The organism is Streptomyces sp. NPDC007896, assembly GCF_042959425.1.
Classification (GTDB): Bacteria; Actinomycetota; Actinomycetes; order Streptomycetales; family Streptomycetaceae; genus Streptomyces.
In genome coordinates this window covers 327,103-411,943 of sequence record NZ_JBIBKX010000001.1, presented here as the reverse complement: position 1 = coordinate 411,943, position 84,841 = coordinate 327,103, and the positions used below count along the sequence as shown (strand labels likewise).

Genomic DNA, 84,841 nt, shown 5'->3' with positions numbered 1-84,841 from the left:
TGCGGCCTGCGGCCTGCGGCCTGCGGCCTGCGGCCTGCGGCCTGCGGCCTGCGGCCTGCGGCCTGCGGCCTGCGGCCTGCGGCCTGCGGCCTGCGGGCGGCGGGCGGTGTGGAGGGTGCGGGGGATGGGGTCCGGGGTGGTCAGCCTCGGCCTGGGCCCGTTCGTGGGGGGTCTGGGGTCTGGGGGGTCGTGGGGGCGGTTACCGCGCCGTCGGTGTCGTCGCGGTCCGGGCGGTGGGGGCGGCCGTTGGGCCAGCCCAGGGGCAGGATCGCCTCGGCCGTGTTGACGCGGGGGAGGGCGTAGGGGTGTTCGTCGGTGAGCCAGCGGATCATGCGCTCGCGCACCGTGACCCGTACCGTCCAGATGTCGTCCGCGTCCTTCGCGGTCACCAGGGCGCGCACCTGCATGGTGTTGGGGGTGGAGTCGGTGACGGCGAGGCCGTAGTCGCGGCCGTCCCAGGCCGGGCATTCGCGCAGGATGTCGCGGAGCTGCTCGCGCATCGCCTCCACGGGCGCCGAGTGATCGACGTGGAAGAAGACGATGCCGGTCATCTGGGGGGTGCCGCGGGACCAGTTCTCGAAGGGCTTGGAAGTGAAGTACGAGACCGGCATCGTGATCCGGCGCTCGTCCCACGTGCGTACCGTCAGGAATGTCAGTGTGATCTCCTCGACGGTGCCCCACTCGCCGTCCACCACGACCGTGTCACCGAGGCGCACCATGTCGCCGAAGGCGATCTGCAGCCCGGCGAAGAGGTTCGCCAGCGTGGACTGGGCGGCGACACCGGCGACGATGCCGAGGATGCCGGCCGAGGCCAGCAGCGAGGCACCGGCCGCGCGCATCGCGGGGAAGGTGAGCAGCATCGAGGCGACGGCCACCACGGCGACGATCGCGGACACCACCCGTTGGATCAGCGTCACTTGCGTGCGCACCCGGCGGACCCGCGCCGGGTCGCGGTGGGCGTTCGCATAGCGGGTGTAGGAGGTCTCGACGATCGCCGTCGCGATGCGGATCACGAGCCACGCGGCGGACCCGATGAGGATCAGGGTCAGGGTGCGGCCGACGCCGACCCGGTGTTCCACGAGCAACTTCGCCTGGTCGTACGAGCCGCGTAGCAGGGCGGCGAACAGCACGAGCTGGAAGGGGACCCGTGCGCGGCGCAGCAGGCCCCACAGGGAGGTCTCTTGGTGTCGGGCGTCGGCCTTGCGCAGTACGCGGTCCACGGCCCACCCGATGAGCAGCGTGAGCACGACCGAGCCACCGACGACGATCAGGGGACGCAGTACGTTCTCCATGCCTGAGACCGTAACCGGCTCGGGGCCGCTCTGAACATGTCGCCCCGGTCCCTGGGCCTCGACCCGGTGTTGTCAGTCCTGGCTGGCACCATGGGGCGCATGAACATCATGCTCTTTCACTCGACCTACGGGCCCCGGCCCGCGGTGCGCGCGGCGGCCGACCGGCTGCGTGCCGCGGGGCACGAGGTGTGGACCCCGGACCTCTTCGAGGGACGCACCTTCGAGACCGTGGAGGAGGGCATGGCCTTCAACGACGGGATCGGCAAGGAGGAGCTGCTCAGACGAGCCGTCCTGGCCGCCGCTCCCTACTCCGAGCGCGGCCTGGTGTACGCGGGATTCTCGCTCGGCGCCTCCATCGCGCAGACCCTGGCGCTCGGCGACGAGAAGGCCCGTGGGCTGCTGCTTCTGCACGGCACGTCGGACATCGCCGAGAGCGCGTCGGTGGACGACCTGCCGGTCCAGCTGCACGTCGCGGAGCCGGACCCGTTCGAGACGGACGACTGGCTGAGCGCCTGGTACCTGCAGATGGGCAAAGCGGGCGCCGACGTGGAGATCTACCGGTACGCGGGCGCCGGGCACCTCTACACCGACCCCGACCTGCCCGACTACGACGAGGAGGCCGCCGAGGCCACCTGGCGGGTGGCGCTCGGCTTCCTCGACTCGCTGTAGCGGTCCGCCGCACCGGGGCGACAGACGGCCAACAGGCAGGCCCGGGCCATCTGTCGGATGACCCGGGCCTGCCTGTTCACCTTCGATCAACTGCGACTACCGGCGTTGTGGAACGTCGGGGACCCTAGCCCGGGAAGCACTCCTTGGGAGGGTGCACCTGCGACGGGAAGTGACCGGACCACACCCAGGACGTCGGCTTGGAGTCGTAGATCCTGAACCACCGTTCCCCCGAGGGGGTCTTGGTGGTCGAGCACTGGATCCGCAGGGTCGTGCCCCGCGGCTCCGTGCGGTACCGCGTCGACGAGGAAGTGGGCTGGGCGTATATGGGAGAGCTTTCCGCCGTGGTCAGGTTGACGAACGCCGGTGCCGCTGCCGCCGTGGCTTCCTGCGCCTCGGCGGATGTGGCGGTGAGTCCGGCGAGGGCCAGGGCGGCGCCGAGCACTGCGGTCTTCGTCAGGACACTTTGGGGGGTGGCCATGTGACTCCAATCCTCATGAACTGACGGATCGTCAGTGCGACGATCCGACAATGCGTGCGACGCTATCAAGATCCTCCTGGCCACGCCCGGAATTGTCTTCTATACCGGGTCGTAGGTGCGCTCGACCTTCTGCGTGCCGGTGCGCGTGCGGTACGAACGAGCCCAGGCCGAGGTCGCGTTGGCGTTCGTGCGGTCGGACAGGACGTAGTAGTCCATCTGCGCGCGGTCGGCGGTGATGTCCAGGACGCCGTATCCGTGGCAGTCGGTGTCGACCCAGTGGACGTGCCGGTTGGCGATCCGGATGAGCGGGGCGGCGACCGCGGAGACCGTGCCCTCGGGGACCTTCACGATGTCGTCGAGGTTGTCCGAGGTCACCGAGGTGATCACGAACTCGGTGGCGGCCGACGCGGACAGCGGGTACGTCCCGGCGTCCACCGGTACGTCGTTGGCCCAGGACATGTGGATGTCGCCGGTGAGGAACACCGTGTTGCCGATCGCGTTCGAGCGCAGATGGGCGAGGAGTTCACGGCGGTCGTCGGTGTAGCCGTCCCACTGGTCGGTGTTGACGCCGATGCCGTCCTGCGGCAGGTCCAGCAGCTTGGCGAGCGGCTTGAGCAGGTCGGCGGTGAGTGAGCCGATGACGAACGGCGCGATCATCACCGAGTTGCCGACCAGCCGCCAGGTGGTGTCGGACGCCTTCAACCCGGCCTTCAGCCAGTCGAGTTGGGCGCGCCCGGTGATCGTACGGTCCGGGTCGTCGACCGAACCGCTGCCCGTGGACGCCTGCTGGGAGCGGAAGGAGCGCAGGTCCAGCAGGGACAGGTCGGCGAGCTTGCCGAAGCGCAGCCGGCGGTAGGTGGTGCCCTCGATCGCCGGGCGTACCGGCATCCACTCGAAGTAGGCCTGCTTCGCGGCGGCCTGACGTGCCGTCCAGGTTCCCTCGGCGCCCTCGGTGTGGTTGACCGCGCCGCCGGACCAGGCGTTGTCGGCGAACTCGTGGTCGTCCCAGATTGCGATGACCGGCGCCTTGAGGTGCAGAGCCTGCAGGTCCGGGTCGGTCTTGTACTTGCCGTGCCGGGTGCGGTAGTCGGCGAGCGTGATGATCTCGTTCAGGGGCGCATGCGGCCGTACGACCGTGCCGCGGGCCGCGTACTCGCCGGACTTGTACTCGTAGATGTAGTCCCCGAGATGCAGCCAGGCGTCCAGGTCGCTCCGTGCCGCGAGATGGCGGTACGACGAGAAGTAGCCGGCCTCCCAGTTGGCGCAGGTGACGACGCCGAAGCGCAGGCCGGAGACGCTCGCGTCCGCCGCCGGCGCGGTGCGGGTGCGCGCCACCGGCGAGTCGGTGCCGCCGGCCGAGAACCGGAACCAGTAGTCGGTGGCCGGCCGTAGACCACGGATGTCGGCCTTCACGGTGTGGTCGGAGGCGGCGGTCGCGGTGAGGGAGCCCTTGGAGACGACGTTCGTCAGCGCCTTGTCCGTGGCGACGATCCAGCTGACCTCGGTGTCCGGGCCGAGCCCCGAGCCGGGTATCGCCTCGGAGTCGGGCGTCACCCGGGTCCACAGCAGGACACCGTCGGGCAGCGGGTCGCCGGAGGCGACACCGTGCAGGAAGGCGGGCGCGTCCGTGGCGGCGCGAGCCGGGAGCGCGGCGGCGAGCGGGCCGGCCAGGACAGCGGTCGCCGCCGCGGCCTTGACGACCGTACGGCGGCGGGGCGAGGGAGAGTTGAGGCCCTGAGATGCCTCGGATGATCTGTATCGACTGGTCACGACCGAACAGGTTACTGATCGGTATGCGCGAGAGCGGGCGAACCTCGAAAGTTCGCCCGCTCTTCATGCGGAGGCCGGATTCCCCGTTGGCGTCAGCCCTTGAGGGCCGCGTCCACCACCTTGTCGAAGTCGGCCACCGTCAGCAGCGGGGTGCCGCCGTTGAGCTGCTTGCCGTCCATGACGAAGCCCGGAGTGCCGGTCACGCCCTCCTTGTTGTCGTCGAAGGTCTTCGACATGGCCATCGCCCAGGCGTCGTAGGTGCCCTTCTTCACCGCGTTCTGGAACGCGGTGTTGCCCTTCAGCGCGGTAACGGTGTCGGCGACCTTGAGGAGGTAGGCGTCGTCCTTGAACTTGTCGGTCGTCTCGTCCGGGTGCCACTTCGTCGAGTACAGCGCGGTCTTGTACTCGAGGAACGCCTCGGGGCTGACGTTCAGCGCGGCGCCCAGGGCGCTCAGCGCGTTCTTGGAGCCCTGGCCGTTGTCCTTGTTGTCGATGAACGTGGCGCCGACGTACTGGAACTTGAACTTGCCGTCGTCGATGTCCTTCTTCACGGTCGAGCCGACGGTCTGCTCGAACTGGGCACAGACCGGGCAGCGCGGGTCCTCGTAGATCTTGAGGGTCTTCTTGGCGGTGCTCTTGCCGATGACGACGGTGGTGCCCTTGGTGCCTGTGGTGTTGGCCGGGGCGACGACCTTGGCGTCCTTCAGGCCCGCCCAGTAGCTCGGCTTGTTGTTCTGTACGACCGCGTAGCCGACGCCGCCGGCTATCGCGAGGACGGCGACGATGGAGCCGGCCACGATGGCCTGGCGCTTGACCTTGTTGCGCTTGGCCTGACGCTCGCGCTCAAGGCGCAGCTTCTCCCGGGCCGCCGTCTTCGCCGCCTGGCTGTTCCGCTTGCTCATGTTGGTGATCTCCATGGGGGACGCGCACACGTCGTACGCGGATACGTATGGGGGACTGCTGGTGCTCAAGGGCTGTCGCGCAGAAGCGATGGCTCAGGCGAAAGCGGCCGAGAGCGGCGGTCCACGCCGTCCCAGGGAGTGCACGAACAGGCGGGTGCGGGCGCCCGCGCTCCGGCGCGCGGGGCGCGGCAGCCGGCGTACCGGGGCGAGCCGTACGGTCACGGCGGCGACCGCGATCAGCAGGGGCCGGAAGGTGGCCGCGGCCACTGCGCGCAGCAGCTGGTCCAGGGCGCGGTCGCCGCGGCGCAGCCAGGCGGCCGCGAGCAGCCCCACCGTGACATGGGCGGCGAGCAGCAGCCAGGCGGCGGCCGGGTCGGTCTGCGCGAGCAGCGCGGCGGCACGGCCGCCGCTGCCGCCGGTCACATGGGCCAGCGGGGTGCCCACGCTGCCGCCGCACAGCACGTCGAATCCGACCGAGCGCAGCGGGCCCGCGACGGGGCCGCCCGCCCTGCCGTAACAGACGTGCTGGCCCGTGGTGAACACGGTGTCGGCGGTCAGCTCCAGCGGGATGAGCAGGGCGGCGATCCGGCCGAAGCCGCGCTCGCGGCCCGCCAGCGCGTACGCGATGACGAAGACGGCCGCGGCGATCGCCGCCACGGTGCCCAGCGGCAGCGGGACCCGGGACAGCAGCACGTGCGACGCGGTGGAGAGCGTCACGACGACAGCCGTGAACAGTGCCGCGCGCACGGCTCTGAGCTGGGTCCCGGGTATGTCCATAGCGGAGCCGAGTGTCCCACGTGCTCCCGTAAGGGCCCCCTAAAGGGTTCCTATGCGTTACAGGAGCGTTGTGGCTCCGCCGTCCGGGGTGCCTACAGGCCCGGGATCCGGCCGTTGCGGAACAGGTCGACGAAGATCTGGTGGTCGGCACGCGCGCGTGCGCCGTAGCTGTGCGCGAAGTCCACCAGGAGGCCCGCGAAGCCGTCCTCGTCGGCGGCGATCGCCGCGTCGATGGCCCGCTCGGTGGAGAACGGGACCAGCTCCGAGTGGCCGCTCTCGTCGTCGGCCGCGGCGTGCATGGTGGCCGTGGCCCGGCCGAGGTCGGCGACGACCGAGGCGATCTCCTCCGGGTCGTCGATGTCGCCCCAGTCCAGGTCCACCGCGTACGGCGAGACCTCGGCGACCAGCTGGCCGGCGCCGTCCAGCTCGGTCCAGCCCAGCCATGGGTCGGCGTGCGCCTGCAGGGCACGCTGGGAGATCACCGTGCGGTGGCCCTCGTGCTGGAAGTACTCGCGGATCGCGGAGTCCGTGATGTGCCGGGAGACGGCCGGGGTCTGGGCCTGCTTGATGTAGATCACGACATCGTTCTCCAGGGCGTCGCTGTTGCCCTCCAGAAGGATGTTGTACGAGGGCAGTCCGGCGGAGCCGATGCCGATGCCGCGGCGGCCGACGACGTCCTTCACCCGGTAGGAGTCCGGGCGGGCCAGGGAGGACTCCGGGAGCGTCTCCAGGTAGCCGTCGAAGGCCGCGAGCACCTTGTAGCGGGTGGCCGCGTCGAGCTCGATGGAGCCGCCGCCGGGCGCGAAGCGGCGCTCGAAGTCGCGGATCTCGGTCATCGAGTCGAGCAGTCCGAAGCGGGTCAGCGAGCGGGCGTCACGCAGCGCGTCCAGGAGCGGGCCCTCGGCCGTGTCCAGCGTGAAGGGCGGCACCTCGTCGCTCTTGGCACCGGTGGCCAGCGCGTGGATGCGCTCGCGGTAGGCGGCCGCGTACACCTTGACCAGCTCGCTGATCTGGTCGTCACTGAGCGCCTTCGCGTACCCGATGAGGGCCACGGAGGCGGCGAATCGCTTGAGGTCCCAGGTGAAGGGGCCGACGTACGCCTCGTCGAAGTCGTTCACGTTGAAGATCAGGCGGCCGTTGGCGTCCATGTACGTGCCGAAGTTCTCGGCGTGCAGGTCGCCGTGGATCCACACGCGGGAGGTGCGCTCGTCCAGGTAGGGTCCGCCGCGCCTCGGCCCGAACCCCATCTCCGCGGTGAGGTCGTGGTAGAAGAGGCCCGCCGTGCCCCGGTAGAACGCGAAGGCGGAGGCCGCCATCTTGCGGAACTTGACGCGGAACGCGGCCGGGTCGGCGGCCAGGAGCTCGCCGAAGGCGGTGTCGAAGACGGCGAGGATCTGCTCGCCGCGTTGCTCGGCGCTGAGCTGCGGGACCGACATCGCTGGGTGCCTCCTGGTGCAGGTGGTGCGTGACATGAGGGAAGGACGTGTCCGTCCGCCGGGACGGTTGCTTCCGTCCTGTCCCAACGGACGAAGGTACGCGGGAGTGCCCGCGTGCCGGGGACGAACGGTACGCGCGCGTGCCCCGCGCCCCGGATGAAGGTACGGGTGATCGGCCCGCCCGTCACCCGACCACCGCCCCTCATCGAGGCGCTTCGCGCCCAGTGTTCGTCTCCAGTGTCAGTGGCGCGTCATAGACTTCGACGCTGTCCCCCCAGACTGTCCGCAGCCTGTCGACGATTGTTCTCCTTGGAGGCCGAAGCCGTGTCAAAGCCGCCGTTCACGCACCTGCACGTCCATACCCAGTACTCGCTGCTGGACGGTGCCGCGCGGCTCAAGGACATGTTCAATGCCTGCAATGAGATGGGCATGACACACATCGCCATGAGTGACCATGGCAACCTCCACGGGGCGTACGACTTCTTCCACACGGCGAAGAAGGCGGGCGTCACGCCGATCATCGGCATCGAGGCGTACGTCGCCCCCGAGTCCCGGCGCAACAAGCGCAAGATCCAGTGGGGCCAGCCCCACCAGAAGCGCGACGACGTGTCCGGTTCGGGTGGTTACACGCACAAGACGATCTGGGCGGCGAACCGGACCGGCCTGCACAACCTCTTCAAGCTCTCCTCGGACGCGTACGCCGAGGGCTGGCTCCAGAAGTGGCCCCGCATGGACAAGGAGACCATCTCCCAGTGGTCCGAGGGGCTCATCGCCTCCACCGGCTGCCCCTCGGGCGAGCTCCAGACCCGCCTGCGCCTCGGCCAGTACGACGAGGCACTGAAGTCGGCCGCCGAGTACCAGGACATCTTCGGCAAGGACCGCTACTTCCTGGAGCTGATGGACCACGGCATCGAGATCGAGCGCCGGGTCCGCGACGGACTCCTGGACATCGGCAAGAAGCTCGGCATCCCGCCCCTGGTGACGAACGACTCGCACTACACGTACGCGCACGAGGCGACCGCCCACGACGCCCTGCTGTGCATCCAGACCGGCAAGAACCTCTCCGACCCGGACCGCTTCCGCTTCGACGGCACCGGCTACTACCTGAAGTCCACGGACGAGATGTACGCCGTCGACTCCTCGGACGCCTGGCAGCAGGGCTGCGCCAATACCCTCCTGGTGGCCGAGCAGATCGACACCGCAGGCATGTTCGAGGCGAAGAACCTCATGCCGAAGTTCGACATCCCCGAGGGCTACACCGAGGTCACCTGGTTCCAGGAGGAGGTGCGCCTCGGCATGGAGCGCCGCTTCCCCGGCGGCGTCCCCGAGGACCGCCAGAAGCAGGCCGAGTACGAGATGGACGTCATCATCCAGATGGGGTTCCCGGGGTACTTCCTCGTCGTCGCCGACTTCATCATGTGGGCCAAGAAGCAGGGCATCGCCGTGGGCCCGGGCCGTGGCTCGGCGGCCGGTTCGATCGTCGCGTACGCCATGGGCATCACCGACCTCGACCCGATCCCGCACGGACTGATCTTCGAGCGGTTCCTGAACCCCGAGCGCGTCTCCATGCCCGACGTCGACATCGACTTCGACGAGCGCAGGCGCGTCGAAGTGATCAGGTACGTGACCGAGAAATACGGCGCCGACAAGGTCGCCATGATCGGCACCTACGGAAAGATCAAGGCGAAGAACGCCATCAAGGACTCCGCGCGCGTCCTGGGCTACCCGTACGCCATGGGCGACCGCCTCACCAAGGCCATGCCCGCCGACGTCCTCGGCAAGGGCATCGACCTCAGCGGCATCACCGACTCCTCGCACCCGCGCTACAGCGAGGCCGGCGAGATCCGCTCGATGTACGAGAACGAGCCGGACGTGAAGAAGGTCATCGACACCGCCAAGGGCGTCGAAGGCCTGGTCCGGCAGATGGGCGTGCATGCCGCCGGCGTCATCATGTCCAGCGAGCCCATCGTCGACCACGCCCCGGTCTGGGTGCGGCACACCGACGGCGTGACCATCACGCAGTGGGACTACCCGCAGTGCGAGTCGCTCGGCCTGCTGAAGATGGACTTCCTCGGCCTGCGCAACCTGACGATCATGGACGACGCCGTCAAGATGGTGAAGTCCAACAAGGGCATCGACCTCGACCTGCTGGCGCTTCCGCTCGACGATCCGACGACCTTCGAACTGCTCCAGCGCGGCGAGACCCTCGGCGTCTTCCAGTTCGACGGCGGCCCCATGCGCTCGCTGCTGCGCCTGATGAAGCCCGACAACTTCGAAGACATCTCCGCCGTCTCGGCGCTCTACCGTCCCGGCCCGATGGGCATGGACTCGCACACGAACTACGCGCTCCGCAAGAACAAGCTGCAGGAGATCACGCCGATCCACAAGGAGCTCGAAGAGCCCCTCCAGGAGGTCCTGGCGGTCACCTACGGCCTGATCGTGTACCAGGAGCAGGTGCAGAAGGCCGCCCAGATCATCGCCGGGTACTCGCTCGGCGAGGCCGACATCCTCCGCCGCGTGATGGGCAAGAAGAAGCCCGACGAGCTGGCGAAGAACTTCACCATCTTCCAGGCCGGTGCCAAGAAGCACGGCTACAGCGACGAGGCGATCCAGGCCCTGTGGGACGTGCTGGTGCCCTTCGCCGGCTACGCCTTCAACAAGGCCCACTCGGCCGCCTACGGCCTGGTCTCGTACTGGACCGCCTACCTGAAGGCGAACTACCCCGCCGAGTACATGGCGGGCCTGCTCACCTCGGTCAAGGACGACAAGGACAAGTCCGCGATCTATCTGAACGAGTGCCGGCGCATGGGCATCAAGGTGCTGCCGCCGAACGTCAACGAGTCGGAGCAGAACTTCGCCGCCCAGGGCGACGACGTGATCCTCTTCGGGCTCTCCGCCGTCCGCAACGTCGGTACGAACGTCGTCGAGTCGATCATCAAGAGCCGCAAGGCCAAGGGGAAGTACGCCTCCTTCCCGGACTACCTCGACAAGGTCGAGGCCGTCGCCTGCAACAAGCGCACCACGGAATCGCTGATCAAGGCGGGCGCGTTCGACACGATGGGGCACACCCGCAAGGGCCTCACCGCGCAGTTCGAGCCGATGATCGACAACGTGGTGCAGGTCAAGCGCAAGGAGGCCGAGGGCCAGTTCGACCTCTTCGGTGGCATGGGCGACGAGGACACCAGCGAGCCGGGCTTCGGACTCGACGTGGAGTTCACCACCGACGAGTGGGACAAGGCCTACCTGCTCGCCCAGGAGCGGGAGATGCTCGGTCTGTACGTCTCCGACCACCCGCTCTTCGGCCTGGAGCACGTGCTGTCCGACAAGGCCGACGCGGGCATCTCCCAGCTCACCGGAGGTGAGCACGCGGACGGCGCGGTCGTCACCATCGGCGGCATCATCTCGGGCCTCCAGCGCAAGATGACCAAGCAGGGCAACGCCTGGGCGATCGCCACGGTGGAGGACCTGGCCGGTTCCATCGAGTGCATGTTCTTCCCGGCGACGTACCAGCTGGTGTCGACCCAACTCGTCGAGGACGCGGTCGTCTTCGTCAAGGGACGCCTCGACAAGCGCGAGGACGTGCCGCGGCTGGTCGCGATGGAGCTCCAGGTCCCCGACCTGTCGAACGCGGGCACCAACGCGCCCGTGATCCTCACGATCCCGGCGCTGAAGGTCACCCCGCCGATGGTGAGCCGCCTCGGCGAGATCCTCAGCCACCACAAGGGCGAGAGCGAGGTGCGCATCAGGCTCCAGGGCCCGCGCAAGACCACCGTGCTGCGGCTCGACCGGCACCGGGTGAAGCCGGACCCGGCGCTGTTCGGTGACTTGAAGGTGCTGCTGGGCCCGTCCTGCCTCGCGGGCTGACGGGATCAGCTGACAGGATCAGATGATGTACGCGAGGGGCGCATCCGTTGTCGGATGCGCCCCTCGGTGTGTGCCTGGGCTTCAACAGCCCTTACGCGTGGCCTCAGTTGTGGCCGAAGCGCTTCTGGTGCTTGCGGGCGACGTCCGCGGGGCTGCCCTGGGCCTGCGACATCGGCGTGTGAGCCTCCGTCGAGGACCGCTGCGCCTGCTCCTGCGCATGCTCGGCCTGCGAGGAGCGGTCCTGCTGGCCGCCCTGCTTGCGGTTCTTGTTCTTGGCCATGGTGATTGCCTCCTGTGGGGCCCTAGGGGTCAGGGCCGGATCCAGATTCACATTCACATAGCCTGACAAGCAGTGCATTTCGGAGAATTACCGTGCGTAATAAGGCCTGTCGGAGCGTTATCCCCCGATACGCCACGCCGAAGATCGAGTTCGGGCCGTTAACCTCCGCGCCGTCGGGCAGACTCGAAGGAAGCCCGAAGCGAATCTCCCGGAACCGGAAAGAGGGTGGACCGCGTGGACCGCTGCATCGTCCTGGTGGACGCCGGGTATCTGCTCGGGGCTGCCGCCAGTCTCCTCGCCGGGGAGCCTTCGCGATCCCGGATCACCGTCGACCACGCCGCCCTCATCCAGGGCCTGCGCGAGCGCGCCGAGTCCGACACGGAGCGGCCCCTGCTGCGCATCTACTGGTTCGACGGCGCCCCCGACCGCGTACCGCAACCGGAGCACCGCCGGCTGCGCGTGATGCCACGGGTCACGGTGCGCCTCGGCGCGCTGACCCGCAGCGACGGGCGGTGGGCGCAGAAGGGCGTCGACGCCGCCATGCACGCCGAGCTGACCGAGCTGGCCCGCAACCGCGCCTGCTCCGACGTGGTCCTGGTGACCGGCGACGGGGACCTGCTGCCGGGCATGATGGCCGCCAAGGAGCACGGCGTCGCCGTACACCTGTGGGCCGTGCAGGCCGCGGACGGCGACTACAACCAGTCCGAGGACCTGGTCGCCGAGGCCGACGAGCGCCGGGTGCTGGACCGGGCGTGGATCACCAAGGCCGTACGGGCCAAGGACCTCGGCGGGATCTGCGCGCCGCAGCCCGTGCCGCGCCCCGAGATCGCCGCGATCCTCTCCGCGCCGCTGCCCGACTCGTCGCTCGCCGGAGCGGCCGAGCGGCCCTCCGAGGCCGCGGAGCACAGCCCCGTCGCCGAGTCGCAGAACGGGGCCGAGGAGCGGGTTCCCGCCCCCAAGGGCGTGCCCACGCCGAAGGACCTGGCCGCACTGCGCGCACCGGGCGTCCAGGCCCCCCAGCACCCCGCCAGCGCGACGCTGCGGTGGTCGTCCGACAAAGGGTGGATCGAACGCCCCGGGGGCGCCACGGAGTCCACTGAGGCCGCCGCGCTGCCCACGCTCGCCCAGCTCACCTCCGCCGAGCAGCGATGGGCCGACCGCGAGGAGGACATCACCACGGTCGGCGGCGATCCCTACGAGGTGGGGCAGGTCTTCGCGCGCCGCTGGATGGAGCGGCTCACCGACCCGAGCCACCTGCAGAAGCTGTCCACGATGTACCCGCGGGTGCCGCACCGCGTGGATGGCGAGCTGCTGCGCTACGCCGCGCGCTTCGGACTGCTCGCCCACAAGGACGACCAGATCGACGAGCACGACCGGTATGCGATCAGGGCGGGGTTCTGGCGGGAGATCGATGTGCGTACGGCGGCGGAGCATGCCCCTGCCGGGGAGTAACCCGGGGGAGCGGTTGAATTCCGGGTGTGTTCTTCCGGTACGGGTGGGTGGGGGCGCTTCTTCAGCGCGCCAGACCTTTGAGACCCGGGCCAGGACGGCTCGTGGACCGACTGAGGCGAGGGCCCCGGGCGCATAACGGGGCATCGGACCCCGTAGGCTCGTCCTTCGTGAGTACGCGCACGGCACAGGCAGTCCGGAACGGGCACAGGGGCGATGTCGTGTGCTCGGTGCGCGCGCTGACCAAGACCTACCCGGCCGTCCGTGGACGCCGTGGCAGCCCCGGCACGCCCGAGGTGAGGGCCACCGACGGAGTACGGCTGGACATCCGGCGCGGCGAGATCTTCGGACTGCTCGGGCCGAACGGCGCCGGGAAGTCGACCCTCGTACGCCAGCTGACCGGGCTCATGCGGCCCGACAGCGGCAGCGTCGAGATTCTCGGACACGACATCGTGCGTCACCCCGAACGGGCGGCGCGCATCCTCGCCTACCTGGGGCAGGAGTCCACCGCCCTCGACGAGCTGACCGTGTCGCTGGCCGCGGAGACGACCGGGCGGCTGCGCGGGCTCGAACTGCGCGAGGCGCGGGCGGAGCGGGACGCCGTACTCGACGAGCTGGGCCTCACCTCGATCGCCTCCCGCCCCCTGAAGAAGCTCTCCGGCGGGCAGCGGCGGCTGGCGTGCTTCGCCGCCGCGCTGGTCGGGCGGCGGCCGCTGCTCGTCCTCGACGAGCCGACCACCGGCATGGATCCCGTGGCCCGGCGGGCCGTGTGGTCCGCCGTCGACCGGCGCCGGGCCGAGCACGGCGCCACCGTGCTGCTGGTCACCCACAACGTCATCGAGGCCGAGACCGTGCTCGACCGGGTCGCCGTCCTGGACCGGGGCCGCGTCATCGCCTGCGACACGCCGGCCGGGTTGAAGGAGCGGGTCGCGGGTGAGGTGCGGGTCGAACTCGTCTGGCGCGAGAGCGCCCCGCTGGATGTGCCCGAGGTCGCCGCGCTGCGCGCCCGCGCCGTCGAGTCGGGCCGCCGCTGGACCCTGCGGCTCGCCCCGGAGGAGGCCCGCGCGGCCGTCGCCACGGTCACCGGAGGCGCCGCGTTCGCCGCGCTCGACGACTTCACGCTGGCCACGCCGAGCCTGGAGGACGTGTACCTCGCGCTCGGCGGCAATGCGCAGGGGTTGGTGAAGGCGTGAGCGCGCGGGGTCGGGAATCCGTAGGGGAGTCTGTACGGACGGGGAGGGGCGTCGTGGGTGTGGGAGGCGGCGTGGGAAGCGGCGTCGGGAACGTCGGGAACGTCGGGAACGTCGAAATCAGGGACAGGACGGCTGCCGGAGTGAAGAGGAGCAGCTCGACGTGAGTGTCGTACCCGCTGAGGTGCTGCCGGGCAGTGCGCTGTCCATGACCGAGGACGCCGGTGACGCCGCCGAACTCGGGCCGAGGGCGCGGCTGTGGCCTTCCCTCGCCGCCATGTACCGGGCCCAGCTCTCCCGCGCGCGCGTGGCGCGGATTCCGCTGCTGTTCGTGGCCACGGTCCAGTCCGTCGGCATCATGGTCATGATGCGTGGCGTGGTGGACGGCGGGGGCGAGGCCCGGTCGATCGTGGCCGGGGCGTCCGTCCTGGTCGTCGCCTTCGTCGGGCTCAACCTGCTGGCGCAGTACTTCGGACAGCTTCGGGCCGGCGGCGGGCTCGACCACTACGCGACCCTGCCGGTGCCGCCGGCCGCTGTCGTGCTCGGTGTCGCGGGCGCGTACGCGTCCTTCACCGTGCCCGGGACCGTGGTCACCGCCGTCGTCGGCTGTGTCCTCTTCGGGCTGCCGATGGCGCATCTGTGGGTGCTCGTCGCGGTGATCCCGCTCGCCGGTGCCGCGCTCGCCGGGCTCGGGGCGGCGCTCGGACTGCTTGCGCCTCGGCCCGAACTCGCCACGCTGCTCGGACAGCTGGGGATGTCGGCGGCGCTGCTGCTCGGGGTGCTGCCGGCGGACCGGCTGCCCACGGTGGTGCAGTACGGCCGTGATCTGCTGCCCTCCACCTACGGCGTCGAGGCCTTCGCGCGGAGCTTCGGGGCGCACCCCGACTGGGCCTTCGTCGTCGGTGACCTCGCCGTCTGCGCGGGTGTGGGGGTGGCCTCGCTGGCGGTGGCGACCTGGGCGTACCGCCGGGCGGCCGTCCGGTGACGCGGCCGACAGCCGGGCCTGGCACGATGTCAGTGTGACCGCACCGCTGACTCCGCCTCCGCCGCCGCACCAACCGCCCTCCGACGACGCCCATGCCTGGCAGGCTCCGCCCGCCGGGGGCGGCGGGGGGACCGTCGGGTACGAACAGGACGGGCCCGGGATGAAGACCGAAGTGCTGGAGGCCGCCGTCGTCACGGTGGCGGTGGCGCTCGCGGGAGTGCTGCTCGGTGTGCTGTGGTGGTGGCTGGCGCCGCATGTGCCGCTGATCGCGGACGACAGCGCGGTGTATCTGAAGGACACCGAGGGTGAGCAGGCCATCGGGGTCGACGGAACGTTCACGCTGCTTGCGCTGGCGTTCGGTGCGGTCAGTGCGGTGGTGGTGTTTCTGGTGCGGCGGCGTGGGGGTGTGCCGCTCGTCGTGGCGCTGGCGGTGGGGGGTGTGCTCGGGTCGCTGCTCGCCTGGCGGATCGGGATCTGGCTCGGGCCGACGCAGAACGTGGTCGCCCACGCCAAGCATGTGGGCAAGGGGGTTACCTTCTCCGCGCCGTTGAAGCTCGGGGCGAAGGGGGCGTTGCTGGCGTGGTCGTTGGCGGCGCTGGTGGTGCACCTCGGTCTGACGGCGCTGTTCGGCCCTCGGGACCCGGACCCCTACGCGAGCCCGTATGGGCCCCCACCGGCGCCTCCGGCGGTCTGACCCGGCCTTCTCCTCGCCCCCGCCGCCCCTACCCGTCCCATCCCCAGGGGCTGCGCCCCTTCAACCCCACCGGGGGCTCCGCCCCCGCACCCCCCGCGGGGCTTCGCCCCTGCACCCCACCGGGGGCTCCGCCCCCGCACCCCCCGCGGGGCTTTGCCCCTGCACCCCACCGGGGGCTCCGCCCCCGCACCCCCCGCGGGGCTTTGCCCCTGCACCCCACCGGGGGCTCCGCCCCCTGGACCCCCCCGCGGGGCTTCGTGCCCGCACCCCCCGCGGGGCTTCGCCCCCGCACCCCACCAGGGGCTTCGCCCCCTGCACCCCCGCGGGGCTCCGCCCCCCGCACCCCCGCAGGGCTCCGCCCCCGCACCCCACCGGGCGCTCCGCCCCCTGCACCCCCGCGGGGCTCCGCCCCCTGCACCCCCGCGGGGCTCCGCCCCCTGCACCCCCGCAGGGCTTCGCCCCAGACCCCCGCATCGGCCTGAACGGCCTCGTCCTCAAACGTCGGACGGGCTGAACGATGCGGGGCGGAGCCTCGCCTCAGGGGCGCGGGGAACTGCGCGCTCAGCCCCCACCGGCCGTCAGTCGAACGACGCGTAGGTCATGGAGGTCGGTGGCCGTGGTTCGAGCGGCCCTTCTTCGTGCGCCACTTGCGTTTGCGGGTTCGTTTCGACATGCCTCTCGTGCTTAACGCAGGACGACGCATCCGTCGAGGGGTCACGCACGGGCGACCGGCGCGGACACCGCTTCCGTGAGGTGCGCCAAGTCGTCGGGGGCGAGCTCCACCTCGAGGCCCCGGCGGCCGGCGGAGACGCAGATCGTGGCGTGCCGCAGGGCCGAGGCGTCCAGGACCGTGGGGAGCTTCTTGCGCTGGCCCAGGGGGGAGATGCCGCCGCGGACGTAGCCCGTGGTGCGTTCGGCGGCCGCCGGGTCGGCCATGGCGGCGCGCTTGCCGCCCACCGCCGTGGCCAGGGCCTTCAGGTCCAGGGAGCCCGCGACGGGGACCACGGCGACCACGAGGGAGCCGTCCACGTCCGCGACCAGGGTCTTGAAGACGCGGTCGGGGGAGACGCCCATCGCCTCGGCGGCCTCCTCGCCGTAGGAGGGGTGCGCGGGGTCGTGCTCGTAGGCGTGGACCGTGTACGCGACGCCCGCCGCGGTCAGGGCCACCGTCGCGGGCGTGCCCCCGGACTGCTGCTGCTTCTTCGACTTCTTCGCCAAGGTGTCGATGCCTTACATCAATGACGTCGAGTGCGTCAGTTGAGACTTGTCGGGTTGCGCGTCAGTTCCGACGCCGGCAACGACGGCAGATTACGGATGATGGCGGTCTCGGCGCGCAGGAGTTTCAGCTCTTCGTGGAGGCGGGTGGCCGTGTCGGGAGCCTGGAGCAGCTTCTGCTTGGCCGGGATGTCGAGCATCACGGCGGCCGCCACCAGGTAGGAGACCACCGCCGGGTCGTCCGGCAGGTCCGCGCCGGTGGACAGGGAGCGTTCGCGGGCGCCCGCCAGCCGCTTCTGGTACTGCCGGAAGGCCCGCAGGACGCCCTCGGCGAGCGCGCCGGCCTCCTCGCCGGGTTCCTCCGGGAGTTCCTCCAGCTCGGCCGTCAGGAACGCGCCGGTGGCGTCCACGGACAGGAGCCGTACCCGCGTGGTGCCGGTGGCCAGTACCTCGAAACTGCCGTCGGCGCGCTCCCGGATGGTGGCCGCGTCCGCGACGCAGCCCACCTCGTGGAAGGCCTTGAGCGGGTCGTCCCCGAACCCGGCCGTGGGACCGCGCTGCGGCAGCGCCGTCTGGTCCGGCATGCCGGGTGCGGTGTGCGCGACCTCGTGGCCGTCGCGGATGGCGACGACGGCGAACCGGCGCGGTTCGGCCTCGGGGGTCTTCAGCAGTTCGCGCATCATGGCGCGATAGCGCTCCTCGAAAATGTTCAGGGGAAGCACGAGACCCGGGAACAGTACCGAGTTCAGGGGGAAGAGCGGGAGCCGGACGGTGGTCACGACGCGAAAGCCTAATGGTCTCCGGAGCGGGCACGTCCGCCGTGCTCACTCCGTGGATGGAGGGGGATGTTCGAGGCGACCTCCAGGCGGACTCCGTCGCGCAGTTCCAGGAACTGGCCCAGCGGGTCGTCGGAGACCCGGTCCCAGGGGAACGAGGTCGCGTACGGGCCGATCAGACGGAGCTGGTCCAGGGCGTCCTGCCAGCGCTCCAGCCTGATCAGGACGTAGGTGAGGAGGTTGCGTACCTCCGCGGGCCACGGGTCGGCGGTCGCGTATGCCGCCGAGACCGCGATCGCGAGGTCGGCCGCCTCGTCGAGCCGCTCACGCGGGATGACGGCCCGGCCGCCCTCGGTCAGATAGGCGAAGGCCGCCCGCACCGGAAGCGCCTGTACGAGCGAGCCGGGCAGCGCGTCCTGCGCGGCCCGCTCGGCGAAGTCGAAGCACTCGCGGTGCGAGCCGTACCAGGCGGCCGACAGGTACTTCAGGGCGGCCACATGGCAGCCGTAGTGGTGTGGGGAGCGGCGTACGGCCTCGCCCCACAGCTTCTCGAACTCGGTGTGTCCGGCATTGGTGCCACGGGCGTGGTCGAGCGCGATCCGCCAGGGCACCGGGTCGCGCGGGTCGCCCTCGGCGGCGGCGGCGATCAGCGGGCCGACCTCGCGCAGCAGCTCGGCGCGGGCGGGCGACTCCCACCAGCGGCGCACCGCGAGCTCGGCCTTGACCAGGAGCGCGTCCGGGTCGTGCGGGGACTCGCTCTGCCAGGTCTGGAGCCATTCGTCGCGGGTGCACGCGAAGGCGGCGAGGCGTCTCGCGTAGCGGTCGCGGTTCTCCCACTCGGCGGCCTCGCGGGTGGCGCCGAGCAGTTTGGCCGCGATGTCGTACTCACCGCGGGCCGCCGCGACGAGGGCCGGGGCGAGCCGTTCGTCCGGGGCGTCCAGCAGTACCTCGTCGTCGGCGGGCAGTCCGGCGGCGAGGCGCGAGGTGTTCTTGACCATCCGGGCCGTACGGATGAACGCGCGCAGCAGTGCCATGGTGTCGACCATTGAAAGCCGCAGGTCGGAGCTGTACCAGAGGGTGTGCGGTGACACTTTCGTAACCCTCGTTTGGTTGTATGTCAGATGGTCAAGGGTAGGTAAAAAGTGACTGTTGTTCTACTATTGAACACCTGTCAACAGGATGGCCGGATGCTGTCCCATGGGCCCCTCAGCTGCGGCGCAGCAGCCGCGTCGCCCCCGCCGCCACCGTCGTCGCCAGGATCCAGCCCAGGAGGATCACCACCGCGGCCAGCCACTGCCAGACGCCGCGCAGCTGCCAGACGCCCACCTGGCCGAGGTCGATCACCGGCAGCAGCAGGTCGAGGGCGAACAGCGCGGCGTTCCACGGCGGATGCCCGCCGTTCACCGGGGTGCGGGTCGCGTGCGAGAAGGCGATCGAGGACGCCGCCCACAGCACCGCCATCCACAGGGCCGCCCGGCCGGGCCGGTACCCGTAGGCGACCGTCCAGTCCTGCGCGTACCCCCACAGCTTGGCCGCGAGCGGCAGGGTCTCGCGGCGGCGGCGCTGCTTGGCGAGCAGTACCTCGCGCGCGTCCTCGTCCTCCCCGGAATCGCGCAGCACGGTGGCCAGCCGCTCGTACGGCTCCGGGCTGTACTCGGCGGTCGCCGCCGCCACCCACTCCAGGCGCCGGGTCAGTGGGAAGGCGCCCTGCGGTACGAGGTTCTCGTAGCTGAAGCCGCCCATGTGGAGGTTGCCGGGGCCCGGCCAGCTGTCCGCCTGGTCGACGAGATTGACGATCCGCGCGCCCGACAGGACCACCTTGCCCCGCTCGGGGCGCTCCCCGAGGAAGCGCAGTTCGGGTGTCTGCACCCGCAGCAGGGACAGCTCCTGGTCGTCGTCGAAGGTGAAACGGGCCCGCTCGAAGTCGAGGGCGTCCCCGAACCGTCCGTCGTCGAGGCGGATCCCGCCCTGGCACTCGAAGCGCTGCACCAGCGTCCCGCGCGCCGGGGTGGTGCCGCTGGTCAGCAGGGGATTGCCGAGGCCCGCGGGGGTCATGTAGAGCGTGCGGTTGACGGTCAGCTGGGGAGCGTTCAGAGCCAGCCGCGAGTACGGGTTGTTCAGCTTGCTGCCGCGCAGGCTGAGAGAGACGCCGACGGTGGCGCCGCGCAGGCTCAGCTCGCCGTGCGACTCCAGCATCTCGGCCTGCAGGTCCTGTCCCACGGTCATGCCGTCGCCGGTGAGCGAGCGGCCACGCCGGTCCCGGTAGACCACGGCCTGGTTGAGCAGCAGATCCGTACCGATGTGCGCGTCGGTCAGCCGCACCCCGTTGTGGAAGCGGCAGCGGGGCAGATGCAGATCCCCCTCGGTGTGCACCCGGGCCGCCTCCAGGCGCGGCACCGAGCAGTTGACCAGGCGCACGGTCGTGAAGTGCGCCTCCGGCAGCAGGATCTCCTTCTCGAACCGGCAGCCCTTCAGCTCCACGTACGGCACCACCGTGCCGCCCGCGAGGTCGAGGACGTCCGTGATCTGCACGCCGGTCAGCTTCAGGGAGGCGACCCGGCCCTGGAGGGCGGGCGGCCCGTCGAGCAGCAGCCACGCCACGATCCGGGCCCGGACACTGCGCTCGGGCCCCCAGGGATGGCCGCCGTGTGGATCGTCCACGGTCATGTCCCCGCCCCGCAGGTCGTACACGCTGCCGTTGCGGAAGGCCTGCCACATCCCGGCCTCGGCGGCGGTCAACTCGTCCGGCAGGTCCCCACCGCGGACGCCGGCACCCTCGGTCACGTCACGTCCCTCCCTCCCCAGCTACTCGCGGGTTCGTACAGCCGTTCATGCCCGCTGTGTGACGGGCCGAACGCTACTGGTGACGGAGATCTCCAGGGGGAGCCTGGGACGGCTTGTATCAGCCATTGATACAGGCGTCCGGCGTCTTATCGCCGTCTGAGAGAATTGGGACCGTGCTGCAATCTCTTCGTATGGCCCGAATCGATCTGCGCGGCGACGCCCTCCCCGAGGGCTCCGCCCTGCGCGACCTGCTGCCCCGAGCCGACTTCGACGTACAGGCCGCCCTGGAGAAGGTGCGTCCGATCTGCGAGGCCGTGCATCATCGTGGCGACGCGGCGCTGATCGACTACGCGGAGAAATTCGACGGGGTGCGGCTGGCATCCGTACGGGTTCCGGCCCAGGCGCTCACCGACGCCCTGGAGCAGCTCGACCCGGCCGTGCGTGCGGCCCTGGAGGAGTCCGTCCGCCGCGCCCGCCTGGTCCACCGCGAGCAGCGCCGCGCCGCGCACACCACGCAGGTCGTGCCCGGCGGCTCGGTCACCGAGAAGTGGGTACCGGTCGAGCGCGTCGGCCTGTACGCGCCCGGCGGACGTTCGGTCTACCCCTCGTCAGTGATCATGAACGCGGTTCCGGCGCAGGAGGCCGGAGTCGCCTCCATGGCGCTCGCCTCCCCGCCGCAGAAGGAGTTCGGGGGTCTCCCGCACCCCACGATCCTCGCCGCCTGCGCCCTCCTCGGCATCGACGAGGTGTACGCGGTCGGCGGCGCCCAGGCCGTCGCGATGTTCGCGCACGGCACCGAGTCCTGCGCCCCGGCCAACATGGTCACCGGGCCCGGCAACATCTGGGTCGCCGCCGCCAAGCGCTACTTCACGGGCAAGATCGGCATCGACACCGAGGCCGGTCCCACCGAGATCGCGATCCTCGCGGACGAGACCGCCGACCCGGTGCACGTGGCCTCCGACCTGATCAGCCAGGCCGAGCACGACCCGCTCGCCGCCGCCGTCCTCGTCACGGACTCCGTCGAGCTGGCGGAGGCGGTGGAGAAGGAGCTGGAGGCGCAGGTCGCGGCCACCAAGCACATCGAGGACCGGATCGTCCCCGCGCTGCGCGGCAGGCAGTCCGCGATCGTCCTCGTCGACGGCGTGGACGAGGGCCTGCGGGTCGTCGACGCGTACGGCGCCGAGCACCTGGAGATCCAGACGGCGGACGCTGCCGCCGTCGCGGACCGGGTGAAGAACGCGGGCGCGATCTTCGTAGGCGCCTGGGCGCCGGTGTCGCTGGGCGACTACTGCGCGGGCTCCAACCATGTGCTGCCCACCGGCGGTTGCGCCTGCCACTCCTCGGGGCTGAGCGTCCAGTCCTTCCTGCGCGGGATCCACATCGTGGACTACACGCGCGATGCCCTCGCCGAGGTGGCGCACCACGTGGTGACGCTCGCGGAGGCGGAGGACCTGCCGGCCCACGGGGCGGCGATCAAGGCTCGTTTCGGGTGGAAGGTTCCAGAGAGCAAGTGACCGGTATCGACGATCTTCCCGTACGGGACGAGCTGCGCGGCAAGTCCCCCTACGGCGCGCCCCAACTCGACGTCCCCGTACGGCTGAACACCAACGAGAACCCGTACCCGCTGCCCGAACCGCTCGTCGAGCGGATCGCCGAGCGGGTCCGCGAGGCCGCCCACAACCTCAACCGCTACCCCGACCGCGACGCGGTGGAGCTCCGTACCGAGCTGGCCAAGTACCTGACGAGGACCGGCGGGCACCGGGTCGGCGTCGAGAACGTCTGGGCGGCCAACGGCTCGAACGAGGTCATCCAGCAACTGCTGCAGACCTTCGGCGGCCCCGGCCGTACGGCGATCGGCTTCGAACCCTCGTACTCGATGCACGCGCTCATCGCGCGCGGCACCGGCACGGCCTGGATCTCGGGCCCCCGCGACGAGGACTTCACGATCGACCTGGCGGCCGCCGCACGCGCCATCGCCGAGAACCGCCCGGACGTCGTCTTCATCACCACCCCCAACAACCCCACGGGCAACGCGGTGCCGCGTGAGACGGTCCTCGCGCTGTACGAGGCGGCGCAGGCCGCCAGGCCGTCCATGGTCGTGGTCGACGAGGCGTACATCGAGTTCAGCCACGGCGACTCGCTGCTGCCGCTGATCGAGGGCCGGCCGAATCTCGTCGTGTCGCGGACGATGTCGAAGGCGTTCGGCGCGGCCGGACTGCGCCTCGGCTATCTCGCCGCGCACCCCGCGGTCGTCGACGCGGTCCAGCTCGTACGGCTGCCCTACCACCTGTCGGCCGTCGCGCAGGCCACCGCCCTGGCCGCCCTGGAGCACACCGACACGCTGCTCGGGTACGTCGAGCAGCTGAAGGCCGAGCGGGACCGTCTGGTCGCCGAATTGCGTGCGATCGGGTACGAGGTGACCGAGTCCGACGCGAACTTCGTCCAGTTCGGGCGATTCGACAGCGAGGGTGGCTCCCACGAGGCCTGGCAGAAGATCCTCGACCGGGGCGTCCTGGTCCGGGACAACGGCGTACCGGGATGGCTGCGGGTCTCCGCCGGCACCCCGGCCGAAAACGACGCGTTCCTGGACGCGGTCCGTGAGTTGAAGAAGGAGCAGAGCGCATGAGCCGCGTCGGAAGAGTGGAGCGGACGACCAAGGAGACGTCGGTCCTCGTCGAGATCGATCTCGACGGGTCCGGCAAGGTCGAGGTGTCGACGGGCGTCGGCTTCTACGACCACATGCTCGACCAGCTCGGCCGGCACGGTCTGTTCGACCTGACCGTGAAGACCGAGGGCGACCTGCACATCGACTCGCACCACACCATCGAGGACACCGCCCTCGCGCTCGGCGCCGCCTTCAAGCAGGCACTCGGCGACAAGGTGGGCATCTACCGCTTCGGCAACTGCACGGTCCCGCTGGACGAGTCACTCGCCCAGGTGACCGTCGACCTGTCGGGCCGCCCGTACCTCGTGCACACCGAGCCCGAGAACATGGCGCCGATGATCGGCGAGTACGACACGACGATGACCCGGCACATCCTGGAGTCCTTCGTCGCCCAGGCCCAGATCGCACTGCACGTGCACGTGCCCTACGGGCGCAACGCGCACCACATCGTGGAGTGCCAGTTCAAGGCGCTCGCCCGGGCGCTGCGGTACGCCTCCGAGCGCGACCCGCGCGCCGCCGGCATCCTCCCCTCCACGAAGGGCGCGCTGTAAAGCCATGACAGGCCTCAACACCATCCTCATCGTCGTCGGGCTCTTCCTCCTGGGCGGCGTCTACTCCTTCGTCAAGCAGAAGATGCCCGCGAGCCTCATCGTGCTGCTCTCCATCGGCGCCGCGATGTGTCTGATCGCGGGCGTCATGAGGCTGGAGGTGTGGAATTGACCGCTCCTAAGAAGGTCGTCGTTTTCGACTACGGCTTCGGGAACGTGCGTTCCGCCGAGCGTGCCCTCGCGCGCGCGGGCGCCGAGGTCGAGATAACGCGTGACTTCGACAAGGCCATGAACGCGGACGGGCTGCTGGTGCCCGGCGTCGGCGCCTTCGCCGCCTGCATGAAGGGCCTCAAGGACGCCCGCGGCGACTGGATCATCGGCCGCCGTCTGTCCGGCGGCCGCCCGGTGATGGGCATCTGCGTCGGTATGCAGATCCTCTTCGCGCGCGGCATCGAGCACGGCGTGGAGACCGAGGGCCTCGACGAGTGGCCCGGCACGGTCGAGCCGCTCCAGGCCGACATCGTGCCCCACATGGGCTGGAACACGGTCGACGCCCCGGCCGGCTCCCAGCTCTTCACGGGGCTCGACCCCGAGGAGCGCTTCTACTTCGTGCACTCCTACGCCGTCCACGACTGGTCCCTGGAAGTCGGCAACCCGGCGCTGCGCGCACCCCTGGTGACCTGGTCGACGCACGGCAAGCCCTTCGTGGCGGCCGTCGAGAACGGCCCCCTGTGGGCCACGCAGTTCCACCCCGAGAAGTCCGGCGACGCCGGAGCCCAGCTCCTCACCAACTGGATCGGAACACTGTGAGCAAGCTCGAACTCCTCCCCGCCGTCGACGTCCGCGACGGCCAGGCCGTCCGGCTCGTGCACGGCGAGTCCGGGACGGAAACTTCTTACGGCTCCCCCCTTGAGGCCGCCCTCGCCTGGCAGAGCTCGGGCGCCGAGTGGCTGCACCTCGTCGACCTGGACGCCGCGTTCGGCACCGGCGACAACCGCAAGCTGATCGCCGAGGTCGCCGGCGCCATGGACATCAAGGTCGAGCTCTCCGGCGGCATCCGCGACGACGACACGCTCGCCGCGGCCCTCGCCACCGGCTGCACCCGGGTCAACCTCGGCACCGCCGCCCTGGAGACCCCCGAGTGGGTCGCCAAGGTCATCGCCGAGCACGGCGACAAGATCGCGGTCGGTCTCGACGTACGCGGCACGACGCTGCGCGGCCGCGGCTGGACCCGCGACGGCGGCGACCTCTACGAGACGCTGGAGCGCCTCAACGCCGAGGGCTGCGCGCGCTATGTCGTCACGGACATCGCCAAGGACGGCACGCTGCAGGGCCCGAACCTGGAGCTGCTGCGTACTGTGTGCGCCGCGACGGACCGCCCGGTCGTCGCGTCGGGCGGGGTCTCCTCCCTGGACGACCTGCGCGCCATCGCCGAGCTCGTGCCGCTGGGCGTCGAGGGTTCCATCGTCGGCAAGGCCCTCTACGCCAAGGCGTTCACCCTGGAAGAGGCCCTGGAGGCGGTAGCCAAGTGAGCGACGTACGACGTGTCACGACCGGCGCGCCCTGGGAGGACGCCTTCGGCTACTCCCGCGCGGTGGAGCTGCCGAACGGTCTGGTGCTGGTCTCCGGCTGCACGTCGATAGTGGACGGCGAGATCGCCGGGGGCGGCCCGTACGAGCAGGCGATCAACGCGTTCAACGTCGCGTTCGCGGCGCTGGAGCAGCTGGGTCTGGGCCGGGACGACGTGGTACGGACGCGCATGTACGTCACCCATGCCCGGGACGTGGACGACGTCGGGCGCGCTCACAAAGAGCTGTTCGACGCCGTCCGGCCCGCCGCATCCATGATTATTGTCTCCGGCCTCGTGGACCCCAGTCTGGTCGTCGAGGTCGAGGTGGAGGCGTTCCGCTCCGGCGGAGAAGACGGAGTGTCCGCAGCATGACCCTTTCCGTACGAGTCATCCCCTGCCTGGACGTGGACAACGGCCGGGTCGTCAAGGGGGTCAACTTCCAGAACCTGCGCGACGCGGGCGACCCCGTCGAGATGGCCAAGGTGTACGACGCCGAGGGCGCCGACGAGCTGACGTTCCTGGACATCACCGCGTCCTCGGGCAACCGCGAGACCACCTACGACGTGGTGCGCCGTACGGCCGAGCAGGTCTTCATCCCGCTCACCGTGGGCGGCGGCGTACGCACCGCCGAGGACGTCGACAAGCTGCTGCGGGCCGGTGCCGACAAGGTCGGGGTCAACACGGCGGCGATCGCACGGCCCGAACTCATCCGGGAGATCGCGGAGCGGTTCGGGCGGCAGGTGCTGGTGCTGTCGGTGGACGCCCGGCGCACTCCCGGGGGGACCTTCGAGGTCACCACCCACGGCGGGCGCAAGGGCACCGGCATCGACGCGGTCGAGTGGGCACACCAGGCCGCCGAGCTGGGCGCGGGCGAGATCCTGCTCAACTCGATGGACGCGGACGGCACGAAGGACGGCTACGACATCGAGATGATCGAGGCCGTCCGGAAGCACGTCACCGTGCCGCTCATCGCCAGCGGCGGCGCGGGCCGGCTCGCCGACTTCCCGCCGGCCATCGCCGCAGGCGCCGACGCGGTGCTCGCCGCGTCCGTCTTCCACTTCGGGGATCTGCGGATCGGCCAGGTGAAGGAGGCGCTGCGGGGGGCGGGGCGCCCCGTTCGCTGACGTCGGACGTCGGCGGTGCACGCAGCGCGCTGAGCCCCGGTCACCGGGTGGCCGGGGCTCGCTTGTGAGCAGATGCGAAAGATAAGTTGCGCAAAATCTGTTGTGCAATTTTTCTTTCGTATTTACGGTGAACTCATGGCAGAAAAGGAGAACCTCCGCCGCATCGCGGACATGGGCACGCTCAAGGCGATAGCCCATCCGCTGCGGATGAAGCTGTACCGGGCCCTGTATGTGGCCAGGACCGCGACCGCGTCCCAGCTGGCCGAGCAGGTCGACGAAGCCCCCTCGCTGGTCAGCTACCACCTGCGCAAGCTCGCCGAGTACGGGCTGATCGAGGAGGCCGAGCCCCGCAGCGAGGACGGCCGCGAGCGCTGGTGGCAGCCTGCTTCGGAAGGCGTGAGCATCCACGACGAGGACTTCCGGGACGCGCCCGAGAAGAGGGCCGCGCATCTGGCGGCCACCCGGCTCTTCCACGAGCAGCGCAGCGACATGTACCGGCGCTACCTGGACGAGCGTCCCGCCTGGGCCCCGGAGTGGAACACCGCCGCTCCGGACAGCGAGTCCCTCCTGCGACTGACGGCGACAGAACTGTCCGAGCTCGGCGCGGAGCTGATCGCTCTCATCAAGAAGTACGACGAGAAGGGCCGCGCCGACGAGGCGGCCGGTGCCACAGAAGGCCGCGAGAACGTGGCGCTGCATGTGTACGGCTTCCCGTTCCGCCCTTGAGAGGACGTACTTCAGTGACCGCGACCGTCATAGGCTCCGCTCCCGCAGACACCGACCGTCCGGCCCACCGCGACGGCAACGTGCTGCGCTGGCTCGGCGCCTACACCTCGTCGATGATCGGCGACAACGTCTACTACCTCGCGCTGTCCTGGGCCGCCGTCCAGGCCGGAACGCCCTCGCAGGCCGGGCTCGTGATGGCCGTGAGCGCCGTGCCGCGGGCCCTGCTGATGCTGGGCGGAGGAGTGGTCGCCGACCGGTTCGGGCCGCGGAAGGTCGTCATCGGCAGCGACGCCGTGCGCTGCGCGGCCGTCCTCGCGGTGGCCGCTCTGCTGTTCGCGGCCGGCCCCGGGCTGTGGCTGCTGGCACTGCTCGCCGTCGTCTTCGGCACCGTCGACGCCGTCTTCATGCCCGCCGTGGGCGCACTTCCGGCCCGAGTCACCAGCCACGGGCAGCTCGCCCGCGTCCAGGGCATGAGGGGCCTCGCGATCCGCTTCGCCAATGTCGTCGGGGCGCCGCTCGGCGGCCTCGCTGTGGCGCTCGGCGGCTCGGCGGCGGCGTTCGGCCTGGCGGGCATGCTGATCGCCGTGTCCGTGCCGCTGCTGATCTCCGTACGGATGAGGGAACTGCCCGCCGACGACAAGGCCGCGGAGCGCACCCCTTGGCGGGACCTCCGTGACGGCCTCGGCTACATCAGGCGACACCGCGTCCTCGCCCCGCTCATCGCCGCCATCGCCCTCGGTGACTTCGGCTTCGTCGGGCCGCTCAACGTGGGCCTGACCCTGCTGGCCGACCAGCGCGGCTGGGGCGCCGCCGGGATGGGCTGGGTGGTCGCCGGGTTCGGGACCGGTGCGGGGGCCGCCGCGCTCCTGCTGACCGTGCGCGGGCACCTGCCGCACGCGGGACGTCTGGCCGGGGTGGCGATCCTGGGGGGCTCGGTCGCGATCGGCGCGGTCGCCTATGCGCCGAGTGTCGCTGCGGCTTTCGGTGTCGCCCTGCTCGTGGGGTTGCTCGCGGGGCTCAGCGGTGCCTTGTGCGGCGCCCTGTTGCAGACCCACGCGGACCCCGCCTACCTGGGCCGCGTCAGCGCCGTCGCCGGCCTCGTCAGCCTCGGTCTCGCCCCGCTGAGCATGCCGGTGGCCGCCGCCGCGATCGGCTGGTGGGGCACCGGACCGGTTTTCGTGGCCAGCGCCGCGGTCTGCGGCCTCGGCGGGGTCCTCGCGCTGTGCGTCCGCGACCTGCGCCGCGCCGAGCTGCCCCGCTGAGAAGGCCGCTCAGAGACCCAGCTGCTTCGTCTCGCTCAGTTGCGCGATCGCGTCCTTGTCGCCCTCCAGCTCCACGTCGGCCGTCTTCTGCCGGCCGAGGGCGAACATCAGCAGCTCCGAGGGCTCGCCGGTCACCGTCACGACCGGTGTGCCCCGGTGGGCGACCGCCGTCTGGCCGTCCGGACGGCGCAGCACAAGGCCGGTCGGCGCGCCACGGCCGGCGAGGCGGGCGGTGCGCTCCAGGCGGGACCACAGGGCGTCCTGGAAGACCGGGTCCAGCGGGCGCGGCGTCCAGTCCGGCTGGGCCCGCCGCACGTCCTCGGTGTGGACATAGAACTCGACCGTGTTCGACGCCTCGTCGATCTGCTTCAGCGCGAAGGGCGAGAAGCGTGGCGGCCCCGTACGGATCAGCTGGATCAGCTCCTCGTACGGCTTCTCGGCGAACTCCGCCTGCACCCGCTCCAGACGCGGCGCGAGCTGTTTGATCAGCAGCCCGCCCGCGGCGTCCGCGCGGCGCTCGCGCACCACCACGTGCGCGGCGAGATCACGGGTGTTCCAGCCCTCGCACAGGGTCGGGGCGTCCGGGCCCTCGGCCTCCAACAGGTCGGCGAGGAGAAGTCGTTCACGCTTGGCATGGGTCGACATGCCAGCAAGCCTACGACCGCCCCGGGACCACGCACAGTGGACACCGGCGGGCGGGGGAGCACGGTCCGGCCTGTGGACAACCGGCGGGTGCGTCCCACGGGCGCGGCACAATGGTCGGCATGACCAGCACGCCCCCGCCCAGCAGCCCCAGCGGCCTCGATCCCGAGATCGCCGCGCGCCTCAAGCGCAGCACCGACGGACTCGTCCCCGCCATCGCCCAGCAGTACGACACGGGTGAGGTGCTGATGCTCGGCTGGATGGACGACGAGGCGCTGCACCGCACCCTCACCACGGGCCGCTGCACGTACTGGTCGCGCAGCCGCCGGGAGTACTGGGTCAAGGGCGACACCTCCGGCCACTTCCAGTGGGTGAAGTCCGTGGCCCTCGACTGCGACGCCGACACCCTCCTGGTCCAGGTCGACCAGGTGGGCGCCGCCTGCCACACGGGCGCCCGCACCTGCTTCGACGAGGACGTGCTCCTCAAGGAGGCGGCCCCCGTCGACACCCAGGGCGCCGATTCCGGCGTACCCTCACTGGATCAGTAAGGTCAGCCGCCATGGACCTCGAGACGTTCCGCAAGCTGGCCACCGACCGCCGTGTCATCCCCGTCAGCCGCAAGCTCCTCGCCGACGGCGACACGCCGGTCGCGCTCTACCGCAAGCTGGCCGCCGAGCGCCCCGGCACCTTCCTCCTGGAATCCGCCGAGAACGGCCGCGCGTCCTTCTCGTGGTCCCGGTACTCCTTCATCGGCGTCCGCAGCCAAGCCACCCTGACCGAGCGCGACGGGCAGGCCCACTGGCTCGGCACCCCGCCCGTCGGCGTCCCCGCTGACGGGGACCCGCTGGCCGCCCTGCGCGCCACCATCGAGGCCCTGCACACACCGCACGGCGAGGGCCTGCCCCCGTTCACCGGCGGCATGGTCGGCTACCTCGGCTACGACATCGTGCGCCGCCTGGAGAAGATCGGCCCCGGCGAGCGGGACGACCTGAAGCTCCCCGAGCTGACCATGCTGCTCACCAGCGACCTCGCCGTCATGGACCACTGGGACGGCTCGGTCCAGCTGATCGCCAACGCCATCAACCACAACGACCTCGACACAGGCGTCGACGAGGCCTACGCGGACGCGGTCGCCCGCCTCGACGCCATGGAGGCCGACCTCTCCCGCGCGGTCTCCCAGCCGCCCGCCGCGCTCCCGCCCTCCGAGCTGCCCGAGTACACCGCCCTGTGGGGCGGCCCGGACTTCCAGGACGCCGTCGAGGACATCAAGGAGCGCATCCGGGCGGGCGAGGCCTTCCAGGTCGTCCCCTCCCAGCGCTTCGAAACGCCGTGCACGGCCAGCGCGTTGGACGTCTATCGCGTACTGAGGGCGACCAATCCCTCCCCGTACATGTACCTCTTCCGCTTCGACGGCTTCGACGTCGTCGGCTCGTCTCCCGAGGCCCTGGTCAAGGTCGAAGACGGGCAGGCGATGGTGCACCCCATCGCGGGCACCCGGCCGCGCGGCGCCACCGTCCAGGAGGACCAGGCCCTCGCCGACGAGCTGATCGCCGACCCCAAGGAGCGCGCCGAGCACCTGATGCTCGTCGACCTGGGGCGCAACGACCTGGGGCGCGTCTGCGAGCCCGGCTCCGTCGAGGTCGTCGACTTCATGTCCATCGAGCGCTACTCGCACGTGATGCACATCGTGTCCACCGTGACCGGACGCGTCGCGGCGGGCCGTACGGCCTTCGACGTGCTCACCGCCTGCTTCCCCGCCGGCACCCTCTCCGGCGCCCCCAAGCCGCGCGCGATGCAGATCATCGACGAACTCGAACCGTCCCGGCGGGGACTGTACGGCGGTTGCGTCGGCTACCTCGACTTCGCCGGCGACTCCGACACCGCCATCGCCATCCGTACGGCCCTGCTGCGCGACGGCACCGCGTACGTCCAGGCGGGCGCCGGGATCGTCGCCGACTCGGACCCCGTCGCCGAGGACGACGAGTGCCGCAACAAGGCCGCCGCGGTCCTGCGCGCGGTGCACACCGCCAACCGGCTCGACCGGTAGAAGGCGGCGGAACCCGGGCCCTGCGGTACGAGTTCGGGCAATAGGACGAGGCTCACGTGAACCCCGGGTGACGGTTCGCCCGGGGTTCAGGCGATAGTGGAGTACGTGACAGCTGTACCTCCCCCCCGATCCGAAGCCGCAGGACCCGCCCGGTCCGGCCGCCGCAGCCTCGCCGTCGCCCTGCTCAGCGGCGCCCTCGGCGCGGCCGTGGCGCTGCTCTCCACCCGGCAGAGCTGGTCGGAGGGCACCGCGACGGTGGCCGGCGGCGCCTTCCCGCTGACCGCCAAGGGCAGCGACGTCACGGGCGTGCCCGCGGCGCTCGCCATAGTGGGCCTCGCCGCACTCGTCGCCGTCTTCGCCGTCCGCAGCTCCGGGCGCTTCCTCGTCTCCGCCCTGCTCGCGCTCTCCGGCGCGGGCACGGTCGTGGCGGCGGTGCTCGGCGCGAGCGACAACTCCGCCCTCGACGAGAAGGCCGCGGCCGCCTCCGGCGACACCGCCGCCACCGCGAGCGCCCTCAGCCACACCGCCTGGCCCTACGCGGCCGCGGCGGGCGGCGCGCTCATCCTCCTCGCGGGGCTGCTCGCGCTGCGCTACGGACGGCTGTGGCCCGCGATGTCCGGCCGCTACGAGCGCGACGGGACGCCCCGGCCGCGCAAGGCCAAGCCGGTCGACCCCGACCGGCCCGAGGACATCTGGAAGGCGCTCGACCGGGGCGAGGACCCGACGGGACCGGATCCGGCCGGGACCTAGGACCCGGAATCGGGCGGACCGGCCGGGCCCTACGGCCCGGGACATCGGTCGTGATGTGCAGAATGTGACGTGGCAGTCGCCACCCCGCGCTCCCGCCGCAGGCGTGCGTACGGGAGAATGGACGATGAGCGTCCGACTCACACACGTAATCAGCAACGAGGAGCAAGTCATGGCGGGCAGCAGCCACGGTCACACCCCGGCCGCCTGGACCGGTGTCATCATCGCCTTCATCGGTTTCTGCGTCGCGGGTGCCTTCATGGTGATGGCCAACCCGCTGGGCTTCTGGGCCGGCATGGTCATCGTCGTCCTCGGCGGTGTCGTCGGCATGGCCATGCGCGCGGCGGGCCTCGGCCAGCCGAAGAAGACCGCGCACTCGGTCGCGCACCCGGTCCGTGAGGCCGTCGGCGCCGAGAGCTGACCCCGTAGGGCTTCTCGAGAGGCGGTCCCGGCACTCCTGCCGGGACCGCCTCTCGCGTGTCCGGCCCGGGCGCGCCACGCCCGCGACGAGCGCGCCACGCCCGGGACGGGCAGAATGCGACGGGTGAACGCCGAAACCCAGAGGGTGACGCGGCCCCGCCCCGCTGAGCGGGTCGTGCCACGGAGGCTCGTCGTCCCCGCGGGGGCGCTCGCGGCCGTCGTCGGCGCCTTCGCGTACGTCGGGGCCGTGGACCCCAACCAGCCCGGGCACTACCCCGTCTGCCCGCTGCAGCGCTACACGGGCGTGTACTGCCCCGGCTGCGGCGGTCTGCGCAGCGCCCACGCCTTCGTGCACGGGGACTTCGCGACGGCGCTCACGGACAACGCGCTCGCCGTCATGGGCTATTTCGCCTTCGCGGTGGTGTGGACCGTCTGGGCGGTCCGCTCGGCGCGCGGACGGCCGTTGCGGATCGACCTCGGGCCCGTGCACCTGTGGAGCGCGGGTGTGGTGCTCGTGGTCTTCACCGTTGTCCGGAACCTGCCCTTCGGTGGCTGGCTGCACCCTTGATCAAATGGCAAATGTCCAGGTAGTGGGACCGGCGTCAACCGGATGTGATGCCTAGCCCTTCCTGCGGATACCATCGGAGTGGGCCCATCATGACCGTCGGGACGACGGTCTGGGGTCGACAGGCTCAACCGTTCACCGTCAGGGAAGGGGGCCGCTCGCGTGAGTGTGCTCGACGAGATCATCGACGGAGTCCGTGCCGACCTCGCGGAGCGGCAGGCGCGCGTCAGCCTCGACGAGCTCAAGGAGCGCGCGGCGAAGGCTCCCGCGGCCAAGGACGGCGTGGCCGCCCTGCGTGGCGACGGCGTCAAGGTCATCTGTGAGGTCAAGCGCTCCAGCCCGTCCAAGGGCGCGCTCGCCGCGATCGCCGACCCCGCGGCCCTGGCCGCGGACTACGAGGCGGGCGGCGCGGCCGTCATCTCGGTCCTGACCGAGCAGCGCCGCTTCGGCGGCTCGCTGGCCGACCTGGAGGCCGTCCGCGCCCGGGTCGACATCCCCGTGCTCCGCAAGGACTTCATCGTCACGTCGTACCAGCTGTGGGAGGCCCGCGCGTACGGCGCCGACCTCGCGCTGCTGATCGTGGCTGCCCTCGACCAGGCCGCCCTGGAGTCCCTCATCGAGCGCGCCGAGTCCATCGGGCTCACGCCGCTCGTCGAGGTGCACGACGAGGACGAGGTCGAGCGGGCGGTGGACGCCGGCGCGAAGGTCATCGGCGTCAACGCGCGCAACCTCAAGACCCTCAAGGTGGACCGCACCACCTTCGAGCGGGTCGCTCCCGAGATCCCGTCCGGCCTCGTCAAGGTCGCCGAGTCCGGCGTCCGCGGGCCGCACGACCTCATCGCGTACGCCAACGCCGGCGCCGACGCGGTCCTGGTGGGCGAGTCCCTCGTCACCGGCCGCGACCCGAAGACGGCGGTCGCCGACCTCGTCGCGGCCGGGGCCCACCCCGCGCTGCGCCACGGACGGAGCTGACACCCCGGTGCACAGCGCGCCCCACGCCACCGCCGTCACCCGTCCGGGCCCACGCCCCGACGGGGGAGTGGCGTGCGTGCGGGCGGCTGCCGCCGGGGCGCGCGATCCCTACGCCCGCCTCGCCCGCGGCTGTCGGCCGCGCGGCTGCCGAGCACCGGCCCGCCGCGTCCACGGACGCCGCGTGCGGTATGTCATCGGTGACGAACCCGGCCAGGTCAACGGCATGCGATGGCCCGCCGGCGCACGCGTACAGGCGCCGCTCCGGGCCCGCCGCACCCCGCGGTGAGCTGACAGCTCCGACTCCCTCGTGCCACGTCGTGGCGGCCGCTCGCCGTCGCGACGGGAACTTCGTCCTCGGCACGGGCCGGTGGGCGGGAAGCGAACGGTGTCGCCCGGGAGACCTGTGCGTGCGCGACCGACCTGACTCCTGTCCGACCTGTAACCGGGGCTGTCGCCCCTGCGAGGTATCCGCATGCCCAGCGAGTTCTTCATTCCCGACCCCGAGGGTCAAGTCCCCACCGCCGAGGGGTACTTCGGCGCGTTCGGTGGCAAGTTCATCCCGGAGGCGCTGGTCGCCGCCGTGGACGAGGTCGCCGTCGAGTACGACAAGGCGAAGGCGGACCCCGAGTTCGCCCGCGAGCTCGACGACCTGCTCGTCCACTACACCGGGCGCCCGAGCCCACTCACCGAGGTGTCCCGCTTCGCCGAACACGCCGGTGGCGCGCGCGTCTTCCTCAAGCGCGAGGACCTCAACCACACCGGGTCCCACAAGATCAACAATGTGCTCGGTCAGGCCCTCCTCACCAAGCGGATGGGCAAGACCCGCGTCATCGCCGAGACCGGCGCCGGTCAGCACGGCGTGGCCACCGCCACCGCCTGCGCGCTCTTCGGCCTCGAGTGCACGATCTACATGGGTGAGATCGACACCCAGCGCCAGGCGCTGAACGTGGCCCGGATGCGCATGCTCGGCGCCGAGGTCATCGCCGTGAAGTCCGGCTCCCGCACCCTCAAGGACGCCATCAACGAGGCCTTCCGGGACTGGGTCGCCAACGTCGACCACACGCACTACCTCTTCGGGACCGTCGCGGGGCCGCACCCCTTCCCCGCCATGGTCCGCGACTTCCACCGGGTCATCGGGGTCGAGGCCCGGCGGCAGATCCTGGAGCGTGCCGGACGGCTTCCCGACGCGGCCATCGCCTGCGTCGGCGGCGGCTCCAACGCCATCGGCCTCTTCCACGCCTTCATCCCGGACGCGGACGTACGCCTCATCGGCTGCGAGCCCGCCGGGCACGGCGTGGAGACCGGGGAGCACGCCGCGACCCTCACCGCCGGCGAACCCGGCATCCTGCACGGGTCGCGGTCGTACGTCCTCCAGGACGAGGAAGGGCAGATCACCGAGCCCTACTCCATCTCGGCGGGCCTCGACTACCCGGGCATCGGACCCGAGCACTCCTACCTCAAGGACAGCGGCCGCGGAGAGTACCGCGCGGTCACCGACGACGCGGCCATGCAGGCCCTGCGCCTGCTCTCCCGCACCGAGGGCATCATCCCGGCGATCGAGAGCGCCCACGCGCTCGCCGGGGCCCTGGAGGTCGGCAAGGAGCTGGGCAAGGACGGGCTGATCATCGTCAACCTGTCCGGGCGCGGCGACAAGGACATGGACACGGCCGCCCGCTACTTCGGCCTGTACGACACCGCCGCCGACGCCGTCGTCGAGCCGGACGCCGACAGTGACACCGCCGAGATCGAGGGGGACGCCAAGTGAGCGGCAACATCCAGCTGTTGAGCGACTCCCTCGCCGCCGCGAAGGCGGAGGGGCGTTCCGCCCTCATCGCGTACCTCCCGGCCGGGTTCCCGACGGTCGACGGCGGGATCGCGGCCGTCAAGGCCGTCTTCGAGGGCGGCGCGGACATCGTCGAGATCGGTCTGCCGCACAGCGACCCCGTCCTCGACGGGCCCGTCATCCAGACCGCCGACGACATCGCCCTCAAGGGCGGCGTCAAGATCGCCGACGTCATGCGGACGGTCCGCGAGGCGCACGGGGCCACCGGGAAGCCGGTGCTCGTCATGACGTACTGGAACCCCATCGACCGCTACGGCGTCGAGCGCTTCACCGCGGAACTGGCGGAGGCGGGCGGCGCGGGCTGCATCCTGCCCGACCTGCCCGTCCAGGAGTCGGCGCTGTGGAGGGAGCACGCGCAGAAGCACGGCCTCGCGACCGTCTTCGTCGTCGCGCCCAGCAGCAAGGACGCCCGGCTCGCCGAGATCACCGCGGCGGGCAGCGGCTTCGTGTACGCGGCCTCGCTGATGGGGGTCACGGGCACGCGGGAGTCCGTGGGGGCCCAGGCCCAGGACCTGGTGCGGCGCACCAAGGCCACCACCGAGCTGCCGGTCTGCGTCGGCCTCGGTGTCTCCAACGCCACCCAGGCCGCCGAGGTGGCCGGCTTCGCCGACGGCGTGATCGTCGGCTCGGCCTTCGTCAAGCGGATGCTGGACGCGCCGGACGAGGCCGCGGGCCTCGACGCGGTCCGCGCCCTCGCGGGCGATCTGGCGAAGGGCGTGCGCGGCACGGCCTGAGACACCTTCCGCCTACGTACGCGTCCTGTTGCGTACGTAACGGACAATCCGCTCACTCGAACGGGTGGACCTGGGACCGGGGAGGCGCGCTGTGCCTCCCCGGTTCGTTCTGCCGGTTGTGAGCGAGAAGAACCGTGACGGAAAGCGCACCGCCCGCGAGCGGATGGCGGTCGAGCGAGAGAAGCAGAAGTCCGCGGACAAGCGCCGCCGGGCGCTGATCGTGGGCGCGTCGGTGGTGTGCGTCCTGGCCCTTGCCGCGGTGGTGGGCGTGCTGGCCGCCAACTCGGGCAAGGACAAGAAGAGCGCCGCGTCGGGCCCGGCCGTGTCGCCCTCGGGTGCGACAGGCAAGGACGGCCTCGCGATCCCCGTCGGCAAGGACGGCGCCAAGTCGACCCTCACGGTCTGGGAGGACTTCCGCTGCCCGGCCTGCCAGGCCTTCGAGACGGGGTTCCGCCCGACGATCCACGAACTGGTGGACGCCGGAAAGCTCAGGGTGGAGTACCACCTGGTCACGCTCATCGACGACGGCAGGGGAGGCAGCGGCTCCCGGCACGCGGCCAACGCCGCGGCCTGCGCCCAGGACGCCGGAAAGTTCACGGCCTACCACGACGTGCTGTACGAGAACCAGCCCAGCGAGACCACTGACGACTTCTCGAACGACAGCAAGCTCATCGAGCTGGCGGGCAAGGTCGACGGCCTGAACACCCCCGCTTTCCAGAAGTGTGTCAAGGACGGCACGCACAACAGCTGGGTCGTGAAGTCGAACGCGGCCTTCCAGCGCGGCGGATTCCGTGGCACGCCGACCGTGCTGCTGGACGGCAAGAACATCTACGAGGACCAGACGATGACCCCCGCGAAGCTCAAGCAGATGGTGGAGGCGCAGAACAAGGCCTGAGCCCCGCGTCGGCCCTGCGCCCCCGGCCCGGACACGGGCCGGGGGCGACTCATGTCGTGGCTCACGCCCTGACCCGAGACGTGGCCTGTGTCACGGCCTGTGTCACGACCTCTGGCACGGCCTGTGTCACGGCCTCTGTCAGGGCCTGTGTCACGGCCTCTGTCAGGGCCCCTGTTATGGACCCGTAGCCGGGCTGCTTGCCGTGGGTCCGGTCCGGCAGGGTAGCGTCGACCCTGCCATGGAACTTGCCTACATTCCCAGCCCGTCGCACGGTGTGGTGCACCTCGGCCCCATTCCGCTGCGCGGCTACGCGTTCTGCATCATCATCGGCGTCTTCGTAGCCGTCTGGCTCGGCAACAAACGCTGGATCGCCCGAGGCGGGCGGCCCGGCACGGTGGCCGACATCGCGGTGTGGGCCGTCCCGTTCGGCCTTGTCGGCGGCCGGCTCTACCACGTGATCACGGACTACGAGCTGTACTTCAGCGACGGCCGTGACTGGGTGGACGCCTTCAAGGTGTGGCAGGGCGGCCTCGGCATCTGGGGCGCGATCGCGCTCGGTGCGGTGGGCGCGTGGATCGGCTGCCGCCGACGCGGCATCCCGCTCCCCGCCTGGGCCGACGCCCTCGCCCCCGGCATCGTCTTCGCCCAGGCCATCGGGCGCTGGGGCAACTGGTTCAACCAGGAGCTGTACGGCAAGGCGACGGACGTGCCGTGGGCCCTGCACATCACGTCCTCCACGGACGGGCGCGTGCCGGGGTACTACCACCCGACGTTCCTGTACGAGTCCCTGTGGTGCATCGGCGTCGGCTTCCTCGTCATCTGGGCGGACCGCCGCTTCAAGCTGGGCCACGGGCGGGCGTTCGCGCTGTACGTCGCCGCGTACTGCGTCGGCCGCGGCTGGATCGAGTACATGCGCGTCGACGACGCCCACCACATCCTGGGCCTGCGTCTCAACGACTGGACCGCGATGGTGGTCTTCGTCCTCGCGGTGACCTACATCGTGGTGTCGGCGCGGCTGCGGCCGGGACGCGAGGAGGTCGTCGAGCCGGACGGGGACACCCCCGACGGCGATGCCGTCGCCCTCGACAAGGACGCCGACAGCAAGGCTGACGACAAGGCTGACGACAAGGCTGACGACGAGGCCGACGAGACGACCGACAAGAAGTCCGACGGTAAGAAGCCCGACGCGAAGACGGACACCGAGTCCGACGAACCCGCGCAGTCCAAGGAGCCCGTGGAGTCCCCGGAAGCCGAGGAGCTCGAGGAGTCCGAGGAGTCCGAGGAGTCCGGGTCGTCTGTGGAGGCGGCGAGGGGCGAGGCCGAGTCGGCCAAGAAGGTCTGAGTTCCCCTGGTACGTCGAAGGGGGCGCCGCGTCCGAGGACGCGGCGCCCCCTTCGCTCATTTCCGGCGGGACAGCGCCAGCGTGCGGCGGGCGCCCGCCACGACCGCCGCGTCCACGAACCGGCCGTCGGGCAGGGCCTGCGCGCCCGGCTCGGTGGCGGCGGCCTTGACGATGAGCTCGGCGGTCTCGACCTCGGCCGGCGTCGGGAGATAGGCGTGTTCGATCACCGGGAGCTGGCGGGGGTGGATGGCCGCGCGGCCGAGGAAGCCCAGGGTGCGCCCGTGGGCGCAGGAGGCGGCCAGGCCTTCGAGGTCCCGGATGTCCGGGTAGATCGACTGCGCGGGCGGCGCGAGGCCGGCGGCCCGGGCGGCGACCACGATCCGGGCGCGGGCCCAGTCCAGGCCCGCGTCCTCCCGTACGCCCAGGTCGGCCCGTAGATCCGCCTCCCCCAGTCCGATGCCGCGCACCGCCGGGTGGGCCGCGGCGATGGTGAAGGCGTGTTCGACACCGAGGGCGGATTCCAGGAGGGCGTACAGGGGGATCGCGCCTCCCTCGGAGGGGGCCGAGTGTTCCGCGACCCGGACGACATCGGCGGGGGAGGTCACCTTGGGCAGCCGAAGGCCGGAGAGGCCGGGGAGCGGGGCGAGTGTGCTCAGGTCCGCCTCGGCGAGGGGACCGTCCAGCACGTTCACGCGGACGTGGACCGGGACCGGGGGAGGGTCCGAGAGCAACTCGGCGGTGGCGGCGCGGGCGTACTTCTTGCGGTGCGGGGCGACCGCGTCCTCCAGGTCGATCAGGACGACGTCCGCGCCGGAGACGAGGGCCTTGGCCACCACCTCCGGGCGGTCTCCGGGGGCATAGAGCCAGGTGAGCGGGAGGGCCGGGATCCTCATAGGGCGCCTTCCGATCTGAGGGTGGTGATCTCGGCCTCGGACAGGCCGAGTTCGGTGAGGACGGCGTCCGTGTCGGCGCCGTGGGGGCGGCCCGCCCAGCGGATCGCGCCGGGGGTGGCGGAGAGCCTGAAGAGCACGTTCTGCATGCGCAGGGGGCCGAGTTCGGGGTCCGCGACGGTGGTGATCGTGTCCAGGGCCGCGTACTGCGGGTCCTCCATCACATCCCGTACGTCCTGGATCGGGGCCACCGCCGCCTCCGCCTTCTCGAAGGCGTCCAGGACCTCGTCGCGGCGGTGGCGGGCGATCCAGGTGCCCACCGCCTTGTCCAGGACGTCCGCGTGGCGGGCCCGCTCTGCGCCCGTCGCGAACCACGGTTCCTCGATCAGCTCCGGGCGTCCGACCAGCCGCATCAGCCGCTCGGCGATCGACTGGGCGGAGGTCGAGACGGCGACCCAGGAGCCGTCCGCCGTGCGGTAGGTGTTGCGGGGGGCGTTGTTCGCGGAGCGGTTGCCGGTGCGGGGCTGGACGTGGCCCAACTGGTCGTACCAGAGCGGCTGTGGGCCGAGCACGGTGAGGATCGGCTCGATGATCGCCATGTCGACCACCTGGCCGCGGCCCGAAGCGTCGCGGGCGCGGAGCGCGGCCATGACGGCGTACGCCGTCGCCAGGCCCGCGATCGAGTCGGCCAGGCCGAAGGGCGGGAGGGTCGGCGGGGAGTCCGGTTCGCCGGTGATCGCCGCGAAGCCGCTCATCGCCTCGGCGAGCGTGCCGAAGCCGGGGCGGTGCGCGTACGGGCCGAACTGGCCGAAGGCGGTCACACGGGCGAGGACGAGGCGGGGGTTGGCGGCCGACAGCACTGCCCAGCCCAGGTCCCACCTCTCCAGGGTGCCGGGCCGGAAGTTCTCGATGATCACGTCGGCGGTGGCGGCGAGGCGCAGCAGGGTGGCGCGGCCGCCGGGCTTGGACAGGTCGAGGGTGATGGTGCGTTTGTTGCGGCCGAGGAGCTTCCACCACAGGCCGATGCCGTCCTTCGACGGGCCGTGGCCCCGGGAGGGGTCGGGCTTGGCCGGGTGCTCGACCTTGACGACCTCCGCGCCGAAGTCGCCGAGCATGGTGGCGGCGAGCGGTCCGGCGAACAGAGTGGCGAGGTCGAGGACGCGCAGCCCGGTGAGCGGGCCACGACTCGTCCCGGACTCGGTGAGCGGACCGCGATCCGTCCCCGCCTTGTCGCCCGTATGCCCGCTCATGAGGTGTACCGGGTGTTCGAGGCGGCCTGGGCGTCGATCTCGGAGCGGTACGGCATCGAGGACGAGGCGCCGGCGCGCTGCACCGACAGGGACGCGGCCGTCGACGCCCACGCGAGGGCGGCGCGCATCGGCCGGCCCTCCGCCAGCGCGACCGCGAGGGTGCCGACGAAGGTGTCGCCCGCGCCGGTCGAGTCCACGGCGGTGACCCGGGGCGCGGGCACGGCGAGGGGTTCGGCGCCGCGGGTCGCGTACAGACTGCCCGCCGCGCCCAGTGTGACGACGACTTCGGGTACCTGGTCGAGCAGGGCGGTGGCCGCGTCGCGGGGGTCGGTGAGGCCGGTGAGCGCGGCGGCCTCGTGTTCGTTGGGTACCAACAGGTCGATGGAGGCGAGGAGTTCGGGTGGCAGGGACTGTACGGGGGAGGGGGTCAGGATGGTCCGGACGCCGTGGCGGCGCGCGGCCTCGGCGCCCGCGAGGACGGCGGCCAGCGGGATCTCCAGCTGGAGCAGCAGGGCGTCGGCGCTGGTGATGAGCGCCTCGTCGCCGGGGGCGAGGTGGTCGACGGTGCCGTTGGCGCCGGGGATGACGACGATCTCGTTGCCGCCCTCGTCGTCCACGACGATGTGCGCGGTGCCGGACGGGCCCTCGGTGGTGCGCAGGTGGTCGGTGTCCACGCCGGAGTGCTCCAGGGTCGTACGGAGCTGGGAGCCGAAGGCGTCGGCGCCCACCGCGCCGATCATCGAGACGTCGGCGCCCGCGTGGGCGGCGGCCACCGCCTGGTTGGCGCCCTTGCCGCCGGGGATCGTGCGGAACTCCCGGCCCGTCACGGTCTCTCCGCGCTGCGGAGCCTTCGCGACGTACGCGACGAGATCCATGTTCGTGCTGCCGAGCACGGCGATATGGGTCATGGGTGACGGGTCTCCCGGTGCGTGAGCTGGTGGGTCAGCCGGTGGGTCAGCTGGGCGAGGGTGTCGAAGCCGATGCCGTCGAAGTCGGCGACGGAGGTGGCGAGGCGGTTCTTGAGGGGGGTGGTCCAGCGGTCGGGGAGCGCGGCGGGGGTGCCGGTGAGGAGGCCCGCGACGCTGCCCGCCGTCGCGCCGTTGGAGTCGGTGTCCCAGCCGCCGGACACCGCGCGGCAGATGGAGCCGGAGAAGTCGCCGCCCGCGTGGGTGAGGGCGGCGGCGATCAGGGCGGTGTTGGGCAGGGCGTGGACCCAGTGGTAGGCGCGGTGGGTGGTGTGCAGTGCGTCGACGACCGTGTCGAAGTCCTCGGTGGTGCGGGCGAGGTGGACGGCGTGGCGGACGGCCTCGGCCAGGCGGGAGGCGGGGGGCACGACGGTGAGGCCGGTGCGCAGGCAGGCGTGGACGTCGGCGCGGCCGGTGGCGGCCTCGGCGAGGGTGGCCGCCGTGAACATCGCCGCGTACACGCCGTTCGCGGTGTGGGTGAGGGTGGCGTCCCGGTGGGCCGCCTCCGCGGCGGCGGCCGGATCGCCCGGGTTGGTCCAGCCGTGGACGTCGGCGCGGATCAGGGCGCCGATCCATTCGCGGAAGGGGTTGCGGTGGTGGGCCGTGTGCGGGGGTTCGATGCCGGTGAGGAGGTTGCGGTAGGCGATGCGTTCGGCGGTGAACGTGCGGCCGGCGGGGAGCTCGTCCAGCCAGAGGCGGGCCACGTCGGCGGTCGTGAAGTCCCTGCCGTGTCGCTGGAGCAACAGGAGGTTCAGGAGGGGGTAGTTGAGGTCGTCGTCCTCGGGCATGCCGTCGATGTTCTCGGCGAGGGAGGTGGGGGCGGATCGTCTGTTCCAGGGGTGGGCCCGCAGGAGGTCGTCGGGTACGCCCCGGGCGGTGAACCAGGTGTGCAGGGGCCAGTTTCCGGCGGCCCGGGCCAGTTGGCGGATGCCGTCGAGGGGGAGCTTTTCCACCGGTTTGCCAAGGAGGCACCCGACTGCTCTGCCCAGCCAGGCGGTTTCCAGGTGGGCCTGGGTGGGGGCTGGGGTGGGCACGGGTCGGGCGGGCCAGTTCGGGCAGTGGGCCCTGATCTGCCCCAGGTCGGTCGGCTCTGTGTCCGCCAACTTGCCGGGCAGCTCCGCCAGTTCGTCCAGGAGGTCTTCCGCCAGGGCGCGCAGGTACCGCGAGGCCGGAGTCGGGGACGCGCCCGCGCGAGGTGGGGCCTTTGGGCCGCCCGCCGCGTGCCAGCGGGCGGCGATCGCCTCCGGTGCCCGGCCGTCCTGATGCGCCTGGGCGAGCTCGTGGCCGAGGAGGTCCTCCGGTTGGACCCAGGTCAGTCGGAGCATCGCGGGGTCCCCGTCAGCTCGGCGTACGCCGACTCGTGGGCGCGGCGACGGCCCACGTCACGAGCGAAGATCTCGCGGGTCACCCCGGTGAGGGCGGTCGCCGGGGCGAGCAGGTCCAGGCGGCTGGACTCGGCGACCGTCTTGGCCCAGTCGTGGGGGACCTCTGAGCCGAGGGCACCGGCGAGGGCGCCGGACATGGTGGCGATGGAGTCGCAGTCGCGGCCGTAGTTCACCGAGCCGAGGACCGCGTGCCGGTAGTCGCCGCCGGACACCACCAACATGCCCAGCGCGACGGGGAGTTCCTCGATCGCGTGGAGGCGGGAGGGGCGGCGGGCGGCGAGGGAGGGGGAACGGTAGTCGGGGCCGACCGTGTCGTAGGGGATCACCGCCTCGCGGAGCGGGGTCAGCGCCGACTCGAAGTCCGTGTGCCGGGCGGCGACTTCACAGACCGCCTCGATCGCCGACCGGGTGCCGTCCTTCGCCAGGGACAGGCAGGCCGCGACGACCGAGTCCGGGCTCGCCCCGGGCACGCACGCCGCCGCGACCCCCGCCGCGAAGACGCCCGCCGCCTCCCGCCCGTACGACGACTGGTGGGCACCCGCGATGTCGAGCGCCTCGGCGTACGCGCCCGCCGGGTTGGCCGCGTTGACCAGGCCGACCGGCGCCATGTACATCGCGGCGCCGCAGTTGACGATGTTGCCGGCACCGGCCTCCCGGGGGTCCACATGGCCGTAGTGCAGGCGGGCCACCAGCCACTTCTCCGCGAGGAAGATCCGCTGGAGGGGGATGGCCTCGGCCTCCAGTTCCGGGATCCAGCGCGGGCCCGTCATGAGGTCGGGGACCAGGTGCTCGGCGACGGCGTACGCGTCGAGGTGGTCGCGGACGGTGGCGTACACGCGTACCAGCGCATGGGTCATCAGGGTGTCGTCGGTGACGTGTCCGTCGCCCTTGTGGTAAGGGGCGATGGGGCGGGCGGTGCGCCAGGCGTCGCCGTTCCAGGGGCCGACGATGCCGTGGATCCGGCCGCCGTGCCGTTCGACGATCTGCTCTGGGGTGTAGCCCTCGACGGGGCCGCCGAGCGCGTCGCCGACGGCGGCTCCGACGAGGGCTCCGGTGATGCGTGCGTCGAGGGTTCCCGTTCCTTCTCCTTTGGGCGTCATGCCCGAATCATCCCTCTGGGGTGGCCAGTTCCGTTGCTTCCAGGAGGTCGGCGAGTCCGATCAGATCCGTGCCCGTGAGCCGGGGCAGCGCGCAGCCGGACAGGATGCGGCAGGCGTCGCGCCAGGAGGCCGGGATCGCGGCGCCGCCGCCCAGCGCGCCGGTGAGCGCGCCCGCGAGGGCCGGGGCCGAGTCCGCGACCCGGGACAGACAGGCGGCGGCGGGCACCGCCTCCGCGATCCGGCCGCGTGCGGCGGTGGCCAGGGCGAGGGCGACCGGCACGGTCTCCGCCGCCGCGATGCCGTAGCTGTAGACGTGGTCGACGATCTGGTGTTCCAGGAGGGGGACCAGGGCGAAGGTGTCCTCGCTGGCGCGGGCGAGCCGCAGTGCGTGCCGGGCGTTGCGGCCGATCTCCGTAGACTCGGGGAGCTCGGCGAGGGCGGCGTCCGCGCAGGCGTCGACGTCGGCTCCGGCGAGGGCGAGCGCGAGGGCCGCGGCCATCGCGCGGGCGCCGTGCACCCCGTCGCCGTCCTGGGTGTAGCGGGCGTCGAACTCGGCGAGTTCCGCGGCGAGTCGGGGGTCGCCCGGGTGCGCCACGGCGAGCACACAGGCCCGTACACAGGCCGCGTCGTCGAAGTAGTGCGGGTTGTCGTGGCCGGTGGCGGGCGGGCGCAGCCCGGTGGCGAGGTTGCCCAGGCCCGCCCGTACGGAGATCCGGGCGCGCAGGGGGAGCAGCGCGGACTCGACCTCGGGGGCGCGCTCGGCGGCCGCGGCGACCTCGCTGGCGACGGCGTTCCAGGACAGGTCGATGGACGCCCGCATCCGGCGTTCCCGGCTCAGGTCGCCGAGCGCGCTGCGGTCCCCGGCGCGCAGCACGGCCTCCGCCGCGAACGCCGCCCATTCCGCGTCGTCCGACGGGCCGAGCCGCAGGGGTTCCGGCGGCTGGTTGAGCGCGATGGGCACGGGCAGGGTCGTCGTCGCGTTCTGCTCCGCGAAGGTGTCCAGCTCGCGGGTCAGCCGCCGGGTCCACTCGGGCATCCGGGCCGCGCGGTGCCGGCCGGCGGGCCAGCCGGCGGCGTCGCCCGCGGCGAGCCCGAGCAGGAGGCCCTCGATCCGGCGGGGGTGCGGGGCGGGTACGGGGGCGGCGCCCCGCTCCGTACGGGGGTCCGCATCCGTCGAGGGGGAGTCCCCGGTGTCGGACGTCGGGAGTGGGTCCCCGATGTCGCAGATCGAGATCGATCCCCCGGTTTCCGGTGCCGAGGCCGATCCCGTGCCGGGTTCGTCGCCCACCAGGCCGGGTCTCATGGCTGCACCTCGTCATCGTCGTCGGCAAGGATGTAATCGCTGGTGAGGGCGTAGAGGTCGGGGGGCGGAGGCGCCGTGCTCCCGGTCCCCCACTTCCCGTCGCCCCCCGGTGTGAGCAGTTCCGCCACGTCCAGTACGTGGTGGCCCGCCATGGAGGGCAGGCAGCTGCCGCGTGCCGGGCCGATCGCCGCCGCCCAGTCCGCCGGGATCGCGGCGGCGCCCCGGGTCGCCCCGGCCAGCGCGCCCGCCACCGCGGCCGTGGTGTCGGCGTCGCGGCCCATGTTGACGGCGGTGAGGACGGACTCGGTGAAGTCGCCGCCGGCGGCGGCGTACGCCCCGAAGGCGAGGGCGACGGCCTCCGGGGCCAGATCCGTCCAGGGGTAGCCGCCGATGACGACCGCCGAGCGGACCGCCCGTTCCCCGCGGTGGGCGACGGCCACCGCCCGGCGCAGGGAGCGGGCCGTCCAGGAGTCGTCCGGGATCACGGCGAGCGCGGAGGCGACCACCGCGATCGTGGCCGCGCCCGCCATCGCCGCCGCGACCCCCGCCGCGACCGCCTGGCCGCCGTAGATGCCCTCGCCCTCGTGGCTCACCGAGCCGTCGATCGCCACCAGCCGGGCCGCCTCCGCCGGGCGCCCCGCCGCGAAGACGCCGAAGGGGGCCGCGCGCATCGCCAGACCGTCGCTCCAGGCGTGCCGGTGCTGGGCCGAGATGGGGGCCGCGAGTCCCCGGCGCAGGTTCTCCAGGGTGCCGCGCTCGCTGAAGCCGGCGCCCCGGAACGGCCCCTCGTCGCGGTCGGCGATCCACTGGTGCCAGGCCGCCTCGACATGCGTCACGGTGAGCGCCGAACCGTGCCGGGCCAGCAGCAGTCCCGAGAAGATCGCGTACTCCGTGTCGTCCGTCCCGGCCGGGTGTTCGGCGACGTACCCCGTGATCCGTCCCCACTTCGCGCGGATCTGCGACGGCCTCATGTTCTCGGCGGGCGCGCCCAGCGCGTCCCCGACGGCGAGGCCGAGCAGCGCGCCGCGGGCCCGCTCGCGCAGAGCGGCCGAGTCCCCGGGTGCCGGGACGGAGGGAATGCAGGCGATGGAAGCCATACGGTGCCTCTCCTCTCAGGGCGCAGAGCCCTTTGGGGATGTGTCCCACGGGAGGGGGCGGGCAGAGCCGTCCGCGACTCCTCATTCACCCGGTCGACATCTGTGCAAGATCCTTCACGGATGAGCGCCTGAGGGGAAAACCGCAGGTTAGCCCAGCCTTTCCTTGCTGGCGGAGAAGAAATTACCGGCGTACTTTCGTGGTTGTCGAAAAGTAGAAACAGTCCAATCGAAGGATCCTGGGGGACCGGTATGTCCATCATCGAGACCGAAGCGACCCTGCACGAGGCGCACCGCGACAACCACACCCACCGGGACGTGAACGGCGGATGGCTGCGCCCGGCCGTGTTCGGTGCGATGGACGGGCTCGTGTCCAACCTCGCCCTGATGACCGGCGTCGCCGGCGGGTCCGTCTCCCATCAGACGATCGTCATCACCGGGCTCGCGGGCCTGGCAGCCGGCGCCTTCTCCATGGCCGCCGGCGAGTACACCTCCGTCGCCTCGCAGCGCGAACTCGTCCAGGCCGAACTCGAGGTCGAGCGCCGTGAGTTGAGAAAGCATCCGCAGGACGAGGAGCGCGAGCTCGCCGCGCTGTACGAGTCGCGCGGTGTCGATTCCGCGCTCGCCCGCGAAGTGGCCAAGCAGCTCTCGCGCGACCCCGAGCAGGCTCTGGAGATACATGCCCGCGAAGAGCTCGGCATCGACCCGGGCGACCTGCCCTCCCCGGCCGTCGCCGCCGTGTCGAGCTTCGGCTCCTTCGCCCTGGGCGCCCTGCTCCCCGTACTGCCGTATCTGCTCGGCGCGACCGTCCTGTGGCCCGCGCTGCTGCTCGCGCTGATCGGGCTCTTCGCGTGTGGCGCGATCGTGGCCCGGGTGACGGCTCGAACCTGGTGGTACAGCGGAATCCGGCAGCTCGCGCTCGGGGGTGCCGCGGCGGGTGTGACGTACGTCCTGGGCAGCCTGTTCGGTACCGCCGTAGGATGATATCTCGCGCACTTATGCATGAGACTGCATAAGTAGCCGTTACTCCCTGGTTTCGATCGCTTAACCACTGGGAATGAGCCGTAAGCGCTGCGGGCAATGAGGCCTGCGCCGCTTCGGTGCGGTGGGTGACGTTGCCTGCCGTACCCCGGACCCGCGGACACTGATCTGTCCGCTTAGGTCCCCTTAACTCCACCGTCGTGCGCGGTACCCCCACGCCACCCACCGGTGTCCGCATGTTGGAACGGAGTATCCGGTTCCCGAGAACCATTCCATCATGTAACCTGCACGAAATTTTGCACCCCAAGCAGAGGGCCAACGTCGTCCCTCGGCACATGCATATGCCACGACGACGACGGGAGAGCCGATGCGTTCGCCGCGCCAGCCGTCCCAGCACTCCACGAATGGCCAGAACTGGTCCTTCATGGATGCTCGCCCTGCTGCGCAGGGTATGTACGACCCCCGCAACGAGCACGACGCCTGTGGCGTCGGCTTCGTGGCCACCCTCACCGGTGAGGCGAGCTACGCGCTGGTCGAGCAGGCGCTCACCGTGCTACGCAACCTGGAGCACCGGGGTGCCACCGGCGCCGAGCCCGACTCGGGCGACGGTGCGGGCATCCTGTCCCAGGTTCCCGACGCGTTCTTCCGTGAGGTGGCCGAATTCGAGCTGCCCGCGGCCGGCGCGTACGCGGTCGGCATCGCCTTCCTGCCCGAGGACGGCATCGAGGATGTCGTCTCACAGATCGAGACGATCGCCGCCGACGAGGGCCTGACCGTCCTCGGCTGGCGCGAGGTCCCGGTCGCCCCCGAACTGCTCGGTGCCACCGCCCGCTCCACGATGCCCGCCTTCCGCCAGATCTTCGTCACGGACGGCGTCTCGACCGGCATCGAGCTCGACCGCAAGGCGTTCGTGCTGCGCAAGCGCGCCGAGCGCGAGGCCGGCGTGTACTTCCCGTCGCTCTCCGCGCGCACCATCGTCTACAAGGGCATGCTGACCACCGGCCAGCTGGAGCCCTTCTTCCCGGACCTGTCCGACCGCCGCTTCGCCTCCGCGATCGCGCTCGTGCACTCCCGGTTCTCCACCAACACCTTCCCGAGCTGGCCGCTCGCCCACCCGTACCGCTTCGTCGCGCACAACGGCGAGATCAACACGGTCAAGGGCAACCGCAACTGGATGCAGGCGCGCGAGTCCCAGCTGGTCTCGGATCTCTTCGGGGACAAGGGCATGGAGCGGGTCTTCCCGATCTGCACGCCCGACGCGTCCGACTCCGCCTCCTTCGACGAGGTGCTCGAGCTCCTCCACCTCGGCGGCCGCTCGCTCCCGCACTCCGTGCTGATGATGATCCCGGAGGCGTGGGAGAACCACGACTCCATGGACCCGGCCCGCCGCGCCTTCTACCAGTTCCACTCCACGATGATGGAGCCCTGGGACGGCCCGGCCTGTGTCACCTTCACCGACGGCACCCAGGTCGGCGCGGTCCTCGACCGCAACGGTCTGCGCCCCGGCCGCTACTGGGTCACCGACGAGGGCCTGGTCGTCCTCGGCTCGGAGGTCGGCGTCCTCGACATCGACCCCGCGAAGGTCGTCCGCAAGGGCCGCCTCCAGCCCGGCAACATGTTCCTGGTCGACACCGCCGAGCACCGCATCATCGAGGACGACGAGATCAAGGCCGCCCTCGTCGCCGACAAGCCGTACGCGGAGTGGCTGGAAGCCGGCGAGATCGAGCTCTCCGACCTCCCCGAGCGCGAGCACATCGTGCACACCCACGCCTCGGTCACCCGCCGCCAGCAGACCTTCGGCTACACCGAGGAAGAGCTGCGCATCATCCTCGCGCCGATGGCCAACACCGGCGGTGAGCCGCTGGGCTCCATGGGCACGGACTCGCCGATCGCGGCCCTCTCCGCCCGCCCGCGCCTGCTCTTCGACTACTTCACCCAGCTGTTCGCGCAGGTCACCAACCCGCCTCTGGACGCGATCCGCGAGGAGCTCGTCACCTCGCTGCGCTCCTCGCTGGGCCCGCAGGGCAACCTGCTGGAGCCCACGGCCGCGTCCTGTCGTAGCGTCACCCTGCCCTTCCCGGTGATCGACAACGACGAGCTGGCCAAGCTCATCCACATCAACGCCGACGGCGACATGCCGGGCATGAAGGCCGCGACCCTGTCCGGTCTCTACCGGGTCAGCGGTGGCGGCGACTCCCTCGCCGCGCGGATCGAGGAGATCTGCGCGGAGGCCGACGCGGCCATCGAGAACGGCGCCCGTCTGATCGTCCTGTCGGACCGCCACTCCGACGCCGAGCACGCGCCGATCCCCTCGCTGCTGCTCACCGCGGCCGTCCACCACCACCTCATCCGCACCAAGCAGCGCACCCAGGTGGGCCTGCTGGTCGAGGCGGGCGACGTCCGCGAGGTCCACCACGTGGCCCTCCTCATCGGCTTCGGCGCCGCCGCGGTCAACCCGTACCTGGCGATGGAGTCGGTCGAGGACCTGGTCCGCGCCGGCACCTTCCTGACCGGCATCGAGGCCGAGCAGGCCATCCGCAACCTGATCTACGCGCTCGGCAAGGGCGTCCTCAAGGTCATGTCCAAGATGGGCATCTCGACCGTCGCCTCCTACCGCGGCGCCCAGGTCTTCGAGGCCGTCGGCCTGGACCAGGCCTTCGTCGAGAAGTACTTCAACGGCACCGCCACCAAGATCGGCGGCGCCGGCCTCGACGTCATCGCCAAGGAGGTCGCGGCGCGGCACGCCAAGGCCTACCCGGCCTCCGGCATCGCCCCGGCGCACCGGGCCCTCGACATAGGCGGCGAGTACCAGTGGCGCCGCGAGGGCGAGCCGCACCTGTTCGACCCGGAGACGGTCTTCCGCCTCCAGCACTCGACGCGCTCCGGCAGCTACGACATCTTCAAGAAGTACACCGACCGGGTGAACGAGCAGTCCGAGCGCCTGATGACGCTCCGGGGCCTGTTCGGCTTCAAGTCCGACCGGCAGCCGATCTCGATCGACGAGGTCGAGCCGGTGAGCGAGATCGTCAAGCGCTTCTCCACCGGCGCCATGTCGTACGGCTCCATCTCCAAGGAGGCGCACGAGACCCTCGCCATCGCCATGAACCAGTTGGGCGGCAAGTCCAACACCGGTGAGGGCGGCGAGGACGCGGACCGGCTCTACGACCCGGCACGCCGCTCGTCGATCAAGCAGGTCGCCTCCGGCCGCTTCGGCGTGACGTCGGAGTACCTGGTCAACGCCGACGACATCCAGATCAAGATGGCGCAGGGCGCCAAGCCCGGCGAGGGCGGCCAGCTGCCCGGCCACAAGGTCTACCCCTGGGTCGCCAAGACCCGGCACAGCACCCCGGGCGTGGGCCTCATCTCCCCGCCCCCGCACCACGACATCTACTCCATCGAGGACCTGGCCCAGCTGATCCACGACCTCAAGAACGCGAACCCGCAGGCGCGGATTCACGTCAAGCTGGTCTCCGAGGTCGGTGTCGGCACGGTCGCCGCGGGTGTCTCCAAGGCGCACGCGGACGTGGTGCTCATCTCCGGCCACGACGGCGGTACGGGCGCCTCCCCGCTGACCTCCCTGAAGCACGCGGGCGGCCCCTGGGAGCTCGGCCTCGCCGAGACCCAGCAGACGCTGCTGCTCAACGGCCTGCGCGACCGTATCGTCGTGCAGACCGACGGCCAGCTGAAGACCGGCCGTGACGTCGTCATCGCCGCGCTGCTCGGCGCCGAGGAGTTCGGTTTCGCGACCGCGCCGCTCGTCGTCTCCGGCTGCGTCATGATGCGCGTCTGCCACCTGGACACCTGCCCGGTCGGCATCGCCACCCAGAACCCGGTGCTGCGCGACCGCTTCGCCGGCAAGGCCGAGTACGTCGTGAACTTCTTCAAGTTCATCGCCGAAGAGGTCCGCGAGATCCTCGCCGAGCTCGGCTTCCGCACGATCGAGGAGGCCGTCGGCCACGCCGAGAACCTCGACGTGGAGCGGGCGATCACCCACTGGAAGGCGCAGGGACTGGACCTGTCCCCGCTCTTCTACGTGCCCGAGCTGCCCGAGGGCGCGGTGCGCCACCAGGTCATCGCGCAGGACCACGGTCTGGAGAAGGCGCTCGACAACGAGCTGATCAAGCTCGCCGCCGACGCGCTGGCCGCGAACACCCAGGCCGACGCCCAGCCGGTGCGCGCCCAGGTCGCGATCCGCAACATCAACCGCACGGTCGGCACCATGCTCGGCCACGAGGTGACGAAGAAGTTCGGTGGCGGGGGCCTGCCCGACGACACCATCGACATCACCTTCACCGGCTCCGCGGGCCAGTCCTTCGGCGCCTTCCTGCCGCGCGGTGTCACGCTGCGCCTGGAGGGCGACGCCAACGACTACGTCGGCAAGGGCCTCTCCGGCGGCCGGGTGATCGTCCGTCCCGACCGGGGCGCCGACCACCTCGCCGAGTACTCGACCATCGCGGGCAACACCATCGCGTACGGCGCTACGGGCGGCGAGCTCTTCCTGCGCGGCCGCACCGGCGAGCGCTTCTGCGTCCGCAACTCCGGCGCGACGGTGGTCTCCGAGGGCGTGGGCGACCACGGCTGCGAGTACATGACCGGCGGCCACGCGGTCGTCCTCGGCGAGACGGGCCGCAACTTCGCGGCCGGCATGTCCGGCGGCATCGCGTACGTCGTCGACCTGAACCGCGACAACGTCAACGCCGGCAACGTGGGCGCCGTCGAGGCCCTCGACGACACCGACAAGCAGTGGCTGCACGACGTGGTGCGCCGCCACCAGGAGGAGACCGGCTCGACCGTCGCCGAGAAGCTCCTGGCCGAGTGGGACACCGCGGTCGACCGCTTCAGCAAGATCATCCCCAGCACGTACAAGGCAGTGCTCGCCGCCAAGGACGCCGCCGAGCGAGCCGGACTCCCCGAGTCCGAGATCACCGAGAAGATGATGGAGGCGGCGACCAATGGCTGATCCCAAGGGCTTTTTGAACCACGGCCGCGAGGTCGCCAGGACCCGCCCCGTCGAGGAGCGCGTCAAGGACTGGAACGAGGTCTACGTTCCGGGCTCACTGCTCCCGATCATCTCCAAGCAGGCCAGCCGTTGCATGGACTGCGGGATCCCGTTCTGCCACAACGGCTGTCCGCTGGGGAACCTGATCCCCGAGTGGAACGACTACGCCTACCGCGAGGACTGGGGGGCCGCGTCCGAGCGTCTGCACGCCACGAACAACTTCCCCGAGTTCACGGGCCGCCTGTGCCCCGCTCCCTGCGAGTCGGCGTGTGTGCTCGGCATCAACCAGCCCGCCGTGACCATCAAGAACGTCGAGGTCTCGATCATCGACAAGGCGTGGGACACGGGCGATGTCGCCCCGCAGATCCCCGAGCGCCTGTCGGGCAAGACCGTCGCGGTCATCGGCTCGGGCCCGGCGGGCCTGGCCGCCGCCCAGCAGCTCACCCGGGCGGGTCACACGGTCGCCGTGTACGAGCGTGCCGACCGCGTCGGCGGTCTGCTGCGCTACGGCATCCCCGAGTTCAAGATGGAGAAGCGGCACATCAACCGCCGCATCGAGCAGATGCGCGCGGAGGGCACCCGCTTCCGCACCGGCATCGAGATCGGCCGCGACCTCAAGGCGACGGACCTGCGCAAGCGGTACGACGCCGTGGTCATCGCCGCCGGTGCGACGACCGCGCGTGACCTCCCGGTCCCCGGCCGCGAGCTCAAGGGCATCCACCAGGCCATGGAGTACCTGCCGCTGGCCAACAAGGTCCAGGAGGGCGACTACGTGGCGCCCCCGATCACGGCCGAGGGCAAGCACGTCGTGGTCATCGGCGGCGGCGACACCGGCGCGGACTGCGTGGGGACCGCCCACCGCCAGGGCGCCGCCTCGGTCACGCAGCTGGAGATCATGCCGCAGCCCGGCGAGGAGCGGAACCCGGGCCAGCCCTGGCCGACGTTCCCGATGCTCTACAAGGTCACCTCCGCGCACGAGGAGGGCGGCGACCGCGTCTACTCGGTCTCCACCACCCACTTCGAGGGCGACGAGGACGGCAACGTCCAGTGGCTGCACCTCACCGAGGTCGAGTTCGTCGACGGCAAGCTGAACCAGAAGCCGGGCACGGAGCGCAAGATCCCCGCCCAGCTGGTCACGCTGGCCATGGGCTTCACCGGCACCGACGTCGAGAACGGCGTGGTCTCCCAGTTCGGCCTGGAGCTCGACGCGCGCGGCAACATCGCCCGTGACGCCGACTTCGCGACCAACGTGCCCGGCGTGTACGTCGCCGGTGACGCCGGCCGCGGCCAGTCGTTGATCGTGTGGGCCATCGCGGAGGGCCGCTCGGCCGCCCGCGGGGTCGACCGCTTCCTGACCGGGGCCAGCGATCTGCCGGCCCCGATCCGCCCGACGGACCGCTCGCTGATGGTCTGACGCTCCACCCCAACAAACGTCCCGTACAACGGCGTACGGAACTGAACGCGGCGCCTGCCTTGTCCCCGACCGGACGGTGGTGGGCGCCGTGGTGCGTCGTCAGCAGGTCGGGCGGTGGCAGGTCGGGCGGTGGCGGGCGGTGGGGCGTCGTGGTGGCGGTCTCAGCCGGCCGGGCGCCCGGTGTCGTCCGGCCACACCCCGATGTGGTCCCGATCCAGTTCCAGCATCACCCGGTCCTCCATGCCGAGGGCCGCGGTGTACTCGGCGGGCGGCTGGAGCCGGCCGGCCCGGTCCAGCGTCGCGAACTCCCGTGCCACCAGGGACTCGTGGCCCTCCGCGTCGACCAGCAGAAGTCGGCGCCGGGGGCGGCGGGCGTCCGTCTGCCGGGCCGGCCGGGCGGCTGCGCAGAGCCGACCCCCGCGAACGCGAGGAGCGCGTGGCCCCGCTGCTCGCCGACGAGCCGACCGGACGGCTGGACGGCTGGACGCGCAGACCGGCCTGGCGGTGATGGAACTGCTGCGGGCGGTGGTCGCCAGCGAGGGCGTCACGGCTCTGGTCGCCACGCACGACCCCCAACTCCTGGGCCCGGCGGACCGCGTACTGGAACTGAGCGACGGCGAGGTCGTCGAGCACTGACGGAGCCTGACCGACCGGGCGCAGGCACCTCGGCGGAGGGGCCCCGGCATCGGGGCGAGGGGCTACGGCACCTTGTACGTCTCCCCGTACACCTTCCACTCCAGCGGCGTGCGCAGGTCCAGGTTCCCGTCATACAGGAACATCCGCTGGGCCGTGTCGATGCGGGTCGTGTCGCGGTGGGCGCTCTCGGACTTCATCGCCGCGCGACGGACGTCGAGGAAGATGTCGAGGTAGGCCTTCTCGGAACCGCCCTCGGCGGGGGTGTCGGCCTGGGCCATGGCACGGGTGCGCAGGTCGTAGAAGCCGCCCGCGCCGGTGCCGGGCCCGTGCATGACCATGGCGTCGTAGTAGATGAACTGGCCCAGCGTGCCGAGGCCGTCGAGTTTGGCGCGGCGCACCGCGGGGTCGAAGTAGACGCGGTCCCGCTCGGCGTCCTGCGCCCTGCGGAAGGCGGCCACCGAGGCCTCCTTGCGCCAGGCCGCCGCGAAGCCCGGGTCGAGACCCTTGTGCGAGTCCGTCCCGTCGACCTCGCGCAGGGCGGGGAGGTAGCGGGCGAGGCCGTTGCCCGGGTGGTCCTTCGTGTAGCCCTCGACCAGGACGAGCAGATCGTGGGTGCCGGTGCAGAAGCCGATGAGGCCCGCCGTGTAGCCCTGGCCGTCGCCGATGTCCTCGATGTAGGCGTACGCGCTGCGCCAGTCGAGCGTGGAGTTCTCCGCGCTCGCCACGAGCTTCTGCGCCAGCTCCTTCTTGTCCGGGGCGGCGAGGCCCGCGCCCGCCGGTCGCTCGGCGTCCTGGCGTGCCTGCGCGTGCCCGGCCGCCCCGCTCGCGTCCGTGAGTCCCGGGGCGAGGAAGTAGACCGCCGCCGCGACCGCGGGGAGCACCGCGAGCAGGAGGAGCCGAGCACGTTTCATGGGTTCAGCCTAGGGAGCGCTCAGGCCGCTCCGCTCGTCAGCTCGGACACCTTTCCGACGGCCGTGATCACCAGCAGTGCCAACAGCGCGGCGCACGCGGCCGCTTGGACCAGAGCCCGGCGGCGGTCCCGGGGCGCGTACGCGTAGGCGAGCGTGACCACGCCGCCCGCCAGCAGTCCGCCCAGGTGGCCCTGCCAGGAGGTGAGTCCCGCCGAGATGAGCAGCCACAGCAGCAGGCCCGCCATGAAGCGGTTGACGGCGCTCATGTCGGCGCCCAGCCGGCGGGCCATGACGTAGTACGCGGCCCCCAGCCCGAAGATGGCACCCGACGCACCGAGCGTGGGCGTGTACGGCGCGATCACCAGCACGAGGACCGAGCCGCCGAGCGCCGAGAGCAGATAGAGCGTGACGAAGCGGATCCGGCCGAGCTGGGCCTCCACCACCCGGCCCAGGTTCCACAGCGAGACCATGTTCATCACGATGTGCAGAATCCCGAACGTTCCCTCGGTGGGCGGCAGATGGAGGAACGCGCCGGTCAGCATCCGGTACCACTCCCCGTCGACCACGCCCTCCGGGTGGAAGTCGTAGGGGTACTGGGCCTGCCAGACGTAGTGCCCGCCGTCGGGCCCCGTCAGCGCCGCGCCCAGCATCTCGAACCGGTCCACGATCGCCGGGCGCACCACCTCGCCCACATAGGCCAGCACGTTGAGCGCGATCAGGACGTACGTCACCACGGGCACGGTCGAGATACGGCCGCCGAACGCCGTGCGGGCCTGCCGGATCGTCCTGGCGCCCTCCTTCACGCACTCCACGCACTGGTGACCGACGGCCGCCTCGCGCATGCAGTCCGGGCAGATGTAGCGGTCGCACCGTGTGCAGCGCACATGGGACTCCACCTTGGGATGGCGGTAGCAGGTGGTGACGGCGGATTCGGTGGACTCGGCGGATTCAGTGGATTCAGTGGATTCGGATTCCACGACCGGCTCCTCGCGGGTACGGAGATCAGGGGGACGATGAGCCGGTGGGGTCGGCGGCGAACAAAATAGCGAATGCCCATGTGAGAGGGGGACGGCAGGGGTCGGCGGTGCCGTAATCTCGGCGTTTCCGCAACCCTCGCGCGATGGGAGCCCCGCATGGCCGGAATCAGCCTCACCAAGGTGGAGGAGACCGCACCCGCGCTGGTCAGCCTGTACAAGAGCGCCGGTGTCTCCCTCACCAAGCACGGGCTGAGCGGACAGCGGGCCGCGGTGTACCTGGTCGTCGACTACTCCGGGTCGATGAAGCCGTACTACAAGGACGGCAGTGTGCAGGCGCTGGCGGACCGGGTGCTCGGCCTGTCGGCGCACCTCGACGACGACGGCACCGTCCCTGTCGTCTTCTTCTCCACGGACAACTCTCCACAGTTGGTACGACGGAGAGTGACCAGCATGTGATCAAGGAACCCGCAGGTCAGAGCGATTCACTGAAGCGAATCGGACCATGATCGGCGGAGGGGTGGGACGGCACCGCTGATGTCACGCCCCGTAGCTGGATCCGGCCCCCTGTCACAGGGCCCTGACGTGCCCCGAGGGGGCCGCGTAGCCGGACGGCATGGCATGGCGCCGGAGGCTGCCGACGGGGGCCACAGAGGCACGCCAACTCGGAGATGACCTCCACGGAGGGGGAGGTCTACGGCGAGAGTCTGGTGGCCGTCCCGGAGGTGAGCAGCTCCGGGATGCGAGGCAGGCAACCGACGCCGTAGCTGCCCAGTTTCATAGGCCATCCATGCATGGCACATGTGTGCCTGCATTGCTTGGCCGTGACTGTCGCATGGCCTGCCCGTTGCCCTGCTTTGCGTTCATTGCTGAGCAACGCAGCACAGTCCGTACATCTAGACGAACTCGCAGGCCAGCGGGCTGGCCAGGCCTGCGGCGGAGCTGGAGCAAAGCCAGAGCGAACGCCTCACCCGGAGCACAGTGGGCATCGCTGCTGGTCAGCGGGCTCTTTGCCAGTCCTTGACCCGGGGGTATTAAACGGGGGCTGCTGGGATGGGCTAGAGCCCACCCCAGCATGTCTCCCAGACTCCTCAGGCTCACGCCTCCGGCGGCCGGTTGTAGCTGTCCAGCGTGGCCTTACCCGTGTCGGCGTCCATGAGACGCAACTCCCACGGGCCGGTGTTGACGTCGAACTCCTTACCGAACCCGACCCACTTGCCCGCCATCCGGCGGCCGGTCGGCTCGACCAGCATCTGTATGGCCCCGAAGTAGCGGGCGCCCCGGTAGTAGCCGTCCTGCGCCGTCTGCTCGGTCCAGGTACCCGTGACGGTGCTCCCGTCCAACTGGAGATCCAGAGTCAGGGGACTGTTCGCGTTCAGGGACGCGTTCGGCAGGCTGCGCCCAGTGAGACGGTTGCCGTGCTGGAGCAGCACCACGTAGTGCTTTCCGGTGAACACCCGGTTGTCCCTGCCGGACGAGACGAACTCGTACGTGGACAGCCAGATACCGGAGTAGTTGCCCCGTGGCGCTGCCTGAGGGGTCGGCGACCCGCTGGCCACGGGTACGCCGGTGGGGCTGTCCTGGAGGTCATGGCCGCCGTGTCCGTCGTCGGCAACGCGGGCCAGGGGCACCGGGGCAGAGAACCCCAAGGCCTCGATGGGTACGCCTGTCACGATCTCCAGGGCCCGCGCGTAGGCCTGGCGGGGAGCGGCGATGCCGCCGCTCTCCCAGCGCTGCACGAGGCGCTTTGACGCGTCGTTGGGCTCGCCTACGCGCTGGCCAGCCTCACGGAGCGCACGGGCGAATTCGTCCTGAGACAGGAGCAGTCCCTTACGGACTGCCCGAAGGGTGCTGTTCGGTGTCGTCATAGAGATCACGGTAGCCCTGTAAGGGCGTCATTGACACCGAAATGACGCCCCCTGTGTCGCCCCTCCGACGCCCTGTCCGTCATCGCGCGGTTACATACGGTGCGGACACCGTGAGCTGTGACGAAAGACCCCGGCGAGGTGGTGAGACCTCCCGGGGCGCGGCCACAGCTACGAGGAGCTGCAACGTGCCTACAACTACCACCCATCCGGCGACTGCCACAGAGCAGGCCCCACCCGACATCGAGACGATGCGGGCGACCGTGGGCCGCCTGCTCGACCCAGACTCCGTACCGGGCGTACTGCCGCCCTCCGCCGACGAGGTAGCCACCCTCACGGCCACCCTGCGCGGGCACATGGAGCTGCTCGCCCCCGAAGTCGAGCGGATGGCGGTCCGGCTCCACAGGGACAGCATCCCCCGGTACTGCGCACTCGCCTGCGTCGGCGAAGCACGAGGAAGGCTCAAGACGGGGCCGCAGCCCGCACCGAGCGAGCTGGTCTACGCCCGGCGCCTCGCGCGCTCCCTGAACGCCTTGTGCGACCACTGGGAGACCCTGGGCGGGGTGAGCTCGTGACCGTGACCGAGCACGTGTGTCGAGCCTGCGATGAACCGATCGCCGACCCCGGCGACGCGGTGGCCGTCGCTCACGAACTCGGCAACTCCGGTCCCGGCTGGACCGTGTGGGCGCACCGCGCGCATGCCCACCTGGTGGTGCCGAACCCGGCACCGCTTAGGATCCTGGCTCGCATCCGCGCTGCGCGCGGAAGAAACCAGGGAGTGGAAGGCCGTCCATGGGGATCGGGATCGTGATGGCGGTTGCCGTGCTGGCCGCGTTCAAGGCCGCGTGGGACCAGTACTCGCACGAGTCGTTCGCCTTGCTCTGCGTGTGCGCCGTCATCGGCGTCATGGCTGCGGCCAAGCACTCCGAGTTGTCCCGCCAGGCCAAGCTGGCGGGCACGCCGCCGGGTCCGACAGACACGGGCCAGGGCTGCCTGTTCTGGATCGCCTGGAAGGTCGGAGGCATAGCCGCGTTGGCCCTGCTCTTCGCTGTGTGGGACGAGTGGTTCTGACGCGACGAACGTGCGCAGAGGGGTGTACAGGCAGTCGTCTCCCAACCGCGCGCAGCGCCTGAATATCACCCGCAATTGCACTGTCTGAATGCAAAAGCAGCCCACTTGAAGGCATAAAGGCCCTATTCACGAGCCGGCTGATCCCAGAGGGGTGAATTCAAGGGCAAGAAGAAGCCCCCCGAGTCGAACTGGCGGGGGGCTTCTCTTCTGCACCTGTCAGGCTTTATCCAGCCCCCCGGAAGCCATGGTCTATCCGGTACGAGGGACTGAATGCAGACTGCACAGGGAGCTGCACAGTCTCAGGGGGTGCCGCTGTACGACGAGTTGGCGTTGCCGAGGTAGCCGGAGGATGCAGAGTCCTCCCAGGTGTCGTTAGACCGGTCCCGGGCCGGGGAGCCAGTATTGGCGTCACCCCACGGCCGCTGCACGTTCGGCGCAGCACACCCACCCTTGAGCGACTTCATCGGCTGTCGCTCACCCTCACGGCCAACATCTACGGAGAGATCGGTCCCCGGTACGGCTCGGTCCATGGTGTTCCTCCTGGCGGGCTACTGCCAGCCCTGGCCGTTGTAGGACTGCATTCCCTGTGTGTTGCCCTGCGACCGGAGGTAGTCCATCAGTTCCTGAGGGCTCTGCGCGTTCTGGATTCGAGCGACCTGTTCCGCCTGAGACCCCATCGGGGCGGCGGGCATGGCGCCTTGAGAAAGCAAGTGCTGGTACTGCATCTGTTCCGCGTCGCTGGCAAACGGCCGGGCCAGCATCTGAGATCCGCCGGGCTGCGATCCAGTTGTCTGAGGTGCGCCTCCGGCGGGCTGTTGGCCATTGGCCATCAGATCCCGGATCGCATCCTCCTGCTCTTGCAGCCTGCGCTTAAGGTCCGCGTTTTCCTTGGCGACACCCTGCGCGTAGTTCCGCAGCCCTTGCCCGCCACGCTGGCGCTGCGGGGGCTGCTCTTCGTACGGGTCCTGCTCTTCGTACATGGCGGCATAGTCATCGTTACCGCCGTAGTAGCCCATCGAGTAGTCGCTCATCGGGCTCCCCTTTCTAGGCCGCCACCCCTCGGGGAAGGGACGGGTTCCGCTCCGGACTTTCCTTCGAACGGGGCCGGGTGATCCGCTCGTACCGGTGACTGTAGCGGGCTTTGTACCAACCCCGAGGAGACGGTGTCCCCCGGGGGCTAGGTCGTGGCCGACTTCATCTCGATGGAGACCGAGGCCTAGGCGACCTCGGTCTAGGCGACGGTCGTGAAGTCCTCCGACGGCATAGGCGCCGTCTCCCTCATGTGCGGAGGCAGATACCGGCCCGCCGGTGGCGGGGTGTACGACTCGCCAGGGCGCACGTACCGCGTACGCGGTGCCCGCTTCTCCCAGTTCCGCCAGCGGCGGCCTATCCGGTCTCGGTGCGGTCCTGGATGGCCTGCCTCCAGTCGGCACGGGTGTTCTTCCATGCGTGGCCGCGTAGCGGCGCACGTAGCGGTCTCACGGTAAGGCGACATACGATCCCCATCCCTTCTTGATTGGCGTTGAGGAGAGGATTCGTGGCCACCCCCGGGGCTGCACCCCCGGGGGTGGCTGCATGCGTTATGCGGCGGAGACCTTGACCCAGTACGGAGTCAGTGAGGCCATCTCATCGGCCGCTTCGAGCATGGCCGTGTCGTTCTCCGTGTTGGCGTGGAGGAGAACTTCGTAGGCCAGTTCTTCCAGCCTGTTGTGGCGGTCACGGTCCGTCTCACCCTGGGTCGCCGCAAGGAATGCGAAGGCGTCGTAGACCAGCGACCGCACGCAACCGAAGTGCGTGATGCGAACGTCGTCCCGCGTGTCTTCGGTGAACTCCTCAGGGAAGCCTGCGTCCTGCTTGAACCGAACCACGTGGCGCACGCCTTCGAGCGTGAGCAGAAATGCCCCTGCGCGTACGCGGTACGTCTCCTTGTCGGGCCGGGCGTAGCCATCGAGGGCGTTGTTCAGATAGGTACTCACTGGCTCTCCTCGGCCGCGTTGCGGCAGTTCTCGCAGAGCGGGTTAGCACCCGCTCCATATCGACGGGTGGGGGTGGTCTTGCATCGGGTGCACGGCCCCATTTCCTGGCCCTGAGGGACAGTCACGTTCTGTGACTGCGGTTCTTCCAGTCGGGTCACGGATTCCACAGTCAGGTCAGTCGGGCCAGGACTCTGTGACGTGACCTGACTGACCCGACTGTGACCCGACTGGCTGTTTTCGGGGTGTCGCCACACTGTTCCGCCCCCGAAGCCGCTACGCTCCGTAAACGTCACCCGGCCTTTTTGGCGCGCCCGGCGGATTGTGGTCTCAGAGAATCCCTGTGCTTTTCCGGCCTTCACGACGTCCATCCGTGCGGCCTCTCCCCCCTGTTCGGTCAGATAGCCGAGTAGCCACGCGGTGGCCTCTGCTCGCTCTCCGGCCTCCTCCGCGTCGATGGGCGCGGACAGCATGTCTTCCACGCCCATTTCCACGGGTCCGGTGAAGGCGAGGCGCCCGACGTTGGCCGTGCCCGAGGGCGTCTCCACGTCCACGCCCTCGATGACGTATCCGATGTGCGGGAGGTCCAGCCGACCGAGGCTGTTCTTCACCTGGCTCATGACCTGTTCTTCGGTCTCCCGGTTACGGGCGAACACCAGGACCGAGCGGGCCAGATCCTTGAATGCGCCAGACCCGGAGATGAGTTGCGCTGCATCGTTTCCGGACGTTTTGTTGAAGTGGGCGATGCCCAGCGTGAGCGCCCTGGTGCGCCCCGCCATGCGTACGAGGGGTTCAAGTGCCTGCCGGACGTCCTGTGTTCGGTGGGCGTCCGTCGTCCTGCCGAGCGTGGACATGAGCGGGTCCACGATGAGCGCGGCCACGTCGTGCTCCTTGATGGCTTGCTCGATGAGCGACACGTCCATGGGCAGGCAGATCATCGCCTCCTGCACGGTGTCCTCGATCACCTCGATGTCGACGCGGAACACCCGCGTGAGGTCTGCTCCGGCCGCCATGAGGCGGGGAACGAGAGTGCGGGACCAGGAGTCCTCAACGGCCGCGTACAGCACGTTCCTCGGCTGCCCGTAGAAGGTCCCCGGCAGCGTGCCACGGGAGAGCTGGGCGGCCAGCCAGATGCCGAACGACGACTTACCCGTGCCCTCCCTGCCTGCGGCCAGGGTGAGGGCCCCCGCAGGAATGCGTCCCTGGCCGGACTCTGGTTCCCATGCCCAGATGACAGGCTCCGGCTCGATCTGCGAGGCGGGCGTCAGCTTCAACCGGCGCAGGGTGGCAGAACCCTCGCCGTCCGCCGAGGGCGTACGCGGGTCCGTCCACACCTCCGGTTCGGCCATGCCGTCCGGCAGCCCCGTGTCGATGCCCCTGAGTACCTTGGCCCGTCCGCCGTCCGGCCACGTAGTCCACGGGTCCACGGCCTCCGTGATGCCGCGTACAACGTCGTGTTCGTGGAGCTGGTGGGGGACGTAGTGGCCGAACTCCATGGCGATGTTGTTGATCCACTGTTCGCCGCGTCCGTTTGTCGGCTCATCCCGGATCTCCTGGAGCCGTTGCTCAAAGCGCCGACGGAGCCCCTCAGGCGTCCCCTGGAAGCCCTCCAGGACCTCACCAGTACGCGGGTCCACCGGAAGCGCGCTCGGCCGCGAGACGCGCTCCTGCTTTGTCAGGTAGTCGGCCCATGCCTGGGGGAGGGTCGGCAACTCCTCGGGGCGGGGTGGCCGTTCCAAGGGTGTCCCGTCGGCCGCGTGCCACCGGTAGATGCCGCCTGTCCGGGGATGCACCGACGGCCAGGTCTGGGTGTACCGGTGGTGCCACTGGATGACCTCGACATCAGGTCCGGCGACATCCTTCAGTTCCCGGTATTCGCCAGGAAGGTGGAAGAGCCAGATGCCGCTTACGCCAGGCCCCCGGGAAGTCGAGTAGGGACCGAAGGGAAGCGGCCCAAGCTTCTCGGTCAACTCCAGGATCGTGGTGCTGTAGCCGTGCTTCTCGTCGTACTCGTCGACGTCGATTCCGATGATGCCCTTAGGGAGACGGAGGCCGAGATTTCCCGTGCAGTACGGCAGACGATCCGCGATACGGAGAGAGTCCTCGGCCGTCGCCTGACGCCCGTCCCGTCCTGTCACGTCTTTCAGGTACGGGATCTTCCCGTCGGGACGAAGGGGGATGACTCCATCCCACCCCTGTGCCAGATAGGCAGGTACGCCTATCGCGTACGGTCCCGCCGGAGAGTTAGGCGGGACAATGTTCTGTGTCATCCTTGACCTGGTTCTGTCGACCGCCCCGGAACTCCTCTCCGGGGCGGTTTGCTTTTGTCTTAGGCCCGTCAGTCAGACCACCGCCGTAGCGGTGGCTCCTCTCCTCAGTCGGTCCTAGGTGTTACGTCATGCCATGCTGGCCATGCCTTTCATCGCTGCCCCCGGGACCTGAAACCGGGGGCAGTTCTTCTGTGGCCATCTCCTCGGAGATCTCCTCGGTGTCGTCGTCCTGCACACCACAGATGGCATCCCAATTCAGACCGGCCAGGTCGCGCCGGACTGCGGGGTTTTCGAAGTCGCTGGACATGGAACTCATACCGCCGTGAGCGGCGCCAGCCACCGGTCCAGCTTTTCCCTTTGTTCAGGGGTCGGCTCGGGGGCCGCAGCGACAATCCGATCGATGACGGCATCCACGCTTTGGGGGCCGATGCGCACGTGTGCGCGCACTTCCGCTTCGGACAGTCGGGCGATGCCGTTAGTCACCCGGTAGGCGATCAGCTCGCCACGGGCGATCATGGAGTAGACGGTGCCGTAGCTGACACCGAGCAGTTCACCCGCGCGCTTCGGTCCGATCAGGTCCGAGGGAACGGCGGCGCCGGACGGGGTGGTCACGGGTCCTCCAGGAGAGACGTGCACGCACACCGACGCACCGTCGGCGTGGCCGTCCTCTCCTGACGACATGATCAGGCTACATGTCTACCAAGGCATTTCCAAATTATTTGCAGGCCTCTGACCTGCGTCTTTTGCAGTTGCTTGACTCGGATTGCCTGCCGCGCACACAGAGAAGCCCCCGCCGACCCGAAGGCCGAACGGGGGCTCTCGTCGTGCTCGGGGACGTCAGTCCTTCTCCCACCTGATGCGGTCCTGTACGGCCTCTGACGCACTGTCGGCCACGCGCCGGACATGGGGCCGACCGAGGGCGTCCGGGGACAGCAGGAGCGCCGCAATGGCGCGCTGCGCCGTGACCTCCGTGGCCTGCCACCTCTCGATCGCGCCGGGGCCGGTCGCGAACATGGTGGTGAGTGGGTTGGGGCGCGTAAGCGTCCGCTCCCGCTCCTCCAGCTCCCTGATCTCAGCCTCCAGGGCCGTGATCCTCCGGCCGATCAGGCGGGCCTCTGCCGGGGTCTCGGGGTCCTCATCCTCGAACGCCTTCAACTGCCCCCGCTTGTCGCTCAGTTGGCCGCGTACGTCGCTCAGTTCGGTGTCATCGCCGGTGCCTGTCAGACCTGCGGCCACGTCCTCCCGGGACAGGTAGGCCAGGAGCACGCCGGGGTGCTCGGCCGTGCCGATCAGGAACGCGTCCGTGGCTGCCTTATCGATCATCAGGTGCGCGTACATGTAGCAGGTGTACGAGGGGTTGCGCTGATGGCTGCTCCCACCCGCGCGCGCCGTCATGCGCCCGCCGCAGACGTCGCACCGCAGGGTGCCCGTGAGCACGTGGCGCACGGCCCTGCTCGTGTGTGTCTTCCTGGACGGGTCGGCGAGCAGCCGCTGTACGGCCTCGAACGTCTCCAGGTCGATGAGCGGCTCCCAGTTACCGGGGCGCTCACTGCCGCCGTGCACGCGCACGCCGATGTACGCCTTACGCATGAGCATCTGCCGCAGGTTCTGCGGTGAGAACGGGACGCCACCCTGACGGCTGATGACCCCACGCTTCTCCCAGTCCATAGCCACGGACCGGATGGACTCCGGTGCCTTCTCAGGGCTGCCGAGGACGCGCCGGAACAGCTCCTGGACTAGCGGCGCTTCCTCCGGGTCCGGGTACTGCCTCACGGGCCGTGGACGGCCATCGATCGATTCGTAATCCCGGGCGTAGCCGTACGGGCGCTTACCGTGCGGTCGGCCGTCGTCCAGTGCGGAGTTCACACCGCGCAGCGTACGGACAGACAGGAGGCGTGCCTCCTTCTCGGCGTCGTTGATGCCGGAGATCAGGCTGTGACGGTCGCCGTAGTTGCTCGGGTTGAAGGTGCGGTCCAGGCTGGTCACATGGATCTTGTAACCGCCCCCCTCGGCCGCGTCGACCAGGGCGACGCCCTTACCGGTCTCACGGGCGAGCCGGGAGATCTCCCACAGCACGAGCACCGTGCCTGGCTCACCGAACTCGCCGGAGGTGAGGTCGGCCATGAGCCGGTCGAAGTCATCCCGGGTCTTGCGCGCGAACTTAGACGCCGATCCCGTGTCGGCGTACGCCTCACCCCACGTCCAGGGCCCGTGCTCGGTCTCTGCCGCGATGTTGTCGCGGTGCTGGTCAGTGATGGATCGGGCGACGCGTCCCTTGCCCTTGGAGACTCGCAGGTACTCCCTGCCGGTCGTGGTCATGGCCCCTCCTGGTGGCGTGCTCTCAGGGGCACCATACGTAGAACTTTCTCCACGGACATCGACGCGGTCACGGACATCGCGCTCGACAACCACCAGGGCCGGGTGGAGGAGATCGCGGCCGGGCTCGGCCACATGGGGAAGACCAGTTACCACCTGGCCATGGACGCGGTCATCGACCACTACCTCGACAGCGGCTCCAAGGACCCCGCCCTGGTCGTCTTCCAGACCGACGGCGGCCCCATCAACAAGCTCGCCGCCGAACGGTACTTGTGCAAGGCGGCGAAGCTTCCGCTGTTCTGGCAGTTCATAGGGTTCGGTGACCCGGACAGCAAGCAGTTCGAGTTCCTGCGCAAACTCGACGAGTTGCCGGTGCCGCAGAAGCGGGTCGTCGACAACGCCGGTTTCTTCCACGCCGGTTCGCAGCCCCGGAAGGTCTCCGACGCCGAGCTCTACGACCGGATCGTGGGCGACTTCCCCCAGTGGCTGACGGCCGCGCGCGAGCGGGGGATCGTCCAGTGACCGTGCGTGTCCTGTCGGCCGCCGGGCGGGTCGGGGTGCCCTGGAAGAACGGTGGCGGGGTGACGCGCGAGATCGTCGCCCGGCCCGAGGGCGCGGACATGGGGGACTTCGAGTGGCGGGTGAGCCTGGCCGACGTCGGCGGCGACGGGCCGTTCTCGGCGTTCGCCGACGTGGACCGGATCCTCACCATGGTCGAGGGGGAGGGGATGGACCTGACCGTCGGCGGCGAACACCGCCGGGTCGATACGCGGTTCGTCCCACAACGCTTCCCCGGTGACCTGCCGACCGACTGCCGCCTGATCGGCGGCCCGGTCGTCAATCTCAACGTCATGTGGCATCGGGGCGCCGCGGCGGCCCCCACCGTCACGGTCGCCGCCCCCCGCCGATCTCTCGCCCTCCCGGCGGGCCCGGCCGTGCTTGTCGTCGCCCTCGACGGCACGGCGGAGGTGGCCGGGGTGACTCTCGGGCGCTACGACGCCGTGCTCCTGACCAACGAGAAGACAACACTCCACGCAACCGCCCGCACCGCCGTGATCACCCTCACGCCGAGCGGCTGAGCCCCCCCACCCGGTCCTCGCCCCCGCCGCCCCTACCCGTCCCGTCCCTGGGGGCTGCCGCCCCCAGCCCCCCGCTTCGGCCTGAACGGCCTCGTCCTCAAACGCCGGACGGGCTGAAAGATGCGCGCCGGCGCCCTCAAGGGGCGCGGGGAGCTGCGCGCCCAGCCCCCACCCACCCGCAGCGAACGAAACCCGCGCGGGGGCGAGGGACAGGTGGGGGGTGACGCGCCGTTGGCTTCGGGGTGGGGTCGTGCCACCCTGGTGGGCCGAGGGGGTGGCCCATGGACGCGGGAGAGATCAACTCCGGGCGAGGGCAAGGGACTTCACGTGCGGGGCGACGGGGCGAGACGCCGGGGGGCGAGCGGCTGGCGGACTGGGCCGACGGCCGGCTCGGCCTCTACTCGCTGGCCAAGGCCAACATGCGCAAGGTCTTCCCGGACCACTGGTCCTTCATGCTCGGCGAGGTCTGCCTCTACAGCTTCCTGATCCTGATCCTGACCGGCGTCTACCTCACGCTCTTCTTCGAGCCGAGCGCCTCCGAGGTCGTCTACCACGGCCCGTACGAGCCGCTCAACGGCATCCTCATGACCCGCGCCTACGAGTCCACCCTCCACATCAGCTTCGAGGTCCGCGGCGGACTCCTGGTCCGGCAGATCCACCACTGGGCGGCGATCGTCTTCCTCGCCGGCATGCTCGTGCACATGATGCGCGTCTTCTTCACCGGCGCGTTCCGCAAGCCCCGCGAGGTCAACTGGCTGTTCGGCTGGACCCTGTTGATGCTCGGCCTGATCACCGGCCTGACCGGCTACTCGCTCCCCGACGACCTGCTCTCCGGCACCGGCGTCCGCTTCGCCCAGGGCGCGATCCTGTCGGTCCCGATCGTGGGAACGTACCTCTCCTTCTTCCTCTTCGGAGGCGAGTTCCCGGGCCACGACATCATTCCGCGCTTCTTCCCGATCCACGTCCTCCTGCTGCCGGGCATCATGCTGGGCCTGGTGGTCGCCCATCTGATCCTGGTCTTCTACCACAAGCACACGCAGTACCCGGGGCCCGGACGCGACCAGAAGTCCGTCGTCGGGATGCCGTTCATGCCGGTCTACATGGCCAAGGCGGGCGGGTTCTTCTTCCTCGTCTTCGGGGTGCTGTCGCTGATGGGGGCGATCGCGACCATCAACCCCGTCTGGGCCTTCGGCCCCTACCGGCCGGACCTGGTGACGACCGGCGCACAGCCCGACTGGTACCTCGGCTTCTCCGAGGGGCTCATCCGGGTGATGCCGGGATGGGAGATCAACGCCTGGGGCCACACCCTCCAACTGGGCGTGTTCATCCCCTTCTCCCTCTTCCCGCTGATCATGACCGCCATCGCCGTCTACCCGTTCATCGAGGCGTGGATCACCGGGGACAGACGGGAACACCACATCCTGGACCGGCCGCGCAACGTCCCCACCCGCACCGGGCTCGGCGTCGCCTGGCTGACGCTGTACGGAGTGCTGCTGGTCGGCGGCGGCAACGACCTGTGGGCCACCCACTTCCACCTCTCCATCAACGCCATCACCTGGTTCGTACGGGTCTCCTTCTTCGTCGCCCCGGCCCTCGCCTTCGTCGTCACACGCCGGATCTGCATGGGACTCCAGCGACGGGACCGCGACAAGGTGCTGCACGGAAGGGAGTCCGGGATCATCCGGATGCTTCCGCACGGCGAGTACGTCGAGGTGCATGAACCGCTCTCACCGGCGCAGCGGTTCACGCTCACCCAGCACGAGCAGCCCCCGCCGTACGAGGTGGGACCGCTCGTGGACGCGAACGGCGTCGCCCGCCGGGTCGGCCCCGGCCGCAGGCTGCGCGCCCGGCTCGCCCGCGCCATGTACGGGCCCGACACCCAGATCCCGAAGCCGACGCCGGAGGAGTACCGGGAACTCACCAGCGGCGATCACCACCACTGAGCACCTCGGCCCGGCACTCGGCCGGGGTGCCCCACGCGGTACGCAGGGCACGGGCCTTGGCCAGCCACAGGGACAGGTCGTACTCCGCGGTGTAGCCGATCGCGCCGTGCAGCTGGAGCGCCGTGCGCGCGGTGGCGTACGCGGCCTCGCAGGCCGTGACCTTGGCTGCGGCCACGTCGGCGGGCGCCATCGTCAGAGCCGCGCCGAACAGCAGCGGCCGCGCGAACTCCAGCGCGATCTTCGCGTCGGCGAGGCGATGCTTGACCGCCTGGAACGAGCCGACGGGGACGCCGAACTGGGTGCGCTGCCTGACATACGCGACGGTCCGGTCGAGGAGTGCGAGGCCGACGCCGAGGGCCTGGGCGGCGGTGGCGAGCCGGGCCCAGCCGAGGGCATGGGCGACGGGAGGGGCGGCGGAGAGCAGTTCACCGCCTGGTGACAGGGGCGTGAGGCGGCGGGCGGGGTCCAGGGAGGTGCGTACCGGGCCGTGGCCGGGGGCCAGACGCAGTGCGTCGGCGGACAGGACGAGGCGGGTGGTCGCCGCGTCGCCGTCCAGCGCGTACGCCCCGTCGAGGGCCAGCGTCGCCGACATCTCGCCCGAGGCCAGCGACGGGAGCAGCCGCCCGCCGGGAAGGGGGTCCGCCAGCTCGGCCAGCAGGGCGGCCGCCGCGACCGTCTCCACCAGCGGCCCGGGCACCGCGTGCCGGCCCAACTCGATGAAGCCCACGGCAAGTTCCACCGGACGCGGGCCCATCCCCTCGTACGCCTCCGGCACCGCGAGCGCGAACACGCCCGCCTTGGCGATACGGGACCACAGCGCGCGGCCGCCGCCATGGTCGCCGCGGCTCCAGTCCCGTACGACCGACGGGGTGTCCGCGGCCCTCAGCATCGCGTCCAGCGAGTCGGCGAACGCGCGCTGCTCGGCGTCGAGGAGGAAGCGCATCAGCGGCGGCCCTTCGGGAGGCCGAGCAGGCGCTCGGCGATGATGTCGCGCTGGATCTCGTTGGTGCCGGCGTAGATCGGACCGGCGAGCGAGAAGACGTACCCCTCGGACCAGTCCGTGTCCGCCGACTCGCCGTCCGGGCCGAGGAGATCGAGGGCCGTCTCGTGCAGCGCGATGTCGTACTCGGACCAGAAGACCTTGTTCAGGCTGGACTCCGGGCCCATGGTCCCGCCGTCGAGGAAGCGGGAGGCATGGGCGTAGGTGAAGAGCTGGTAGGCGCGGGCGCCGATCACCGCGTCGGCCACCCGCTCGCGCAGCGCCGTGTCCGAGAGGTCGGCGCGGCCGCGCCACAGGGCCACCAGACGGTCCGCGGCGGCGAGGAAACGGCCCGGTGAACGCAGCGTCAGCCCTCGCTCGTTGCCCGCCGTCGACATGGCGACCCGCCAGCCCCCGCCCGGCTCGCCGATCACGTCCTCGTCCGGGACGAAGACCTCGTCGAGGAAGACCTCGGCGAAGGCCGGTCTGCCGTCGAGGCGGCCGATGGGGCGCACGGTGACCCCGGGCGCGCGCAGGTCGAACATCAGATAGGTCAGGCCCCGATGAGGCCTCGGCGTGTCCGGCTCGCTGCGGAAGAGACCGAACGCGCGGTCGGCGAAGGCGGCCCGCGACGACCAGGTCTTCTGCCCGCTCAGCAGCCAGCCCCCGTCCGTACGCACCGCACGTGAGGTGAGTGAGGCCAGGTCGGACCCCGCCTCCGGCTCGGACCACGCCTGCGCCCAGACGACCTCCCCGGTGGCCATGGAGGGCAGGATCCGGGCGCGCTGTTCCTCCGTGCCGTGGTCGAAGAGGGTGGGCGCCAGGAGGTTGATGCCGTTCTGGCCGACCCGGCCCGGCGCGCCCGCCGCGTAGTACTCCTCCTCGAACACCAGCCAGCGCACGATGTCCGCGCCCCGGCCGCCGTACACCTCCGGCCAGGACACCACCGACCAGCGGTCCGCGGCGAGTTCGGCCTCCCACACGCGGTGCGCCGCGAAGCCCTCCTCGGTCTCCAGGGACGGGAGGGACGTCCGTGGCACATGGGCGGCGAGCCAGGTCCGGGCCTCGGCGCGGAAGGCCTCGTCGGCGGGGGAGAGGGTCAGATCCATCGGCAGCACCTTCCCTAACAAGTGTTTGGTAGGTTAGCGTGGAGGTATGAGCGACGTCGAGAGTCCGGCGTACGTCACCGGGCACGGGCTGCTGACCGGGCGCACCGCCGTCATCACCGCCGCCGCGGGCGCGGGCATCGGCGGGGCGACGGCGCGCAGGTTCCTGGAGGAGGGGGCGCGGGTGGTCATCGGTGACGCCCACGCCCGCCGCCTCAAGGAGAGCGAAGAGGCCCTCGCCGCGGAGTTCGGCGCGGCGAACGTCGCCTCGCTGCCGTGCGACGTGACGGACGAGCAGCAGGTGGAAGCCCTGTTCACGCTGGCGGGAGACCTCCACGACGGCCTGGACATCGTCGTCAACAACGCGGGCCTCGGCGGCACTTGTGCCCTCGTCGACATGACCGACGAGCAGTGGTCGCGGGTGCTGGACGTGACATTGAACGGCACGTTCCGGTGCACCCGGGCCGCCCTGCGCCGTTTCAGGGACCAGGGCGGCGGCGGAGTCGTCGTCAACAACGCCTCCGTCATCGGCTGGCGCGCCCAGACCGGTCAGGCGCACTACGCCGCCGCCAAGGCGGGGGTCATGGCCCTCACCCGGTGCGCGGCCGTCGAGGCCGCCGAGTACGGGGTGCGCGTCAACGCGGTCTCACCGAGTCTCGCCATGCACCCGCACCTGGTGAAGGTGACCACACCCGAGCTGCTGGAGGAACTGACGGGCCGCGAGGCCTTCGGCCGCTACGCGCAGCCCTGGGAGGTGGCCAACGTGATCGTGTTCCTGGCGTCCGGCTACTCCTCGTACATGACCGGCGAAGTCGTCTCCGTCAGCAGCCAACATGCGTAGGGCTCCGTCGGCCGGCACCCCTGGGACCACAATGGAACCGTGCCTACCAAGAAGAAGCCCCAGGTGACCGCCACCCCCGAGCGGCGCCGCGAACTCCTCGACACCGCCGCGGAGGTCTTCGCCGAGCAGGGCTACAACGCCACCACCGTACGCAAGATCGCGGACGAGGCCGGGATGCTCGCGGGCAGCCTCTACTACCACTTCGACTCCAAGGAATCGATGCTGGAGGAGATCCTGCGGACCTTCCTCGACGAGCTCTGGGAGGGCTACGACGCCGTCCTGGACGCCGAACTCGACCCGCGCCGGACGCTGGAGGCCCTGGTCACCGAGTCCTTCCGGGAGATCGACCGGCACCGTGCCGCCGTCGCCATCTACCAGAAGGAGTCCCGGCACCTCGCCGCCCAGCAGCGCTTCGCCTTCCTCGCCGACTCGCAGCGCAACTTCGAGAAGGCGTGGCTGAGCACGCTGGAGCGCGGCGTGGCGGCCGAGGTCTTCCGGGCCGATCTCGACATCCGGCTCACCTACCGCTTCGTGCGCGACACGGTGTGGGTCGCCGCGTCCTGGTACCGGCCCGGCGGACAGCACAGCCCCGAGGAGATCGCCCGGCAGTACCTGTCGATGGTGCTGGACGGGATCTCCGTACGCGAATAGCCCATGTCTGCGATAGCCCATGTCTGTGAGGGAGTTGTCATGGCCGAGGCCTACATCGTCGAAGCGGTCCGTACACCCGTCGGGCGGCGCGGGGGAGGCCTGAGCGGTGTCCACCCGGCCGACCTCGGCGCGCATGTCCTCAAGGCGCTGGTCGAGCGCTCCGGAGTGGACCCGGCCGCCGTCGAGGACGTCGTCTTCGGCTGCCTGGACACCGTGGGGTCGCAGGCCGGGGACATCGCCCGCACCTGCTGGCTGGCGGCCGGACTCCCCGAGGAGGTGCCGGGCGTCACCGTCGACCGGCAGTGCGGCTCCTCCCAGCAGGCCGTGCACTTCGCGGCCCAGGGCGTCCTGTCCGGCACCCAGGACCTGGTGGTCGCGGGCGGCGTGCAGAACATGAGCCAGATCCCCATCGCCTTCGCCTCCCGCCAGGCCGCCGAACCCCTCGGCCTCACCGAAGGCCCCTTCGCCGGCAGCGAGGGCTGGCGCGCGCGCTACGGCGACCGGCCCGTCAACCAGTTCGCCGGCGCCGAGATGATCGCCGCCAAGTGGGGCATCAGCCGCCGCGACCAGGAGGAGTTCGCCCTCCGCTCGCACCGGCGGGCGATCCGCGCCATCGACGAGGGCCGCTTCGCCCGCGAGACCGTGGCCCACGGCGAGGTCACCGTCGACGAGGGCCCGCGCCGGGACACCTCACTGGAGAAGATGGCGGGCCTGAAGCCGGTCGTCGAGGGCGGCACCATCACCGCCGCCTGCTCCTCCCAGGTCTCCGACGGCGCCGCCGCGATGCTGCTCGCCTCCGAGCGGGCGGTACGGGAGCACGGGCTGACCCCGCGCGCCCGCGTCCACCACCTCTCCGTACGCGGCGAGGACCCCATCCGCATGCTGTCCGCACCCATCCCGGCCACCGCGTACGCCCTGAAGAAGACCGGCATGTCCCTCGACGCCATCGACCTCGTCGAGATCAACGAGGCCTTCGCCCCGGTCGTCCTCGCCTGGCTCAAGGAGACCGGCGCCGACCCGGAGAAGGTCAACGTCAACGGCGGCGCCATCGCTCTGGGGCATCCGCTGGGGGCGACGGGCGTGAAACTGATGACCACGCTCCTGCACGAACTGGAGCGCACCGGCGGCCGGTTCGGCCTCCAGACGATGTGCGAGGGCGGCGGCCAGGCGAACGTGACGATCATCGAACGGCTCTGAGACCCAGCGCGCCGAGAGTCTCGTCCGCCTGTGCCATCACCCGCTCCACCAGCTCCGCGCACGAGGGCAGATCCTCGATCACCCCCGCGACCTGCCCCGACGCCATCACCCCCAGGTCCGTACGCCCGTCCACCATCGACGCCTTCAGGAGCATCGGCGTGTTCGCGGCGAGCAGCACCTGGCTCCAGGTCAGCTCCTTGCCGTGCCGCATGGCGAGACCGTCGCGGACCATCCGCGCCCAGGACAGTCCGGAGATCCGCCGGAAGCCCGCGGCCCGGCGGACAGCCCGCGCGAGAGCCCTCGTACGGCCGGACTTCTCCAAGGAGTCGACGAAGTCCGTGCGCAGCATGCGATGGGGGAGGCCGTCCACGGCCGTGGTGACCGTGACGTCCCTGACCGTGGCCGCCAGGTACTTCGCCTTCACCGCGGCCGGGACCGTCGAGTCCGAGGTGAGCAGGAAACGGGTGCCCATGGCGATGCCCGCCGCCCCGTACGCCAGCGCCGCGACCAGCCCCCGCCCGTCGTGGAAACCGCCCGCCGCGACCACCGGGATGTCCACCGCGTCCACCACCTGCGGCAGCAGCACCGTCGTCGCGACCTCGCCGGTGTGGCCGCCGCCCTCGCCGCCCTGCACGATCACCGCGTCCGCGCCCCAGGCGGCCACCTTCTCGGCGTGCCGGCGTGCCCCGACGGAGGGGACGACGACCACGCCCGCCTCCTTCAGCTCGGCGATCAGCTCGCGGGAGGGTGCGAGGGCAAAGGACGCGACCCGCACCCCCTCCTCGACGATGATCCGCACCCGCTCGCCCGCGTCCCCGGCGTCGGCACGCAGATTCACGCCGAACGGCGCGTCCGTACGGGACTTGACCTCGCGTACGGCCTCTCTCAGATGGTCGAGGGTCATCGTCGCGGAGGCCAGGATGCCCAGCGCCCCCGCGTTCGCCGTGGCGGAGACCAGGCGGGGTCCGGCCACCCACCCCATACCGGTCTGCACGAGGGGGTGACGGACACCCACGAGGCGGGTGAGCGCGGTCTCCATCAGCTCCTGACCTCTCGGTCCCGGGCGCCGCCCGGATCGATGACTTCGCGGATCAGTCTCAGCTCCTGGGGTGTCGGTTCACGGGTGCGGGGCACCTCGTCGGGGACCGACAGGCGAAAGCCCGTCGCCTCCCGCACCTGCTCCACGGTGACGCCCGGGTGCAGCGAGGCGAGGCGCATCGAGTGGTCGGGGGTGGCGAAGTCGAAGACGCCGAGGTCGCTCACCACGCACGGCACGCGGTGGAAGCGGGTGGCGCTCGGGCCCGCGGCGGCGGCACGGTCGTACCCCACCCCGCACACCATGTCGACCCGCTCGACGAAGACGCGCGGCGAGTGCCTGGGGACCCAGTAACTGGTCGGGTTGTTCAGGGTGTTGACCGGGGCGCCGCGCACGCCGAGCAGCTGGCGCGTGGGCCTGGACCAGTCACCGATGCAGGAGATGTTCTGGTTGCCGAAGCGGTCGAGCTGGCTCGCGCCCATCATCACGTGCCGACGTCCGCCGGTGACCATGGTCAGGTGCTGCCGGTACGGCAGCCAGCCCTCCGGGGTGCCGTCGAGACCGACGAGCATCGCCTCGCCGTCGGTCAGCAGCAGATCGGGGGAGAAGGTGCGCTTGGCGAGACGGGCGCCGATGGAGGGGATGGGGCCCATGGGGCTGGCGAGCACCTCGCCGTTGTCCCGCCAGGCCTCGGCGCAGGCGATCACGCAGTACTCGGCGCGGGTGACCACGGCTGCGGGGGCGCCGGGGGCGGGGGTGGATGCGGGGCTCATCGCTGCTCCTCGTGCCAGGCCCGTACGGCGGACTGGTAGGCCTGCTCGTCGCCGGCGAGGAAGCGCGCGGCGAACTCGGCGTACGGCGTGGTGGCGTACAGCTTCTGGAAGGGCTCGTCGCGTCCGTGGTCGGGGGCGCAGGACGTGAAGTGCGCGCCGTTCGCAGTCTCGACGACGCCCGTCACGCTCGACCGCTTGAGCAGCAGGGTCTGCGGGGCGGCCTCCTTGGTGAGCTCCGCCGTGTCGACCAGGCGCTCGCACGAGACGTACGCGGCGTCGGCCGCCTCGCAGAACAGGTCGTCGAAGTACGGGTCCGGGCCCAGATACTGGCCGTTGCCCAGGCGGTCGGCGCGGTTCATGTGGACCAGGGCCGCGTCCAGGCGCAGGGCGGGCATGGCGACGAGCTCCTCCCGTACCCCCGAGGAGGCATCGGCGTACGGCGAAGTGACCGTGCGCAGGCCGGGGTTGACCCGCATCACGTCCGAGCCGAGCCCGGCCCGGACAGGGAGGAAGGGCAGACGGTTCGCGGCGGCGTGCAGCCCCCACATGAACATCGCCTCGTCCACCTCCATCAGCTCGAACGCCCCGCGCTCGCGCGCCGCCCGGTAGTGCGGTTCGAGCGGGATCGAGTCGAGGGTGGTAAAGGCGGTGACGAGCCTTCGGATCCGGCCCGCGGCGGCGAGCAGGCCGACGTCCGGGCCGCCGTACGACACCACGGTGAGATCGGTGATCCTGGTGCGGAGCAGTGCTCTCACCAGGGCCATGGGCTTGCGGCGCGAGCCCCAGCCGCCGATGCCGAGAGTCATCCCGCTGTAGAGCCGGGAGACCACCTCGTCGGTGGTCATCGTCTTGTCGCTCACCTGTCGACCCCCTCCCTTCCGAAGGTGTCGCGGACACGGTCGGCGACCCCGCTGAGGTTCGCCTCGAAGGTGAAGCCCTGCTCGAATCGATAGCTGCGGCGCACGTCCACGGGGTCGATGCCGTTCAGCGCGGCCTTCGCGAGCCGGAGCAGCTCGCCGTCCTTGGCGGCGATCTCACGCGCCAGCTCCAGCGCGGCGCCCAGGAGTTCCCCGCGCGGCACGACCCGCCACACCGAGCCGTGCGCGTGCAGCTCGGCGGCGGTCGCCGTGCGCGAGGTGTAGTACAGCGCGCGCACCAGGTGGCCCGGGACCAGGCGGGCCAGATGCGTGGCCGCGCCGAGGGCACCGCGGTCCAGCTCGGGCAGGCCGAAGGTGGCGTCCTCGCTCGCCACGATCGCGTCCGCGTTCCCCACCAGCCCGATCCCGCCGCCCAGACAGAAGCCGTGCACCGCCGCGACGACGGGGACCTCGCACTCGTAGACCGCGGCGAAGGCCTCGAAACAGCCGCGGTTGGCCCCTATGAGCGCGCGATGGCCTCCGCTGTCCCTGGTCTCGCGCTGCATCTCCTTGATGTCCACGCCCGCGTTGAAACCGCGCCCCTCGGCCGTCAGCACGACGCACCGGACGCCGGGGTCGCGGCCCGCCGCGCGCAGGGCGTCGGCCAGGTCGAACCAGCCGCGCACCGGCAGCGCGTTCACCGGCGGGAAGTCGACCGTGACGACGGAAATCCCCTTTTCCGGGGACGAGGTGGAGACACCCATCGACGCATCAGCTACCTTTCCACCTCAGGACCATTCCACCAAACGTTTGTTAGGCGCACTCTCGAAGCTAGCAGTGAATGCATCCGGGCGGGAGGCCCTGTGGACAACCTGGATCTCGGGGGCAGGACCGTCGTCGTCACGGGAGGCACCCGTGGGGTGGGGGCCGGGATCGCGCGGGCGTTCGTCGAGGCGGGCGCGGACGTGGTGGTCTGTGCCCGCAGACCCCCCGGCGTACCGCTGGAGGGCACGGAGTTCGTGCCTGTGGACCTCCGCGACCCGGCCGCCGTGCACGCCTTCTTCGCCGCGCTGCCCCGGCTGGACGTGCTGGTGAACAACGCGGGCGGCGCGCCCTACCGTCCACTGACCGAGGCGGACGCCGAGCGCCACGCGCGCGTGATCGAGCTGAACCTCATCGTGCCGCTGACCGCCTCGCTCGCCGCGTACGAGCACCTCAGGCGGGCCCGGGGATCGATCGTGATGATCGGCAGCGTGAGCGGGGCGCGGCCGTCGCCCGGGTCGGCGGCGTACGGGGCGGCCAAGGCGGGCCTTGCGCACCTGGCCCGTTCGATGGCGGTCGAGTGGGCTCCCGACGTTCGGGTCAACACCCTCGTCGTCGGCATGGTCCGCACCGAACTCTCCCATCTGCACTACGGCGGCGAGGACGGCATCGCCGCCGTCTCCCGCACCGTCCCGCTGGGCCGTCTCGCCGACCCGTCCGACATCGGCGGGGCCGCGGTCTTCCTCGCCTCGGACGCGGCGAGGTACATCAGCGGGGCCTCGCTGCTCGTCCACGGCGGCGGCGAGCGGCCCGCCTTCCTGGACGCGGCGACCGCCAACAAGACCGGCACGTCCGACAAGGCCGGGACGTCCGACAAGGCCGGGACGTCCGACAAGGAGGACTGAGATGAGTGGACCGCTGCTGTGCGAGGGGCGGGTCGTGATCGTCACGGGCGCCGGGCGCGGACTCGGCCGCGCGCACGCGCTCGCGTACGCCGCCGAGGGGGCGCGGGTCGTCGTGAACGACCTCGGGGTGGGCCTCGACGGCACGCCCGGCCCGGACAGCCCGGCCGCGCGGGTCGTGGAGGAGATCCGGGCGGCGGGCGGACAAGCGGTGGCCCACGGCGGCGACATCGCCACCACCGACGGCGCCGCCTCCCTCGTACACACCGCGCTGGAGACGTACGGACGCCTGGACACCCTCGTCAACAACGCGGGGTTCCTGCGCGACCGGATGCTCGTCAACCTCGACGAGGACGACTGGGACGCCGTGCTGCGCGTCCACCTCTTGGGCCACTTCCTGCCGCTGAAGCACGCGGCGGCGCACTGGCGGTCGCAGGCGAAGGAAGGCCGCACCCCCCGGGCCAGGGTCGTCAACACCAGTAGCGGGGCGGGCCTGTTGGGTTCGGTCGGACAGGGCAACTACAGCGCCGCCAAGGCCGGGATCATCGGGCTGACCCTGGTCGCCGCGGCCGAACTGGGCCGCTACGGCGTCCAGGTCAACGCGATCGCCCCCGCGGCCCGCACCCGGATGACCGAACGCGCCTTCGCGGACACCATGGCGGCTCCCGGCGCCGACTCCTTCGACGCGATGGCCCCCGAGAACGTCTCCCCCCTCGTCGTCTGGCTGGGCGCGAGCGCGAGCACCGGAGTCACGGGCCGCGTCTTCGAGACCGAGGGCGGCCGCATCACCGTCATGGAGGGCTGGCGCCCGGGCCCCACCGCGGACAAGGGCGCCCGCTGGACCCCGTCCGAGGCCGGTGAGGCGGCCCTGAAGCTGTTGGCGGAGGCGGAGGTTCCGGGGGCGGTGTACGGGGCGCAGTAGGAGGGCGGAGCAGGGGGCGTGTCTCGCCCTGAAGGTGCCTCGTTCAAGGGTTCAAGGGTCGGACGGGCCAAGGGCCGGCGGGGTCCAGCCGCGCCAGCGCGCTCGTGGCCCGGTCGCGGATCACGGGGTCGGTCGCGCGGGTGAGGGTGTGCAGGATCGGCAGGCCGTGGGGGTTGCCGAGGCGGCCCAGTACGTCCGCGCCGAAGGCCTGGCGGAGGGGGTCGGGGACGGCGCACCACTGGACCGCCGCCCGGAACGTCTCCTCGTCGCCGCGCAGGCCCAGTGCCGTCGCCGCCTCGGTCCAGTCGTCGTTGTCGGGGTCGGCGGGGCGCAGGGCGCGGGCGGCCAGTTCGGCGGCGGGCGCGGCGATGCCGAGGGCGGATTCGAGGAGGGTCGCTATCGCGGCGTGGCCCGTCTGCTGGTCGTGGCTCGCGACGGGATCCCCGGCCGGGCCGAGGAGTTGGACCTCGACGGTGATGCCGCCGTCCTCCGGGTAGCGGTGGGTGACGGAGGGATGGCCCGGGCCCCAGGTCTCTTCCAGGCCCGCGCGCACTTCGCTCTCCACATCGACGGTGAGCCGGCGGTGGGCCTCGGCGAGCGCCGCCGACCGCGCCCGCGCTCCGTGCCGCAGGAGGGCGCGTACACAGCCGGGCGAGCCACGGCGGGCGGCCGCGACGAGCGGGGGCTCACCGGTCGGGCCCGGGCGGTCGGGGTCCGCGCCCGCCGCGAGGAGCTCCGTCACCACCGCGACCCGCCCCAGCCGCACCGCCCACGTCAGCGCCGTGAACCCGAACTCCTCCACCGTGTCCGGCGCGGCCCCAGCCGCCAGCAGGGCACGTACGACCTCCGTGTGCCCACCGCACGCCGCCCCGCACAGTGGCGCGTCCGTGCCCTGGCTGAGGCGGTCGGGCGCGGCCCCGGTCGCCAGCAGCAGTCGTACGACGCCGGGCCGGTCGCTCACCGCCGCCAGATACAGCGCCGTCTGGCCGTCCTCGTCCACCGCGTCCGGGCTCACACCGGAGCGCAGCAGCCGTACCACCGCGTCCTCGTCACCCTCGTGCACAGCCGTGAAGAGCTGTGCCGCGGGGTCGTTCGTGCTCATCCTTCGACCCTCGCTCGCGAAGGACACGAGAGGCAAAGTCTTTCGGGGTGTTGTCTCTCACCTCATGTGTCGCACTCCAGCACCGTCCTGCACAGTGTGCAGCGCGCCCGTACCCGGCCCCGGACCGGTACCCGGATCCGCTGGTGGCAGGTCGGGCAGGGGAAGGAGACGCGCAGGGGGCCGCGGCTGTCGGGGCTGAACGCGTAGGGGACGCCGGGGTGCGAGCCCGGGGTGTGCTGGTCCTGGGCGTGCCGTCGGTCCTTCGCGTAGCGGCGGCGGCCCGCCCAGCCGGCCGCGGTCAGCGGGGGCTGCTGCTCGTCACGGCGGGCCTGCGCCATGCCCCGCGTGTACGCCGTGTACGCCTGCGGGCTGGTGAACCAGATCGAGGGGTCCTCGTCGAACACGAGGGCGCGTTTGGCGAGGACGTAGCCGAACTCCTCCGGGGTGAGGTAGCCGAGTTTCTGTGAGGAGTCGGCGTCCTCCCGGTAGGCGTCGAGAAGCAGCCAGCCCGCGCCGAGGTAGGTCGCCGCGGTGTCCGTGAGGATCTCGTTGTCGCGCGTTCCGGGGAAGTAGAGGTCGAGGCGGTGCAGATAGACGTGCATCACCTCGTGGGCGAGGGCGGCGCCGATGTCCCGGCGGTGGGAGCGGAAGCGGTCGTTCAGTTCGACGAAGTACTCGGGGCCCGCCGTGAGTTCGACGTTGGCCGCCTGGGTCATCTCGCGGAAGCCGATGATCAGCCGGGCGTCCGGGAGGTGGTAGTGGTGCACCATCTCGCGGGCCACGCGCTGCGCGCCCAGATGCAGGTCGTCGATGTCGCCGAAGGCCACGTCGGCGGGGGCCACGCTGGTCGCGAAGGTGTGGATGGTGTCGTACGAGAGCCGCTTGTAGAGCGCGGTGATCGATGCCCGCACCGTGTCCAGATGCGGGAAGCCGTGCTCGACGGGTCCGCCGTTCGCCACGTCCGTACCCCCTGAAGACGCCGGGCCTCCTGCACTCCACTCTAAGCGCGGTTCCCGCGGGTGGAGGGGTGCGGCTGGCCGAAATGGGGTCCTTGTCGGAGCGCTCCCGTGTCTAAATAATTCGTAAAGGCTTGGCGGGTGCATGTCACTCGGTATGTGCGGCGGCTGTCGCGTCGTGCGGCCCCGGTGTGACCCCGTCGGGCTTCCAACCCCCCACGAGAGGAAGCACGTTGAAGTCTCCGAAGAAGTTCACGGGCATCAAGAGAGTCCTCGCCCTCGGTGCCGTCACCCTCGCCACCGTCTCGCTCCAGCCCGTCTCCGCGCAGGCCGCGCCCACGCCCGTCGTCGGCGGCACCCGCGCGGCGCAGGGAGAGTTCCCGTTCATGGTCCGGCTCTCCATGGGCTGCGGCGGTGCGCTCTACACCCAGCAGATCGTCCTCACCGCCGCCCACTGTGTGAACGGCTCCGGCAACAACACCTCCATCACCGCCACCGCCGGCGTCGTCGACCTGCAGAGCGGCAGCGCGATCAAGGTCAAGTCGACCAAGGTGCTCCAGGCGCCCGGTTACAACGGCAAGGGCAAGGACTGGGCGCTGATCAAGCTCGCCTCGCCCGTCAACCAGCCCACACTGAAGATCGCCACCACCACCGCGTACAACAACGGCAACTTCACCATCGCCGGGTGGGGCGCCGCGCGCGAAGGCGGCGCCCAGCAGCGCTACCTCCTCAAGGCCACCGTCCCCTTCGTCAGCGACGCCACCTGTCAGCAGGCGTACGGCAGCGATCTCGTGCCCGGTGACGAGATCTGCGCCGGGTTCGTGCAGCAGGGTGGGGTCGACACGTGCCAGGGCGACTCCGGCGGGCCGATGTTCCGCAAGGACGACTCGGGGGCGTTCATCCAGGTCGGGATCGTCAGCTGGGGGCAGGGCTGTGCGGAGCCGGGGTATCCCGGGGTGTACTCCGAGGTCTCGACCTTCGCCGCCGACATAGCCAGAGCGGCGTCCACCCTGTAGGGGCCGCGCCCCGATTCCCCGTCCGGCAGTAGTCGCTCGGGTGCGGGTGGGTGGGGGCTGGTCGCGCAGTTCCCCGCGCCCCCAAGAGCCTCGGTCGTCCGGGGTTCGAGGGGCGCGGGTCCCGCCCCCGCCCACCCGCGTCTTCAGCCCGTCCGGTGTCTGAGGACCGGCGCCGTCGGCGACGCCTCCTGGAGCTCCAGGACCCACACCTCGTTGGCACCCTCACGCAGCACCGGCCCGGGAACGTACAACGACCGCTGCGGCCCCACCGACCAGTACCGCCCGAGATTGAACCCGTTGACCCACACGAACCCCCGTGTCCAGCCCGGAAGTTCGAGGAAGGCGTGCCCGGCGCCACGCACCTCCACGGTGCCCCGGTACAGCCCGCGACCGCCCTGCGCCGGCAACCCCCCGAACGGCACCCGCCCCACACCCCCACCGTCGAACGCGTCAAGACGCAGCCCCCGCGCCCGCACCCCGTGCAGATACTGCCGCTCGTGCAAAATCCCCCCGGTGATGCCCTTCGGCTCACCCGAACGCGGACCGTAGTTGACCCTCCCCAGGGACTCCACCCACGCCTCCACGCGCGCGTGCCCCGCGACAGGCTCCTTGAGCCCCGGGTCTTCCTCGGTGAGCACCCCGGCCGCCGCGCCGTCGACGTACACCACCGCCAGGTCCCGCAGCCCGCGCAGCAGGAGGGGGTACGGCCCCCGCGGGCCGGGGACGGTCACCTCGTACTTCACCAGGCCCCGGTCGACGTCCAGTTCCTCGAAGGTGGGCGGGACGGGGTACTCGGCCACCCGGCCGCCCAGTGTCTCCAGCACGGCGTCCAGGGCGGCCCACTCCCGAAGGTCCACGGTCGCGTCCGCACCGAGCGGCGCGGGCGCGGGCGGCAGCTCCGGCAGCGGCCCGTCCGCGTACGCGGCCAGGATCTCCCTGAAGCGCCAGAACTTCTCGGTGGGGCGCCCCAGTTCGTCGATGGGCGCGTCGTAGTCGTAGGAGGTGACGTCCGGCTCCAAGGAGCCCTCGTGCAGTGCGCCGCCGCCCCGGTTCGCCCCCGCCCAGCCCGCGAAGTTGGTACCCCCGTGCGCCATGTACAGGTTGACCGAAGCCCCGCACTCCAGGATCTCGCGCAGCGCCTGTGCCGCGTCCCCCGCATCCCGTACGACGTGCTCACCGCCCCAGTGGTCGAACCAGCCGCACCAGAACTCCATGCACATCAGCGGCCCCTCGGGCCGGTGCCGGCGCAGCACCTCGAAGGCCTCACGTGCGCGGGAGCCGAAGTTGACGGTCGCAAGGACACCGGGGATCGAACCGCCGCCCAGCATGTGATCCTCGGGACCGTCCGAGGTGACCAGCAAAACGCTCACGCCCTTGGCCCGCAGCACGTCCGCCATGCGCCGCAGATACACCTGGTCGGAGCCGTAACTGCCGTACTCGTTCTCGACCTGCACCATCAGCACCGGCCCGCCGCGGTCGATCTGCCGCGGCACGATCTCGTGCAGCACCTGGTGGAACCAGTGCTCCACGTGCCCCATGTACTCCTCGTCCCTGGTGCGGAGCCTCCCCGTCAGCCAGTGCGGCAGCCCCCCGTTCTCCCACTCCGCGCAGATGTACGGACCGGGGCGCACGATCGCCCACAGGCCCGCCTCCCGTACGGCGTCCAGGAACCGGCCCAGCGCCTGGACGTCCCGGTACTCGCCCGGGCGCGGCTCGTGCAGATTCCACGGGACGTACGTCTCCACACAGTTGAGCCCCATCGCCCGCAGCATCCCCAGCCGATGCCCCCACTGCTCCTCGTGCACCCGGAAGTAGTGCAACGCGCCGGACAGCAGCCGCACCGGGCGCCCGTCCAGCAGAAAATCCGTGTCCCCCACCGTGAACTCGCTCATGCGCTCACCCTCACCTCTGGCGGCGCGCCGCGTCCATGGACAAAGATCAGCTCTGGTTGGACCAAAGAGTGACGCCGGCGGCAAAGACGCGGAGGGACGCCGGCGGCAAAGACGCGGAGGGACGCCGACGGCAAAGACGCGGAGGAGGGGAGGAGCGCGGATGCACCACACCTGGATGCGCTATTTCTCCCCCGCTCCCGTCCACCACCGGCTCGGCCTCGCCTGCCTCGGCGTCGGCCTCCAGCACGGCGAACTGCCCACCGTCGGGCCCCGCACCCTCGACCACCACGTGGCCGTCGTCGTCAGCGCGGGCGGCGGCTGGTTCCGGGGCCCCGACGGACACCACCACACCGTCACCGCGCCCGCCCTGCTCTGGCTCACCCCCGGCGTACCCCACCACTACGGGCCCGACCCCAGCTGGGACGAGTGCTTCGTCGACTTCACCGGGCCCGCCACCGCCACGTACACCGAACTCGGCTACATCGAACCCGACCGCCCCGTCGTGCCGCTCTCCGACGCCACCGGCGCCCGCGCCACCGTCGGCCGCATCGCCCGCGCCGCCCGCCGCGGCAACCCCCTCCTCGAAGTCGAGACCGGCGCCGCCGTCCACGAACTCCTCGTCGCACTGCGCCGGGCCCGCGCCGACCTCGCCCCCGACGGCGACCCCGTCCTGCACGCCCTCGCCCGTGACGCGTTCCAGCCACTGTCCGTCGCCGAGCACGCGGCCCGGCACGGCATGACCCCCGCCGAACTGCGCGCCGCCGTCC

General features: G+C 70.9%; 80 protein-coding genes and 3 pseudogenes (1 of these 83 cut by a window edge). 44 read left to right on the top strand and 39 right to left on the bottom strand.

Annotated features, from left to right (window positions below):
- Positions 1 to 140: 140 nt before the first annotated feature.
- Positions 141 to 1,292: a mechanosensitive ion channel domain-containing protein gene (locus tag ACFZDJ_RS01880; RefSeq protein ID WP_391055418.1), complete on the bottom strand. Its 1,152-nt coding sequence runs from the start codon at positions 1,290 to 1,292 to the stop codon at positions 141 to 143.
- Positions 1,293 to 1,391: 99 nt separating this feature from the next.
- On the opposite strand from ACFZDJ_RS01880, the gene ACFZDJ_RS01875 reads away from it, so the two are divergent.
- Positions 1,392 to 1,961: a dienelactone hydrolase family protein gene (locus tag ACFZDJ_RS01875; RefSeq protein ID WP_168508180.1), complete on the top strand. Its 570-nt coding sequence runs from the start codon at positions 1,392 to 1,394 to the stop codon at positions 1,959 to 1,961.
- A gap of 124 nt (positions 1,962 to 2,085) precedes the next feature.
- Here ACFZDJ_RS01875 and ACFZDJ_RS01870 read toward each other — a convergent pair whose 3' ends face one another.
- The 5 genes from ACFZDJ_RS01870 to ACFZDJ_RS01850 form a co-directional block, all read right to left on the bottom strand.
- Positions 2,086 to 2,439, bottom strand: coding sequence for a hypothetical protein (locus tag ACFZDJ_RS01870; RefSeq protein WP_054231476.1), 354 nt, complete (start codon positions 2,437 to 2,439; stop codon positions 2,086 to 2,088).
- Between the two features lie 99 nt (positions 2,440 to 2,538).
- The gene (locus ACFZDJ_RS01865) at positions 2,539 to 4,209 is read right to left on the bottom strand and encodes an alkaline phosphatase D family protein (protein ID WP_391055415.1); all 1,671 of its coding nucleotides are present in this window, start codon (positions 4,207 to 4,209) and stop codon (positions 2,539 to 2,541) included.
- Between the two features lie 92 nt (positions 4,210 to 4,301).
- Positions 4,302 to 5,111 carry a thioredoxin domain-containing protein gene (locus ACFZDJ_RS01860; RefSeq protein WP_391055412.1) on the bottom strand — a complete coding sequence of 270 codons (810 nt, stop codon included), beginning with the start codon at positions 5,109 to 5,111 and terminating at the stop codon, positions 4,302 to 4,304.
- Between the two features lie 93 nt (positions 5,112 to 5,204).
- A complete protein-coding gene (locus ACFZDJ_RS01855) occupies positions 5,205 to 5,888 on the bottom strand; it encodes a hypothetical protein (protein ID WP_212727558.1) in 684 nt (227 codons plus the stop codon).
- Between the two features lie 92 nt (positions 5,889 to 5,980).
- Entirely contained in the window at positions 5,981 to 7,324 is a 1,344-nt protein-coding gene (locus ACFZDJ_RS01850) for a DUF2252 family protein (RefSeq protein ID WP_391055409.1), read from the bottom strand.
- A gap of 324 nt (positions 7,325 to 7,648) precedes the next feature.
- Between ACFZDJ_RS01850 and dnaE the strand changes: the two genes are divergently transcribed.
- Positions 7,649 to 11,188 (top strand): DNA polymerase III subunit alpha, encoded by a 3,540-nt coding sequence (gene dnaE, locus ACFZDJ_RS01845; RefSeq protein ID WP_384905900.1) that lies wholly within the window; start codon positions 7,649 to 7,651, stop codon positions 11,186 to 11,188.
- 103 nt (positions 11,189 to 11,291) lie between these two features.
- On the opposite strand, the gene ACFZDJ_RS01840 is transcribed toward dnaE, so the two are convergent.
- Complete coding sequence (locus ACFZDJ_RS01840; protein ID WP_390928158.1) at positions 11,292 to 11,468, bottom strand: hypothetical protein; 177 nt, start codon at positions 11,466 to 11,468, stop codon at positions 11,292 to 11,294.
- Between the two features lie 234 nt (positions 11,469 to 11,702).
- Here ACFZDJ_RS01840 and ACFZDJ_RS01835 point away from each other — a divergent pair, with 234 nt between their 5' ends.
- The 4 genes from ACFZDJ_RS01835 (at position 11,703) to ACFZDJ_RS01820 (ending at position 15,786) form a co-directional block, all read left to right on the top strand.
- Positions 11,703 to 12,920, top strand: coding sequence for an NYN domain-containing protein (locus ACFZDJ_RS01835; RefSeq protein ID WP_099925734.1), 1,218 nt, complete (start codon positions 11,703 to 11,705; stop codon positions 12,918 to 12,920).
- 167 nt (positions 12,921 to 13,087) lie between these two features.
- Positions 13,088 to 14,110, top strand: coding sequence for an ATP-binding cassette domain-containing protein (locus ACFZDJ_RS01830; RefSeq protein WP_391055406.1), 1,023 nt, complete (start codon positions 13,088 to 13,090; stop codon positions 14,108 to 14,110).
- Positions 14,111 to 14,270: 160 nt separating this feature from the next.
- Positions 14,271 to 15,092: an ABC transporter permease gene (locus tag ACFZDJ_RS01825; RefSeq protein WP_391055403.1), complete on the top strand. Its 822-nt coding sequence runs from the start codon at positions 14,271 to 14,273 to the stop codon at positions 15,090 to 15,092.
- Positions 15,093 to 15,126: 34 nt separating this feature from the next.
- A complete protein-coding gene (locus ACFZDJ_RS01820) occupies positions 15,127 to 15,786 on the top strand; it encodes an AAA family ATPase (RefSeq protein WP_390928163.1) in 660 nt (219 codons plus the stop codon).
- A 714-nt stretch (positions 15,787 to 16,500) separates the two neighbouring features.
- Here ACFZDJ_RS01820 and ybaK read toward each other — a convergent pair.
- From ybaK to ACFZDJ_RS01800, 4 genes are all read right to left on the bottom strand, one after another.
- Positions 16,501 to 17,004 (bottom strand): Cys-tRNA(Pro) deacylase, encoded by a 504-nt coding sequence (gene ybaK, locus ACFZDJ_RS01815; protein ID WP_384905904.1) that lies wholly within the window; start codon positions 17,002 to 17,004, stop codon positions 16,501 to 16,503.
- A 35-nt stretch (positions 17,005 to 17,039) separates the two neighbouring features.
- Positions 17,040 to 17,780: an LON peptidase substrate-binding domain-containing protein gene (locus ACFZDJ_RS01810; protein ID WP_391055402.1), complete on the bottom strand. Its 741-nt coding sequence runs from the start codon at positions 17,778 to 17,780 to the stop codon at positions 17,040 to 17,042.
- Positions 17,781 to 17,791: 11 nt separating this feature from the next.
- The gene (locus ACFZDJ_RS01805; RefSeq protein WP_384906160.1) at positions 17,792 to 18,823 is read right to left on the bottom strand and encodes a hypothetical protein; all 1,032 of its coding nucleotides are present in this window, start codon (positions 18,821 to 18,823) and stop codon (positions 17,792 to 17,794) included.
- Positions 18,824 to 18,983: 160 nt separating this feature from the next.
- The gene (locus ACFZDJ_RS01800) at positions 18,984 to 20,561 is read right to left on the bottom strand and encodes an oxidoreductase (RefSeq protein WP_391055400.1); all 1,578 of its coding nucleotides are present in this window, start codon (positions 20,559 to 20,561) and stop codon (positions 18,984 to 18,986) included.
- Positions 20,562 to 20,752: 191 nt separating this feature from the next.
- Between ACFZDJ_RS01800 and hisD the strand changes: the two genes are divergently transcribed.
- The 10 genes from hisD (at position 20,753) to ACFZDJ_RS01750 (ending at position 28,456) form a co-directional block, all read left to right on the top strand.
- Positions 20,753 to 22,075 (top strand): histidinol dehydrogenase, encoded by a 1,323-nt coding sequence (hisD, locus tag ACFZDJ_RS01795; RefSeq protein WP_384905907.1) that lies wholly within the window; start codon positions 20,753 to 20,755, stop codon positions 22,073 to 22,075.
- A complete protein-coding gene (locus ACFZDJ_RS01790; RefSeq protein WP_391055397.1) occupies positions 22,072 to 23,187 on the top strand; it encodes a histidinol-phosphate transaminase in 1,116 nt (371 codons plus the stop codon). Before hisD ends, ACFZDJ_RS01790 begins: the two co-directional genes overlap by 4 nt.
- The gene (hisB, locus tag ACFZDJ_RS01785; protein ID WP_054217455.1) at positions 23,184 to 23,777 is read left to right on the top strand and encodes an imidazoleglycerol-phosphate dehydratase HisB; all 594 of its coding nucleotides are present in this window, start codon (positions 23,184 to 23,186) and stop codon (positions 23,775 to 23,777) included. The genes ACFZDJ_RS01790 and hisB overlap by 4 nt, the downstream gene beginning before the upstream one ends.
- Positions 23,778 to 23,781: 4 nt before the next feature.
- Complete coding sequence (locus tag ACFZDJ_RS01780; RefSeq protein WP_054231464.1) at positions 23,782 to 23,946, top strand: hypothetical protein; 165 nt, start codon at positions 23,782 to 23,784, stop codon at positions 23,944 to 23,946.
- Positions 23,937 to 24,584 carry an imidazole glycerol phosphate synthase subunit HisH gene (gene hisH / locus ACFZDJ_RS01775; protein ID WP_168508167.1) on the top strand — a complete coding sequence of 216 codons (648 nt, stop codon included), beginning with the start codon at positions 23,937 to 23,939 and terminating at the stop codon, positions 24,582 to 24,584. Before ACFZDJ_RS01780 ends, hisH begins: the two co-directional genes overlap by 10 nt.
- The gene (gene priA, locus ACFZDJ_RS01770) at positions 24,581 to 25,306 is read left to right on the top strand and encodes a bifunctional 1-(5-phosphoribosyl)-5-((5-phosphoribosylamino)methylideneamino)imidazole-4-carboxamide isomerase/phosphoribosylanthranilate isomerase PriA (protein WP_054231462.1); all 726 of its coding nucleotides are present in this window, start codon (positions 24,581 to 24,583) and stop codon (positions 25,304 to 25,306) included. The genes hisH and priA overlap by 4 nt, the downstream gene beginning before the upstream one ends.
- Positions 25,303 to 25,716, top strand: coding sequence for a Rid family hydrolase (locus ACFZDJ_RS01765; RefSeq protein WP_391055394.1), 414 nt, complete (start codon positions 25,303 to 25,305; stop codon positions 25,714 to 25,716). Before priA ends, ACFZDJ_RS01765 begins: the two co-directional genes overlap by 4 nt.
- Positions 25,713 to 26,468, top strand: a complete 756-nt coding sequence (hisF, locus tag ACFZDJ_RS01760) for an imidazole glycerol phosphate synthase subunit HisF (RefSeq protein ID WP_391055391.1) — start codon at positions 25,713 to 25,715, stop codon at positions 26,466 to 26,468. Before ACFZDJ_RS01765 ends, hisF begins: the two co-directional genes overlap by 4 nt.
- A gap of 135 nt (positions 26,469 to 26,603) precedes the next feature.
- Positions 26,604 to 27,194, top strand: a complete 591-nt coding sequence (locus ACFZDJ_RS01755) for a transcriptional regulator (protein ID WP_099940880.1) — start codon at positions 26,604 to 26,606, stop codon at positions 27,192 to 27,194.
- Positions 27,195 to 27,208: 14 nt separating this feature from the next.
- Positions 27,209 to 28,456, top strand: coding sequence for an MFS transporter (locus ACFZDJ_RS01750; protein ID WP_390928175.1), 1,248 nt, complete (start codon positions 27,209 to 27,211; stop codon positions 28,454 to 28,456).
- A 9-nt stretch (positions 28,457 to 28,465) separates the two neighbouring features.
- Here the strand turns inward: ACFZDJ_RS01750 and ACFZDJ_RS01745 are convergent, their stop codons facing one another.
- A complete protein-coding gene (locus ACFZDJ_RS01745) occupies positions 28,466 to 29,101 on the bottom strand; it encodes a TIGR03085 family metal-binding protein (RefSeq protein ID WP_391055388.1) in 636 nt (211 codons plus the stop codon).
- 119 nt (positions 29,102 to 29,220) lie between these two features.
- On the opposite strand from ACFZDJ_RS01745, the gene hisI reads away from it, so the two are divergent.
- The 11 genes from hisI to lgt all read left to right on the top strand — a co-directional run bounded on the left by hisI (position 29,221) and on the right by lgt (position 38,663).
- Complete coding sequence (gene hisI, locus ACFZDJ_RS01740; RefSeq protein WP_384905911.1) at positions 29,221 to 29,646, top strand: phosphoribosyl-AMP cyclohydrolase; 426 nt, start codon at positions 29,221 to 29,223, stop codon at positions 29,644 to 29,646.
- 11 nt (positions 29,647 to 29,657) lie between these two features.
- A complete protein-coding gene (locus ACFZDJ_RS01735; RefSeq protein WP_385387242.1) occupies positions 29,658 to 31,145 on the top strand; it encodes an anthranilate synthase component I in 1,488 nt (495 codons plus the stop codon).
- A 96-nt stretch (positions 31,146 to 31,241) separates the two neighbouring features.
- The gene (locus tag ACFZDJ_RS01730; RefSeq protein ID WP_168490569.1) at positions 31,242 to 31,895 is read left to right on the top strand and encodes a TIGR02234 family membrane protein; all 654 of its coding nucleotides are present in this window, start codon (positions 31,242 to 31,244) and stop codon (positions 31,893 to 31,895) included.
- 169 nt (positions 31,896 to 32,064) lie between these two features.
- A complete protein-coding gene (locus ACFZDJ_RS01725; protein ID WP_101405679.1) occupies positions 32,065 to 32,313 on the top strand; it encodes an HGxxPAAW family protein in 249 nt (82 codons plus the stop codon).
- Between the two features lie 114 nt (positions 32,314 to 32,427).
- Positions 32,428 to 32,880 carry a DUF2752 domain-containing protein gene (locus tag ACFZDJ_RS01720; RefSeq protein WP_384905914.1) on the top strand — a complete coding sequence of 151 codons (453 nt, stop codon included), beginning with the start codon at positions 32,428 to 32,430 and terminating at the stop codon, positions 32,878 to 32,880.
- A 159-nt stretch (positions 32,881 to 33,039) separates the two neighbouring features.
- The gene (gene trpC / locus ACFZDJ_RS01715; protein ID WP_075026357.1) at positions 33,040 to 33,849 is read left to right on the top strand and encodes an indole-3-glycerol phosphate synthase TrpC; all 810 of its coding nucleotides are present in this window, start codon (positions 33,040 to 33,042) and stop codon (positions 33,847 to 33,849) included.
- A gap of 7 nt (positions 33,850 to 33,856) precedes the next feature.
- The gene (gene trpM, locus ACFZDJ_RS01710; protein WP_384905915.1) at positions 33,857 to 34,135 is read left to right on the top strand and encodes a tryptophan biosynthesis modulator TrpM; all 279 of its coding nucleotides are present in this window, start codon (positions 33,857 to 33,859) and stop codon (positions 34,133 to 34,135) included.
- A 186-nt stretch (positions 34,136 to 34,321) separates the two neighbouring features.
- On the top strand, positions 34,322 to 35,614 hold the full coding sequence (gene trpB / locus ACFZDJ_RS01705) for a tryptophan synthase subunit beta (protein WP_099923152.1): 1,293 nt from the start codon (positions 34,322 to 34,324) through the stop codon (positions 35,612 to 35,614).
- Complete coding sequence (trpA, locus tag ACFZDJ_RS01700) at positions 35,611 to 36,426, top strand: tryptophan synthase subunit alpha (RefSeq protein ID WP_391055385.1); 816 nt, start codon at positions 35,611 to 35,613, stop codon at positions 36,424 to 36,426. Before trpB ends, trpA begins: the two co-directional genes overlap by 4 nt.
- A 118-nt stretch (positions 36,427 to 36,544) precedes the next feature.
- Positions 36,545 to 37,321, top strand: coding sequence for a thioredoxin domain-containing protein (locus tag ACFZDJ_RS01695; RefSeq protein WP_390928182.1), 777 nt, complete (start codon positions 36,545 to 36,547; stop codon positions 37,319 to 37,321).
- A gap of 238 nt (positions 37,322 to 37,559) precedes the next feature.
- Positions 37,560 to 38,663, top strand: coding sequence for a prolipoprotein diacylglyceryl transferase (gene lgt / locus ACFZDJ_RS01690; RefSeq protein WP_391055382.1), 1,104 nt, complete (start codon positions 37,560 to 37,562; stop codon positions 38,661 to 38,663).
- A 56-nt stretch (positions 38,664 to 38,719) separates the two neighbouring features.
- On the opposite strand, the gene ACFZDJ_RS01685 is transcribed toward lgt, so the two are convergent.
- Genes ACFZDJ_RS01685 through ACFZDJ_RS01655 form a run of 7 tightly spaced genes read right to left on the bottom strand, consistent with a single transcriptional unit; the run spans position 38,720 to position 46,653 of the window.
- Positions 38,720 to 39,556, bottom strand: a complete 837-nt coding sequence (locus ACFZDJ_RS01685) for an aldolase/citrate lyase family protein (RefSeq protein WP_390928186.1) — start codon at positions 39,554 to 39,556, stop codon at positions 38,720 to 38,722.
- Positions 39,553 to 40,803 carry a CoA transferase gene (locus ACFZDJ_RS01680; protein WP_391055379.1) on the bottom strand — a complete coding sequence of 417 codons (1,251 nt, stop codon included), beginning with the start codon at positions 40,801 to 40,803 and terminating at the stop codon, positions 39,553 to 39,555. The genes ACFZDJ_RS01685 and ACFZDJ_RS01680 overlap by 4 nt, the downstream gene beginning before the upstream one ends.
- Complete coding sequence (gene rbsK, locus ACFZDJ_RS01675) at positions 40,800 to 41,711, bottom strand: ribokinase (RefSeq protein WP_384905921.1); 912 nt, start codon at positions 41,709 to 41,711, stop codon at positions 40,800 to 40,802. The genes ACFZDJ_RS01680 and rbsK overlap by 4 nt, the downstream gene beginning before the upstream one ends.
- On the bottom strand, positions 41,708 to 43,093 hold the full coding sequence (locus ACFZDJ_RS01670; RefSeq protein ID WP_391055376.1) for an ADP-ribosylglycohydrolase family protein: 1,386 nt from the start codon (positions 43,091 to 43,093) through the stop codon (positions 41,708 to 41,710). The genes rbsK and ACFZDJ_RS01670 overlap by 4 nt, the downstream gene beginning before the upstream one ends.
- Complete coding sequence (locus ACFZDJ_RS01665; protein WP_391055374.1) at positions 43,081 to 44,253, bottom strand: ADP-ribosylglycohydrolase family protein; 1,173 nt, start codon at positions 44,251 to 44,253, stop codon at positions 43,081 to 43,083. Before ACFZDJ_RS01665 ends, ACFZDJ_RS01670 begins: the two co-directional genes overlap by 13 nt.
- Positions 44,254 to 44,260: 7 nt before the next feature.
- On the bottom strand, positions 44,261 to 45,556 hold the full coding sequence (locus tag ACFZDJ_RS01660; protein ID WP_390928196.1) for an ADP-ribosylglycohydrolase family protein: 1,296 nt from the start codon (positions 45,554 to 45,556) through the stop codon (positions 44,261 to 44,263).
- Complete coding sequence (locus tag ACFZDJ_RS01655; protein WP_390928198.1) at positions 45,553 to 46,653, bottom strand: ADP-ribosylglycohydrolase family protein; 1,101 nt, start codon at positions 46,651 to 46,653, stop codon at positions 45,553 to 45,555. Before ACFZDJ_RS01655 ends, ACFZDJ_RS01660 begins: the two co-directional genes overlap by 4 nt.
- 249 nt (positions 46,654 to 46,902) lie before the next feature.
- Between ACFZDJ_RS01655 and ACFZDJ_RS01650 the strand changes: the two genes are divergently transcribed.
- The 3 genes from ACFZDJ_RS01650 (at position 46,903) to ACFZDJ_RS01640 (ending at position 54,044) form a co-directional block, all read left to right on the top strand.
- On the top strand, positions 46,903 to 47,634 hold the full coding sequence (locus ACFZDJ_RS01650) for a VIT1/CCC1 transporter family protein (protein WP_385388063.1): 732 nt from the start codon (positions 46,903 to 46,905) through the stop codon (positions 47,632 to 47,634).
- Positions 47,635 to 47,998: 364 nt separating this feature from the next.
- A complete protein-coding gene (gene gltB, locus ACFZDJ_RS01645; protein WP_391055371.1) occupies positions 47,999 to 52,591 on the top strand; it encodes a glutamate synthase large subunit in 4,593 nt (1,530 codons plus the stop codon).
- Positions 52,584 to 54,044 (top strand): glutamate synthase subunit beta, encoded by a 1,461-nt coding sequence (locus tag ACFZDJ_RS01640; protein WP_384905928.1) that lies wholly within the window; start codon positions 52,584 to 52,586, stop codon positions 54,042 to 54,044. Before gltB ends, ACFZDJ_RS01640 begins: the two co-directional genes overlap by 8 nt.
- A gap of 161 nt (positions 54,045 to 54,205) precedes the next feature.
- Here ACFZDJ_RS01640 and ACFZDJ_RS01635 read toward each other — a convergent pair.
- Positions 54,206 to 54,382 (bottom strand): annotated as a pseudogene (locus ACFZDJ_RS01635) (ABC transporter ATP-binding protein); the annotation flags it as partial.
- Positions 54,383 to 54,551: 169 nt separating this feature from the next.
- On the opposite strand from ACFZDJ_RS01635, the gene ACFZDJ_RS01630 reads away from it, so the two are divergent.
- Positions 54,552 to 54,680: a hypothetical protein gene (locus ACFZDJ_RS01630; RefSeq protein WP_391056913.1), complete on the top strand. Its 129-nt coding sequence runs from the start codon at positions 54,552 to 54,554 to the stop codon at positions 54,678 to 54,680.
- Positions 54,681 to 54,742: 62 nt separating this feature from the next.
- Here ACFZDJ_RS01630 and ACFZDJ_RS01625 read toward each other — a convergent pair whose 3' ends face one another.
- On the bottom strand, positions 54,743 to 55,591 hold the full coding sequence (locus ACFZDJ_RS01625; RefSeq protein WP_391055368.1) for a chitosanase: 849 nt from the start codon (positions 55,589 to 55,591) through the stop codon (positions 54,743 to 54,745).
- Between the two features lie 20 nt (positions 55,592 to 55,611).
- The gene (locus ACFZDJ_RS01620) at positions 55,612 to 56,568 is read right to left on the bottom strand and encodes a rhomboid family intramembrane serine protease (protein ID WP_390928204.1); all 957 of its coding nucleotides are present in this window, start codon (positions 56,566 to 56,568) and stop codon (positions 55,612 to 55,614) included.
- A 156-nt stretch (positions 56,569 to 56,724) separates the two neighbouring features.
- Here ACFZDJ_RS01620 and ACFZDJ_RS01615 point away from each other — a divergent pair.
- Positions 56,725 to 56,982 (top strand): annotated as a pseudogene (locus ACFZDJ_RS01615) (VWA domain-containing protein); the annotation flags it as partial.
- Between the two features lie 680 nt (positions 56,983 to 57,662).
- Here the strand turns inward: ACFZDJ_RS01615 and ACFZDJ_RS01610 are convergent.
- Positions 57,663 to 58,433, bottom strand: a complete 771-nt coding sequence (locus ACFZDJ_RS01610) for a helix-turn-helix domain-containing protein (protein ID WP_391055365.1) — start codon at positions 58,431 to 58,433, stop codon at positions 57,663 to 57,665.
- A 185-nt stretch (positions 58,434 to 58,618) separates the two neighbouring features.
- On the opposite strand from ACFZDJ_RS01610, the gene ACFZDJ_RS01605 reads away from it, so the two are divergent.
- Both ACFZDJ_RS01605 and ACFZDJ_RS01600 read left to right on the top strand, forming a co-directional pair.
- Positions 58,619 to 59,005 (top strand): DUF6415 family natural product biosynthesis protein, encoded by a 387-nt coding sequence (locus tag ACFZDJ_RS01605; RefSeq protein WP_391055362.1) that lies wholly within the window; start codon positions 58,619 to 58,621, stop codon positions 59,003 to 59,005.
- A 217-nt stretch (positions 59,006 to 59,222) separates the two neighbouring features.
- Complete coding sequence (locus ACFZDJ_RS01600; protein WP_391055360.1) at positions 59,223 to 59,501, top strand: hypothetical protein; 279 nt, start codon at positions 59,223 to 59,225, stop codon at positions 59,499 to 59,501.
- 299 nt (positions 59,502 to 59,800) lie between these two features.
- On the opposite strand, the gene ACFZDJ_RS01595 is transcribed toward ACFZDJ_RS01600, so the two are convergent.
- The 7 genes from ACFZDJ_RS01595 to ACFZDJ_RS01565 all read right to left on the bottom strand — a co-directional run bounded on the left by ACFZDJ_RS01595 (position 59,801) and on the right by ACFZDJ_RS01565 (position 66,063).
- Entirely contained in the window at positions 59,801 to 60,031 is a 231-nt protein-coding gene (locus ACFZDJ_RS01595; protein ID WP_391055357.1) for a hypothetical protein, read from the bottom strand.
- A gap of 18 nt (positions 60,032 to 60,049) precedes the next feature.
- Positions 60,050 to 60,532: a hypothetical protein gene (locus tag ACFZDJ_RS01590; RefSeq protein ID WP_391055354.1), complete on the bottom strand. Its 483-nt coding sequence runs from the start codon at positions 60,530 to 60,532 to the stop codon at positions 60,050 to 60,052.
- A gap of 549 nt (positions 60,533 to 61,081) precedes the next feature.
- Complete coding sequence (locus ACFZDJ_RS01585; protein ID WP_391055352.1) at positions 61,082 to 61,477, bottom strand: hypothetical protein; 396 nt, start codon at positions 61,475 to 61,477, stop codon at positions 61,082 to 61,084.
- The gene (locus ACFZDJ_RS01580) at positions 61,474 to 63,612 is read right to left on the bottom strand and encodes an AAA family ATPase (RefSeq protein WP_391055349.1); all 2,139 of its coding nucleotides are present in this window, start codon (positions 63,610 to 63,612) and stop codon (positions 61,474 to 61,476) included. Before ACFZDJ_RS01580 ends, ACFZDJ_RS01585 begins: the two co-directional genes overlap by 4 nt.
- Before the next feature lie 253 nt (positions 63,613 to 63,865).
- The gene (locus ACFZDJ_RS01575; protein WP_391055346.1) at positions 63,866 to 64,051 is read right to left on the bottom strand and encodes a hypothetical protein; all 186 of its coding nucleotides are present in this window, start codon (positions 64,049 to 64,051) and stop codon (positions 63,866 to 63,868) included.
- Between the two features lie 5 nt (positions 64,052 to 64,056).
- Complete coding sequence (locus ACFZDJ_RS01570) at positions 64,057 to 64,356, bottom strand: excisionase family DNA-binding protein (RefSeq protein ID WP_391055344.1); 300 nt, start codon at positions 64,354 to 64,356, stop codon at positions 64,057 to 64,059.
- Positions 64,357 to 64,581: 225 nt separating this feature from the next.
- Entirely contained in the window at positions 64,582 to 66,063 is a 1,482-nt protein-coding gene (locus ACFZDJ_RS01565; RefSeq protein WP_391055341.1) for a recombinase family protein, read from the bottom strand.
- A 45-nt stretch (positions 66,064 to 66,108) separates the two neighbouring features.
- Between ACFZDJ_RS01565 and ACFZDJ_RS01560 the strand changes: the two are divergent.
- The 3 genes and pseudogenes from ACFZDJ_RS01560 to ACFZDJ_RS01550 form a co-directional block, all read left to right on the top strand.
- A pseudogene (locus ACFZDJ_RS01560) lies at positions 66,109 to 66,582 on the top strand (VWA domain-containing protein); the annotation flags it as partial.
- Positions 66,579 to 67,139 carry a HutD family protein gene (locus ACFZDJ_RS01555; protein ID WP_390928208.1) on the top strand — a complete coding sequence of 187 codons (561 nt, stop codon included), beginning with the start codon at positions 66,579 to 66,581 and terminating at the stop codon, positions 67,137 to 67,139. The pseudogene ACFZDJ_RS01560 and the gene ACFZDJ_RS01555, both read left to right, overlap by 4 nt.
- Before the next feature lie 281 nt (positions 67,140 to 67,420).
- On the top strand, positions 67,421 to 69,082 hold the full coding sequence (locus tag ACFZDJ_RS01550; protein ID WP_391055338.1) for a cytochrome b N-terminal domain-containing protein: 1,662 nt from the start codon (positions 67,421 to 67,423) through the stop codon (positions 69,080 to 69,082).
- Here ACFZDJ_RS01550 and ACFZDJ_RS01545 read toward each other — a convergent pair.
- Complete coding sequence (locus tag ACFZDJ_RS01545; protein WP_391055335.1) at positions 69,057 to 70,025, bottom strand: acyl-CoA dehydrogenase family protein; 969 nt, start codon at positions 70,023 to 70,025, stop codon at positions 69,057 to 69,059. The two genes, ACFZDJ_RS01550 and ACFZDJ_RS01545, sit on opposite strands and share 26 nt — an antisense overlap.
- A complete protein-coding gene (locus ACFZDJ_RS01540; RefSeq protein WP_391055333.1) occupies positions 70,025 to 71,170 on the bottom strand; it encodes an acyl-CoA dehydrogenase family protein in 1,146 nt (381 codons plus the stop codon). The genes ACFZDJ_RS01545 and ACFZDJ_RS01540 overlap by 1 nt, the downstream gene beginning before the upstream one ends.
- A 46-nt stretch (positions 71,171 to 71,216) precedes the next feature.
- Between ACFZDJ_RS01540 and ACFZDJ_RS01535 the strand changes: the two genes are divergently transcribed.
- From ACFZDJ_RS01535 to ACFZDJ_RS01525, 3 genes are read left to right on the top strand one after another with little or no spacing between them, the layout of a single operon-like run.
- Positions 71,217 to 72,008: an SDR family oxidoreductase gene (locus ACFZDJ_RS01535; RefSeq protein ID WP_168508140.1), complete on the top strand. Its 792-nt coding sequence runs from the start codon at positions 71,217 to 71,219 to the stop codon at positions 72,006 to 72,008.
- Positions 72,009 to 72,047: 39 nt separating this feature from the next.
- Positions 72,048 to 72,659: a TetR/AcrR family transcriptional regulator gene (locus tag ACFZDJ_RS01530; protein WP_099923177.1), complete on the top strand. Its 612-nt coding sequence runs from the start codon at positions 72,048 to 72,050 to the stop codon at positions 72,657 to 72,659.
- Between the two features lie 39 nt (positions 72,660 to 72,698).
- Positions 72,699 to 73,856: an acetyl-CoA C-acetyltransferase gene (locus ACFZDJ_RS01525; protein ID WP_391055329.1), complete on the top strand. Its 1,158-nt coding sequence runs from the start codon at positions 72,699 to 72,701 to the stop codon at positions 73,854 to 73,856.
- On the opposite strand, the gene ACFZDJ_RS01520 is transcribed toward ACFZDJ_RS01525, so the two are convergent.
- From ACFZDJ_RS01520 to ACFZDJ_RS01505, 4 genes are read right to left on the bottom strand one after another with little or no spacing between them, the layout of a single operon-like run.
- Positions 73,840 to 74,895, bottom strand: a complete 1,056-nt coding sequence (locus ACFZDJ_RS01520; RefSeq protein ID WP_391055326.1) for a nitronate monooxygenase — start codon at positions 74,893 to 74,895, stop codon at positions 73,840 to 73,842. The two genes, ACFZDJ_RS01525 and ACFZDJ_RS01520, sit on opposite strands and share 17 nt — an antisense overlap.
- The gene (locus ACFZDJ_RS01515) at positions 74,895 to 75,665 is read right to left on the bottom strand and encodes a CoA-transferase subunit beta (RefSeq protein WP_384905937.1); all 771 of its coding nucleotides are present in this window, start codon (positions 75,663 to 75,665) and stop codon (positions 74,895 to 74,897) included. The genes ACFZDJ_RS01520 and ACFZDJ_RS01515 overlap by 1 nt, the downstream gene beginning before the upstream one ends.
- Positions 75,662 to 76,525, bottom strand: a complete 864-nt coding sequence (locus ACFZDJ_RS01510; protein ID WP_391055323.1) for a CoA-transferase — start codon at positions 76,523 to 76,525, stop codon at positions 75,662 to 75,664. Before ACFZDJ_RS01510 ends, ACFZDJ_RS01515 begins: the two co-directional genes overlap by 4 nt.
- On the bottom strand, positions 76,522 to 77,286 hold the full coding sequence (locus tag ACFZDJ_RS01505) for an enoyl-CoA hydratase family protein (RefSeq protein WP_391055320.1): 765 nt from the start codon (positions 77,284 to 77,286) through the stop codon (positions 76,522 to 76,524). The genes ACFZDJ_RS01510 and ACFZDJ_RS01505 overlap by 4 nt, the downstream gene beginning before the upstream one ends.
- Positions 77,287 to 77,394: 108 nt before the next feature.
- Between ACFZDJ_RS01505 and ACFZDJ_RS01500 the strand changes: the two genes are divergently transcribed.
- Both ACFZDJ_RS01500 and ACFZDJ_RS01495 read left to right on the top strand, forming a co-directional pair.
- On the top strand, positions 77,395 to 78,189 hold the full coding sequence (locus tag ACFZDJ_RS01500) for an SDR family oxidoreductase (RefSeq protein WP_391056793.1): 795 nt from the start codon (positions 77,395 to 77,397) through the stop codon (positions 78,187 to 78,189).
- A gap of 1 nt (position 78,190) precedes the next feature.
- The gene (locus ACFZDJ_RS01495; protein WP_391055317.1) at positions 78,191 to 79,108 is read left to right on the top strand and encodes an SDR family oxidoreductase; all 918 of its coding nucleotides are present in this window, start codon (positions 78,191 to 78,193) and stop codon (positions 79,106 to 79,108) included.
- 43 nt (positions 79,109 to 79,151) lie between these two features.
- On the opposite strand, the gene ACFZDJ_RS01490 is transcribed toward ACFZDJ_RS01495, so the two are convergent.
- A complete protein-coding gene (locus tag ACFZDJ_RS01490; RefSeq protein WP_391055314.1) occupies positions 79,152 to 80,210 on the bottom strand; it encodes an ankyrin repeat domain-containing protein in 1,059 nt (352 codons plus the stop codon).
- A 62-nt stretch (positions 80,211 to 80,272) separates the two neighbouring features.
- Positions 80,273 to 81,169 (bottom strand): hypothetical protein, encoded by an 897-nt coding sequence (locus ACFZDJ_RS01485; RefSeq protein ID WP_390928230.1) that lies wholly within the window; start codon positions 81,167 to 81,169, stop codon positions 80,273 to 80,275.
- A 230-nt stretch (positions 81,170 to 81,399) separates the two neighbouring features.
- Here ACFZDJ_RS01485 and ACFZDJ_RS01480 point away from each other — a divergent pair, with 230 nt between their 5' ends.
- Positions 81,400 to 82,182: a trypsin-like serine protease gene (locus tag ACFZDJ_RS01480; protein WP_391055312.1), complete on the top strand. Its 783-nt coding sequence runs from the start codon at positions 81,400 to 81,402 to the stop codon at positions 82,180 to 82,182.
- Positions 82,183 to 82,325: 143 nt separating this feature from the next.
- Here ACFZDJ_RS01480 and ACFZDJ_RS01475 read toward each other — a convergent pair whose 3' ends face one another.
- On the bottom strand, positions 82,326 to 84,074 hold the full coding sequence (locus ACFZDJ_RS01475) for a beta-galactosidase (protein ID WP_391055309.1): 1,749 nt from the start codon (positions 84,072 to 84,074) through the stop codon (positions 82,326 to 82,328).
- 160 nt (positions 84,075 to 84,234) lie between these two features.
- Between ACFZDJ_RS01475 and ACFZDJ_RS01470 the strand changes: the two genes are divergently transcribed.
- On the top strand, positions 84,235 to 84,841 hold the 5' portion of the coding sequence (locus ACFZDJ_RS01470; protein WP_390928233.1) for a helix-turn-helix domain-containing protein. The gene runs 278 nt beyond the window's last position; the window shows 607 of its 885 coding nt (coding positions 1–607); it begins with the start codon at positions 84,235 to 84,237; its stop codon lies beyond the right edge, outside the window.

What these genes read in the sequence shown, in the direction of transcription:
- ACFZDJ_RS01880 (WP_391055418.1), bottom strand. Translation starts at nt 1,292, where the DNA reads ATGGAGAACGTACTGCGTCCCCTGATCGTCGTCGGTGGCTCGGTCGTG.
- ACFZDJ_RS01875 (WP_168508180.1), top strand. Translation starts at nt 1,392, where the DNA reads ATGAACATCATGCTCTTTCACTCGACCTACGGGCCCCGGCCCGCGGTG.
- ACFZDJ_RS01870 (WP_054231476.1), bottom strand. Translation starts at nt 2,439, where the DNA reads ATGGCCACCCCCCAAAGTGTCCTGACGAAGACCGCAGTGCTCGGCGCC.
- ACFZDJ_RS01860 (WP_391055412.1), bottom strand. Translation starts at nt 5,111, where the DNA reads ATGAGCAAGCGGAACAGCCAGGCGGCGAAGACGGCGGCCCGGGAGAAG.
- ACFZDJ_RS01855 (WP_212727558.1), bottom strand. Translation starts at nt 5,888, where the DNA reads ATGGACATACCCGGGACCCAGCTCAGAGCCGTGCGCGCGGCACTGTTC.
- ACFZDJ_RS01850 (WP_391055409.1), bottom strand. Translation starts at nt 7,324, where the DNA reads ATGTCGGTCCCGCAGCTCAGCGCCGAGCAACGCGGCGAGCAGATCCTC.
- ACFZDJ_RS01840 (WP_390928158.1), bottom strand. Translation starts at nt 11,468, where the DNA reads ATGGCCAAGAACAAGAACCGCAAGCAGGGCGGCCAGCAGGACCGCTCC.
- ACFZDJ_RS01805 (WP_384906160.1), bottom strand. Translation starts at nt 18,823, where the DNA reads ATGGTCGACACCATGGCACTGCTGCGCGCGTTCATCCGTACGGCCCGG.
- hisD (WP_384905907.1), top strand. Translation starts at nt 20,753, where the DNA reads ATGGCCCGAATCGATCTGCGCGGCGACGCCCTCCCCGAGGGCTCCGCC.
- hisB (WP_054217455.1), top strand. Translation starts at nt 23,184, where the DNA reads ATGAGCCGCGTCGGAAGAGTGGAGCGGACGACCAAGGAGACGTCGGTC.
- ACFZDJ_RS01780 (WP_054231464.1), top strand. Translation starts at nt 23,782, where the DNA reads ATGACAGGCCTCAACACCATCCTCATCGTCGTCGGGCTCTTCCTCCTG.
- hisF (WP_391055391.1), top strand. Translation starts at nt 25,713, where the DNA reads ATGACCCTTTCCGTACGAGTCATCCCCTGCCTGGACGTGGACAACGGC.
- ACFZDJ_RS01755 (WP_099940880.1), top strand. Translation starts at nt 26,604, where the DNA reads ATGGCAGAAAAGGAGAACCTCCGCCGCATCGCGGACATGGGCACGCTC.
- ACFZDJ_RS01745 (WP_391055388.1), bottom strand. Translation starts at nt 29,101, where the DNA reads ATGTCGACCCATGCCAAGCGTGAACGACTTCTCCTCGCCGACCTGTTG.
- hisI (WP_384905911.1), top strand. Translation starts at nt 29,221, where the DNA reads ATGACCAGCACGCCCCCGCCCAGCAGCCCCAGCGGCCTCGATCCCGAG.
- ACFZDJ_RS01735 (WP_385387242.1), top strand. Translation starts at nt 29,658, where the DNA reads ATGGACCTCGAGACGTTCCGCAAGCTGGCCACCGACCGCCGTGTCATC.
- ACFZDJ_RS01725 (WP_101405679.1), top strand. Translation starts at nt 32,065, where the DNA reads ATGGCGGGCAGCAGCCACGGTCACACCCCGGCCGCCTGGACCGGTGTC.
- ACFZDJ_RS01720 (WP_384905914.1), top strand. Translation starts at nt 32,428, where the DNA reads ATGCGACGGGTGAACGCCGAAACCCAGAGGGTGACGCGGCCCCGCCCC.
- trpB (WP_099923152.1), top strand. Translation starts at nt 34,322, where the DNA reads ATGCCCAGCGAGTTCTTCATTCCCGACCCCGAGGGTCAAGTCCCCACC.
- lgt (WP_391055382.1), top strand. Translation starts at nt 37,560, where the DNA reads ATGGAACTTGCCTACATTCCCAGCCCGTCGCACGGTGTGGTGCACCTC.
- ACFZDJ_RS01685 (WP_390928186.1), bottom strand. Translation starts at nt 39,556, where the DNA reads ATGAGGATCCCGGCCCTCCCGCTCACCTGGCTCTATGCCCCCGGAGAC.
- ACFZDJ_RS01680 (WP_391055379.1), bottom strand. Translation starts at nt 40,803, where the DNA reads ATGAGCGGGCATACGGGCGACAAGGCGGGGACGGATCGCGGTCCGCTC.
- rbsK (WP_384905921.1), bottom strand. Translation starts at nt 41,711, where the DNA reads ATGACCCATATCGCCGTGCTCGGCAGCACGAACATGGATCTCGTCGCG.
- ACFZDJ_RS01670 (WP_391055376.1), bottom strand. Translation starts at nt 43,093, where the DNA reads ATGCTCCGACTGACCTGGGTCCAACCGGAGGACCTCCTCGGCCACGAG.
- ACFZDJ_RS01665 (WP_391055374.1), bottom strand. Translation starts at nt 44,253, where the DNA reads ATGACGCCCAAAGGAGAAGGAACGGGAACCCTCGACGCACGCATCACC.
- ACFZDJ_RS01660 (WP_390928196.1), bottom strand. Translation starts at nt 45,556, where the DNA reads ATGAGACCCGGCCTGGTGGGCGACGAACCCGGCACGGGATCGGCCTCG.
- ACFZDJ_RS01655 (WP_390928198.1), bottom strand. Translation starts at nt 46,653, where the DNA reads ATGGCTTCCATCGCCTGCATTCCCTCCGTCCCGGCACCCGGGGACTCG.
- ACFZDJ_RS01650 (WP_385388063.1), top strand. Translation starts at nt 46,903, where the DNA reads ATGTCCATCATCGAGACCGAAGCGACCCTGCACGAGGCGCACCGCGAC.
- gltB (WP_391055371.1), top strand. Translation starts at nt 47,999, where the DNA reads ATGCGTTCGCCGCGCCAGCCGTCCCAGCACTCCACGAATGGCCAGAAC.
- ACFZDJ_RS01640 (WP_384905928.1), top strand. Translation starts at nt 52,584, where the DNA reads ATGGCTGATCCCAAGGGCTTTTTGAACCACGGCCGCGAGGTCGCCAGG.
- ACFZDJ_RS01630 (WP_391056913.1), top strand. Translation starts at nt 54,552, where the DNA reads ATGGAACTGCTGCGGGCGGTGGTCGCCAGCGAGGGCGTCACGGCTCTG.
- ACFZDJ_RS01625 (WP_391055368.1), bottom strand. Translation starts at nt 55,591, where the DNA reads ATGAAACGTGCTCGGCTCCTCCTGCTCGCGGTGCTCCCCGCGGTCGCG.
- ACFZDJ_RS01610 (WP_391055365.1), bottom strand. Translation starts at nt 58,433, where the DNA reads ATGACGACACCGAACAGCACCCTTCGGGCAGTCCGTAAGGGACTGCTC.
- ACFZDJ_RS01600 (WP_391055360.1), top strand. Translation starts at nt 59,223, where the DNA reads ATGGGGATCGGGATCGTGATGGCGGTTGCCGTGCTGGCCGCGTTCAAG.
- ACFZDJ_RS01595 (WP_391055357.1), bottom strand. Translation starts at nt 60,031, where the DNA reads ATGGACCGAGCCGTACCGGGGACCGATCTCTCCGTAGATGTTGGCCGT.
- ACFZDJ_RS01590 (WP_391055354.1), bottom strand. Translation starts at nt 60,532, where the DNA reads ATGAGCGACTACTCGATGGGCTACTACGGCGGTAACGATGACTATGCC.
- ACFZDJ_RS01575 (WP_391055346.1), bottom strand. Translation starts at nt 64,051, where the DNA reads ATGTCCAGCGACTTCGAAAACCCCGCAGTCCGGCGCGACCTGGCCGGT.
- ACFZDJ_RS01565 (WP_391055341.1), bottom strand. Translation starts at nt 66,063, where the DNA reads ATGACCACGACCGGCAGGGAGTACCTGCGAGTCTCCAAGGGCAAGGGA.
- ACFZDJ_RS01550 (WP_391055338.1), top strand. Translation starts at nt 67,421, where the DNA reads ATGGACGCGGGAGAGATCAACTCCGGGCGAGGGCAAGGGACTTCACGT.
- ACFZDJ_RS01545 (WP_391055335.1), bottom strand. Translation starts at nt 70,025, where the DNA reads ATGCGCTTCCTCCTCGACGCCGAGCAGCGCGCGTTCGCCGACTCGCTG.
- ACFZDJ_RS01540 (WP_391055333.1), bottom strand. Translation starts at nt 71,170, where the DNA reads ATGGATCTGACCCTCTCCCCCGCCGACGAGGCCTTCCGCGCCGAGGCC.
- ACFZDJ_RS01535 (WP_168508140.1), top strand. Translation starts at nt 71,217, where the DNA reads ATGAGCGACGTCGAGAGTCCGGCGTACGTCACCGGGCACGGGCTGCTG.
- ACFZDJ_RS01525 (WP_391055329.1), top strand. Translation starts at nt 72,699, where the DNA reads ATGGCCGAGGCCTACATCGTCGAAGCGGTCCGTACACCCGTCGGGCGG.
- ACFZDJ_RS01520 (WP_391055326.1), bottom strand. Translation starts at nt 74,895, where the DNA reads ATGGAGACCGCGCTCACCCGCCTCGTGGGTGTCCGTCACCCCCTCGTG.
- ACFZDJ_RS01515 (WP_384905937.1), bottom strand. Translation starts at nt 75,665, where the DNA reads ATGAGCCCCGCATCCACCCCCGCCCCCGGCGCCCCCGCAGCCGTGGTC.
- ACFZDJ_RS01505 (WP_391055320.1), bottom strand. Translation starts at nt 77,286, where the DNA reads ATGGGTGTCTCCACCTCGTCCCCGGAAAAGGGGATTTCCGTCGTCACG.
- ACFZDJ_RS01495 (WP_391055317.1), top strand. Translation starts at nt 78,191, where the DNA reads ATGAGTGGACCGCTGCTGTGCGAGGGGCGGGTCGTGATCGTCACGGGC.
- ACFZDJ_RS01490 (WP_391055314.1), bottom strand. Translation starts at nt 80,210, where the DNA reads ATGAGCACGAACGACCCCGCGGCACAGCTCTTCACGGCTGTGCACGAG.
- ACFZDJ_RS01475 (WP_391055309.1), bottom strand. Translation starts at nt 84,074, where the DNA reads ATGAGCGAGTTCACGGTGGGGGACACGGATTTTCTGCTGGACGGGCGC.